Consider the following 111,397-nt stretch of genomic DNA (forward strand, 5'->3'; position numbering starts at 1 on the left):
CAGTGATCGTGCGCCACCAGGGCGATATGTTTTCGTTCCGGCAGTGTGCGGGTTGTGGATTCCATAATCTCTATCCGTTAGTTAACTGGTTACAGATTACTGGAAGCACCTGACGCTGCAAGAGAAAGGGAGAAAAAATGCGGCTCAGGACGAGGGTTGTTGCTTCGCCCATTGCAGGAAACGGCTTCGGGTTTCAGGATCGGCCTGGGCAAACCAGTACTTGAGACGCTGCTCCGTCATGCTCTGGGATTGCGGCGGCGGCATGTCCAGCTCAGACACCCCGGATAACAGCGTACTGTCATCCGCCATGGTGGTTGAAAACTGCGGCAGCGAGGCGCTCTGCCCTGCTTTGTTATAGCGCTCGGTATCATATTCGTAATTCACGCCGTTCGGCGTATCGGTGAGCGCCAGAATATCCAGCTTCACCGGGATCGGGGTCGCGTCGCCATCCAGCAACTCGATTTGCGGTGATTTATCAAAAAGTTGTGACTCTTTTTCTGTTTCCAGCCGTGGAAGGCTAAAATTAACCTGACTGATGCGCTGGGTGTTGAAGCTGGCGACAAGGGGAGGAGAGATATAGACCCGCTCCTCGTGATTGCCAAGGCGAATGGTTTTTTCTACCCGGAAGACGATCTGATGCGGGCCGTTATCCAGCTCAATACTGTCCGCACCGCGCAGCAGGGAACTGGAAACTTTTTTGCCATCCAATACCAGCAGGTCGATGTCCGTAGAGAGCCGCAGCGTTGTGGCAAAAACGCAAACCGGCATGAGCAGCGCAAACAGACTCCAGGCAATGCCGGTTTTCATAGAGAGCCCTCTTAAAAGACATGCGTCATGAATAATGTATCAAAATTTTTCGCTAATCATATTTACTAACATATAGACATATCCCGGCAATTTGCCCTCATGCAGACGTATGGGATGGCAGTTGCTGTAACGGCATTGATACCCAGATTGAACGAGCCAGGAGGACATAAATGAAAGAGAACGATATCGCTGACATTCTTACTACCACCCGCACCATTGCGCTGGTGGGGGCAAGCGACAAGCCGGATCGCCCGAGCTACAGGGTGATGAAATACCTGCTCGATCAGGGCTACCACGTGATCCCGGTTTCGCCAAAAGTGGCAGGTAAAACGTTGCTGGGCCAGCAGGGATACGGCACCCTGGCAGAAGTGCCGGAAAAAATCGATATGGTGGACGTGTTCCGCAATTCCGAAGCGGCCTGGGGCGTTGCTCAGGAGGCAATTGCGGTCGGGGCGAAAACCCTTTGGTTACAGCTCGGGGTGATTAATGAACAGGCGGCGGTTCTGGCGCGCGATGCGGGCATGAATGTAGTGATGGACCGCTGTCCGGCCATTGAGATCCCCCGCCTGGGGATGGCGAAGTAATAAAAAACCCGGTCAGCCGTCGGCTACCGGGTTTTCATTAGTTGCGCAGGCGCGGAGCCTGTAACTGTCTGCGGATAGTTTGCGCCAGTTCATCCATAGATGGCTGCTCTGGGTGTTCATCCTGCTGTTCGCTACTTAACTGGGCTTCGGCAAGATAGGTATGCACGGCCTGTCCGTCGTCATCTTCCATGACCACGTGGTACCAGGGCGCGGCGCGGAGTTCTGCGTTCACCGCCAGCTCATCCGCTGACGGTTCGTCGAGGGAATATTCCGGGTCGATATCCACGACCACGCCCAGATAACCTAACAGGGAGTGGCGGACCTGCTGGCCGATACCGAATTTGCTGGCAATCATAGTCACCTCCCGGGAAACGTTACTTACACTATAGGTGTGGGCAACATTCCACTTTTCAAGTTACATGATGCGACAGGCAAATCCTTTCAGATACAGCCCTTCCGGATAGGTAGCGATCACCGGATGATCGGCCGCCTGACGGAACTGCTCTATAAATTGTACATCACGCCCAGCATCTACAGCGGCATCTGCGATAATTTTCTGGAATAATTCGGTGGTCATCAGGCCGGAGCAGGAGAACGTCAGCAGCACGCCGCCCGGGTTAAGCAGCTGGATCGCCAGCATGTTGATGTCTTTATACCCACGACAGGCGCCCATCAGCTGGTTCTTGTTTTCCACGAACTTTGGCGGATCCATCACAATCACGTCAAACTTTTCACCCTGGTCGCGGTATTTGCGCAGCAGTTTGAAGACGTCGTCGCGGACAAATTCCGCTTTGCTCAGATCCAGCTGGTTCAGCTCAACGTTCTGCTTCGCCACGTCCAGCGCTTCCTGTGAGGTATCGACGCTCACCACCTGGCTGCAGCCGCCCATCAGGGCCGAAACCGCAAAGCCGCCGGTGTAGGAGAAGCAGTTCAGAACGCGTTTGTCGGCAACGTACTGGCGGGTTGCCAGGCGGCTGTCGCGCTGATCGAGGTAGTAACCGGTTTTATGGCCGCCCTGAATATCCACCAGCAGCTTCATGCCGTGCTCTTCGATAGGCAGCAGGGTAGGCGGCAGTTCGCCCGTCACCGGACCCTGGGTCAGCTCCATCCCCTCTTTTTTACGCACCGCAACGTCGCTGCGATCGTAAATAGCGCACTCGGGGAACAGCGTCTGCAGGGCGCTGATCAACGCCGCACGCTGATACTCAGCACCCGCGCTTAACAGCTGCAGCACCAGGAAGTTGCCGAAACGGTCGATCGTCACGCCCGGCAGACCGTCGGATTCGCCGGCGATCAGACGATAGCTGTCCAGCCCGTCGCGTTTTGCCAGCCAGTCGCGCCACTGCTGCGCCTGCTGCAGGCGGCGGACAAAGAAGTCGATGTCGATGGATTCATCTTTATCAAACGTCCAGACGCGGGCACGGATCTGCGAGGCAGGCGAGTATGCGCCGCGCGCTAACCATTTCCCCTGGTGGTCAACGATATCGATGGTTTCACCGAGACTGGCTTTGCCTTCCATGCGGGCAACCGCGCCGGAGAAGACCCAGGGATGGCGGCGCAGCAATGACTTCTCGCGCCCTTTGGCTAACACTAAACGTACACTCATAATTTTCTGTTCTGTCGATTCCAGGGAAATGGCGCGTAGAGTAGCACAGATGGCCAGTGGCAATCATCTGCGGACACTATTGAGCGTTTCGGCACATTTTAAAATCGGTCAGGCACATTATGAGTGTGTCGCAGGCTTTACAGTGTGGTTTCCGGTTCAGCAAAAGGAGACAACAATGAAAAAGCATATTGCCATCGCCGTCAGCGCCCTGGCGACAATCAGTTTTACGGTTTCTGCAGCCCTGCCGTTTAGCCTCAGCAGCCAGGATATCGCCAACGGTCACCCCTTAACGCAACAGCAGGTCTTTGCCGGGTTCGGCTGCCAGGGGGGCAATGCCTCGCCACAGTTGGCCTGGCAAAATCCACCCGCAGGCACAAAAAGCTTCGCCATTACCGCCTACGATCCTGACGCACCCACCGGCAGCGGCTGGTGGCACTGGACGCTGGTCAACATTCCCGCTAAGACGCAGAGCCTGCCTTCAGGTGCCGGGAAAACGAACAGCGATAAATTACCGGCGGGAGCGGTGCAGGGACGTAATGATTTCGGTTATGCTGGCTTCGGCGGGGCATGTCCGCCTGAAGGGGATAAACCGCACCCTTATCAGTTCACCGTCTGGGCGCTGAATGTGGAAAAACTGCCGCTCGACGGCAACGCCAGCGGGGCACTGGTTGGCTTTATGCTCAACAGCCACATGCTCGCGAAAGCACAATTAACCGCAACATACGCACGATAAAGGTGGCCCGGTGCAGGAGTTTCATTTTCAACATAACCATCTGACAGCGGCTGAGGTCAATGCCAGCAAAATGCATCGCCTGCACCACGTAAAGCTCTTCTACCCGGCCATCTGTCATATTACGCACGGCAGTAAGGTGATTATCCAGGATGAGAGGCGCTTAGTGGCGACGCCGGATGAGCTCATTATCATTCCGGCGAACACCCCGATGGAGATCATTAACCAGCCTGCGCAGGACGTGTTTCATTCCGATCTGCTGCTGTTATCCCCCGACCTCATCGCCGAGTTTAAAACGCGTTATCTGCAATCCTGGCCGCGCGCAAAAACGGACTCACTCTGTGCTCCGCTCAGCGAAGGACTCGCTTTCATGTGGGGCAACCTGCTGCACGCGGTGCGGCATAATTTTTCGGATGAGCTGCAAAAGCACCAGGCCTTTGGGCTCCTGCTGGCGCTGCTGCATGATGGGGTGGCCGGTCCGCTGCTGATCGAGCGAAATATCAATCTTACCGAGCAGGTGCGGCATTTCATTATGCTGGCGCCCGCCCGGGCATGGACTGCTCATGATGTGGCCAGTCGTCTGGCCTTAAGCGTGCCGACCTTACGCCGACGCTTACGGGAAGAGTCGCAAAGCTTTCGCCAGATCGTGGAGGAGGTGCGTATGGCGGTTGCGCTCTCTCAGCTGCAGTCGACCCGTCTGCCCATTGGCGAGATCGCCATGCAGTGCGGGTATCTTTCCAGCTCCCGATTTACGGCCCGTTTTCGTCAGCATTACGGCTGTTTACCCAAAACGCTGCGCTAATTCTCCGGCCATAATTTGCTATTCTTTGGGTTCAGAGCCAGGCATGGATAAGGGGAAGGAGTATGGCAAAAGTCTGCATCATCGCGTGGGTTCACGGCACGGTTCAGGGGGTTGGCTTTCGATACAGCACGCAGCGTGAAGCCACTGAGCTGGGGCTGACCGGTTACGCGCGCAACATGGATGACGGAAGCGTCGAGGTGGTGGCGTGCGGGGAGGCGGAGCAGGTCGATAAACTGCTCGACTGGCTTAAGGCGGGCGGGCCACGCATCGCCCGGGTCGAAAAGGTTCTCTCAGAACCGCATCAACCCGGCCGGGAATACGTGAATTTCGGTATTCGCTATTAAATGCACTTCACGGGCTTAGGCAGACCGGCGATTTTGGTCGCCTGTTTTGCCGGGCCTTTCGGGAACAGGCGGTAAAGATAGCGGCTGTTGCCTTTCTCCTCGCCGTACTTATTGGCCATTGCTTTCACCAGCATGCGGATGGCGGGGGAGGTGTTAAATTCCAGATAGAAATCACGCACGAAGCGCACCACTTCCCAGTGCTCTGGCGTCAGGGCGATAGACTCTTTTTCGGCAATCACAGCCGCCAGCCCTTCGCTCCACTGGCTGGTCTCTTTCAGATAGCCTTCGCTATCGGTCTCAATCTCTTTACCTTCAAAGTTCAGCATAATCATCACGGGTTTATCGAAAACCGCGGCAGTTTACCAAAAAAGAAAGCCCCGCATAAGCGGGGCTCGTTATACAGCACTGTCGGTTAATCGCGGCTCGCAAAGCCCAGGATGCTCAGCAGGCTGACGAAGATGTTATACAGCGACACATACAGGCTCACGGTGGCGCGGATGTAGTTGGTCTCGCCGCCATGAATGATGTTGCTGGTTTCCATCAGGATCGCCCCGGAGGAGATCAGGATGAACACGGCGCTGATAGCCAGGTGCAGAGCCGGCAGCTGCAGGAAGATATTTGCAACCATACCGATCAGCACCACGACGATGCCCGCCATCAGCATACCGCCGAGGAAAGACATGTCTTTACGGGTGGTCAGTACGTAGGCAGAGCAGCAGAAGAACACCGCAGCCGTACCACCCAGCGCCAGACCGATCAGGTCGCCCATACCGGCAGACAGGTAGGTGTTAAGCATTGGCCCCAGGATGTAGCCCAGGAAACCGGTGAAGGCGAAGGCGGACAGAATGCCTACCGGCTTATCCGCGGTTTTGTAGGTCAGGAACATCAGACCATACATGCCGACCAGGGTGAGGATCAGCCCCGGTGACGGCAGCATCAGCACGGTGCTGGCAGTTGCCGTCAGCGCGGAGAAGGCCAGCGTCAGGCTGAGCATAAAGTAAGTATTGCGCAGCACCTTGTGGGTGCTGAGTAGCGATGTGCGGTCGCGTGAAGAACTAATAATACGATCCATGAGTCACTCTCTTATGACAGATGTAATTAACGGCAAGAATAGAAAACGACGCGCCGGTTACAAAGTGGTTTTACCCATCTTTACTCAACGTCTTAGGCCTCGATATAGCATGATGTGTTCCATAACGCCTTTAACGCAGAATGAACCCCGGTTTGTCAGGATTAATCAGATCAAGCTCTTATAGGTCACTGAAATATATTGCCTTATTCCAGCCGCAGCGCTAAGAGTTATTTTGCATCGTCAAAACTAAACTATAAGGCGAAGGACATGAAACCCTCATCACACGTAACATTTACCCTCTCTTTGCTGACAGCAGGCATCCTGTGCGCAAGCGCAACGGCGTTTGCAGCCAGCGTGCCAGCAGGAACCGAGCTGGCTGAGAAGCAGGAACTGGTCAGGAATAATGGCAATGAGCCGGCATCGCTCGATCCGCATAAAGTCGAAAGCGATGTCGAATTCAATATTATCAGCGATTTGTTCGACGGGCTGGTCAGCGTCTCGCCGCAGGGGGAGATCCAGCCGCGGCTGGCCGAGAAATGGGAGAACAAGGACAACACCGTCTGGACCTTCCATTTGCGCCCGGGCATTACCTGGAGCGACGGCACGGCCATTACCGCCCAGGACGTGGTCTGGAGCTGGCAGCGGCTGGTGGATCCGAAAACCGCCTCGCCGTACGCCAGCTATCCGGGCAATATGCACGTGGTTAACGCCGCCGATATCGCCCAGGGCAAAAAGGCCCCCGACACCATGGGCGTGAAGGCGCTGAACGACACCACGCTTGAAGTGACGCTGACCCAGCCCAACGCGGCGTTCCTGGCCATGCTGGCGCACCCGTCGCTGGTGCCGGTGGATAAGGTCCTGATTGGCCGCTATGGCGATAAGTGGACGAAACCGGAGCACTTTGTCAGCAGCGGCGCCTATAAGCTCAGCCAGTGGGTGGTCAACGAGCGGATCATCGCCGAGCGCAACCCGCGCTACTGGGACAACGCCCATACCGTCATCAACAAGGTGACGTATCTGCCGATCACCTCTGAAGCCGCCGATGTTAACCGCTACAAGGCGGGGGAGATCGATATTGCCTACACCCTGCCGATCAACCAGTTTGCCCAGCTGCAAAAGACGCTGGGTAAAGAAGTAGATGTCTCACCGCAGCTGGCAACCTACTACTACGAATTCAACACCACCCGTCCGCCGTTTAACGATCCGCGCGTGCGTAAGGCGCTGAACATGGCCCTGGATAAAGACATTATTGCCGGGAAAGTGCTGGGGCAGGGGCAGCGTCCGGCGTGGGTCATTAGCCAGCCGGATATCGGCGGAGTGCAAATAAAAAATCCGGATTACGCCAGCTGGCCGATGGATAAACGCATCGCTGAGGCGAAAAAGCTGCTGACCGAAGCGGGCTTTAACGAGGGCCATCCGCTGAGCTTTAATCTGCTCTATAACACCTCGGAATCACACCAGCGTATTGCCATCGCCGTAAGCTCAATGTGGAAGAAAAACCTCGGGGTAGAGGCGAAGCTGCAAAACCAGGAGTGGAAAACGATGCTGGATACCATGCACACCCACAACTTTGATGCGGTGCGCTACGCCTGGATTGCCGATTACGACGATGCGGCGACCTTCCTGAACAACTTCCGCACCGGCGACAGCGAGAACACCAGCCAGTACAGCAATCCGGCCTATGACGAAGCGCTGGTCAACGCCGCCAAAGCCAAAACCACCGCCGAGCGCGGAGCATTCTACCAGCAGGCGGAAGATCTGCTGGCGCGGGATGTTCCGGCGATCCCGGTCTATCACTACGTGCGTACCCACCTGGTGAAGCCGTGGATAGGCGGATTTACGCCGGATAAGCTCGGGTACTACTTCACAAAGGAAATGTACATCAAAAAGCACTAAGGGTCATTACTGAGATCCGGTGCTGAGAAAATGGCCAATGCGTTGTCTATTCAACCGATTAAACAGGTTTTGGCTATTTTTCAGGCGAACGATTGGGTTCATACTTTACAGCGCACACGGAGGTGTTTATAGTTCGCCTCACTTAGGAAGCGTGGCCGAGCGGTTGAAGGCACCGGTCTTGAAAACCGGCGACCCGAAAGGGTTCTAGAGTTCGAATCTCTACGCTTCCGCCAAATTTGAAAGCCCTGCGATAGCAATATCGCGGGGCTTTTTCTTTTATCGTGTTACCAAAGAATGACGTAATGTCAGCCAGATTCAGACCCGCACTGAATAAAATTAACCCCAGAAAACTCAGGAGCATAAAAAAGTAACTCTGCCATCATCAACTGCACAAGCAGACTCGTTTTGCTAAGCTGAAAGAGATGATTCCTCTCATCCGGAGCGGTTTCAGTTTTAATGGAATACATAACATATGAGTGAAAATACCCCCATCCCAAAGCAGTCCACAAGCAAGATTAACAAAGCGGTCTTCTATACATCTGCTTTGTTAATTTTCCTTCTCGTTGCATTTGCAGCGATTTTCCCTGACGTTGCCGACAAAAATTTCAAACTGCTGCAGCAGCAGATATTCACTAACGCCAGCTGGTTCTACATCCTGGCGGTCGCGCTGATATTACTGAGCGTGACGTTTCTTGGTTTGTCTCGCTACGGCGATATCAAGCTGGGTCCCGATCATGCCCAGCCCGATTTCAGTTATCACTCTTGGTTTGCCATGCTGTTTTCCGCAGGGATGGGGATAGGCCTGATGTTCTTCGGCGTCGCCGAGCCGGTCATGCACTATCTCTCTCCGCCGGTAGGCACCCCCGAGACCGTTGCCGCTGCCAAAGAAGCAATGCGGCTAACCTTCTTCCACTGGGGGCTTCACGCCTGGGCTATCTATGCCATCGTTGCGTTGATCCTCGCCTTTTTCAGCTACCGCCATGGCCTGCCGCTGACGTTGCGCTCGGCGCTCTATCCTATCATCGGTGACAAAATTTATGGGCCGATAGGCCACGCCGTCGATATTTTTGCCGTTATTGGCACCGTTTTTGGGGTGGCGACCTCGCTGGGCTATGGCGTATTGCAGGTGAATGCCGGGCTTAATCATCTCTTCGGTGTGCCGGTTAATGAAACGGTGCAGGTGATCCTGATCGTCGTCATCACCGGTATGGCGACCATTTCCGTGGTCTCCGGGCTGGATAAAGGCATCCGCATCCTGTCCGAGATTAATCTGGGTCTGGCCTTGCTGCTGTTGGCGCTGGTGTTGTGCCTGGGGCCTACCGTCCTGCTGCTGAAATCTTTCGTTGAAAACACGGGCGGCTATCTCTCTGAACTGGTAAGTAAGACGTTCAACCTTTACGCCTACGAGCCAAAATCCAGCAACTGGCTGGGAGGCTGGACGCTGCTGTACTGGGGCTGGTGGCTCTCCTGGTCGCCCTTTGTCGGGATGTTTATTGCCCGAGTCTCCCGCGGCAGAACCATTCGTGAATTCGTGACCGGCGTGCTCTTTGTCCCTGCGGGTTTCACCCTGATGTGGATGACCGTTTTCGGCAATAGCGCGATTTATCTCATCATGAGCCAGGGGGCAACCGATCTGGCGAACACGGTGCAGCAGGATGTGGCGCTGGCGCTGTTCAATTTCCTCGAGCACTTCCCGTTCTCATCCATACTGTCGTTTATCGCCATGGCGATGGTCATTGTCTTCTTTGTCACCTCAGCCGACTCGGGTGCAATGGTGGTGGATACGCTGGCGTCCGGCGGCGAGCCGAATACGCCCGTCTGGCAGCGTATTTTCTGGGCCGCGCTGATGGGGGTGGTGGCGATTGCGCTGCTCCTTGCAGGTGGGCTAAGCGCGCTGCAAACGGTCACCATTGCCAGCGCGTTACCGTTTTCCGTCATCCTGCTTATCTCCATCTACGGGCTGTTGAAGGCGCTGCGTCGTGATTTAACCAAGCGCGAGAGCCTGAGTATGGCGACTATCGCGCCCACCGCAGCCCGCAATCCAATTCCGTGGCAGCGGCGTTTACGTAATATCGCCTATCTGCCGAAGCGCTCCCTGGTGAAACGCTTTATGGATGAGGTGATCCAACCGGCGATGACGCTGGTTCAGGAGGAGCTGCAAAAGCAGGGCACGGTGAGCCGAATCAGCGATGTGCCGGACGATCGTCTTCGTCTGGAAGTGGATTTAGGCAATGAGCTGAACTTTCTCTATGAAGTCAGGCTGCGTGGCTATAACTCGCCGACTTTCGCCCTGGCGGCTATCGATAACGACGAACAGCAGGCGGAGCAGCACAGATACTACCGTGCAGAAGTCTACCTCAAAGAGGGGGGACAGGATTACGATGTCATGAGCTGGACTCAGGAACAGCTGATCAACGACATTCTTGACCAGTACGAAAAGCATCTGCACTTCCTGCATCTGGTTCGTTAATCTTCCGGTGCCGCCAACCCTGGCGGCATTTTTTTTGCCCTGCAACTGACGAAGAGAGGTCAACGATGATGTCGCGCTGGCGGTGGATACTGGCACAGGTCTTTAAAAAACTCTGGTTCAGGGCAACGCTGTTCGCCATTGCGGCCATTATCACCGCGCTGCTATCCATCGTCTTTAAGTCGATGATCCCGGAGTCCTTATCGGTCAAGGTGGGCGCCGAAGCGGTAGACAACATCCTTAATATCCTCGCTTCAAGCATGCTGGCGGTGACCACCTTTTCCCTCAGCATTATGGTCTCAGCCTACGGGTCAGCGACAACAAATGTTACCCCCAGGGCCACGCGCCTTGTTGTCGAAGATGTCACTACCCAAAACGTACTGGCCACCTTTATCGGCTCGTTTCTGTTCAGCCTGGTAGGGATCATCGCCCTGAATATGGGCGCATACGGGGAACGGGGGCGGGTGATTCTATTTTTCGTCACCCTGATCGTTATTGCGCTGATTCTGTTAACGCTGCTGCGCTGGATCCAGCATCTGACCTCCCTTGGACGCGTCGGCGAGACAACCAAAAAAGTGGAGGATGCGGCGTTAGAAACCTTTATTGAATGCGCCAAAAACCCCTGTCTCGGCGGCTTTCCCTGGCCTGAGAGCGACACGCAGCCAAAAGGCACCACTGCTCTTTTTCCCCGGGATATTGGATACGTTGAATATATTGACGTCGACAGGCTTCAGGCGCTGCTGTCCGACAGTTCGTTGCATGTCTATCTGGTGGCGCAACCGGGCAGCTTCGTTCATCCTTCCCGGCCCCTGATCTACGTGACCGATAGCGTAGACGCGGCACTCAGTTCAGCGATCCTGTCAGCAGTTCGCGTGTCTGACGTGCGCTCCTTTAATCAGGACCCCCGTTTTTGCCTTTGCGTGCTGGCGGAAATTGCCTGCCGCGCACTTTCGCCCGCGGTGAACGATCCCGGAACCGCCATTGACGTTATCGGCCGCGGGGTGCGGGTACTATCTGAATATGCCCGCCACGCCAGCACCGGGAGCGAGGTGAAATTCCCTGCCGTTCACGTGGCACCTCTGCGGGACTGCGACCTGATGGAAGACTTTTTTTCACCCATCGCGCGCGACGGCGCGGCGATGCGGGAAATACAGCTGAGAGTGCTGAAAAGCCTCAGCATGCTGAGCTGCGGCTGGCCCGAACGCTTTGGCTCAGCCGCAGCGGGCATGGTCGAGGAGATGAAAGAGCGCATAGAAATCACGCCCTTTATTGCGTCAGATAAACAACGGCTGAGAGCGGCCTGTCACGCTTTGTTTCCGGAGGCGGGATCTCCTCGTGACGTGCAGAGCTGAACGTCGTCTTGCTGCCATCCCCGGTTAACAATGCGTGCTTTACGCCTGGTTACTGCCTGGCTTTCAGGCGTTTGAGCGTCCCCTTTAAAAACCTTCTTCTATACTCATTTACGTTCAGTGATCTATGCCGCTGTTTTCCTTAACTGCCTGAGTTTTTAGCTATTGCCCATGCACACAACAGCCGCATCCATCCGGGAACAGGACATATTGGCTCATTTTTATTTTTGATAGGGGACTTCCTGGTATGTTGCATTCTCATCCCTCCCGTACCGGCAGCATTTTGCTGTTGCTGGCTGCGGTCATTGGCTTCGCGGTGGCGTTATACGCCTGGCTGACGCCCCTTACCGGCGTCACCGGTACCATTGGTGCGCTGGGCGTCGCCATAGCCTGCGCCGTGCTGGCGGTACTGACCTTTATACTGCGTGCCGCATCCGGTCGCGGCGGGCGTATATTCCTGATTATTGTCACTCTTGTGGTTCTGGCTGGTACGGGTTTTGCGGCCGCGCTGCTGCACCAGTACATCATAACGGCAGCCATGGTGGTCGGCCTGATTGGTCTGATTATGCTGAGCAGCACTTCCGTTCACCACCATCCCCGCGTCAGAGCCTGAGGAGCCACCCGTGCATAACGATAAACACTACCCGTTAATGAAAGTCAGCATGACAGCGCTGGCACTGCTGATCGCGCCACTCTCACTGCATGCGCAGGATAAAGCCGCTGAGGCCTCTCAGGGAACGCAGGAAGAGCTCAACGTGGATGCGGCCGACCAGCAGGCGCCGGGCACCACCAAAACCACCGATGACGCCGCAAGCGGAAAAAGTGAAGGGCAGTCCGTGGCCTCGGCAGAGCATCCGGGGACGCCGCTTGTGCCTTCCACCGCCACCTGGGACAGCTTCCACGGGCAGCTTAATGCCCAGAAATACAGCCCGCTGACCCAGATCACCGCAGAGAACGTCGGAAAATTAAAAAAAGTCTGGGAGTTTCATACCGGCGATGTATCGGATGGTAAAGGCGATACCCCGGCGACCGTCTGGTCAGCCACGCCCATCTTCGCCAACGACACCCTCTACATCGGCACCCCTTTCGATCGCCTGATTGCGCTCGACCCGGGCACCGGGAAAGAGAAGTGGCACTATGACACCAAATCGCCGCGCAAGGCGCTGACCCAACCGGTGCTGAAGAACCGCGGTGTCTCTTACTGGCAGGCTAAAAACCCGGTCGCCGGTGAAGCCTGCCAGAAGATTGTCTATATGGGCACCGTTGACGGTAAGCTCTACGCCCTTGACGCCGACTCCGGCAAGCCGTGCAGCAACTTTGCGGACAACGGCGTGCTGAACGTAAATCAGTGGAACACGGTGAACGCTAAATTCCCGCTCTCCATCCTGCAGCCGCCGACGGTGGTGGGTAACCATCTGCTGGTGGGCTGGGCTGGTAAAGACTGGGCCTATGCCGAAGCGCCTCCGGGCACCGTATTTTCCATCAACGCCCAGACCGGCGAGCGGGAATGGTCCTTCGAGGCGATTCCAGCCGAAATCCGCCAACGCACGGGGACCGCTAACGTCTGGACGCACATGTCCGCCGACGAAGCCAACGGTCTGGTCTATCTCCCGGTCTCCTCCCCATCGCCTAACTACTGGGGCGGTAACCGTGTCGACGCGATCCCGCTTGGCACCTCGACAACCGCGCTGGACATCAATACCGGTAAAGTGGTCTGGTCCCGCCAGTGGGTGCATCATGACGTCTGGGATTACGATATCAACTCCGCGCCAACGCTGATGGATATCACCGTTGATGGCAAGCAGATCCCGGCGCTGATTCAGGCCACCAAGCAGGGCTTCCTGTTTGTGGTTAACCGCCTGACCGGGGAGGACGTCTGGCCTATCGAAGAGCGTCCGGTCCCGCAGGGCGACGGTTCTGTACAGGGTGAAAAACTTTCGCCAACCCAGCCGTTCCCGACGAAGCCTGCGCCGCTGCTCGATCAGTCGAAAAAGCCGGAGATCTGGAAACTGGCCGATATAGTCGGGGCCGGTCAGTGCTCACGCCTGTGGGATAATCTGACCTATGAGGGCATGTACACCCCACCAACCACCAAAGGCGAGGGCGCGCTGACCTATCCCGACAGCGCCGGTGGCGTGCAGTGGGGCGGGGTGGCGTTCGATCCGAATAAACAGATCGCTATCGTCAACACCTCACATATCGTTCAGTACGTGAAGCTCTACAGCCGTGAAGATTACGATAAGGCCGATAAAGACTCCGGCAACGAGAGTGGTTTTGCGCCGCAGGAAGGCGCGCCGTACGGTATGCGTCTGCTGGTGGCCAATAACTGGCTGGGTATGCCGTGCTGGAAGCCACCTTTTGGTGAGATTGTCGCGCTGGATATGCATACCGGTGACGTGAAGTGGCGCCGTCCGGTGGGGGCTTCGCAGCAATACGGCTTCTTTATGCCGGAAAGCTGGGGCTCGCCAACTATCGGCGGCCCGGCGATCACCGCGGGTGGGGTGATCTTCATCGGTGCCTCTATGGATGCCAAAGTACGTGCTTACTCGGTGGAGAGCGGGGAAGAGCTGTGGTCCGATCAGGCTGAAGCCCCGGCGGTTGCCAACCCGTCAGTCTATGAATATAAAGGCCGTCAGTATGTGGCTTTTGTCGCGGGCGGGAACACTATCCTGAAGGATCAGGTGGGCGACCAGGTTGTTGTTTACGCGTTGCCTGAATAATTCCACAACGCGCAATATCACTGTAATGGGGCCCGCGGGCCCCTTTTTTGTCAGTCTTTAATTAAACCGTGACTCGCTTGCGTCCCGGCTATACTCGCCGTTTGCAGTCAAGGTATCGCCCAGTTCCTGATAGACGAAATCATAAAAATCTGCGCTGGCATCGTAACCAGAGTAATCGACGACCGCGAGGCCCACGAACGCCCCGGTAAAGAACCCGCCATAGCTTTGCAGGACATAATCATCTGAGAGAACGGCGGCATCCAGTTTGACAGGGATCTCGGTGAACGTGACGCCATCAAAGCTGTATTCGTAGGTATAGGTTTCCTTACGGACTTTCGTGCGGAACCAGACGTATTCTGTTCCCTGCGGAATTTTGATCGCGTTATCTTTCAGGTAAGAGGTATATTTTCCGCGGTTATTTTCCCCTATTTCGATAACGGCACCGTTAATTTCATTCCAGGTGATGAATACGAAGCTCCAGTGACGATCGTTATAATAATTCGTCAGGCCAGCCATCTGCTGATAGCTAAATGGATTGAATTTAACTTTAACCTGAGCATCAAAATAGAAGGCCTGCCAGCGGCGGGCAATCAGAGAAAGATCGTGAGTATTAGCTAAAGAACCCTGGCCGTTTAACGTCAGTTTTCCGTCGCCCGTTGTGCCCATTTTTTCGGTGAACGGGACGCGAAGCGTGTTCCAGTTAATATCGAGCGTCGCAGTGTTAAAATCATCGCGCTGGCTATGATCTTGTGCGCTTTCGGTGTAAATGGCATCGGCAGGGCCTTCGACAAAGGTTTTACCCCCATGGCCGCCTTCAATGCGTGGCCAGCCCGCTTCATCCCAGTACACTTTCTGGATAGAGGTTTCCCGGCCCAGAGTTGACCAGCCCCGGGGATCGTAGGCTGACTCACCCGGGCGATTCCACGGCCGTGCGCAGAGCGAGGCGTAATACCATTCACCGCCAGGGGTGGAAACTAACGCACCATGACCCTGTTTCTGAATATAGCTGTCCGGAGTATCGACGTTCGTCAGGAATACCTCTCCTGGCTCGGTTTCAAAGCTATCGGCCTCTAAAGTTTTTGAACGGGCAACCACCTCCTGGTGGGTGAACACCGTCCCCCCCTGAGCGGCGAAAAGATAGTAATAGCCGTTCAGTTTATAAAGATGTGGCCCCTCAACCAGTGCAACGGCGGTGCCCCGGTAAATCGTTCGCGCTGTCTCTGGTTTTAATTTTAGCGTCTCGGTATTCAGCTCAGTTAACGTGATGCCGTTGAAGGGATGATGGTACTCGCGATGGTCCCAGGTTTGTTGAACCAGATATTTACGCCCATCGTTGTCATGGAAGAGTGAGGCATCGAAACCGACACCGTTAAGTTTGACAGGATCGGACCAGGGACCCCGAATATCGGTGGCGGTGGTCAGGTAGTTTTTCATGTCCTTGAAGGCACCTTCGGTGATTTTCACGTCCGTGTACACCAGCCAGAATTTGCCATCGGCGTAAGAGAGCGCCGGTGCCCAAATCCCACCGGAAGAGGGATTTCCTTTCATATCTAAAAGCGCTGTCGTTGATAATGGGCTGGGCAGAAGATCCCAGTTTTTTAGGTCTTTTGATTCATGCAGACGCACGCCAGGGAACCACTCAAAGGTTGAGTTGGCGATGTAGTAGGTGTCTTTTACACGAATAATGCTTGGGTCCGGGTTAAAACCAGGCAGTACAGGGTTCTGGATAAGCGACATATCATTCTACCTTTTAACGTTTTCTGAATTTTATTTTTAAAGACTTTTTAGTTCATATTCGAAATTACACGCGGATCTCATCAAGCTGGCGATTGATATCGGTGACATGTTTATCGGAGATGGGATAAATGTGAATGACGATCATCGAGATAAAAGCTAAAGCAATGGGGATCCAGACTGCGGTGATAATAATGCCGTCGATTGCACTCGCACTTTGCTGGGCCCCGGTTTCGCTAAATCCATAGGCTGCGAGTAACCAGAGTGGAATTGCGCCGCCGATAGTAAATCCAATTTTGAAAAAGAGCCCCATAATGGCATTGATGATGGCGGCATTGCGCTTGCCTGATTTTAATTCACCATAAGCGATCACTTCCGGCACCAGTGCCCACATGAATCCGGTCGCCGAGGTTAAGCCCCACTGCTTGATAAAGGTGGCGATATACGCGAGCCAGAGGGCATCATGCATACCTTCGCGCGACCAGACGTAGGTCAGTAATTCGCCGACAATAAACATGCCGAGGAAAATGTGGAAGAATCCTTTTTTACCAAAAATCTTCTTCAGCTTAGGCCAGAAAATGGGGAACAGAATGCCGGGGATTGAGGCAACAAGGCCGACGGCGCCCATCCATTCGGAATGGCCGACAACAAACTGATTAAAAAAGCCATTCACGGTGTTCATGAAGAACATAAATGTGAATGCCAGCATGAAAAACAGGCCGAGAATAACCAGCGGGCGGTTATTTTTGAGTTCAAGGAAGAGGTCGGTGGTTTTAACGTTGGCCGTCTGCTCTGCTGAAGCCACAACGCGTTCTTTGGTGAATTTATAGCAAATGAACAGGGCAACTGCGCCGATGACCATATAGATCGAGTAAACGCCAAACCAGGCATAGTTCGCTGAGGGATCGGTATAGTTGCCCATATTGAGCTCAAGGCCAAAGAACCCGGTGTCCTTGAGGCTGCGATCCTTGGGCGAGGCCATCTGGACAAACATAGGGAAGAGGGTATAGACCAAAAGATTGGCGCTGTTGGCCAGCATCATTCGCGTACTGGTCAGTTTATCGATAGATTCAGGATCCCGGGTCAATGAGGCATTCAGTGAACCATAAGGAATGTTCACCACGGAATAAACCAGATCCAGAGCCAGATAAACAATAAAGGCAAAAGGCGCTGAACCTTTTACGCCAGGAATAGGTGCAAAAAGTAAAGCGGACAGAATAACGAGCGGAACGCCGGCTCTTAAAATCCACGGACGATATTTCCCTGCCGATGAACTTCTTTTGTCAACATAGGTTCCGACCATCGGATCCCAAAAAACATTGAGGATGCGTACAAAAAGAAAGATGAATCCCGCCGTCGCGGTACCGATGGTATTTACCGTCAACATGTGAAGCGCCAGAAAACCACCAATCGTGCCAAAGACCAGGTTTTGCGCAAAGTCGCCCATTCCATAGCCAATGCGCTCCCCACGAGATAATTTGTGATATTCATCATGCCGGCTATGCATTATGTTTTTACTCATTCTAATCCGATCTCCGATTTGTTTTATGAACGCGAAGCTCTTTCTGACACAGGAGGCCAGGGAGGATCCATTACGTTTTTAAATTAATTTATTATGTTTTTTTATTTCTGTGATCGTCGAGCACAGGTTCTATATAAAGCCATAAAATAGCTCTGGTGAAGCGGTGTCAATGTGCTGGAAATATAAGGGTGATTTTGCGACGAAGTTCACGTTTGAGCATTATCTTACCCGGATAGTGAAATAACGTAATTGAGCAACAGGCCAGGAAAATAGAGGGTATGTCTCAGCCGATCCTTGCCGCTACCTGAGAGCGCTCTCGCTTTAACAGTCAGCACGCATTATAAGTTTCAAAGAAGGAGATAGCCTTACGATAATTGTGTAAAACCTCTGGCCCTATAAAAATAAAAATCAACTTGTTCTGATGATAGCGACATATTCTGTCAATCCGGAACGGGGTGGTTATTGTCTGAATAAAATTTAAATATATTGAGATAACCATGAACATGATTAAAAAACTTCCATTAACAATGGCGGTTATCGCCGCGCTTTGCCCGATTTCTGTATTCGCCCAAGAATTTACGCAGGAGCAAATCGACGCCATTGTGGCCAAAGCGGTGGATAAAGCCCTGGCCGATCGCCAGGCGAAAATGGATGCCGCGGTGGCGAAAAAAGCCGACGTTATTAACGAGCCGCAGAGCGCCGCCCAGTCCCCGGATATGGCGATCCCGTTCGGGATTAAATTTACCGGCTATGCCCGCTACGGGGCGCACTTCCAGGCTGCGGATCAGAAGTACGTGGCGGTGGACGGCTCCTACAACGGCGCCTCGGCAATCGGCCGTCTGGGTAACGAAGGCAACGGCGGTGAGTTCCAGCTCTCCAAGGCCTTCAAGGGCGAAAACGGCGCCATCTGGGACGTCAACGTGATGATCGACCACTGGGGCGACGAAGTTAACCTGAAAAAAGCCTACGCGGGGGTGACCAACATTCTGGAATCCAACCCGAACGCCTATATCTGGGCGGGGCGTGACTTCCACCAGCGTCCGCAGCAGGGCATCAACGACTACTTCTGGATGAACCACGACGGCCAGGGCGCCGGGGTGAAGAACTTCGACATCGGCGGCGTGCAGTTTGACGTGGCCACCGTGGCGGCGGTCGAATCCTGCAGCCCGGAAGTGATGGACGATGAGGCCAACCCGTCGCGCATCACCTGTACCGGCGGCTCCGGCACCGGGGACAAGGGCAACTACGCGGCCACCTCCAAAATTCACGGCATGAAGCTCGGCCCGATCGACCTCGAGCTGTACGCCAACTACGGTTTTGACTCGAAGGCCATCGACACCGAAGAGCGGACCAACGCCTGGCAGGGCGGCGTGGTGCTGAGCCACACCAACGACAGCGGCGTGAACAAGGTGATCGCCCGTTACTCCGATAACTCTGACAACAGCGTGTTCAACAAAACCGAGGATCTGACCACGGTGTACGCCAGCTTCGAAGGGCTGCACAAGTTCACCCAGGCGACCCAGGTGGAGTACATTCTGGCCTTCCACGACTTTGATAACAGCCGCGACAAGACCGACAACCGCAAGAACTACAACGCCATCGTGCGCCCGATGCACTGGTGGAACGACGTGCACTCCACCTGGCTGGAAGCGGGCTGGCAGCATGTTGATTACGACAACGGCGGCGACAACAAGGGCTGGAAGCTGACCCTGTCGCAAAACATGTCCATCGCCATGGGCCCGGAATTCCGCCCGATGCTGCGCTTCTACGTCACCGGCGGCAAGGTGGATAACGAACGCACCGCCCGGGTGAACAACACCAAAGACGAAACCCTCGACGACTTCAACGTCGGCGCGATGTGGGAGGCGTGGTTCTGAGGTAAAAGCAAAACGGCAACCAGGTTGCCGTTTTTAGTGTTTGCACCCTCTCCCGGTGGGAGAGGGCCGGGGTGAGGGCATCAGGCCGCACACCCCCATTGCACCCGGCGGCGCTGCGCTTGCTCGGGCCTACTAAATTCGTAGGCCGGGTAAGCGTAGCGCCACCCGGCAATGGTATGCGAAAGACGCAAAAACCATCACATTATCAAATTCTTCAATTCACCCCTTTACATAGCGCGCAGAGATGTTTATAGTGCGCCTCACTTTGGAAGCGTGGCCGAGCGGTTGAAGGCACCGGTCTTGAAAACCGGCGACCCGAAAGGGTTCTAGAGTTCGAATCTCTACGCTTCCGCCAAATTCTGCAAAAAAGCCCGTGAAAACGGGCTTTTTTGTATCTAAAATTTGTACCTTTCTCACTCCGCCTCTTTTCAGTTATTCATTTTTCAGGTGAGGGCAACGCCCGCCCAGGTTCTGCGAAGGAAGAGACTCTATGAGCAGAAAGCGTTTTAAAGAGGAGCAAATCGCAGATTTTCTTCGACAGGCTAAAGAAGGCATGCCTGATAAGGCGTTGTGTGAACAATACGGTTTCAGTATCACTACGCTTCGACGCTGGAAAGAGCTGCACGACGGTGCTATCAGAAACAAACTAAAAAAAATGGAATCGATCGCAGCGGTGGTCTATTTAGCGATCATCGCCACTAGCGTGCTGCTTGCGATCGTTTTTGATAAGGTCGTTGGTGTCCTGTTCATATTCCTGATGCTGGGTTATTGCGTTTATTATATTGTTCAGTTTCGCAAGGTGTCCGGGTTATTTATCTCAGGTGATAATGTATTTCTCTCTCGCAGAGGATTAGGAGCGAGTAATGCATTTTATTTGTTTAGCTGGATCTTTGTTATTTTGTTTACGCTCTTCATCATTAGCTCAGCTGCTGTCGGCGTTTTTCGGGGCTGAGGCATAAAGCGTACCCGTGTGACCACGGGTACTTGCAGGGAAAAATCAGGACTTAAACAGGTTCTTCAGGGTGTGGGGCTGACAGCGCAGATACTGTTCCGGCGCATGCACCTGCGCACCCAGTGCCGCCGCCGCATGCCACGGCCAGCGTGGGTTGTAGAGCGCCCCTCGGGCGATGGCGATGATATCCGCATCCCCGCTCGCCACGATAGATTCCGCATGCTCCGGCTCGGTGATTAACCCCACCGCCACCACCGGAATGTTGACCGCCGCTTTAACCGCTCTTGCCAGCGGCACCTGATAGCCAGGATAGACAGCAATTTTCTGGTCAGGATGCAGGCCGCCGCTGGAGACGTGAATCGCGTCGACGCCGTGCGCTTCCAGCATCTCAGAGAACGCGACCGCTTCCTCGAGGTCAAATCCGCCGTCCACCCAGTCCGTCGCAGAGATACGCACGCTGATGGCTTTGTCCGCAGGGAAGACTTCGCGCACCGCATCGACAATCTCCAGCGGGAAGCGGGCTCTGTTTTCCAGCGAACCACCGTAATTATCCGTGCGCTGGTTAGAGAGCGGCGATAAGAACTGGTGCAGCAGATACCCGTGGGCGGCGTGGATCTGAATCAGATCAAAATTCAGTCTGGCGGCACGCTTAGCGGCCTCGATGAACTGATTGCGGATTTCGGCCAGGCCGTTGCTGTCGAGGGCCGTCGGCGGGATATAACCCTCGTTGTAGGGCACCGCCGAAGGGGCCAGGGTTTGCCAGCCACCCTGCCGATCGGGTGGGATCTGGCCCTGTTTTTCCCACGGTTTGTACGTAGAAGCTTTGCGGCCCGCATGAGCCAGCTGAATGCCTACAGGAATATTTGACCACTTACGAATCGTGTTAAGCACCTGGCCCATGGCTTCTTCGGTTTTATCATCATAGAGCCCGACGTCCGCGTAAGTAATGCGGCCTTCAGGGGAGACCGCTGCCGCCTCGATGGTCAGCAGGCCCGCGCCGGACAGCGCCAGTTGCCCAAGATGGAGAGTGTGCCAGTCATTCATACAGCCCTCTTCGGCGGAATACTGACACATGGGGGCGATCACGATGCGATTATCAAGTTCAAGATTGCGGATACGTAACGGTGTAAACAGCTTGGGTTGAGACATACATGTCACTCCAGATTGCAGCGTTAGAAACAGGGTGTTTAATGCTGGAATACTCAGCAATATAACGCAGGGATACCGGTAGATGAATGTTCATTTTATGCTACAAACGTATCCGGGTTAGGGCTTATGGACTTATCCGAGGCCGACAAGAAGCGCGTCAGCGTAAAGTTATTTAAGCCTGGCGGCATAAACGATACAGCACCATCAGCATCACGCTGATGGTGCTGGTTTTGCTGGCATGCTCTATTTTTTCTCGTCAGCATAGCGACGAGCGTTGTCATAAAGACCTGTACACATCAAATTCCCCTTTTTAAATTGTCCCCTGCCCACCATGGACAGGGGAAGATACAGCGCTTAATTTGTATTCTGCGCACGGTCATTATCAATATCACAAATTAATTCCGTAATCATCCCGCGTCACGATGAATATTTTAATGTAAACATTTACGCTGTGATTTTTATTTAAAATACCTCCTTAGGATTTTTCCTAATATTAATTTCACTGCTATTTTTACGGTCTGGGATGATTTCTTATGTAGCCATTTTAAACGCTTAAATGTTATATTTCTGTAGCTATATCTCACCATTGTGGTGCAACTCAATACAAAAATAACCATATTAATCAGGCATATCAATGTTGACATGTATACATTGATGGGCGCGCAGTTTTACGTCGCCGTGCAATGGTTGTGTTTTATTGTTACGGGAAATATCATTTTTCTGTGCGTAAAAGAATTAAACGTATTTTATTCATTAATAAAGGGCGATTAATCAGGGGAATAATGCACTCCGGTTAACCAGACGAGGCATTTTAATTTAAAGGGAAACGCATAAGGGATGAATGTCACGACCGGAGGGCTTCGGTCAACGTCATCATGAATAACAATTAAAGTTGAGTGTAATAATGAAAAATCACTTTCGCGTCGCCGCAGCCCTGATGGGCATTCTGGCTTCTGGTGCGGCATTTTCTAACAATATAACCACCAACCCGGGCGCTGCCGCAGGTACGCAAAGCACCGGCGGCGTCGTTGAGTTCAGCGGTGAAATCGTCGACAACTCCTGCGATGTCACCACCTCCAGCAAAGATGTGAAGGTGGATCTGGGGAAATGGAGCGCAAGCTATTTCACCGCAGCCAATGTCGAAACAACAAAAACCCCCTCAAAATTCAGATAGATAACTGCCCGACGTCGGTTAAGACGGTGGCGGTGCTGTTTGATGGTCAAAAAGATGCCGACGATGCCACGCTGCTGGCGGTAGCAGGCGGAGCGAAGGGCGTGGGCATTAAATTGTATAACGGCGGCGCATCCAGCTCGCAGGTCAACCTGGGGAGCGTGTCTGCCAGCGTTCCGGTGGCCTCCGGTAAAGCCACGGTGCCGTTTTTCGCTGACTACACCTCCACGGTGGCAACCGTCACCTCGGGTGCGGCCAACGGCGTTGCAAACTTCCTGATGGTTTACAACTGATCCCCGCATGAGCAGGCCCCGCGCCTGTTCATCTCTCTGACTTCGATGGTAATTGCACGATGAAACAGCTTCTTGCCGCTGTGATGGCCTCTTTTTTCCTGTTCTGCGCCAGCGCGCAGGCCGGCATCGTTATGGGCGGAACCCGCGTTATTTATCAGGAAGGTAAACGCGAGGCCGCCATTACGGTGACCAATATGGATACCCACGTTCCGTACCTGGTGCAGTCGTGGGTGGAAAACCTGGCTGCGGACGATAAACGCCCGGTGCCTTTTGTGGTGACACCGCCGCTCTTTCGCCTCGATCCCGAGCAGGAGAACGTCCTGCGAATCGGCTTTACCGGCGGGGCGCTGCCCGGTGACCGGGAATCGGTTTTCTGGCTGTGCGTGAAAAATATCTCCCCGACGCAAAAAGGGGAGTCCAACAAGCTGCAGATCAACGTCAAATCCAAATTCAAGCTCTTCTGGCGACCGAAAGGGCTGGGCGACGCAAAAGAGGCCTGGCAGAAGCTGACCTTTACCCGCAGCGGCAACCGGCTGGTGGCCCACAACCCGACGCCGTTTTACGTCTCATTTTACAGTCTGGCGGTTGGCGGAAAAGAGATCTTCGAGCCGGGGATGATCGCCCCGATGAGCAGCCAGACGTGGACGGTTAGCGGCACCGGGCAGGTGACGTGGCGCGCCATTAATGATTCGGGCGGTATCACTGACGCCGCGCAGCAGTAAACCGGGGAGCGAGGGTGAAAAAGCAGACATCACGCCGTCACCGCGCGCAGACGGCCTCGTCCGGCGGCGCGTTACTGCTGGCGACGGTTCCCACGGCGCTGTTTATGCTGTGCCGGCCCGGGCTGGTAAGGGCTGAGGATTATTTCGATCCGGCGGCGCTGGAGCTGAGCTCCCCGCAGCAAAAAACCGCCGACCTGCACTATTTTGCCTCTGCGGGCGGGCAGCAGCCCGGGACGTATCCGGTCAGCATCTGGGTCAACGGTCAGCAGGTGAGCGAGGGCAACATCACCTTTGTAGAAGAGAACGACAAACTGACGCCGGTACTGACGGCCCCGCAGCTGGCGGAATATGGCGTCAACGTCAGCGCGTTCTCGTCATTTGAACGGCTGCATGAAGGGGAGACCTTTACCCGCATCGGGGAATACATCCCGGATGCCAGCAGCGCGTTCGACTTCTCCACCCAGCGTCTCAATCTGAGCATTCCCCAGGCGGCGATGAACGTGCAGAGCCGTGGCTACGTCGATCCGGCGCGCTGGGATGAGGGGATTCCGGCCGCGTTTGTTGACTACACGCTCAGCGGATCGCAAACCGGGCAGTCCACTCATGACGGGCGCGCCACCTTCCTGAGCCTGCGCAGCGGCGTAAACCTTGGCCCGTGGCGGTTACGCAATACCTCGTCCATGCAGTATGACACCACCCGGCGCTGGAATTCGCTCAGCACCTGGCTGCAACGGGACGTTACGGCGCTGAAAAGCCAGCTGCGGATGGGGGATACTTACACCAGCGGCGACGTGTTCGACAGCGTGCAGTTTCGCGGCGTCCAACTGATGTCGAATGAGGAGATGCTCCCGGACAGCCAGCGCGGTTTTGCCCCGGTGATCCGAGGCGTGGCCCACAGCAACGCCAAAGTCACCGTCTCCCAGCACGGCTACGTGATCTACGAAACCTATGTCTCGCCCGGGGCGTTTGCCATCAAGGATCTCTACCCGACGGCGCAGAGCGGCGACCTTGAGGTGAAAGTGAAGGAGAGTGACGGGTCGGAACGCACCTTCACCCAGCCGTTTTCCTCCGTGCCGTTTATGCTGCGCGAGGGCCGGGTTAAATACAGCCTCAGCGCCGGGCGCTTTCATTCCGGTGAGGATGAGAGCCGCTCGCCAACCTTTATCCAGGGCACGCTGTTTTACGGCTTACCGGCCGCATTCACGCTCTATGGCGGCACGCAGCTTGCCGACGATTATCACGCCCTGGCCCTCGGGTTGGGGCATGGCTTGGGCGAGCTCGGATCTCTTGGCGCGGACCTGACGCTGGCAGGCACCGCCGCACCGTCCGGCAGGCGCTACAACGGCCATTCCCTGCGGGCGCAGTATCAGAAAAGTTTTGCCCGGGTGGGTACCACCTTCAGCCTCGCCAGCTATCGCTACTCCTCCAGCGGGTTTTACGACTTCAGCGAGGCGATGATGCTGGAGCGTCGCGACGGGCTGATTGACAACAAACGCAGCCGGGAAGAAATAGCCATCAGCCAGACCCTCGGCGATGTGGGGAACCTGTCGTTTTCCGCCTGGTCCCAGGATTACTGGCACAGCCAGAGCAGCGACAAAACGCTCCATGCCGGGTTTTACAGCGCCTGGAAAGGTATCTCCTGGGGGCTCGGCTACTACTACACCCGATCCAGCAGCCACAACAATCCCGATCGCTCCTGGTCGTTCAACGTCAATATTCCGCTGGGCGGCGCGCTGGCCAGCAGTTCCGTCAGCTACACCACCTCGTCGGATAACCGCGGCTACACCTCGCACCAGGCGGCGATGTACGGCTCGGTGCCAGAGAACCCGAACCTTTATTACTCGGTGCAGCAGGGCTACGCCCGCCAGGGGCAGGGGAGTAACAGCGGCGCTTCCCTTGATTACCACGGCGGCTACGGTCAGGCGCAGCTCGGCTATCGACGCGACCGCGACAGCAGCCAGCTCACCTGGGGAGCCTCGGGCTCCATCGTCGCGCACCCGCACGGCGTCACGCTGGGGCAAAATCTCGGCGACAGCTTTGCCATCGTGCGGGCACCGGGGGCCGCTAACGTGGCTGTCCAGAACGGCAGCAACGTCCACACCGACTGGCGAGGCTACGCGGTGGTGCCCACCCTGACGGCGTATCACAAGAACGTCATCACTCTCGATACCGAATCGATGACCAGCGACACCGACGTCGAACAGTTCGGCGCAACGGTGATCCCCGGCGGTGGAGCGGTGGTCGAGGCCAACTACCAGACCCATATCGGCCATCGCGTGCTGTTCACCCTGCATGACAAACAGGGCCCGGTGCCGTTTGGCGCCAGCGCGCAGCTGGCGGGTGATAATACCGCCGCCACCGGCATGGTCGCCGACGGTGGAACCGTCTATCTGAGCGGTATCCCGGATGACGGCACCCTGGAGGTGAGCTGGGATGACGACGGGGTGGCCCACCGGTGCACGCTGCCGTTCCACATTGCTGGCGGCCAGCAGGACGCGGTGAAGCGTATCTATGCCGCCTGTTTATCTCCCGGAGGAAATTAATCATGCGCTTAATGTATTTACTTCTGATAGTGGCCGGGCTGTTCAGCCCCGGCGTGTGGGCGGCAGCCTGCAACGGCGACACCGGGCAGATGACCATTAACTTTCAGAACATCAAATATCTGCCTTCGCTGCGTAATAACACCCAGATGACCAGCATCATGGCCGACAGCGGCAGCGGGTTTCGCTTCACCTGCGACCAGCAGGCCCAGCAGGCGAGTGCGTTAAGCGTCCACTATGCCCAGACGCGCACCGGGAATGAGACCTTTATCAACGGGCGGATGGTGTTTGCGTCGGCCATTCCCGGCATCGGTTACGCGCTGGGCTTCCAGTGTGACGGCGGGCCAGTTCACTACCTGGACGGCTCCGGCGTGCATGATGAAGAAGTCTGTAGCAGCAGCGAAAATCATGCCCTGCTGAATCAGGAGCATATCGTGGTGAAAGCGTTCATCACCTTCTATAAAACCGGCGACGTCAGCCTGACCAGCGGCAACCACACCAACGCGCAGCCCCTGGGGAACGTCGGCAAACTGTATGTCGGGATCCCGGGGTCAGGCACTACCGGCACCCCCATCAGCGCCGATCTGACAGCGATGAACGTGGATATCGGCTCGGCGGGCAGTTGCAACGTGACCACCCCGAGCATTTTTGTCGATCTGGGCAAGGTGAACCGCGCCGACTTTAAAGGGGTGGGGCAAACGGCGGGGACGGCAAAAACGTTTACCATTCCGGTCTATTGTTCCCAGCCCGCGACGATCAAAATTGGCTTTTTCGGCACGCCTGCCGACACCGGTGTCACCGATACCCTGGCCATCACGCAAAGCCCAACAAGCGCCAGCGGCGTAGGGGTCAAGCTGAGCTACGGCAATAATGGTTCCGGTGCGCCGTCGGCAGGCAGCAGCCTGCACATCAACGAAGCCGGAAACCTGCCGGGGCTGGGACAGGTGACCGCGACGGACGCGGCCAACGCTCAGCCTTTCCACTTCGTTGCCCAACTGGTGCAGACGGAGCCGACCGTGACGGCGGGCTGGGCAAACACCACCGCCACCTTTGCGCTGGAGTATAACTAGCCCTGTGAGCACGGGCGTCGGTTCGCGCGCCCGTTTTACATCTCCCCGTCAGGTCTGCAAAATAGCGCTCTCACTTTTCGCTAAAGATCATAACGATGAAAAAATCCCTGCTCTGTACGCTCCTCGTTTGCCTGTCCGCTTCCGCCCTTGCCGCCATCCCGGAGGAGGCGCAGGTCGCACAGGCGGTCAACCCCACCATAACCGCGCTGATGAATGCCCAGGCGATCCCGGGGATGGCCGTCGCGGTCATCTATAAGGGCCAGGCCTATTACTTTACGCAAGGGGTGGCGGATGTCGCCGGGAAAAAGCCCGTTACCCGGCAAACCCTGTTCGAGCTGGGCTCGGTGAGCAAAACCTTCACCGGGGTGCTCGGCGGCGATGCGGTGGCGCGGGGGGAGATAGCGCTCAGCGATCCGGCCAGCAAGTACTGGGACGCGCTGTCAGGCAGGCAGTGGCAGGGCATCACTCTTCTGCATCTGGCGACCTACACCGCAGGCGGTCTTCCGCTTCAGGTGCCAGAAGAGGTGACCGATGCCGCCGCGCTGAAAAAATACTACCAGACCTGGCAGCCGGAGTGGGCCCCGGGCACTCAACGCCTGTACGCCAACGCCAGTATTGGGCTGTTCGGTGCCCTGGCGGTCAAACCCTCGAAGATGAGCTTTGAGCAGGCGCTGACGAGCCGGGTGCTCAAACCCCTGAATCTTAACCATACCTGGGTGAACGTCCCGGCCAGCGAGCAGGGGAACTACGCCTGGGGCTATCGCGACGGCAAAGCGGTACACGTCTCGCCGGGCATGCTCGATGCCGAGGCCTACGGCGTGAAAACGTCCATCGTGGATATGGCGGGCTGGCTCAGGGCCAACATGCAACCAGAGAACATCAAAGACGCTTCGCTGAAGAAAGGGGTGGAAATCGCCCAGTCACGCTACTGGCAGGTGGGGGAGATGTATCAGGGGCTGGGCTGGGAGATGCTCAACTGGCCGGTCTCCTCAGCAACGCTGGAGGAGGGCGCGGATAACAAAAACGCCCTGGCCGCGCGGGAGGCCACGGCAATCACCCCCGCACAGCCGCCGGTGCAGGCCTCGTGGGTTCACAAAACCGGCTCTACCGGCGGGTTTGGCAGCTACATTGCTTTTATTCCGCAGAAGCAGCTTGGCATTGTGATGCTGGCAAACAAAAGTTATCCCAACGCCGAGCGGGTGAAAGCGGCGTACCGGATCCTGGGGGCGTTGCAGTAGCACAGGTCTGTTTTCCCGGCCCTGTGCCGGGAAAATATCATCACGGATGATCCTGAACGCCTTCCACCGTAGTCCCTCTCACCACCAGCTTCACCGGCAACAAAATGGTCGTTTCGTCGCTCTCCTGCATCACCAGTTCAAAGGTCTTGCGTGCGAGCTGCTGCTTATCCACCTATTCCCGGCTGGCGCTGCGCTTACCCGGCCTGGGAAACTTGTCCCTTGTAGGCCCGCGCAAGCCCAGCGCCGCCGGGCAAAAAACCGGCTCAGCAGGTAAACGCCTGCTCCTTCGCCAGCAGGAACGGTCGCAGATATGCCACGGTATTCGATAGCGGGATCACCTCGTCCGCCAGCCTGATATTTAATACGTCACGAATGTACGCCTTACGGGTGACGATCCGCGACCACAGGTCCGGGTATGCCGCCTGGATCTTCTCCTGCAAATCCTCGTCCGCCAGAGCGATGCTCTCCTCGGCGCTCACCCCGGTATAACCCGGCACGGAGGGGATAATATCGATCTGCAGGATCATCCCGCTCTTCAGCGTCTCGGCAGAGCCGGGGTAAATGGGCGAAGACATCCACTCTTCATCGGCGCTGAGGTGGCCCGGATTCAGATGCCAGCCATACTGCGCTTTATTAAGCACCTGCTCGATATGGGCGTACATCTCACCGCCCGGCATTCCGGTATGGATAGTTTCAAGCCAGCTGGCGACGGCGGCAAAGTAGGGTTTCGCTACCCGATCCAGATAATCGTTCTGACCCTCCGGCAACTCGCCCTCGTCGGCAATCACAAACCCGGTCCGGCTGGAAAGCCCGCCCTTAAACCCGGTGGTCATCGACAGCGGCTGACCGCGCTCCAGCTTTTTATAGGTGGGATAAAAGTTCGCCTTCTCAAAGCGCTGCCCGGCGGCGGCGATGGTGACCACGGTCTGATACTGGCCCTCTGCCGCCAGCAGCGCCCCCAGCTCAGTCTCGCGGATGCCCGGCACCACCGCGTCCATAGCTTTCAGCATGCAGGTTGAGGCCAGATTCGCGCCGTATTCATAGTGCGCAATTTCGTTCGCGTTGTTGGTGATACGCGCCCCGTTATCACCGCCGATAAACAGGTGTGTGGCGTTTTCAAGCGTTGCCGGGGTGCTGTTTTTCAGCGCCTCGACGATAAACCAGGGCAGATCGAAAAGCTGCTTATTATCCGTCCCGGACGCGGTAAACATCTTCCAGCCCACCACCCCGATTCGGCCATACGCGCTCAGGCCCGCTTCGCCAAACAGCCTCTCCAGCGAGGCCTCATTTTCCATCGGCTGGTTGGGCAGCGAGAAAAACGGGCAGTGTTTGAGCGCAACCGGAATGCGGGAATGCTTCGCCATCTTCAGGTTCTCATTGCCCAGAATCACCGTCGCCGCACCTGTTTTATCCAGGATCAACAGCCCCTCCTCGAAGCGCGGCACAAACCCGGTCAGGTACTCAAAGTTGCTTCCGTGCTCCTTATCGGCATAGATCACCAGGGCGTCATAGCCCGCCTCGTTGATGCGGGTCAGTACCCTGTTTTTACGCTCAAGCAGGGTGGCATCGGTGAGCAACACCGGGGCTACGTCGGGGAAGGTGCGCGGAGCAGGAACGGTCTGCAGCTGGATCATTATTTACCTCGTTAAGGCATGGGAGTCAGGATCGTTTTTGCGTATGCACCCGCACGGTGGAGGCAGGCGCGTTCACCAGCTTCGTCGCCGGACGCACCGGACGGCGCACCAGTTCGCCCTGGCAGTTGGGGCAGCGGTGGTTGAGATGGGTGTTGGCGCAGGCGGCGCAGAAGGTGCATTCAAAGGAGCAGATCCGGGCGTCCAGGTCATCAGGGTGCAGATCACGGTCACACCATTCGCAGTTCGGGCGAAGCTCGAGCATGGTTTTCATCCTGTTCAGTGAGTTGCGTCCTCTTCACTATGACAGAGAGTAAAAAAAACCGCGACACCCCGATCTTCGGGCGTCGCAGGGACATTTCAAATGGACCACAATCACGCTGAGCTCTTTTTAACCAGCAGTTGCAGCTTCCTGAAATCGTCCGGAGTATCGATATCAAAAATGATTTCCGGGCGTTCAAGAGACACGCTGTGATGTTTACCCTGCATTAGCGCCTGGCGCATAGTGCGGATATCCGGCCGGGCAATGGCCTGGAGCAGGCTGTTTTTATCAACCAGAACAGGGTGACCCGGCGTGCCCTGATAGTGCGGCAGGAGCGCCCCCTCGGCACGTAACGCCCACAGCTCACGGTAAACATCCCCGTGCAGGCAGGGTAGATCGCCTGTGGTGATAAAGCAGTACTCCGTCTTTACCGCCCGGGCACCGGCAATAACCGAACCCAACATCCCTTTTTCATAATCGGGATTATGAACCAGCGTCACACTTTCCTGATGGCGATACCGGGCCTGCAACGCTTCTGCGCGATAACCGGTGACAAGGATGATTCGGGAGCAAAATTGCAGTGCGTTTTCAATGCTTGCATCGAGAATCGTCCCATCCCGTAAGGGCAGCATTATTTTCCACTTCCCCATCCGGGAGGAGAGTCCTGCGGCGGTAATAATACAGTCGACCGACATTGTTTATCCCGTTGTGAAGATGAGAGGGGAAATAAAAAATATACCGCAAATTTCAGCGCGTCAGATAGCGCGGCGCCGGTTCGCCGGTCCGGGCGCTGGCAAACAGCGCCAGCCTCGCCTCTTCATAGCGCGTCCACAGCGCTTCATCGTGCATCGGCGGAATGGTAATCAGCTCACCCTGATCGAGCCCCGCCAGCGCCGCATCCACCATGTTGTCGGTGGTCATCACCGACCCGGCGGGCAGATCGTCGGCGGTGATGCCGGACAGCTCCCAGATCTCCGTGGCCGTTGCCGCCGGTAATACCGCCTGAATGCGCACCTTGCTGTCGGCAAACTCCTCCTGCAATCCACGGGTAAAGTTCAGCACCCAGGCTTTGGTGGCGCTGTAGAGCGCGCTGCCCGCCCGGGCGTGGATCGACAGTACCGAGGCGATGTTAATCAGCGTGCCGCGATTATTTTGCGCCAGTCGCGGCAGCAGAGCATACGTGAGGCGCATCAGGGCGGTGGTGTTGAGCATGTTGATCGCCTGATGTTGCGCCACGTCGCCCGCGAGGAAAGGGGCCATCTGGGCGGTACCGGCATTGTTGATCAGGGTGTCGATAGCGGTATTGCTGCGCAGGAGCTCTTCCACGGCGCGGATCCCGGTTTCATCGGTAAGATCCGCCGTCAGGGTGGCGACCTTCACCCCATAACGTTGCTCAAGCTGTTCCGCCAGCGCCAGCAGGCGCGCTTCCCGGCGGGCGACCAGCACCAGATCGTAGCCGCGCGCGGCGAGACGGTCGGCGTAGACCGCGCCGATCCCGGATGATGCACCTGTGATTAAAGCGGTGGAACGTTGCGTAGTCATCGTAATACCTCTGGGTTGTAAGATATGTGGTTTCAAAATAAAACTAAATAAAGGGTGGGGCATTTGGTTTTATAATGCAACCATTGTGCGGGGTTTTTTTGATCTTTGCGGTGGAGAAGTGAAACAGTCATCCGTGCGATTTTGCATTACAGTAAAGACAAAGAACTAAACGCCAGCCGGGTGCTGGCGATCCTCGTCAGGAAGCATATGAAAAAGCTGTTGCTGGTGCTTTTTGTGTTAACTGCCTTTGCCGCTAACTCGATTCTCTGCCGCATCGCCCTTAAACACGGCCACGCCGATCCGCAGACCTTCAGCATGCTGAGATTGCTGGGTGGAGCGGGGGTGCTGTTCGCCTGGCATCTGGCGCGCGGAAAGGTGAAAGAGATACGCTGGAAAATCATCGACGCCGTATTGCTGTGCGCCTATGTCTTGTTCTTCTCGCTGGCTTACGTTCAGCTCAATACGGCGACAGGCGCATTGCTGCTGTTTGGCGCAGTTCAGGTCTGCATGATTGGCTGGGGCGTGATAAAAGGCGAGAAACTGAGCGGGGTTAAGGCCTGCGGTATTCTTATTGCCGTTGGTGGGATCGTTACGCTTCTGTTGCCCGGCGCCACTGCGCCTCCTCTGTTTGCGGCCATTACCATGGTGGCCTCTGGCATGGCGTGGGGAGCCTATTCCGTGCGCGGTAAAAATATCAAAGCGCCAGCAGGCACGACGGCGGGGAATTTCATTCTCGGCTTACCGGTCATTCTGGTCTGGAGCCTGATACGACAGGCACCCGTGCAGATTGATGCCAGCGGCATCCTTCTTGCGCTGCTGTCTGGCGGGCTGGCTTCCGGCGTGGCCTATGTGCTCTGGTATGCCCTGGTCGCCACCCTCTCTTCGGCCACCGCCAGCACACTGCAACTGAGCGTGCCCTGTATTGCCGCCGCAGGCGGGGGGTTATTTCTCGGGGAAGTGCCGGATATAAGAATGGTGATTTGCACGCTGGTGGTGCTGGCGGGGATAGCGATGGTTATCGCTGCCGATCGCAAACAGCGCGAAAAGGTTAAGCGAAATGATTTCAGATAAGGAAGAGAGTCCCCAACTTCCCGGCCCATACAAACAAAAATTAAACCTTTATATTGTTGTGTGTTTAATTGCATTAAATAAGCGCGTGGCTTATTTTTTGTACAGACAGAATAAAATCTGGCGTAATTCAAATAACAGTGCAGATTTTACTTAATCGTTTTAAAAAATAGAAAAATTTAACCTATTGATTTTAATGAGTTATAATGTGAATGTTCTTAGTGCGTCAATAATAGCCAGGTCGCATATATAAATAGCATGTTAACTAAATTATAATTCCGTAAAATCCGGTAGAAAGGGGAGGTCAGTATGCGGTTAATTGTCATGTTGTTGAGCCTGGTGGTCGCCACCCAGGTCTGGGCGGGTGAACTTCCCAAACCTGAAGGCAAAGTCCTTTTAACCCTCTCCGGTAATATTCAAAATACGAATGCAGACGGGAAAGCCGTTTTTGATATCGCCAGCCTTGAGAAACTGGGCCTGGTCAGTTTCCAGACCACTTCTCCCTGGTACAATGGGCGTACAACCTTTACGGGCGTTCCGCTACGAAAGCTCATGGAGTATGTTGGCGCCAAAGGTTCTATCGTTAAGGTCATTGCGCTCAATGACTATACTACCGTTATCCCTCTCAATGACTTCAATAAATACAATGTTATTCTTGCCTTAAAAGTCAACGGCGAATATATGCGTATCCGTGACAAAGGCCCGTTATTCATTGTGTATCCATATGACAGCATGCCCGAGCTGAATAGTCAGATTTTTTATTCAAGATCAGCATGGCAGGTCAGCAAAATGAATATTGAGTAGGAGTTCAGACGCGCATCATGAACAGGATACTGGCGGGCATCATTTTTTTCCTATTTATCTCTACTGGATACATCTCTTTCCTTGTACATGAAAGGCAGCAAGAGTTACAAAAACTGACTCACTACACGGATTCATGGTCTGCGGCCCAGCTGGTATCGGAGTATTATCGTTTCGAATCAACGCTGGGTCTTTATGCAAATCAAAGCGAAGCCCTGACCATCGATGATGTGCGCCTGCGTCTGGACATTATGCTCAGCCAGAGTGGTTTGATGAAAGAAGGGGATCTTGGGCGTTATATTGCCAGCAATAAGGCCCACCATGAACTCGCTTTAAATGTCGAAAACATCCTCAAATATCTTGATGCTCATCTTGAGAGGATGGACCGTTCAGAGATCCAGGTCTATCTGGACAAAATGCATACGCTTGATGCCCCCCTTAGCCACCTTTCCTCCAGTGCACTGGATAATGACGTTAACTCGATAAACAGAGCTAACCTGAAAATACAGACGCTTTACTATATTTATTCGGCTGCTTCATTACTGCTGATCATTTTGAGCGGCATCCTTGGCGTGATGATATTCTTTCAAAACAGGAATATTCTTAAAGCGCACCTTCAGGTTAAAAGCCTTGCTGAAGAATTACAGAAATCCAAAGAAAAACTGCAAATCCAGAATACGCAGCTGGAATATGACGTCTACCATGACTCCCTGACCGGGATGAATAACCGTCAGCTTTTCTGGGAAAACATTAAAAAAGTCATCCAGACCGCCGAGAAAAACGGTGAATCTGTGGCGGTGATGCTGTTCGACCTGGATCGCTTCAAGGAGATCAATGACACCTATGGTCACGATGTCGGCGATATGTTACTTCGTCAGATATCCGACCGTCTGGTTTCCATGAGCCTGACCGCCGATACGCTTTATCGCCTGGGTGGCGATGAGTTTGCGTTTCTTTCAAGTGGCCTGACGGAGAGCAGTGCCGTTTCACGAGCCCGACAGATTTGCGCGTCTATCAACCAGCCGTACACCATCTATAACACCATCATCAATATCGCCACCTGCGTGGGTATTGTTATCTCAGACACCGAACGACGCTCCGATTATCTGTATAAATTCGCCGATCTGGCCCTGTATGAGGCCAAAAGTGAAGGCCCGGGTAAGATAAAAGTGTTCCGGCCATTTATGCTGCAAAAGCTGCAGGAAAGCCGGACCCTGGAACACGATCTGGCGATGGCGTTAGCGAATAAAGAGTTCGTGGTGTATTACCAGCCTATCGTCGATTCATTCACCCGGGAAATCTACAGCTATGAAGCCCTTATTCGCTGGATACACCCGTTAAAAGGGCTCCTGTCGCCTGACACTTTTGTACCTGCCGCTGAAAAAACAGGCATGATCAACGAGATGGGTAAATATGTGCTGGAGATTGCCTGCCGGGAAGCGGCGACCTGGGCGGTGCCGGCAAAAATTTCCGTGAATGTCTCGCCAATCCAGTTGAGCAGCAAAGCCTTTGCCGGGATCGTGCTCTCTATTCTGGAAGAGAGTGGGCTGTCGGCCGATCGCCTTGAGCTGGAAGTGACCGAGTCCTCTCTCTTTACCGAGAACGATACGCCGCTGAAGACGCTCAATAAGCTCAGAGCCCGGGGCGTGCAAATTTCTATTGATGATTTTGGGACTGGATACTCTTCGCTTTCCCGTCTGAGTAAGCTCGCCTTCGATAAAATAAAAATAGATAAATCCTTCGTACATTCGATATCCACCCAGGATGATGCCCTGAATATCATCAGGCTCATCACCGGCATGGCGAAGTCCCTCAATATGAAGGCGGTTGCAGAAGGGGTTGAAACTCAGGAGCAGCTGGAAAGGCTTCAGGCGCTGGGTTGCGATCTTGCCCAGGGCTATCTGTTCGGGAAACCTCAGCCGGGCATCGCCGGCAGGATCCGCAACGGTTAAACGATAAAATGGACAGGATGCTTGTAGCTAAAAACATAAATGCCCTTGCGGGCATTTATGTTCAGGCGGCGGCTGTTAGTGGAAGAACAGCGCAATCAGAATAATGATTGGGATAGGAACGCCTAAAAAGAACAGTAATAGTGAGCGCATTTTAAACCTCCTGCTTAATTAAAAATTATAAGTCACGTTGACGGCCACCGTAGGTCGCACACAGGCTGGCGACGAAAGCACCGGCCAGCAGTGAGATGAATGTCCAGAGCATCAGGTAGCTTGTGGCTTTACGTGCAGCATCAGCGGCTTGCTGCGCTTTCTCCTTGGTTTCTTTTAGTTTGGCCTGGGCTTTGTCATAGGTGGCCTGTACACGCTGTTCAGCTTCTTGCTGACTGATGCCGGTCTTCTGCGCAATCAGCTGGGCGACATACTGACGATCTTCTGCAGGTAACGCCCCGGTGCTAATGCTGTTAGCAAAAATACCGGTCACTTCGCTTAGCTGGGCAGGGGTCAAATCCTGGCCAGGCGCGGCTGGCGTTGCCGGAGCAGGAGCCGCGGCAGGGTCTGTCGGTGCCGCAGGTGCTGGAGCCGCATTTCCTCTGAACATCGAATTCACGAAATAGTCCATTGGATTACCAGGTGCGCCAGACGAAGCGTTCGCCATACCCGCAGCGCCCGCCGCTGTAGCCGTCGCAGCACCACCGGCAACGGTACCCACAACCTTAGCCCCGCCGCCAATAATGGCGCCTACGGTGCTGGTTAACAGCGCAGCCGAAACCAGCGCAGCCACCGCCCATGTCAAAAATCCGTGGGCCGTATCGCGGAAATAAACTTCATCCGTGTGTACATCAACCCATTTGGTGCGCAGTCGCCCGGCTAAATAACCCCCCATGCCCGACGCCACGATTTGGGTGAACGTCAGCCAGGCTATGGCTGCGATGCCCACCGTCCCGGCGTCGAGTCCGCGGCTCTCCCAGGGCGAGATGGACGTCAGGCCCAGACCTGCGCCCAGCATCAGCAAAATCAGCGACAGGGATGCGGCGGCGGCCGCGCCGGCAAAGATGGCACCCCAGGATACGGCGCTACTGCTCGCGGCAGGCACGGGCAGACGCGTATCGGGATACGTAGTGTTAACCGTAGCGTGTTCGTGAATGTGAGTCATAGCTGTTGCCCTTTAATTAATATGCGTTCGGAAACAGGAACCGATTGAAAAACAGGAAACATTATCAACTTCAACATTTAAGCCCTTTAAGAGCCAGAGGATGTCATTTTTAACAAATTAGACTTTCAAGCTTAAAGGAATAAAAAAACGAAAATTAACGATCTAATAATAGTTGATAATTTTACGCCGGACGGCTTTTGAAATTTTAAAATCCATTACCGCTTCGAATAATGGATTTATAATAAGTCCGCCAGCCGTCAGGCAGGTCAAAAATAAAGACAACAGAATCAGGCTACGCCGGTACCACCGTCTGAGCACCAGACCTGACCGGAGGCATAAGAGCACTCTTCAGACGCGAGCAGAACATAAAGCGGCGCGATCTCCACGGGCTGACCCGGTCTGCCCAGCGGCGTATCTTCCCCGAACTGCTGCACCTTCTCCTGCGGCTGACCGCCGCTTGATTGCAACGGGGTCCAGTAAGGGCCCGGTGCCACGGCATTCACCCGAATACCTTTCGGTCCAAGCTGTTTCGCCAGTGATTTGGTAAAGGCCACGTTACAGGCTTTGGTCTGGGCATAATCCAGCAGGATCTCGCTCGGCTTAAACGCCTGAACCGAAGAGGTATTGATAATGACGGCACCTTCCGACAGGTGACGCACGGCCGCGCGGGTGATCCAGAACGGCGCATACACATTGGTTTTGAACGTCGCGTCGAAAGCGGCGGTGGTCAGATCTTCAATGGACTCGCAGAACTGCTGTCTGCCCGCGTTATTGACTAAAATATCGAGGCCGCCCAGTTCAGTGACGGCGCGCTCAACCAGCGTCTCACAGAACGATTCCACGCGAATATCGCCCGGGATCGCTACGGCCTTACGTCCTTCCGCCTGAATCAGGGCAATAACCGCTGCGGCGTCAGATTCTTCTTCCGGCAGATAGCCAATAGCCACATCGGCACCTTCACGGGCATAGGCGATTGCCACGGCGCGGCCAATACCGGAATCACCACCGGTAATAAGCGCTTTTTTACCTGCGAGTCGACCCGAGCCGGTATAACTGGTTTCGCCATGATCGGGGATTGGCTTCATCTCTGATGCCAGTCCTGGCATTTGTTGCGGTTGTTCCACAAATGGGGGTTGTGGGTAGTTTTTTGAAGTGGTGTTTCCTGATGTCATCCCGACCTCCTTAGTCAATGAATTTAAAGCGTAGCCACTGTGACGCAACGCACCTTTATGCAGGACATAATTCGGATTATTCTTCTTCTGGATATATTTTTGCGTTTTTCTGAATATGTCATATGAGGAAGCAGGGTGTTATTTTCCTGGAAAGGAATGCATAAGCTGACGTATAAAAAAGCCACGCTCATCGAGCATCAAAATAAATCATCCACGAGTTAACCTGTGACCACACAAACACAATTCAGCTTTACTACCCGGCCGCTGGTGCCGTTTGCCCACGATTACACCCACGGCGCAACGGAGCCGTGGCACAGCCACGACTGCGCGCAGCTGCTGCACACTCTGAGCGGGGTGGTGCGGGTGGAGACCGGGCAGGGGTTCTGGATTGTGCCGCCGGGGCGGGGCGTCTGGCTGCCTGCCGGGACCCAACATCGGCTGCTGATCACCGGCAACGTGGCGGCGCGGACGCTGTTTATCGATCCCTTTGCCCGGGCGGATTTACCTTCGGTGTGCCAGGTGGTGCAGATATCCACCCTGCTTCGCGAGCTGATCATCGCCTCGCTGCACCTGCCGGAAAGCTACGGTGCAGGCAGTCGGGCGGAGCGCATCTACGAGCTGATCCTCGATGAGATCCGGGGGATTAGCGTGCTGCCGTTTAACCTTCCTGAACCTCAGGCGCCCGCGCTGCTGGCACTCTGCCGCCGGATCCAGGCCGAGCCGGGAACAAAGTGGACAACGATGTTCGCAGCAAAAACGCTCAATATCAGCGAACGCACCCTGCTGCGGCACTTTCGCCAGCAGACCGGGCTGGCGTTCAGCGAATGGCTGCGCAGGGCGCGGCTGATGGAGGCGATGAACCGACTGGCGCAGGGTCAGTCGGTGCTTCGGGTGGCGCTGGACCTCGGTTATGAGAGCCACAGCGCCTTTAGCGCGATGTTTCGCCGCACGCTCGGGGTGGCACCGAGCGACTACTTCCCGCCCGGGGCGCTCTCCGGCAATGCGTTCAGCAAGGCCTGAAGCGACGCCCGGGAAACGTCGTTGTCGATGCCCGTCCCCCAGCGGCTTTCACCCTGCTTAAAGCTGCAGCGGATATAGGCCGCCGAGCGGCTTTCGCTGCATCGGCCAAGCGTATGCTCGTGATAGTCCTCAATAGCGAAGGTCAGACTGAAGCAGGCTTTCATCGCGCTGGCGGCGGCTGAGAGCAGGCCGTTGCCTTTCCCCTCCAGAGTCACAACGCCTTCCGCAGTCTGGACGCGGGCCCACAGCGCCAGCCCGCCATCAGCCTGGCTCTCGGTGCGGTAATCCAGCAGCTGCCGAGGGGCGAGCTGATGCGGCCCGTACAGCTCACGGTACAGCTGCCACAGGGCGCTCAGCGTCATCTCGGTGCCTTCCCGGTCGGTATGCGCCTGAACGTGGCGGCTAAAGTCCTGCTGCAGGGCGCGGGGCAGCACCAGGCCATGATTTTGCTCCAGCATCCAGGCCGCACCGCTTTTCCCGGACTGGCTGTTGACGCGGATCACCGCCTCATAGCTACAGCCGATATCCTCCGGGTCGACCGGAAGATAAGGCATCTCCCAGCGCGGAGAGGTGGACTGTTCCCGGGCGTGAAAGCCCTTTTTGATGGCGTCCTGATGTGAGCCAGAGAAGGCGGTAAAGGCCAGCTTCCCGGCGTAAGGATGGCGGGGATGCACCGGCAACTGGTTGCACTGCTCCACCAGCTCCACCACCTGCTTCATGTCGCTGAAATCCAGCTCAGGCGGGACGCCCTGGCTGTAAAGGTTCATCGCCAGCGTCACCAGGCAGACGTTCCCGGTGCGCTCCCCGTTGCCGAACAGGCAACCTTCAACCCGGTCAGCGCCTGCCAGCAGGGCCAGTTCGGCACTGGCGACGCCGCTGCCGCGATCGTTATGGGGATGGACGCTGATGCAGACGTCTTCCCGACGGGAAAAGTGACGGCAGAAATACTCGATCTGATCGGCATACACGTTGGGTGTATTCACCTCAACCGTCGCGGGCAGGTTGATAATCATCGGCCGTTCGGCAGAGGGCTCCCAGACATCGGCTACCGCCTCGCAGATTTGCAGGGCGAATTCCGGCTCGGTGAAGCAAAAGGTTTCCGGCGAGTATTCGTACGTCCAGTGCGTCTGCGGGTTGGCCTCGCACAACGCGCGTATCTGGCGCGTGGCGCTGACGGCCAGCTGGACAATCTCCTCCTTGCTCTGGCGAAATACCAGCTCGCGGAACAGCGGCGCGGTGGCGTTATAGAGATGCACCATGGCGCGTTTTACGCCGTCCAGCGACGCGAAGGTGCGCTCAATCAGATCCCTGCGGGCCTGGGTGAGCACCTGAATGGTGACGTCATCCGGAATGCGCTGCTCCTCAATCAGCTGGCGCACAAACTGAAAGTCCGTTTCGGAGGCGGAGGGGAAAGCCACCTCGATCTCCTTAAAGCCGCATTTGAGCAGCTGCTCCCAGAAGCGCAGCTTGCGGGGGATATCCATCGGCTCGGCCAGCGCCTGATTGCCGTCGCGGAGATCGGTAGAGAGCCAGCGCGGGGCGTGGGTCAGCGTCTTATCCGGCCACTGGCGGTCGGGTAAGGAAATCGGGGTATAGGCCGCGTACTTTTGCGAGGGATTGCGCAACATAGTGATTCTCCAGGTGATGTCGTGTTTTCATCCTGGCGAATAACGGGGAAGGGTACTGGCGCAAAACTGACAACCTGTGGCGAGGATCCGCCATTTACGTCACTGCACGCAGGGCCTGCTCCATCAGCTGGGCCAGCAGCATCTGCGCGCGCTGCTGTGACTCGCTCCCGTGCTGCTGCTCCAGCGTAATCCCCAGCCTGCCCGGCGCGGGCAGCTCGCTTCCCGTCACCTGCAGCCTGGGCGGCATCCCGATCCGGGTGCGCAGCGTCACGCCGAGCCCGGCCTGCACTGCCGCCCAGATCCCGCTCAGGCTGTGGCTGACAAACTCCACCCGCCAGGGGATGCCCGCCCGGTTCAGGCAGTCGATGGCGTGGGAGCGCATCAGGCAGGGGCTGTCGAACATCACCAGCGGCAGAGGCTCGCCCCGGGCCAGCAGACTGACGATGTCCATCTCCGGGGGCTGGATCCACACCAGCTGGCTCTGGCCGATCGCTGTGCCCTTGCGCGGTTCGCTCTCGTTCTGCCACAGCAGCACCATATCAAGGGCGTTATCATCAAAGGCGTTGAGCAGCGCCCGGTTGCGATCCACCCGGGCAACGATCCGTACCCCCGGATGGTGGCGTCTGAATTCCCCCAGGATCCCCGGCATCAGCGACTCGCCAAAATCCTCCTGCATGCCGATGCGGATCTCCTCCTGCAACCGTTCGCCCTTCAGCGCAAATTGCACTTCGTCGTTCAGCGCCAGCATGCGGCGGGCGTACCCCATGACGATCTCGCCGTTGCGGGTCAGCGTCAGGCCACGGCCTTTTTTCATCACCAGCTCTGCGCCGCACTGCTGCTCCAGCTTTTTGAGCTGGGCGCTTACCGCCGAGGTGGAGCGGCAGAGGTGGGTAGCGGCCAGGGCAAAGCTGCCGCACTCAATGCCGGTAACAAAACTGCGCAGTGCGTCGAGGTCGAGCGTCGGGGGAAGCTTGTTCATAATCGTCCTGAAATGCGGGATGGTGCGCCGCATATAATTTGATTTTCAGGATGAAAATATGACGCCAGAATCGCCTTACTGTCAATGCGGAGAGAACACGATGGCGAAATCACTCACTTCTGAAACCCTGAGCCACGTCGCGCCGAAACTGGCCGAGCTGAGCCAGGAGGTGCTTTTCAATGATATCTGGAAACGCGACGCGCTCTCCCCGCGCGATCGCAGCCTGATTACTCTCGGTGCCCTGACGGCGCTGGGCCGGGTACAGCAGCTGCCCTGGCATATCGACTTCGCGCAGCAAAACGGCCTGAGCCGGGACGAAATCACCGAAGTCTTTACCCATCTGGCGTTCTACGCCGGCTGGCCTGCGGCGGTCTCCGCCCTCGGCTGCCTGGAAGAGGAGTGATCCCGATGCCCTTCACCCGTATTTCCCTGCGTCCGGGATACAGCGACGCACAGATAGCGCAGATCTCCGACATCCTACAGCAGTGCCTGGAGGCAGAATTCGCGGTTCCGCCGGGGGATCGCTTCCAGATTTTTGAGAAGATCCCGGCCACGCGGCACCTGTTCGACCGGCACTATAAAAGCGGCGGGCGCAGCGACAATTTTATTCAGTTTCACATTCTGGCGGGCAAGCCCCGCTCGTTTGCGCAGAAGCAGAACCTCTGCCGCAGGCTGTGTGAAGAGTTGCACCGGGCGCTGAATATTCATCCGGATGACGTTATGGTGATGATCCAGTTCAACACCGCCGATGAGTGGAGCTTCAGCCAGGGACGAATGCTGTCGGAGGAGGGGTTTTCGCATCGACTACATGGCGAGTGAATTTATGAATCAATTGCCGCCATTGTTAAGGCTTTTTATTACGCGTCCGTTTTACTGGCGCGTTTTTTTTCGTGTCATAAATTTTGAATATAAGATAGACGGTTGAATGTGTTATTTAAATACATTCCTGAATGATTTCTTATATTTAATTTAATGTATGAAGTGCCCCGGAAGTGATTGCCTGAGTGATATACATTTTTCGTTCGAATACTATTCTCAAGGCATGACGATATGTATTATCCAGAGTCTGTAAGATGGCCGAAAACGGAAGAGGGCGGGTTGAGGCGCTTAAGGCTCGGCGAGATCAACTTAGCCAGTACACTATACGGTTACAGCATTCATTATCATAAGGTCTGGATCCATCGCGAAAGTTATCTTCCATTTAATCTGCAAGATCCCGACCGGGCTATGGCCCCAAATGGTGAAATGTGGTTTCGGTCAGAAAAATATGAACATGATTTTTCTGCGACCGCAGATGGAAAAAGACCTAAAGCACAGCATCTTTTCCTGCATGAAATGATGCATGTCTGGCAGCACCAGCGCGGCATGTGGGTTCGAATGCGCGGTGCATTTTCATGGATGGCGAATTATACCTACAGCCTGGATAAGGCAAACCTGCTCGATTACGGTCTGGAGCAGCAGGCCTCTATTGTGAGCGATTACTGGTTATTGAAACATTATGGATTTCAGGGCAACGAATATCTACATGATTACAGCGATTACGATCCCTCAGAACCCTTTTTGGCATTAATGCGTAAATATGAAAAGGTATTAGGGAGTTTTCCAGGATGAAAACGTTATTTATTATTCCTTTGATCGTCTTACTCACGGGATGCCCCGGTAAAGGAAAAGAGGGTGCCCAATACGGAGAAAGGAGAGCTATCTATATTGAGGGCGATCGCATCTGCTTTACACTGGATAAAAAGGATGTACTTGAAAGCTACAGTCTGGTAACCAGTCGGAATGTGTCTTATGAATTAATCAATAACTATTCCTCAAAGTTGCGTTACCCTGACACTTGCTTTACCGTTAATTTGGAAAAAGCAGTTGTCTACGGGGTAGACTATATAATAAACCAAAAAATTTATTATTACTCTTTCATCATTGATAATGACGGGCAGATCCTGGATTTAGGTGGAAGTGCCGTATGCCCTTATCCGAGTAAGGTTTCTGAAAAATCATGCATGAACAGAGAAAATCAAAACCTTCATTTTGGGAAAATGAGGGGGGTATTTATTGACGGGAATCGCGTCTGCTTTAGTGTTAATAAAAAGCAAGTGCTTGGGAATTATGAGTTTTCGTCTGTAGGTAAAGTAAAGAAAATATTGTTAAGTGGTCGTTCAACGCAACTCTCTTATCCGGAGAGCTGCTTTATGGTTGCTTTAGAATATGGTGTCATCTATAGGTTGAATTATACATTAGATAATAATAACTATTATGATGTTTTTATTATAGATAGTTCCGGTAGTATTAAATATTTATGGTGGGATTCAGGGTGTCAGTATATGAGCATTATTCCCTGGAAATGAACGACGCCAATAATGGGGTATGAGGCAGCTACGCCTTCTTTCCCTAAACCAAAAAAACTATCTTAAGTCCAAGGAGTAATTAACCATGTCATTACCTGCCTACCTGTTTCTTTATGATGAAAATGGGATGTTATTAAACGGCGGAAGCCTTGCTCTGGGCCGTGAAGGCGCGGTTGAAGTGATGAGTAGCAGCTATGGCGTCAGCCAACCGGTTGACACGCACACCGGGAGAATGACAGGTACCAGACAGCATGCGCCATACATTATCCATAAACAGGTGAATAAACTGTCTCCTTATCTTGCTATCTGTATTTGTGAGGGGCGGCGACTGCAAAAAGCTGAAATCAAATATTATGAAATCAACGCTGCGGGTATCGAGCGGGAAATCTATCGGGTCACTTTGGAAGGTGTTGTCATCATGTCTGTAAATGCCAATCATACGTATATTCCGGGCACCAATAGCCACAATATGATTGAAACTGTTAGTTTATGTTATAACAGCATTGAGTGGTATTATCTGGACGGCGTAATTAAATATTCTGACGCCTGGTCTAAGCCTGCGCCACAGCAGCAACAAGCTGGTCAATAAAACGAGTATGTGCGCTGGGTTCGTTGCACTAGAAAGCGGGGCAGTAAAGCATATAATAGCCATCTTTCCCGCTCACTCCACGTATAAAGATCTTGAAGACCTAAAGCGCATCACGCATTGCGTGACGCTCACTGGTGCCGTAAGTCGTCACACATCTCCTGTAACTCATTAAACAGTCTTGCCGCATGGAAACCGTCGCACACCGAATGGTGGATCTGAATAGCGAGGGGCAACAATACTTTTCCATCCTGGTTGTAATATTTTCCAAAGGTGAACATCGGCGAGAAAAAGTTCTGCATTTTCGCAATGTTCATATTGAAGTTGGTAAAGGTTACCCAGGGAATCGACGATACGAAAAATATATTCTCCGGTGATTCTCCTTTAGGCCAATAAGCAAGGTTATTACCATAGCGAGCAACGTCTTCTGAATAAACTTCCTGGAAGTGCTGAAGATTGCCATCATACTGACTCCATAATGATGAAAAGGTCTCGGTTTCATTATGGAAAATGGTATAGCTGGGATGCACTTCATTCCAGATGACAAGCTCATTGTTTTTCATGGCCATGCGAAACTCCGCATGCCTGTTCACAATTTTAGCGAGGAGGGAAATAATCGTCGGGTAAAACTTCCAGCCAACCTCTTTGATATGTTTTAGCAGCGCGGTAATGTCCACCAGAACCGTCTGGTTAATTGAGCATTCAGCAAAGGACTGGAATACCTCAAAATGCTCTTTCCTTGCCCAGGTTGATAAGTCAACAGGTGTATATTCTGGCGTTATTTTTTTCATTTTTAACCTTTGTCCGGCAGTGATATATCAGACAGTAGTCTGAGCGTTGTCGTGCTTTATGCAGGTGATTTTCGAAATATCTAATCTGCTGAGTGAGAGGACTCCTCCAGCGCCGGATATTTCGCCACCACCTCATCCGGCCCCAGTTCCCGTCCATCGCTTGCGATCATCGTTAGCCTGCGCAGGGGCTGGCGATCCCGCGCGTCTACCAGCACGGTTCCCGTACCGCCCTCGGCGAACAGGTGCGCGTTCCCCCATTGCGAGAGCGCCAGCAGCACGGTTTGCAGATCGCGGCCTTTTTCGGTCAGCACATACTCCTGCCAGGCGCTGCCGTCGGAAGCGGGTTGCAGCTCCAGGATGCCTTCGTCCACCAGCAACTTCAACCGGGTTGCCAGCATGTTCTTCGCAATGCCGAGGCTTTTCTGAAACTCACCAAAACGCGTAACGCCACTCAGGGCATCGCGCACGATCAGCAGGGACCACCAGTCGCCGATAATATCCAGCGAGCGGGCAACAGGGCAGGGACTCTCTTCCAGACGGGTACGTTTCACGGTGTCTCCTTATTAGCGGTAAGTTTAATTATAAAACCAATCTGCTCCAACGTACAAAGCAAGCCGTCACTTTGCGGGCAGGCTCCAGGTAATTCGTCACAAATCTGTCACACTGTTAACAACAATAAACACGTGAGGAATTAGGGATGAGAAAAGCACTACTCGCTGTCGCCGTGGCGGGCAGCATCGGATTGTCTTGTGGCGTTCAGGCGCAAACCGCGCCGGAAGGGTATCAGCTGGAACAGGTTCTGATCATGAGCCGCCATAACCTGCGTGCGCCGCTGGCTAATAACGGCAGCGTGCTAGAACAGTCGACGCCGGAAAAATGGCCGGAGTGGGATGTGCCCGGCGGGCAGCTCACCACCAAAGGGGGCGTGCTGGAGGTCTATATGGGCCACTACATGCGCGAGTGGCTGGCTGAGCAGGGCCTGGTGACCGCCGGGGAGTGTCCTGCGGCGAACAGCGTCTATGCCTATGCCAACAGCCTCCAGCGCACGGTGGCGACCGCGCAATTCTTCATTACCGGCGCCTTCCCGGGCTGCGATGTGCCGGTGCACCATCAGGAACAGATGGGCACCATGGACCCAACCTTCAATCCGGTGATCACCGACAACTCGCCGGAATTCCGCGAGAAAGCGCTGCAGGCGATGAATAAAGAGCGCGCCGGAATGCAGCTTGATGAGAGCTACAAGCTGCTGGAGCAGATGACCGACTACGACCAGTCGCCGTCCTGCAAAGAGAAACAGGTCTGCTCCCTGACGGAGGCGAAAGACACCTACAGCGCCGAATACCAGAAAGAGCCCGGCGTCTCCGGTCCGCTGAAGGTAGGGAACTCGCTGGTGGACGCCTTCACGTTGCAGTATTACGAAGGCTTCCCGATGGATCAGGTGGCCTGGGGCGAGATCAAAACCGACCAGCAGTGGCGGGTGCTCTCTCAGCTGAAAAACGGCTATCAGGATTCGCTCTTCACCTCCGCGGAGGTGGCGCGTAACGTGGCGAAACCGCTGGTGAAATACATCGACAACGCGCTGGTCACCGACCAGGCGAAAGCGCCGAAAATCACCGTGCTGGTCGGGCATGACTCCAACATTGCCTCTCTGCTGAAGGCCCTCGATTTTAAACCCTATCAGCTACACGGCCAGTATGAGCGCACGCCAATCGGCGGCAAGATCGTCTTCCAGCGCTGGCACGACAAGAGCGGCAACCGCGACCTGATGAAAATTGAGTATGTTTACCAGAGCACGGAGCAACTGCGAAATGCCCAGGTGCTGACGTTAGAAGCCCCGGCGCAGCGCGTCACCCTGGAACTGAACGGCTGTCCGGTGGATGCGAATGGGTTCTGCCCGGTGGAGACGTTTAACACGGTGCTGAATACGGCGGCGAAGTAAGGGGATTTCCTCTCCCTTGAGGGAGAGGAAACAAAGCGTCGGGTGGCGCGTTGCTTACCCGACCTACAGGACCTCATCCCGTAGGCCTGATAAGCGTAGCGCCATCAGGCGCCGCATGCGGTCAGACGTTTTTACGTTCGATGGTCTGCTCGCCCCAGAACAGCGAGTCTTTGTCGGTTTTTTCGAAGGCTAACATCAGCACCTCATCATTACCTTCTTCCCAGATTTTCTCTGCCAGTTTTTCGTCATATTTTGCGACTTCAAAAATCGCCTCGGCGATCTCCGGTGACGTATTACGTAAGCGCGCAAATTCCCCGACGCGATGTGCTTTAGCTTCTTGTGTTGGCATAGTGATCCTCCAGTTGAGAGTTAACCTTTCAGTTTAGCAGCCAGGCCGGCGACATATTCACCCTGGTAGCGGGCGATGTTCAGTTCTGCTTCTGACGGCTGACGCGAGCCGTCGCCACCGGCAATGGTGGTCGCGCCGTAAGGCGTTCCACCGCGAACCTGTGAAATATCAAACAGCTCCTGCGTGCCATAGCCGATCGGCACAATGACCATCCCGTGGTGGGCAAGGGTAGTCCAGGTGGAGGTAATGGTCTGCTCCTGTCCGCCACCGGTGCCGGTTGAGCTGAACACGCTGGCAATCTTGCCGTGTAACGCGTTCTTCACCCACAGCCCGCCGGTTTGATCGAGGAAGGTGCGCATCTGTCCGGCCATGTTGCCGAAGCGCGTCGGGGTACCAAAGATGATCGCGTCGTAATCGCCCAGCTCCTGTGGAGAGGCTTCCGGCGCGTCCTGCGCTTTGCCACCTGCTTTGGCAAAAGCGTCTGCCGGCATGGTTTCCGGCACGCGTTTGATCACTACCTCAACCCCCTCGACTTTCCTGGCGCCGTCCGCCACTGCGTGAGCCATGGTTTCGATGTGTCCGTACATGGAATAGTAGAGCACCAGAATTCTCGTCATTTCGCCTCACTCCTCGCATGATTTTTTTGGCCAGCGGCATGCTGTCCTCATTTAAAGATATGACGTGACAGCGAGACTGCAAATCTGAAGGCCATTTGTTTGATTTTAAACAACAATGCATGTGGGTCTGTCTTCGTAGCAAAATGACACATTTTCCCTATTGTGAATTTCTGGAATGATAAGAAAGGTTTATGGTTCCGTTTCGTCGGGCTTCATACAAAAGGCTGATATCGTATTGCAGGATATTACGATTGGCTGGCTGAATGCCCATGCTCCACTAAGCTTAGGTTCACGCGGCGCAGATAAAGCCACTTTTTTAGCGTCGTCAGGTGGAAGAAACCGCTTTCACTGAATACAGAACGAAATCTTATGTTTCTAACTCTGGAGGTCCGACATGGCAAACCATCGTGGTGGGTCAGGTAATTTTGCAGAAGACCGTGAAAGAGCATCAGCAGCAGGACGTAAAGGTGGCCAGCAGAGCGGGGGTAACTTCAAGAATGACCCTCAGCGCGCATCCGAAGCTGGCAAAAAAGGGGGTAAAAATAGCCATGGCGGTAACAGGAGTAAATAAGTTGTCGCTGTCTGAAGTACGGGTCTCATGACCCCTGGCACCCCCCGCCGCCGGGATACCCGGCGGTTTTTTTGTGCCTGTTATTGAACTGTTATCAAATTCCTCCCACACTAGCGGATTCACTCTTTACCCTGGTGTCCCATGTCCTCCTCTCGTTATGCCTTCTCCATCAAGCCGCAGGAAGCGATCCTGATCCTTATCACCATGTTCTGGGGCGGTACCTTTCTGGCCGTGCAGTACGCCGTGACGCTCAGCGATCCCTTCTTCTTTGTCGGCCTGCGCTTTGCCACGGCGGCGCTGGCGGTGGCGCTGATTTCCCTCAAAACCCTGCGCGGCCTGACCATGACCGAGCTGAAGGCGGGGCTGGCGATAGGGGTGGCGATTGCGATGGGCTACAGCCTGCAAACCTGGGGACTACAGACCATCCCCAGCAGTAAATCGGCCTTTATTACCGCCATGTATGTTCCGCTGGTGCCGCTGCTGCAGTGGCTCTGCCTGCGCCGGATGCCGGGGATGATGTCCTGCATCGGTATCGTGCTGGCCTTTATCGGGCTGATCCTGCTGGCCGGGCCGGAAGATAACCTACTGGCGCTCGGGAAAGGTGAGATCATTACCCTGGTGGGCGCGGTGGCGATTGCCGCCGAGATTATCCTCATCAGCGCCTGGGCCGGAAAGGTGGATGTCAAGCGCGTCACCGTTGTGCAGCTGGCCACCGCCTCGCTGGTGGCGTTTCTGACCATGATCCCGGCCGGGGAATCCGTTCCGCCGATGTCGGCCGGGCTGTGGATCGTGGCGCTCGGGCTTGGGATTTTCAGCGCCATTATTCAGGTGACCATGAACTGGGCCCAGCGCAGCGTCTCCCCGACGCGTGCAACGGTTATCTATACCGGCGAGCCGGTGTGGGCGGGGATCTTTGGCCGTCTGGCCGGGGAGCGTCTGCCGTTGCTGGCTCTGCTGGGCGCCGCCTTTATCATTGCGGGCGTGCTGGTGAGCGAGCTAAAGCTCAAAAGAAAGAATAAGGCGCTGGCGGAAGCCGACAGCGCCTCGCTGGATCAGTCCTGAGGAACCGCTTCGCCCTGCGTCACCCCGGCCATCCGGCGGCTGAGCAGGGCGTTAAGGGCAATCGCGCCGAAAGTGGCCGTGCCGATACCGCCGAGGGTAAAGCCGCCCAGCGAAAGGGCAAAATCACCCGCTCCCAGCACCAGGGTCACGGCGACCATAATCAGGTTACCGTTCTGGCTCAAATCGACATGGTTCTGCACCCAGATCCGCGCCCCGGCCACCGCGATTAACCCGAACACCACTATCGATGCCCCGCCAATTACCGGCGCGGGGATGGTGTGGATCAGCGCGCCAAACTTCGGTGAGAAACCGAGCAGCACGGCAATCACCGCCGCCGCCACGAACACCAGCGTCGAGTAGACTTTGGTCACCGCCATCACGCCGATATTCTCGGCATAGGTGGTCACTCCGCTGCCGCCCACCGAGCCCGACAGCATGGTCGCCAGCCCGTCGCCCACAAACGCCCGGCCCATATACGGGTCCATGTTGCGCCCGGTCATTCCGGCCACCGCCTTCAGGTGACCGAGGTTCTCCGCCACCAGGATCACCGCCACCGGGGCAATCAGCATCATCGCCTGGCCGTTAAAGGTGGGCGAGGTCAGCTGCGGCAGGCCAAACCACGCCGCCTGCTGCACAAGGGCAAAATCCACCGGTTTGCCGAGCCCAAAGAGGCTGGTCACCAGGGCGTAGAGCAGGCAGGCGACGATCAGCCCCACCAGGATCAGCAGCCGCTGAACCATTCCCCGGGTAAACACCGCCACCAGACCGATGCACAGCACCGTCATCACCGCCATCCAGCTGTCAAAGGCCGAGCCGGAAACGCCTTTGACGGCAATAGGGGCCAGGTTCAGGCCAATCGCCATCACCACCGCGCCGGTCACCACCGGCGGCATCAGCCGTTCGATCCAGCGGGTGCCCATCTTCATCACCACCAGCCCAATCACGGTATAGATCGCACCGCAGGCGATGATCCCGCCCAGGGCAACGCTCAGCTGCGGGTTAACCCCCTGGCCGCTGAAGCCGGTGGCGGCAATGACCACCCCGACAAAGGCCGCGCTGGAGCCGAGGTAGCTCGGCACCCGTCCCCCGGTGATGAAAAAGAACAGCAGGGTGCCGATGCCCGACATCAGAATCGACAGGTTAGGATCCAGCCCCATCAGAATGGGCATCAGCACCGTGGCGCCAAACATCGCCACCGCGTGCTGCACGCCCATCACCGCGGTTTGCGCCAGCGGGAGACGTTCATCCGGCGCGACCACGCCGCTTTCTGAGGTCGATTTCAACTGCCAGTGAGGAAAACCGAATAGTGCCATCAGCTGCTCCTTAAGGAGGGTTAACAGGCGGGTCGCATCAGCGCGTGGTATCCGCGGTCAAACCACACCAGGCCCTGCGGCACCGGGTGGCGGGTAATTGCAACGATCTCGCAAAACAGAATGTCGTGAGTGCCGACGCTCACCACCTGGCTAATCCGGCAGTCGAAGGAGGCCAGCGCGTCGTCCAGCCGCGGGCAGCCGGTAGCCCCCGTCTGCCAGTCGGCGGCGGCAAAGCGGTCGGCCATCGGGGTTTTCCCTCCGAACAGATTCGAGAGCGACTCCTGGCCCGCGCTCAGGGTGTTGACGCACAGGGTGCGGTTATCATTAAACACCGGCCATACCGACGCGCCGCGGTTCAGGCACACCAGCAGGGTCGGCGGCGAGTCGGTCACGCTGCACACCGCGCTGGCGGTAAAGCCCGCCTGACCGGCCGGGCCGTCGGTGGTGATAATATTGACCGCCGCGCCGAGACAGGCCATCGCATCCCGAAACGTTTGCTTATCGATGTTCATGGTGGCTCCTTATGCCAGCCCGCAGGCGTCTTCAAAGCTGAGACGGGGCAGACGCCCGTAGAGTTTGCTGGTATCGCCATAGCCGATATTGATCAGCAGATTGCTTTTCAGGCTGCTGCCGGTGAAGAAGGCCGCGTCCACCTTCTCCCGATCGAAGCCGGACATCGGCCCGGTATCCAGCCCCAGCGCCCGGCAGGCGACGATCAGATAGGCCGCCTGCATCGTGCTGTTGCGAAAGGCGGTCTCCTCGGCGAGCTGCGGGCTGGCGGTAAACCAGCTCCGGGCATCCCCGTGGGGAAACAGCTCCGGCAGACGCTCATAAAACACGCTGTCCCAGGCTACAATCGCCGTCACCGGGGCGGTGAGGGTCTTTTGCAGATTGCCGCTGGAGAGCGCCGGGCGCAGCTTCTCTTTGCCTTCCGGGGTGCGGATAAACACCATCCGCGCCGGTGAGCAGTTGGCCGAGGTCGGGCCCCACTTCATCAGGTCGTAAATTTCGCGCAGCGTCTCGTCGCTGACCGGGCGATCCAGCCAGCCGTTGTGGGTTCGCGCCTCGGTAAACAGCGCGTTCTGCGCCGTCGGGTTGATGGCTTCACTCATGGCAACTCCTTTGATAAACGTTCGTGGCGGTGCAGCAGGCTGGCGAGCCCGTTTTGCAGCAGGGCGTTAAACGCCTCCGGCTCGGTCACGTTGCAGGCGTGGCCGCCCCGGGGCATCCGGGTGAAGATGCTGTCGGGCAGGGCGTCGTGCAGCTGCGAAGAGCAGATCGTGGGCACCAGCAGATCGTCGGCGGAACAGATGATCTGCACCGGGCAGCGGACGCGCATGGTCTGGCGACTGTAATCGGCCCGCTTCAGGGCGCTGAGCCTGCGCAGCAGGGTGGTTTTGCCCTGGAAATGCGCGAGGGCCAGCGCCTCTTCGGCCTCCATGCGCGGCTGGCGGGCCGCCATCCAATCCGCCGGATAGAGAAACAGCGGCTGGGCTTCCACCCACGCCTGAGCGCCCCCTGCGTGCAGCAGCCGCTCGCGGATCTGAAAACAGCGCCGGGTATGGGGATGCAGCGCCATCCAGCCGTTGACGCACACCAGCGCGCTGAGTGCGCCGGGGTGATCCACCGCCAGCTGCAGGCCGACAAGCGCCCCCAGAGCATGGCCCACCACGCTGAACTGTGCGATCCCGGCGGCATCCAGCGCCTGCCACAGCTCGTCGGCCATCTGCGCCAGGGTGTAATCCTCCGGCAGCTCGCCGGGATTGTTGCCGGTGCCACGCTGGTCATAGCACACCACCTGATACCCCTGCTCCAGGTCAGCAAGCTGGGGCAGCCAGTAGCTGGCGCTGCCTCCTAATCCGGCGATCAGCACCACAACCGGCGCACCGGCGAAGGGGGGCGGTGAAATGGACAGATTCATGGCAACCTCACGGCGTGATGTGGGCGATGGTGGCGATCTCCACCAGCGCCTCGGGTTTGACCAGCCCGCACTGAATGCAGAAGCGGGCCGGTTTATCACCGGGGAAAAACTCGGCGTAGATTTCGTTAATCGCGGCGTAGTTTTTCCAGTCGGTGATAAAGATGCTGTTGAAGGTCACGTCCTCCATGGTCCCACCCGCCGTTTCGATCACGCGCTGAATGGTCTGCAGCACGTGGCGGGTTTGTGCCTTTGGGTCATCGGGGAAGACCACGTTGTTCTGCGCATCGAACGGCAGGGTGCCGGAGACGTAGACCACGCCGTCCGCCAGGGTACCGGGAACGAATGGGGCAATCGGGGTGCTGGTGCCCGGGGGGATAATCACAGATTTCGGCATTGGCTTGCTCCTCAGGCTATACGGGCATACGCGGCGGGGGAGAGGGCGTCGCAGAAGGTGGCGACGTCGCTGACCCAGCCAAAAAAGGTTTCGATATTGAACAGCGCGGCCTGCTGGGCAAACGCCGGTCCCGCCTGGTGGGTGGCATCTTCCAGCACCACGCCGAAATATTCGAGGAAGAAGCCGTCGCGCAGGGTGGATTCCACGCAGACGTTGGTGGCAATACCGGTGAAGATCAGATGGCGGATGCCGCGGCTGCGCAGCAGGCTGTCCAGCGGCGTATTAAAGAAGCCGCTGTAGCGCGGTTTGGGCAGCACGATGTCGCCCGGCTCCGGCACCAGTTCGTTCACCAGTTCATAGTCCCAGCCGCCTTTCGCCAGCAGCTGGCCCTGCAATTCCGGGCGCTGGCGCATGGTTTTCAGGGCGTTCGATTTGTGGAAGTTAGGCGAGCCGGGGCCGCCTGCCTCCACGTACTGGTCGTCCCAGCCGTTCTGGAACCAGACGATCAGCATTCCGGCGCGGCGGGCGGCGGCCACCGCGGTGCGGATATTCTCGATCACCGGGCGGGTGGCGGAGACGTCAAACCCGGCGAGATCGAGATAGCCGCCGGGGCTGGCGTAGGCGTTTTGCATATCCACCACGATCAGCGCGCTCTGCTGAGGGTCAAAGGTGATGGCTTCCGGGCGTGCGGGCAGGGTCGTCATTACGCTACCTCCTTCGTGATGGCCGGAATGTGGGCGCGACACTGCATCAGCGGCTGGATGCGCTCGCCGAAGGTCTCAATGCCGGTAAGGAAATCATCAAAGGTCAGGAGCACGCCTTCTGCCCCCGGCACGCTGGCGACATCATCGAGCATCCTCGCCACGCTGGCGAAAGAGCCCACCAGGGTGCCCATGTTGATATTCACCGCCGAGGTGGGGTCGGCCATCTGGCGCACGTTGGTGTCCGAACCGGAGCGGGTGTCCTTCTGGCTCTGCTCGCTGAGCCAGCTCAGGGCTTCGTCGTCGGCCCCGGCTTTGTAGTGCTCCCACTTCGCCCGCGCCGCCTCGTCGGTTTCGTCGGCGATCACCATAAACAGCACGTAGGAGCCGACGTCGCGCCCGGTCTTTTCAGCCGCCGCCTTCATGCGGGCGGCGGTAGGGGCAAAGGCCGCCGGAGTGTTGACCCCCTTACCGAAGCAGAAGTTAAAGTCGGCGTATTTCGCCGAGAACTCCATCCCGGCATCGCTCTGCCCGGCGCAGATCACCTTCATCGGCACCGACGGCTGCGGGCTGACGCGGCAGTCGTTCATGGTGAAGAACTCGCCTTTGAAGTCGCTCTTGCCGGTGCCCCACAGATCGCGCAGGACCTGCACGTATTCGGTGAGGTAGTCGTAGCGTTTCGCGAAATAGTCATCCCCCGGCCAGAGCCCCATCTGCTCATACTCCGGCTTCTGCCAGCCGGTGACGAGGTTCACGCCGAAGCGCCCGCCGGAGATGGTGTCGATGGTGGAAGCCATCCGCGCCACGATGGCCGGAGGCAGGGTGAGGGTGGCGGCGGTAGCGTAGATCTGGATGCGCGAGGTAACCGCCGCCAGCCCCGCCATCAGGGTGAAGGACTCCAGGTTGTGATCCCAGAATTCTGTCTTACCGCCGAAGCCGCGCAGCTTAATCATCGACAGGGCGAAATCGAAGTGATAGTGCTCTGCCTTCTGCACGATGGCCTTGTTCAGCTCAAAGGTCGGCATGTACTGCGGCGCGTGGGTAGAGATAAGCCAGCCGTTGTTGCCAATGGGAACGAATACGCCAATTTTCATCACGAACCTCTCTTTATCTCAGCATGGGGAAAGTCTGAGGTCGGTTTTGCAAAGGCGATGCCAGTTTTGAAATTGGTAATGTTATTATGGTGTTAACGAATGGTTGATGAATTGCAGGCGTTAAAACTGGACTGTCTGGTCAAAATAGTTGCACACAAAGCAGGCAGTCGTGCGCGGTAGCGGTGCAGATTGTCGTAGCAGGCCTGGGGTTTTTGCTATGCTGGGGGCATATCAACAAGGAGTGAGCCCATGGCGCAAGGCGCAGTGAAAACAGGCGGTAAACGTTCGCAGGCAGTGAGCGCGAAAAAACAGGCGATCCTCTCGGCGGCGCTGGAGACCTTTTCGCAGTTTGGCATTCACGGTACGCGCCTGGAGCAGGTGGCTGAACTGGCCGGGGTGTCGAAAACCAATCTGCTCTACTACTTCCCCTCGAAAGAGGCGCTGTACATTGCCGTCCTGCAACAGATTCTGGATATCTGGCTGGCGCCGCTGAAGGCGTTTCGCGAGGAGCTCACCCCGCTGCTGGCAATCCAGCAGTATATCCGCCTGAAGCTGGAGGTCTCACGGGACTATCCTCAGGCCTCGCGGCTGTTCTGTCTGGAGATGCTGCAGGGGGCACCGCTGCTGAAGGCGGCGCTGAGCGGCGATCTGAAATCGCTGGTGGATGAGAAGTCGGCGATCATTGCCGGCTGGGTCGCCACCGGCAAACTGGCCCCGGTGGACCCGCACCATCTGATCTTTATGATCTGGGCCGCCACCCAGCACTACGCCGACTTTTCCGCTCAGGTCGAGGCGGTGACGGGCAAGACGCTCAAGGATGATGACTTCTTCCACAGTACGGTGGAAAACGTTGAGCGGATGATCATCGAAGGGATCCGGGTGCGTTAATTCGCCGGTGGCAGAGGGCAGCTCAGGTCGCCCTCTTCACACTGCATCAGCGTGGCCAGATACGCTTCACGTTCGTTGGTTTTATCAGCCAGACACTGGTTCACAATCATTGGCTGAATGGAGCCGCCTTCAGTGCCCGAGCCGATAAAGGCGCAGTCGGCATCACGCAGGGCGATCCACGCCTGCTGGGCCTTTTTCAGCAGCTCGCGCTGGGGCGCTTCGGCGCGTTTGATGGCCGCCTGATAAGTCTGGTTCAGGGTTTTATCCGCAGCCTGATATTGTTGCGCGGTACAGGTATTCATTTCCGTCTGGGTGCTGGCGTTGGCGCACTCGTCCGCCTGGGCAATGCTGCTCAGCAGTAATGCGCCTGCGGCAATCATTAATCGTTTCATTATTTGCTCCCTGTAAAAAAGCCGGATGCGCTACGCTTATCCGGCCTGTGAAAATCACATTGTCATTCTCTGTAGCCCCGGTAAGCGCAGCGCCACCGGGGAACAAAGACCGCACAATCCCGTAGCCCCGGTAAGCGTAGCGCCACCGGGGACGGATTGCACGCTTAACCGATGGTCATCAGGCTGGCGTTGCCCCCTGCTGCGGCGGTGTTGACGCTAAGCGAACGCTCCACGTACAGGCGTTCCAACTGGAGGTTGGTTTCACCCCGGGCGAAGCCCTGCACTGAGACGATCGCGCCGTTACGGGCCGCAACCTGCTCACACAGCTCGCGCAGCTGGTCAGAGTCACCGTGATAGATCACCGCGTCAAACGGCTGGCTGGTCAGTACATCGGCTTTAGCAAAGCGAATGCGTTCGGTCACCGCCTTCGGCAGCTGCTTCGCCAGGTCGCGGTGCAGGCCATCTTCCGGCCACAGCACTTCACACCCGGTCGCCAGCGCGGCCGCCAGCTGGGTAAGCGCATCCTGTTCGTTATCCGCCACGCACAGCACGCGCTCGCGCGGCATCAGCGTCCAGGTGTTGCGCTCGCCCGTTGGGCCTGGCAGCACGCGCTGGGTTCCGGCCTGCGCCAGCTCGCCATACTCCTGGCACAGCTCACGCAGCTCAGGGCGTTTTTCTGCCCAGGCTTTCAGGGCTTCCAGCGGCTGGGTCAGCACCGTTTTCACCTGGGTGTCCACCGCGTACTGCGCATCCTGACGCGCCAGGGTCACGCCCAGCGCCTTCGCCGGACGGTTGGCCAGCAGGCGATAGAGGTACATCGGACCACCGGCTTTCGGACCGGTGCCTGACAGCCCTTCGCCGCCGAACGGCTGCACGCCAACCACGGCGCCCACCATATTGCGGTTCACGTACAGGTTGCCGACGTTGGCGCTGCCGGTCACCTGGGCGATGGTCTCGTCGATACGGGTATGCACGCCGAGGGTCAGACCGTAGCCGGAAGCGTTAATCTGCCCGATAAGCGCATCGAGATTGTTACGGTTGTAGCGCACCACGTGCAGTACCGGACCAAACACCTCTTTCTTCAGCTCGTCGAAGCTCGCCAGCTCAATCAGGGTTGGGGCTACAAAGGTGCCGCTGGTCCACTCGCGGGCATCTTCGCTGTTCTCACGCACCGCCTGGTATACCGGACGGCCTTTGGCACGCATCGTCTGAATGTGGTTTTCGATGTTGGCTTTCGCTTCGGCATCGATCACCGGACCGATGTCGGTGGTCAGACGACCAGGGTTGCCCATCCGGCATTCCGCCATCGCGCCGCGCAGCATTTTCAGGGTGTGGTCGGCGACTTCATCCTGCACGCAGAGCACGCGCAGGGCAGAGCAGCGCTGTCCGGCGCTGTCGAAGGCCGAGGCGACCACGTCCACCACCACCTGCTCGGTGAGGGCGGAGGAGTCGACGATCATCGCGTTCATACCGCCGGTTTCGGCGATCAGCGGCGTCGGACGGCCCTGAGCATCCAGACGGGTGGCGATGTTGCGTTGCAGCAGGGAGGCCACTTCGGTGGAGCCGGTGAACATCACGCCGCGCACGCGGTTGTCGGCGGTCAGCTTCGCGCCAACGGTCTCGCCGCGGCCTGGCAGCAGTTGCACCACGCCCGCCGGCACGCCCGCTTCCAGCAGGATATTGATCCCCTGGGCGGCAATCAGCGGCGTCTGTTCGGCCGGTTTCGCCAGCACGCTGTTACCGGCGGCAAGGGCGGCGGCAATCTGGCCGGTGAAGATGGCCAGCGGGAAGTTCCACGGGCTGATACAGACCACCGGACCCAGCGGGCGGTGGGTTTCGTTGTCGAAATCGTCACGGACCTGACCGGCATAGTAGTGCAGGAAGTCAACGGCCTCGCGCACTTCGGCGATGGCGTTGCTGAAGGTTTTACCCGCTTCACGCACCAGAATGCCAATCAGCTGCTGCATCTGATCTTCCATCAGCACCGCAGCACGTTCCAGAATAGCCGCGCGCTCCTGCGGTGGGGTGGCGAACCAGATAGGGGCGTTGTTCACCGCGCTGTCGAGGGCCAGCTCCACTTCCTGTTCGGTAGCTTCGCGGGCAAATCCGACGATGTCTTTCGGCTCGGCCGGGTTGACCACCGGCTGCATTTCGCCGTCGCTGACCGGCTGCTCCAGAATCGGTTTTGCCTGCCACTTCTGCAGGGCGCTGTTGAGCAGCGACGAGGAGAGCGACGCCAGACGATGTTCGTTCGCCAGATCGAGGCCTGCAGAGTTGATGCGGCCATTGCCGTACAGCTCGCGCGGCAGGGCAATCTTCGGATGCGGCAGACCGACCTGACCTTCCTGAGCGGCCATTTTCTCCACCGCCTGGACCGGATCCGCCACCAGCTCGTCCAGCGGCAGGGTGGCATCGGCGATGCGGTTAACGAAGGAGGTGTTAGCCCCGTTTTCCAGCAGACGACGCACCAAATACGCCAGAAGCGTTTCGTGGGTGCCGACCGGGGCGTAAATACGGCATGGACGGTTCAGTTTGCCATCCGCCACTTTACCGGTGACCTGCTCGTACAGCGGTTCACCCATGCCGTGCAGGCACTGGAACTCGTACTGGCCCGGATAGTAGTTCTGACCGGCCAGCTGATAGATGGCCGCCAGGGTGTGGGCGTTGTGGGTGGCGAACTGCGGGTAGATCAGGTTCGGCACGCCGAGCAGCTTTTTGGCGCAGGCGAGGTAGGAGACGTCGGTGTAGACCTTGCGGGTGTAGACCGGATAGCCCTCCAGACCGTCCATCTGGGCGCGTTTGATCTCGCTGTCCCAGTAAGCGCCCTTCACCAGACGGATCATCAGGCGGCGACGGCTGCGGGTGGCGAGGTCAATCAGGTAATCAATCACGAACGGGCAGCGTTTCTGGTAGGCCTGAATAACAAAGCCAATCCCGTTCCAGCCCGCCAGCTCCGGCTCGAAGCACAGTTTTTCCAGCAGATCGAGGGAGATCTCCAGGCGGTCGGCCTCTTCGGCGTCGATGTTGATGCCGATATCATACTGGCGCGCCAGCAGGGTCAGGGACTTCAGGCGCGGGTAGAGCTCTTCCATCACGCGATCGTACTGGGCGCGGCTGTAGCGCGGGTGCAGGGCGGAGAGCTTGATGGAGATCCCCGGGCCTTCATAGATGCCGCGGCCGTTGGAGGCTTTACCGATGGCGTGGATCGCCTGCTGGTAAGAGACCAGATAGGCCTGCGCGTCGGCGGCGGTCAGCGCCGCTTCGCCCAGCATGTCATAGGAGTAGCGGAAGCCTTTGTCTTCCAGCTTGCGGGCGTTAGCCAGCGCTTCAGCGATGGTTTCGCCGGTCACGAACTGCTCGCCCATCAGGCGCATCGCCATGTCCACGCCTTTACGGATCAGCGGCTCGCCGCTCTTGCCGATAATGCGGTTCAGGGAGCGGGAGAGGTTGGCTTCGTTATGGGTGGAGACCAGCTTGCCGGTAAACAGCAGGCCCCAGGTGGCGGCGTTCACGAATAGCGACGGGCTGCGGCCAATGTGGGAGTGCCAGTTGCCGTTGCTGATCTTGTCGCGGATCAGGGCGTCGCGGGTGGCTTTGTCCGGGATACGCAGCAGCGCTTCCGCCAGACACATCAGGGCCACGCCCTCCTGAGAGGAGAGGGAGAACTCCTGCAGCAGGCTCTGCACCATTCCGGCGCGGCCTGAGGCGTTTTTCTGGTTACGCAGTTTTTCAGCAAGCTGATACGCCAGGCTGTGGGCCTGGGAGGCAATCGGCTCCGGCAGACGCGCCTGCTCCAGCAGCATCGGTACGGCGTCGGTCTCGGCACGACGGTAAGCGGCGGTAATGGCCGCACGGCTCACCGACTGCGGCAAAATCTGCTCGGCAAATTCGAGGAACGGCTGGTGGATCTCATCGCTCGCCTCGGCGCTGTCGTCGCTCTCGTTGGCGGCACCGGCCAGCAGGGCAGGCAGCTCTGGCAGGGCGTCGTCGCTCTCCAGTTTTTCCAGATAGTTGAAGATTGCCTGCTTAATTAACCAGTGTGGCGTGCGGTCAATTCGGGTTGCGGCCGATTTAATCCGTTCGCGGGTCGCGTCATCCAGCTTAACCCCCATAGTGGTCATGCCCATGCCAAAAACTCCTGTGATTCAGTAGCGCTAGTGTAGTTAACGTGAAATATCCACTATGTTGCAACTTTGTGCAACCACGTTAAATGTGACCCGGTTTGCAAGCTGGAAAATGAATGGAATGTTACGAAGGGGTTAACCGTAAAATAAGTGTGGATTTTAAGAGTGAAGCTTGGTTTCATGCGGCGCTTAACACTTTTTAAAGGTGCAACCGCAAAAAACGTGAGCGAGTGCAACCTCCAGGAATCTGGTGTGAAACCGGGGATGAAATTGATGTAAATGCAGTGTTAAATCGTTTGTGTCATGGAGGCGCATACGGCAGGATACGCGCGGCCAACAGAAACACACATCATCACCCCCTCGTTCCGGGGGTGTAATAAAGACGGTCAGAAAGGCCGTCGAACATCTTTGCGGAGTATTTAAATGGCAATTAGCACACCGATGCTGGTGACATTTCTTATCTATATTTTTGGCATGATCCTGATAGGGTTCCTTGCATGGCGTTCTACCAAGAACTTTGACGACTACATCCTCGGCGGGCGTAGCCTTGGGCCGTTCGTGACCGCGCTCTCTGCGGGTGCGTCGGATATGAGCGGCTGGCTGCTGATGGGGCTGCCGGGCGCCATCTTTCTCTCCGGGATCTCGGAAAGCTGGATCGCCATCGGCCTGACGCTGGGGGCATGGATCAACTGGAAGCTGGTGGCCGGGCGTCTGCGCGTGCACACCGAAGCCAACAACAACGCCCTGACCCTGCCGGACTACTTCACCGGCCGTTTCGAAGATAAGAGCCGCATCCTGCGTATTATCTCGGCGGCGGTTATTCTGCTGTTCTTCACCATCTACTGTGCCTCCGGCATCGTGGCGGGCGCGCGTCTGTTCGAAAGCACCTTCGGCATGAGCTACGAAACCGCACTCTGGGCGGGCGCGGCGGCGACCATCCTCTACACCTTCGTGGGCGGGTTCCTGGCGGTAAGCTGGACTGACACCGTGCAGGCGAGCCTGATGATTTTTGCCCTGATCCTGACCCCGGTAATTGTGATCCTCTCCGTGGGCGGTCTGGGTGATTCGCTGGCGGTTATCCAGCAGAAGAGCATTGAAAACGTCGATATGCTGAAAGGGCTGAACTTTGTCGCCATCGTGTCGCTGATGGGCTGGGGGCTGGGTTACTTCGGTCAGCCGCACATCCTGGCGCGCTTTATGGCGGCAGACTCTCACCACACCATCGTTCATGCCCGTCGTATCAGCATGGCATGGATGATCCTCTGCCTGTGCGGCGCCTGTGCGGTAGGCTTCTTCGGGATTGCCTACTTCAGCAACAACCCGTCTCTGGCAGGCGCGGTAAACCAGAACGCCGAGCGCGTGTTTATCGAGCTGGCGCAGATCCTCTTCAACCCGTGGATCGCCGGTATTCTGCTCTCCGCCATCCTGGCGGCGGTAATGTCCACCCTGAGCTGCCAGCTGCTGGTCTGCTCCAGTGCCATCACCGAAGATCTGTACAAAGCCTTCCTGCGTAAAAACGCCAGCCAGAAAGAGCTGGTATGGGTCGGTCGCCTGATGGTGCTGGTGGTAGCCCTGGTCGCTATCGCCCTGGCATCTAACCCGGAAAACCGCGTGCTGGGTCTGGTGAGCTACGCCTGGGCAGGCTTTGGTGCCGCCTTTGGTCCGGTGGTGCTCTTCTCGGTGATGTGGTCCCGCATGACACGTAACGGCGCGCTGGCGGGGATGATTATCGGTGCAGTTACCGTGATCGTCTGGAAACAGTTTGCGTGGCTGGGTCTGTACGAAATCATCCCGGGCTTTATCTTCGGCAGCATCGGGATTGTGGTCTTCAGTCTGCTGGGTAAAGCGCCGTCTGCCACGATGCAGAAACGCTTTGCCGACGCCGATGCGATGTATCACACCACTGCACCAACGAAGTTACAGGCTGAGTAAAAAGTTTCTCCCTTCACGTAGGCCGGGTAAGCGCAAGCGCCACCCGGCTTTTTTCTTGCCAAAATTCAAAAATTACGTTGATATCCTTGTGCTTATAACAATGAGGATAGCAAAGCATGACAATCAAAACAGGGCTGATGGCAGGCGCAATGTTACTGCTGGCAGGCTGCAACGCCCCATCGCACACCCCCGCGGATAACACCTGCAAAGCCGATAATCAGATGCAGCAGACCACCCTCTATTTCGGCCTGAACCGTCCGGCAGGCGAGGCGATCACCGGCCAGGAGTGGCAGCAGTTTGTCGATCGGGACGTCACGCCGCATTTTCGCGATGGTTTAACGGTGTTTGATGCGCGCGGGCAGTGGCTGGGTAACGACGGGAAAGTGGCGCGCGAGTCGAGCAAGGCGCTGATGCTGATCCACGGCAAAGATGCGCAGAGCGAGAGCAATATCGAGGCGTTGCGGGTGATCTATAAACAGCGCTTCGCCCAGGAGTCGGTGATGCGCGTTGACCAGCCGGTGTGCGTGCAGTTTTAAACCCGCCTGGCGGCGCTGCGCTTGCACGGGCCTACAGGTTTCGTAGGCCGGGTAAGCGTCAGCGCCACCCGGCAAAACAAGCCGCACAATTCGTAGGCCCGTGCAAGCGCTAGCGCCGCCGGGCAATCAATTACAGCACCAGTCCCGCAAAGCTCGCCGACAACAGGCTTACCAGCGTCGCGCCATACACCAGGCGCAGACCAAATCGTGACACCACGTTACCCTGCTGCTCGTTCAGCCCCTTAATCGCCCCGGCGACAATGCCGATAGAGGCAAAGTTGGCGAAGGAAACCAGGAATACTGACAGGATCCCCAGCCCGCGCGGCGTCATCTGAGCGGCAATTTTTTGCAGCTCGATCATCGCCACAAATTCATTCGCCACCAGCTTGGTTGCCATAATGCCGCCCGCGTGCAGGGCATCGCTCAGCGGGATCCCCACCAGCCAGGCCAGCGGATAGAAGACATAACCCAAAATCTGCTGGAAGCTCAAACCAAACAGGCTTGAGAAGAGGGCGTTGACGGCGCTGATCAGGGCGATAAAGCCAATCAGCATCGCCAGAATAATCATCGCCACTTTGAACCCGGCCAGAATATATTCCCCCAGCATCTCAAAGAAACTCTGGGATTCGTGCATCTTCTCGAGCTTAATTTCCGGCTCCGCTTCCGGGCGGGTCGGGTTAATCACCGTCAGGATGATAAAGGTGCTGAACATATTCAGGATCAGCGCCGCCACCACATATTTTGCCTCCAGCATCGTCATATAGGCGCCGACGATGGACAGGGAAACGGTGGACATTGCGGTGGCCGCCATGGTGAACAGACGACGGGACGAGAGATCCCCCAGCACCCCTTTGTAAGCAATGAAGTTTTCTGACTGACCGAGCGTCAGGGAGCTGATGGCGTTGAAGGATTCCAGCTTGCCCATGCCGTTCACCTTCGACAGCAGGGTGCCGACAACGCGAATAATCACCGGCAGAATGCGCCAGTGCTGCAGAATACCGATCAGCGCAGAAATAAAGATAATCGGGCACAGGACGCCAAGGAAAATAAACGCCAGCCCTTTTTCACCCATCCCGCCAAATACAAAGTTGGTCCCTTCGGCGGCATATTTCAGTAACGACTCAAAGAAGCCCGAGACGTACTGAATAACAAACAGGCCGCTTTCGGCGTGGAGGAAAAAGAACGCCAGCGCAATCTCAATAACGATAAGTTGAATGACGTAACGAATGCGGACGCTGCGGCGGTCGAAGCTGACCAGCCAGGCCAGCGCAAGGATAACCACCAGCGCCAGCAGGAAGTGCAGGAATTGATACATAGTTGATTTTCAGCAGATTAGTGAGGCGCACATTTAGCCACAGCCTGCCGTAACCGTAAATGAACTTTTAAGTCTTAACTTATAAACCTTTTAATCACTTAAGTGATTATGTTTACGTTATGGTTTTACATCCTGTCATCAAAATGCAGCATATTTCGCTTGTATTTCTTATTGCCGTAATGATAATCACTATCACAAGAATTTACCTTTCTTTGCATCAGTTGACGGCGAAAAACATTTAAGGTGTCGCATGTTTGTTCCATTTCTCATTATGTTACGTGAAGGGCTCGAAGCAGCCTTAATTGTCAGCCTTATTGCCAGCTATCTGAAACGCACCCAGCGGGGCCGCTGGATCGGCGTCATGTGGATTGGCGTCTTCCTTGCCGCCGCGCTGTGTCTAGGTCTTGGCATTGCCATCAACGAAACCACCGGCGAATTCCCGCAGAAAGAGCAGGAGCTGTTCGAAGGGATCGTAGCGGTGATTGCGGTGGTGATCCTCACCTGGATGGTGTTCTGGATGCGCAAGGTGTCGCGTAACGTGAAGGTTCAGCTGGAGCAGGCGGTGGACAGCGCCCTGGCGAAGGGCAATCACCACGGCTGGGCGCTGATTATGATGGTCTTTTTCGCCGTGGCGCGGGAAGGGCTGGAGTCGGTCTTCTTCCTGCTCGCCGCTTTCCAGCAGGATGTCGGGATCTGGCCGCCGCTGGGCGCGGTGCTGGGCCTGGCGACCGCGGTGGTGATCGGTTTTCTGCTCTACTGGGGCGGCATTCGTCTCAACCTGGGCGTCTTCTTCAAATGGACCAGCCTGTTTATTCTGCTGGTGGCCGCCGGGCTGGCCGCGGGCGCGATCCGCGCCTTCCACGAGGCGGGCCTGTGGAACCACTTCCAGGATATGGCGTTCGACCTAAGTAACGTCCTCTCCACCCATTCCCTGACCGGCACCCTGCTCGAAGGCATCTTCGGTTATCAGGAAGCGCCGAGCGTCAGCGAAGTGGCGATGTATTTCATCTATCTCATTCCGGCGCTGGCGCTGTTCTTTATGCCCCCGCGTGGAGGCACGCAGCCGTCGCGGTCTGCGCCCTGAAGTGCTCAATGTAGTTACAACATACTTTTAAAAGGGAAAGGTCATGGCAATCCATTTTCGTCGTAGTGCGTTACAGGCTGGCGTGGCAGCGCTGATTGCGTCTGCATTTGCGGCCCAGGCCGCGGATGTCCCGCAGGTGAAAGTCACCGTCAATGATAAGCAGTGTGAGCCGATGACCATCACGGTCAACAGCGGTAAAACCCAGTTCATTATCCAGAACCACAGCCAGAAAGCGCTGGAGTGGGAGATCCTGAAAGGGGTGATGGTGGTGGAAGAGCGTGAAAACATCGCGCCGGGCTTCAGCCAGAAGATGACCGCCAACCTGCAGCCGGGCGAATACGACATGACCTGCGGCCTGCTGACCAACCCGAAAGGCAAGCTGATTGTGAAAGGCGCCGCCACCGCCGATGCCGCCAAAGGGGAAGCGCTGCTGAGCCTGGGCGACGCCATTACCGCCTATAAAGCGTATGTCACCAAAGAGACCGCCGATCTGGTCGCGGGCACTAAAGCCTTTACCGACGCGGTGAAGGCGGGCGATATCGAAAAAGCGAAATCGCTGTACGCGCCAACCCGTCAGCACTACGAGCGCATCGAGCCGATTGCCGAGCTGTTCTCCGATCTCGACGGCAGCATCGACGCCCGTGAAGACGACTACGAGCAGAAAGCCGCCGATCCGAAATTCACCGGCTTCCACCGTCTGGAAAAAGCGCTGTTTGGCGACAACTCCACCAAAGGGATGGAGCAGTACGCGGAGCAGCTGAACAGCGATGTGCTGGATCTGCAAAAACGCATCAGCGAGCTGGCCTTCCCGCCGTCAAAAGTGGTGGGTGGCGCAGCCGGCCTGATTGAAGAAGTGGCGGCCAGCAAGATCAGCGGGGAAGAAGATCGCTACAGCCATACCGACCTGTGGGACTTCCAGGCCAACGTCGAGGGGGCTCAGAAGATTGTTGACCTGCTGCGTCCGCAGCTGCAAAAAGACAACAGCGAACTGCTGGCAAAAGTGGATGCTAACTTCAAGAAAGTGACCACCATTCTGGCGAAATACCGCACAAAAGACGGCTTTGAGACCTACGACAAGCTGACCGATGCCGACCGTAATGCCCTGAAAGGGCCGATTACTACTCTGGCAGAAGATCTGGCTCAGCTGCGTGGTGTCCTGGGCCTGGATTAATTCGATGAACAAGCATGATGAGTATGACGTCGCTGAACCTTCACGGCGTCGGTTGTTAAAAGGGGTAGGGGCGCTTGGCGGCGCTCTTGCTCTGGCAGGTGGCTGTCCGGTGGCGCATGCGGCAAAACCGCAGAGCGCGCCGGGCACGCTCTCCCCGGATGCGCGGATGGAGACCCAGCCGTTTCACGGCCTGCATCAGGCCGGGATCTTAACCCCGCAGCAGGCCTCAATGATGCTGGTGGCCTTTGACGTGCTGGCCAGCGATAAAAGCGAGCTGGAACGCCTGTTCCGCCTGCTGACCCAGCGCATCACCTTCCTCACCACCGGCGGCCCGGCGCCCGACACGCCGAACCCGCGTCTGCCGCCTATGGACTCCGGGATCCTGGGGGCCTTTATCGCTCCGGATAACCTGACCATGACGGTGTCGCTGGGGGCGTCGCTTTTTGACGATCGCTTCGGCCTGGCCGGGCTGAAACCTAAATCACTGCAGAAGATGGTGCGTTTCCCGAATGATTCGCTGGATGCGGCGCTGTGTCATGGCGATCTGCTGATCCAGATCTGTGCCAACACCCAGGACACGGTGATCCACGCCCTGCGGGATCTGATCAAGCACACCCCGGATCTACTGAGCGTGCGCTGGAAGCGGGAAGGGTTTATCTCTGACCACGCCGCGCGCAGCAAAGGCAAAGAGACGCCGGTGAACCTGCTCGGCTTCAAGGATGGCACTGCCAACCCCGACAGCCAGGATGCGCCGCTAATGGATCGCGTGGTATGGGTGACGGCGGATCAGGGCGAACCGGCCTGGACGGTGGGCGGCAGCTATCAGGCGGTGCGCATCATCCAGTTTCGCGTTGAGTTCTGGGACCGGACGCCGCTCAAAGAGCAGCAGACTATTTTTGGCCGCGACAAGCAAAGCGGTGCGCCGCTGGGCATGAAGAACGAGCACGACGTGCCGGATTACGCCAGCGATCCGGACGGCAATGTTATCGCCCTCGACAGCCATATCCGCCTTGCTAACCCGCGCACGAAGGAGACCGAGCAAAACCTGATGATGCGCCGGGGATACAGCTACTCGCTGGGGGTGACCAACTCCGGCCAGCTGGATATGGGGCTGCTGTTTGTCTGCTTCCAGCACGATCTGGAGAAGGGCTTTTTGACCGTCCAGAAGCGCCTGAACGGCGAAGCGCTGGAAGAGTACGTGAAGCCGATTGGCGGGGGTTACTTCTTTGCCCTGCCGGGCGTGCAGAATAAAAACGGCTGGCTGGCACAGGGTCTGCTCGAAGCCTGATTAGCGTCCCGCTTAACACTTAAGCGGGATGATTTTTTTCCGTCTCTCTATCTCCTTGTTATAATTCTGTAATAGTCCGATAGCAGACTAAGTGAAACTGTAGGTCGAGTCTTAAAAGTTGCATTCGGGTAAAATAAATGTTGCATTCATGCTAAATCCTGATGTACTTACTTTAAGAAAGCGGTAAACCTTACAGTGAACATGAATCACTCTGGAGATCGCCGATGGTTGGGTCCTGTACTGGACAAGGTAAACGTAACAACCGCAGCACCCGGCGCGGAGGCTCAAACTCCGGCAGCGATCTCTTCACCGAAAAATTCTCCCCCTCCACAGCAAATCCTGATTTTACCGACCCGTCGAATGGTGAGCATAGCGATCCGGCGGCGTCATTTAACCAAGCAAGCTATGGCTTAAAAGGAAGCCAACCCTCAGATGTTTGTTCGCCTAATCGCACTGATTGCGGTGCGAGTGATGAATACCAACAACTCAAGGTGCTATCCATGGGAAGACAAAAAGCAGTGATCAAAGCTCGTCGTGAAGCGAAACGTGTGCTGAGACGGGATTCACGTAGCCATAAACAGCGTGAAGAAGAGTCGGTCACCTCGCTTGTGCAGATGAGTGGCGTTGAAGCAATTGGCATGGCGCGGGACAGCCGTGATACCACCCCAATTGTGGCGCGCAATGACGCTCAGGCGCAGTACCTGAATGCTATTGAGAGTAAGTCGCTTATTTTCGCCACCGGCGAAGCCGGTTGCGGGAAAACCTGGATAAGTGCAGCTAAGGCGGCGGAGGCTCTGATTCATAAGGACGTCGATAAGATCATTGTGACCCGTCCGGTATTGCAGGCTGATGAAGATCTCGGCTTCTTACCTGGCGATATTTCGGAGAAGTTTGCCCCCTATTTCCGGCCCGTCTACGACGTGCTTGTGAAACGGTTGGGTGCATCTTTTATGCAGTACTGCCTGCGTCCCGAAATTGGTAAGGTAGAAATTGCGCCGTTCGCCTATATGCGCGGACGTACATTTGAAAATGCAGTTGTGATTCTCGACGAGGCCCAGAACGTGACTGCTGCGCAAATGAAGATGTTTTTAACGCGCCTCGGGGAAAACGTGACGGTGATCGTGAACGGGGATATCACCCAGTGCGACCTGCCGGCCGGCGTCAAATCGGGTCTGAGCGATGCGCTGGCACGTTTCGAAGAGGATGAGATGGTGGGCATCGTACGGTTCGATAAAGACGATTGCGTACGTTCGGCGCTCTGCCAGCGGACGCTGCAGGTCTACTCCCGGTCATAGCATAACCTTCTCGTTTTACTTGCTTCCTGTAACCCCTTCCCGGCGTAATGCCGGGAAGCTGCGTCTGATTCCTCGGTTGAAATGCACCTGCGGTTGTCTTTCACAAGATCATATTATGATGATGACATATTTATTTCGTATAGAAAATGCCGGGTATTACGCGGTGTTTTGCTGTATTTATAAGTCTTGTTGTTAACTCAACAGGCTTTTTAATAAAAATGACAGAAGTGTGATATTAATTCGTAATACCCACAAAATATGTATGAAAACCATGATCAGGCTAATTATAAATAATCAATTAAACGTGAATGTTGTCACAATTCATTACTGCCAGCCGAATATTAAGTTGGTAACTTTCGGGCTATTATCTATGTTTCGTAGTCATTCAAACACAATTCTAAAAAGAAACTCCCGGGAAGACTTTTCTCTGGAACATCACGCTGAGGGCCATACATGAACGAACTGGTTAGTGCAATTAATAGTGTTATCTGGAGCCCGGCGTTAATATTTTTATGCCTGGGTGTTGGCCTCTATTTCTCACTGCGTAGTCGCTTTTTACAATTACGCCATGTCAAACATATGGTGGCTCTGATGTTCCAGGGGCGTGCCACGGATGCAGGCGTATCGTCGTTTCAGGCACTGACAATGACGCTGGCGGGGCGCGTGGGGACCGGTAACATCGCGGGTGTGGCAACCGCCATTACCTTTGGCGGGCCGGGAGCGCTATTCTGGATGTGGATGGTGGCGTTTTTGGGTGCCAGCTCCGCTTTTGTTGAATCCACTCTGGGTCAGGTTTATAAAGAAAAAATTAACGGCGAATATCGTGGCGGTCCTGCCTTCTATATTGAAAAAGGTTTGGGCGTGAAATGGTACGCATGGTTATTTGCTATTGTGACTATTTTCTCCTGCGGCTTATTACTTCCCGGTGTACAGGCAAACTCTATTGGCGCCAGCCTGGATATTGCCTTTGGCCTCGATCCAAATGTCACCGCCGCATTATTGGCTATATTATTAAGTTTCATTATTTTTGGTGGTGTGAAAAGGATCGCCAGCTTTAGCAGCATGGTCGTTCCTTTTATGGCGCTCGGCTATATTATTGTCGCCTGCGTTATTATCGCCATTAATATTGAGCAACTTCCTTCTGTTATTCTGCTGATCTGGAAAAGCGCATTTGGCCTTGAAGCAGGCTTTGGTGCTGTTCTGGGGCAGGCAATAATGTGGGGCGTTAAGCGCGGGGTATATTCCAACGAGGCGGCGCAAGGTACAGGGCCACATGCTTCCTCAGCGGCCGAAGTGAGCCATCCGGCGAAACAGGGCCTGGTTCAGGCCTTCTCAGTCTATATCGACACGCTGTTCGTCTGCTCCGCAACCGGGTTCATGCTGTTGATTACCGGGTTGTATAATGTTCAGGGCGTCGATGGCGCGGCAATCTATACAGGGATTGCAGGCGTGGCAGCGGGCCCTGGCTATGTGCAGACCGCCATGGAAAGCATGATGCCTGGTTTTGGTAATTACTTCGTTGCCATTGCGCTGTTCTTCTTTGCTTTCACCACTATTATTGCCTACTACTATATTGCTGAAACAAATATCGCGTATATCAACCGTAAAATTCACCGCCCGTGGCTGACGTTCTTGCTGAAAATATGCCTGTTAACGTCCACGGTATATGGCACCGTGCGTACTGCAGATCTGGCATGGGGGTTGGGCGATATTGGGGTCGGCCTGATGGCGTGGCTTAACATTATTGCAATTGTTCTTTTACATAAAAAAGCATTTGCCAGTCTTAAAGATTATGAAAGCCAGAAGGCGCAAGGTATCGATCCGCAATTTGATCCGATTCGACTTGGGATTAAAAATGCCGATCACTGGGTTAAAGACCGTAAAGATGAAAAGAATGCGAGCCTGGGTCAGACATCTTCACTGTCGGGAAATCGTACACTAAGTTGATGGTGCAAAAAGAGCCCGTATGAAAGTACGGGCTCTTTTTTTATATGGCGGTGAGAAGGTTAGGGGGCTGGATTCCGTGAACATGCCTGATGGCGCTTCGCTTATCAGGCCTACGGGATTGAGGCCGGGTAACGCTTTGTCCCCTCGCCCCTTTGGGGAGAGGGTTAGGGTGAGGGGCCCAGCGCGCACGGTGCCGCATCTGGCACCGGGAGGGATTGACTCGCTGCGCTCGCCCTTCGGGCAGCCTGTTCGCTTCGCTCTCAGTCTGTCCAACTGGCTTCGCCAGTTGTCGAACCCCGGTCGGGGGTTCTCATCCCCCCCTGCAGGCGTGCAATATGCGAAAAAAAAAGCCCGCATTTTCATGCGAGCTCTTCTTTAAATATGGCGGTGAGGGGGGGATTCGAACCCCCGATACGTTGCCGTATACACACTTTCCAGGCGTGCTCCTTCAGCCACTCGGACACCTCACCATATTGTTTTGCTGCCTTTCCTCTCGGGGGCAACGGGGCGCTACTATAGGGAGTCGGGCTAAAACGGTCAAGCAGATTTTCTGCTTTACTGCGCGTTCGGTTAAGCAATAAGCAGCTCCACGGTTTTCAGGCCGTGGAGCGAGCCATTAGCGCTGTGAATCGAGCGCCTCACCGTTCTTCACCACCTCTTGCGCCTTGCCGTAGCTTTCAATCAGCAGCTGATACGCCGGGAAGATATGGGTATAGACTTCCGCCCACTGCGCCGCATCTTCACGATTCCAGGTGCGCTGGATCTCCGAGGCGACGGCGGCGGTATCCATTGGCACTACGCCTGCCTGCACCACACGCGCCAGGGTGATCTCCTGGGCCATTTTGCTGTAGGTGCCCGATGCGTCGATCACCGCAAACACCTTATAGCCGTCGGCCACCGCGCTGATTGACGGGAAGGCCATGCAGACGCTGGTGATGGTCCCGGCGATAATCAGCGTTTTACGTCCGGTCGCCTTCACGGCGGCCACGAACTCCGGGTTGTCCCAGGCGTTAATCTCACCTTTACGCGCCACGTACTGCGCATGCGGCGCATTGGCGTGGATCTCCGGGATCAGCGGCCCGTTTGGCCCCTGCGGCACGGAGGCCGTGGTGATCACCGGGATATTCGCCAGGCTGGCGATTTTCGCCAGCGCCGCGGCGCGGGCGCGCAGTTCCGGCATCGGCATGTCGCCGACGGTCTGGAACAGGCCGCTCTGGTGATCGATAAGCAGCATCACTGCATCATTCACATCAATCGCCGGACGTGCGCCGTTAAAGTTAGCGGGGGTAGACATGATTCTCTCCTTTATTACATTCAGATCTGACCAAAGCGGCCGGAATTGAAATCGCGAATGGCTTCGGCGATTTCGCTTTTACTGTTCATCACAAACGGGCCATAGCCCACAATCGGTTCATTCAGGGGCTCCCCGGCTATCAGCAGCACTTTGGCGTCGCTGCTGGCTTCCAGATGGAGCGTCTCTCCCTGCTGGCTCAGCACCGCCATCTGGGCTTCACCTGCCTCTGCGGTGTCGTTCACCGTCACGTTGCCCTCCAGCACCACCAGCGCGGTGCTCCAGCCTTCAGGCTGAGTCAGCGTGAGATGGCTGCCCTGACGCAGGGCGAGATCCCAGACGTTCAGCGGCGAGTAAGTGTGCGCCGGGCCGGTAGTCTCTTCGTAGCGACCGGCGATCACCCGCAGTGAGCCGCTGTTGTCAGGCAGCGTCACCACCGGAATTTGGCTTTTGGTGATGCTCTGATAGCCCGGTGTCGCCATCTTGTCTTTTGCGGGCAGGTTGACCCACAGCTGCATCATTTTTAGCTCGCCGCCTTTCTGCGCAAAGGCGCTGGAGTGGAACTCCTCATGCAGAATGCCGGCGCCCGCCGTCATCCACTGCACGTCCCCCGGGCCAATCACGCCGCCTTTACCGGTTGAGTCGCGATGCTCCACTTCGCCGGAATAGACGATGGTGACCGTTTCAAAGCCACGGTGGGGATGCTCACCCACGCCGCGTTTTGCGCCATCCGCCGGGAAGGTGTAAGGTCCGGCATAATCGAGCAGTAAAAACGGGCTCAGCGGCTCACCCTGTGTCTGGTAAGAAAACATCGAACGCACCGGGAAACCGTCGCCAACCCAGTGCTGACGGGGTGCGGTATAAATGCCTGTAACGTTTTTCATGGTGTTCTCCTGATGTTCTGTTGATGTAATTAGCTTATATTCAGGTTTAATATCCCGGTAGATAGTGAAAATAAGTTGCACTGTTCTGTTTATGGAACGATGAGGGCGTGATGCAGGATCTCAATGATTTCGTGTGGTTTGTGAAAGTGGTCGATCACGGTGGCTTTGCGGCGGCAGGTCGGGCGCTCGATCTGCCAAAATCCCGGCTCAGCCGACGGATAGCCCAGCTTGAGGCGCGGCTGGGCGTGCGTCTGATCCAGCGAACCACGCGCCAGTTTACGGTGACGGAGGTGGGGCAGACCTTCTATCAGCACTGCAAGGCGATGCTGGTGGAGGCCGAGGCGGCGGAAGAGGCGGTCGCGGCGTTGCAGGCTGAACCGCGCGGCATGGTGCGGATCACCTGCCCGGTCACGCTGCTGCACGTTCACGTTGGGCCGATGCTGGCAAGGTTTATGGCGCGCTATCCCGGCATTAATCTGCAGCTGGAAGCGACTAACCGGCGGGTGGACCTGGTGGCAGAGGGCATTGATGTAGCCATCCGGGTGCGTCCTCGTCCGTTTGACGACAGCGATCTGGTCCTGCGGGTGCTGGCCGACAGGGGGCATTGCCTGGTGGCGGGGCCAGAGCTGATTCAGCGCCTGGGTGTGCCGACAATGCCGTCGGAGCTCAGTGCCTGGCCCGGCTTGAGTCTGGGGGAGGGGAGGCAGATCCATAAGTGGGCGTTAAGCGGGCCCGAAGGGGCAAAGGCCGAGGTCCATTTTCAGCCGCGCCTTATTACCACCGACATGCTGGCGCTGCGTGAAGCAGCGATGGAGGGGGTAGGGCTGGTGCAGTTACCCATTTTGATGGTCAAAGACCAGCTGGCGTCCGGGGCGTTAATAAAAGTGCTGGAGGCATGGGAGCCGCGGCGGGAAGTTATTCACGCGGTTTATCCCTCACGGCGCGGGCTGTTGCCGTCAGTCAGAACGTTGGTGGATTTTTTGACGGAGGAGTATGCGAGGATGGTGGAGGAATGATTGGGGGTCAGGTTTTGATTTTATAGGTCGGGTAAGCGAAGCGCCACCCGTCGCTTTTTTCCCCTCTCCCCTTTGGGGAGAGGGTCAGGGTGAGGGGCCCAGCCCGCACGGTGCCGCATCTGGCTCCGGGAGAATATAAAAGAAAAGAGCCCGTACTTGCGTACGAGCTCTCATCTCGAATATGGCGGTGAGGGGGGGATTGACTCGCTGCGCTCGCCCTGCGGGCAGCCTGTTCGCTGCGCTCTCAGTCTGTCCAACTGGCTTCGCCAGTTGTCGAACCCTCGGTCGGGGGTTCTCATCCCCCCCTGCAGGCGTGCACTATGCGAAAAAAAAGCCCGCATTTTCATGCGAGCTCTTCTTTAAATATAGCGGTGAGGGGGGGATTGACTCGCTGCGCTCGCCCTGCGGGCAGCCTGTTCGCTGCGCTCTCAGTCTGTCCAACTGGCTTCGCCAGTTGTCGAACCCTCGGTCGGGGGTTCTCATCCCCCCTGCAGGCGTGCACTATGCGAAAAAAAAGCCCGCATTTTCATGCGAGCTCTTCTTTAAATATGGCGGTGAGGGGGGGATTCGAACCCCCGATACGTTGCCGTATACACACTTTCCAGGCGTGCTCCTTCAGCCACTCGGACACCTCACCATATTGTTATCCCGTTGCTGCCGGGACGGGCGCTAATGTAAGGAAAAGCCTGACTGACGTCAATCAACTTTTTCAGTAAATTAGCGCGTTAAGACAAACTTCAACCAACATGATTTTTAATTGCGCTGAAAGCGCCTTTTTTATCAACAACACCCCGGTCGCAAATTTTGTTATGCTGCAATGCAGTTGAAAATGAACGTAAAACAGCGCAACAGAAGGCAATCGCAATGGACATTATTTTTTACCACCCGACATTTGATAACGCTTACTGGATAAAAACACTCTCGGCGGCGCTGCCGGGCGCGCGGGTACGGGAGTGGAAGCGCGGCGATAATGAACCGGCAGATTACGCTCTGGTGTGGCATCCGCCAGTTGAAATGCTGCAGGGCCGTAACCTGAAAGCGGTATTTGCCCTCGGGGCCGGGGTGGACTCGATCCTCAGCAAGCTCAAGGCGCACCCGGAAATGCTGGCGGAGTCGATCCCTCTGTTCCGCCTCGAAGACACAGGTATGGGCCAGCAGATGCAGGAGTATGCCGTAAGCCAGGTGCTGCACTGGTTCCGCCGGTTCGACGACTATCAGGCGCTGAAAAAGCAGGCTCGCTGGGAACCGCTGGCCGATTACCCGCGCGAAGAATTTACCATTGGCATTCTCGGCGCCGGGGTATTGGGATCGAAAGTGGCCGAGGCGCTGGCTCCCTGGGGCTTCCCGCTGCGCTGCTGGAGCCGTACCCGCAAGAGCTACCCTGGCGTCACCAGCTTTGCCGGGAAAGAAGAACTGCCGCAGTTTTTACAGGGCACGCGGGTGCTGATTAACCTGCTGCCGAATACGGCTGAAACCGTCGGCATCATCAATAAAAACCTTATCAGCCAGCTGGCGGATAACAGCTATCTGATGAACCTGGCGCGCGGCGTACACGTGGTGGAGGCCGATCTGCTGGCGGCGCTTGAGAGCGGCAAGCTGAAAGGCGCGATGCTGGATGTCTACAGCAAAGAGCCGTTACCCGCTGACAATGCCCTGTGGGCGCACCCGCGCGTGGCGATGACGCCGCACATTGCAGCAGTGACGCGTCCGGCAGAAGCCATCGACTATATTGCCCGCACCATCTTCCAACTGGAGAAGGGCGAGCAGGTCACCGGGCAGGTCGACAGACAGCGCGGTTACTGAGTCAAACCCGGCGATTGCCGGGTTTTTGCTAATAAACGCCCGGGATAACTGCTATCCTTTGGGAAACACGAGAGGAGAGAACGATGTACCCCGTTGACCTGCATATGCACACCGTCGCCAGTACCCACGCCTACAGCAACCTTCATGACTACATCGCCCAGGCTAAACAAAAGCACATCAAACTCTTTGCGATCACCGATCATGGCCCGGATATGGCTGATGCGCCGCACTACTGGCACTTTGTGAATATGCGCATCTGGCCACGGGTGGTGGACGGCGTCGGGATCCTGCGCGGCATTGAAGCCAATATCAAAAACACCCAGGGTGAAATTGACTGTACCGGCCCGATGCTCACCTCTCTGGATCTGATCCTCGCCGGTTTTCACGAGCCGGTTTTCGCGCCTCAGGATCGGGCGACCAACACCGAGGCGATGATCGCCACTATCGCCAGCGGTAACGTACATATCATCAGCCATCCGGGTAACCCGAAATATCCCATCGACATTCAGGCTGTCGCCCGGGCGGCGGCAGAGCATCGCGTGGCGCTGGAGATCAACAACTCCTCCTTTATTCACTCCCGCAAGGGCAGTGAAGCGAACTGCCGGGCAGTAGCGGCGGCGGTGAAGGAGGCCGGTGGCTATGTGGCGCTGGGGTCGGATTCCCACACTGCCTTCACGCTGGGTGATTTTAGCGAATGCCGCAAAGTCCTCGACGATGTAGACTTCCCGGAAGATCGCATTCTGAACGTCACGCCGCGCCGGATGCTGGATTTCCTCGAGTCGCGCGGCATGGCGCCAATTGCTGAATTTGCCGAATTTTAACTGTGTAATGGACTAATTAAATGAACGAGTTTTCCATCCTCTGTCGCGTACTGGGTTCTCTTTACTATCGCCAGCCGCAGGATCCGCTGCTGGTGCCGCTGTTAACCTTGATCCGCGAAGGCAAGCTGGCCCAGAACTGGCCGCTTGAGCAGGATGAGCTGTTGCAGCGTCTGCAGAACAGCTGTGATATGCAGCAGGTGGCCGCTGATTACAATGCGCTGTTTGTGGGCGAAGAGTGCCGCGTGTCGCCGTATCGCTCCGCATGGGAAGAGGGCGCAACCGAAGCCGAAGTGCGCGCGTTTCTCTCTGCACGCGGGATGCCGTTGACCGATACCCCGGCCGATCATATCGGTACGCTGCTGCTGGCGGCCTCGTGGATTGAAGATCATGCGGCGGAAGATGAAAACGAGGCGCTGGAAACCCTGTTTGGGGAGTACATCCTGCCGTGGTGCGGGGCGTTTCTCGGTAAGGTCGAAGCGCATGCCACCACTCCATTCTGGCGCACCATGGCGCCACTCACCCGTGACGCCATTGCCGCTATGTGGGACGAACTGCAGGAAGAGAATGAAGAGTGATTTAGATCACTCTTTACATGTAACAGCAAATCTCAATTTGCATATTATGTGTTCCTGATCGCATTTCATGGCCGCGTATCTGCTAAGATGCGCGCCATGAACATACTACTCTCTATCGCAATCACGACAGGCATCCTCTCCGGGATATGGGGTTGGGTTGCCGTCTCTCTCGGACTCCTCAGCTGGGCGGGCTTCCTCGGCTGCACGGCCTACTTTGCCTGCCCGCAGGGCGGCGTGAAGGGGCTGTTTATCTCGGCATGTACCCTAATGAGCGGCGTGGCCTGGGCGATGATTATCATCCACGGCAGCGCGCTGGCACCGCATCTGGAAATCCTGGGCTACGTCATGACCGGCGTGGTGGCGTTTCTGATGTGCATTCAGGCAAAACATCTGCTGCTGTCATTTGTCCCTGGCACCTTTATGGGGGCCTGCGCCACCTTTGCAGGGCAGGGGGACTGGAAGCTGGTGGTGCCTTCGCTGGCGTTGGGGCTGGTGTTTGGTTACGCCATGAAAAACAGCGGACTGTGGCTGGCGGCGCGACGGGAACGAACGCGCAACGTCACGGCGCTGAGCAAATAAAAAAAGGCGAGACCCGGGTCTCGCCTTTTTAATGCGCTTTCTGTCAGGATTCTGGCGGCGTCGACATCTCGCGGTATTTCACCAGAATATCGTTTTTCACTTCGTTTTTGTTTTGCAGGTCCCACAGTCCGCGATCGATACCGTCGTTAATCAGGAAGATCACCCCGGTTTCTATTGCTGACATCAGGCAGAGCATGACCGGCTCGTTAGAGGTATAGCCGATTTCGCCTTCCAGCAGACGCTGGTAGTCGATGAAGCGGAACACCCCGGCCTGCACTTCGTACGAGAGAATTGTTTTGCTGGTGGTAACGGACGACAGGATTTCGCCGGTACTGACGTTGACCACACGCAGGTTCACCGCAATCTGGTCAAGCTGGTACTGCGTATCGCCGCCGATACCGAAGTAACGGGCCCCCACACCGCCCGATTTCACGTTACTTTCGTAGCCGATAATCGAACCTTCAACCATGACGTTCGCTGCCGTAAGCGAATGCAACGGAATACGGTTGTTCATCGCTACGGTACCGTTATCCTGCGCAGCACGAATGATCTTACGTTCGTTGAGCAGGTTCTGCAGACCCTGGCGTTCCAGAGGAATAAACCAGCGAGAATCTTTTAACGCAGTGACCAGCATGGCGGTGGCGCTTTGCGGTACAGCCGTTGAGAAGTTACTTGCCGGATACGGTTTAAATTGCCCGGTTTCATCCTGAATATTATAAACCGACACGTAAATCTTACCCGTTGGCAATGGCAATTTGGTTAAATCACGATAGCTCTGGGCGCGAGGCATTAATGTCGGTTTCGCTGCTTCTTTCGGCGGAGCAGTTAAACAACCGCTCAATAAGCACACTGCAACAAGGAGGAGAAAGCGCTGCATGATTATTGTCCTTATCTCGACATTTTTTAAAAGTCGGTAGAATTGTTTTGCAAGCCCGCAACCTGAATGGTGGAGGTTTTCCCCGTTTTCCGGTCTGTCACGTTCAGCTGCATTTGACCGTCCGCATTGGCGATGTCGACAATAAAGTCGCTGGTCACCATACGGCCGGGTGTGCCGGTATTAATATTGGTAAGCAGTCCGCCCAGAACCTGGGCCTGAATTGCCTGGGTAAAGTTATCCAGCGCGCTCGGGGTTTCAATACCAAAATCATCAGAGCTTGGATCCGTATAGGAGTTTTGCGCCTGCGCCGAGTTTAAAAGGAAAGATCCGTTATTTGGGTTTCCACCAAAGTTCGGGTTGCGGAACTGGAAGGTCATATTTCCGGCCCAACTCAGAGATGGAATTAGCATTAAAGCTACAACTGCATGGACAACACGCATGAATGCCTCCGAATTAAAATTCGTCTTGCGCTAAATCGCCGGTACTCAGCAGAGCCTTATCGATCTGCAGACGATTTAATGCCTCTTCGGTTTGAGCCAGAGCAAAGACCACGTTTTTATCCAGGTCAGTTTTCGAGGGGTATAAGAAGGTCTGGAAAATAACGTCCTGATTAACCGTTATTGTGATCCAGCTTCCCCATCGTGCACTGGGCCGTTCATTGATCGTTAAGTTACCGGGATAGTCACTTTCCCATTTGTCGCTAAAGCCACGATAGAAAGCATGGCCGACAGCCGAGACGGTGTGGTCAGTTAACAATCCAGGTATCTCAACTTCAACCGCATGAAGATTCCCGGCAGCAAGCCACAGGCCTGCTGCGGTAATCCAACTCATTGTGCGTTTCATACTGTTAACGCCTGAGGTTATCATTCGCCCATGAAACCGCCTGAGTCCGGTTTTTGACAGCTATCTTCTTGAAAAGATTATAAAGATGGGTCTTAACCGTATTTTCGCTGATAAATAACGAACGGGCGATTTCAATATTTGAAGCACCTATACGTAATTTATTCAGAATCTCTTTTTCGCGATGGGTCAGCAAAGCGGACTCTGAACTGTTATAGCGATAATTTCCGGAATGCGTGATGAGGTAGCTGGCAAGTTTCTGCGAAAAATAGCATTCCCCACGCAGTACTCCCTGCAGGCCATCCACCACGCGTGTCTCGTCCTCGTTGACATAAAAGACACCGTTGATATGTGGCCAACTTTCAATATCCCTGAATGGGTATTCTTCAGGAGTATTTAACAACAATACACGGATATTGTTGTTTTTCCTGCTTAAAATATCTTGCCAGTATTGGATAAGTTTTTTATCCGCTTCCATCATATCGAAAAGAATAATGCTGCCAGGAGCAATGTCATCGAAAGAGCGTTGAATGCTATGCAATTTTCCGCTCAACGTTAAGCTATGCTTTAAATGCTGTAGTAAAGCTGTCGCCTGTAAAGAAGGTTTGGTGACTAACAATAAAGTCTGACCATGCAAGCTTTGGACTTCATTAAACATGATGAAACCCCTTTTTTGAACATCTGGCAGCTGCCCCCAATATATATTGGGGGCACCAGAAGTACTGACAGATGTGCACTGCTGTGTGTAGAAGAAAGACCATATCCCTTGAGAGAAGGGAAAATAAAATTAACAATGCCGAACTTCTGTTTTCAATCTAGCTATTACGATTTTTAAAGCAAGTGTTAAACTTGTAACAAGATGTAAAAATCAATATTACTTTGTAAAAAATGAGTTCATGAATTGCTTAGGAATCATTAAAAAGTTGTACACATTGTTATTGATGCACACATTTTAAAAATCATACAAATAACGATATGTTTATGATTTTTATAGGTTATATTATTTTGTCAATATGTGTAGTCAGGTATGAGCTTGTTCAAAAAGCTAAGTCTATTTTTACAATGTGTAAACGTCTTAAGAAATCACGAGGTTTGTCACGCAATCATGGATATATCCGTTTTCCCTTCTGCAGAGCAGACGAAACGGCAAATCTGCCAAATTGACGATTTTGATTTTTGCAAACTGAAAAAGACGCTTTTTGCACCCCTCTAAAATCGTTGTATCGCCACAGTATTTAATTTTATTTAATACTTTGGGGTGAACGAAAGAATAAAAATACAACTGGCGGGTGAGATATTAAAATTGTTTCGGCAGACATACTCTTCATCGTAACGCCGGGTTAACAAAATATTTGTTCTTGTTAACGCAGTTATTATACCACCAGGTCCAGGGTGATAACATGAAGAACAAATTGTTATTGATGTTGACATTACTGGGTGCACCTGGATTTGTTTTCGCAACGACTGATTTAGCAGCGTCAGAATACAATTTCGCGGTTAATGAGCTAAGCAGATCCTCATATAACCAGGCAGCTATCATTGGACAAACTGGCGTGAATAACAATGCCAACGTTCAACAGCAAGGTCAGAAATTGTTATCTGTCGTTTCTCAGGAGGGCGGAAATAATCGGGCGAACATTGATCAATCAGGCAGTTACAACCTTGCCTATATAGATCAAAAAGGGAACTCGAACAATGCGAGTATTAATCAAGGTGCATATGGTAATACCGCAGTGATTATTCAGAAAGGTTCTGGTAATAAAGCGAATATTACGCAGTATGGTACGCAAAAAACGGCAGTTGTAGTGCAGAGACAGTCGCAGATGGCGATTCGCGTTATTCAACGCTAGCTATTGGGCGATAATTAATCAATCCGATGGGGGCTTTACAATGAAACTTTTAAAAGTGGCAGTAATTGCAGCAATCGTGGTTTCTGGCAGTGCTATGGCTGGTTCTATTCCACAATGGGGTAATAACCATGGTGGTGGCGGAAATAACAACGTCAGCCCAGAATCGCTGACCGTTTATCAATACGGTGGCCGTAACAATGTGGACGCTTTGCAAAGCGATGCACGTGGGTCTGAAATTACTGTTCGTCAGAATGGTTTCGGTAACGATGCTGACCTGTCTCAGGGCGCTGACAGCAGCGAAATCAGCCTGACCCAGCGTGGCCAGGGTAACGAAGCGACCATCAGCCAGTGGAGCGGTCGTGACCTCTCTGCGACTGTTAGCCAGTCTGGTGGCCGTAACGAAGTCGATCTTCGTCAAACTATGAACGGCGCTACTGCTAACATTACTCAGGTTGGCTTCGGCAACACCGTGACTGCTGGCCAGTACTAATACTGCCGCTGAACGTCGAAAAACAGGGCTGAGGCCCTGTTTTTTTTTGGGAGAAAATGATGAATACACTTCTATTGCTTGCCGCGCTAACCAGTCAGATTACCTTTCAGACCTCCACCGAAGGTGAGATGGTCACTATTATTCCTCAGGTGACCGTTACGGAACCCTGCTTATGCCAGGTGCAGATCCTCACCTCGCGCAGCGGCCCCGGTGGGCAGAGCACCTCGCGCCAGCAAAACACCGTCTCATTGCCAGCTAATAAAACGGTCAACCTTTCCCGCATGACCCTCAATTCCGGGCCCAATGACAAGGTCAACGTCATTGTGACGGTGTCGGATGGGAAATCGCTGCACTTATCACAGCAGTGGCCGCCGTCTAAAGGCTAATGATTGAAATATTCATAAAATCAATAAATTAATTGATGTGGCGAAAATGTTACTCCATTGTTATTCTCATGTTGCTGGTGTCGTCGATGCCAGCCGATAGCCCCTGTGAGGGCTCGTTGTTTAAGGATCAGGGACGATTGTCATTGAGGAGTATACCGATGGTCACGTTCCGTAATGCCCTTGCCGCAGCGTCTTTGTTTGCCGTAACGCTCGCTCCCGCTTTCGCCAATGTTATTCATTTCACCGGACAGATTGTTGAAGACCCGTGCAATATCACGCCTGATTCACACAGGTTGTCCATTACCTGCCCGCAGGATAAAAAGATGACGACCCAACAGGTAAGCTATCAGGAGGCGATCAACGGCAATGTTCCCGCTGCAGACCGCGCCACCGTCAGCATGAAGTACATTAACCCGCAAAAATCTCTCGCCATCGTGCAGGTTGATTACCGCTAAGGCGGAGCCGTTTTCTGTCAACCTGGCTGCCACAACCCAACCTCTGCGATACACTTAAGAAAAAAGCGGTATCCAGAGGTTGCTTATGTACTCCCGAATTGAAGTCTTTCATGGTGATATCACCACGCTGCATGTTGATGTGGTGGTCAATGCTGCCAATCCTTCCTTAATGGGCGGGGGCGGCGTGGACGGCGCTATCCACAGGGCGGCGGGACCCGCTCTGCTTGAGGCCTGCAAGCTGGTGCGCCAGCAGCAGGGCGAGTGCGCCCCGGGGCACGCGGTGATTACCCTCGCAGGCGATCTGCCCGCCAAAGCGGTGATCCACACCGTCGGACCCGTCTGGCATGGGGGAGAGCAGCATGAAGCACGTATCCTTGAAGAGGCCTACCGCAACAGCCTGAATCTGGCGGCAGCCAACGGTTACCGCACCCTGGCATTCCCCGCAATAAGCACTGGCGTTTACGGTTATCCCCGTGCGGCAGCAGCAGAAATCGCCGTAAATACGGTTTCGGATTATCTCACCCGCAAGCCTCTGCCGGAGCGGGTATACTTTGTCTGTTATGATGAAGAAAATGCCCGGCTATACCAGCGACTGCTTACCCAACGAGGACAGGAAACCGACGCATAATACGCGACTGGGGCGTGCTATCGCGCCGGTCAGCTCTGCTCACCCTGGACTTTGCGGCCTTCTTCCCCTTGATAACAGTCTTGACGCCTTCGCCTGCCGCTACCGGCTGGCGGAGATGGCGGAAAAGACGTTAGATGTTCAGTACTACATCTGGGAAGACGACATGTCAGGACGGCTGTTGTTTTCCGTACTATTGTCCGCCGCCATGCGCGGGGTACGCGTGCGCCTGTTGCTCGATGATAACAACACCCAGGGGCTGGACAGCATCCTGCGCCTGCTGGACGCCCATCCCAATTTCTCTGTCCGGCTGTTCAATCCTTTCTCCTTCCGCACCCTGCGCGCGCTGGGTTATCTCACCGATTTCGCGCGACTTAACCGCCGGATGCACAACAAGAGTTTTACCGTCGACGGCGAGGTCACCATCATTGGCGGACGCAACGTCGGCGATGCCTATTTTGGCGCGGGCGAAGAGCCGCTCTTTTCCGATCTGGATGTGATGGCGACCGGCCCCGTGGTGCAGGACGTCGCGGATGATTTTGAGCGTTACTGGAACTGCGCGTCGGTCTCCACGCTCCAGCAGGTTCTGGAACTCTCTGAAGCCGAAATCGAGGATAAAATTCATCCGCCGGAGGAGTGGTACCGGGACGATATTACCCGACGCTATCTGGATAAACTCCAGTCCAGCGACTTTATTACCAATCTTGAAGCGGGCAATTTACCGCTGATCTGGGCAAAAACCCGGCTGCTTAGCGACGATCCGCGTAAAGGGCAGGGCAGGGCGAAACGCCACTCCCTGCTGCCGCAGCGTTTACTGGACGTGATGGGCTCACCGGTGGAGCAAATTACGATTATCTCGGCCTATTTTGTGCCGACCCGGGCCGGGGTGGCGCTGCTGCTGCAGATGGTGCGCAAAGGGGTTAAGGTTGCCATCATGACCAACTCCCTGGCCGCCAACGACGTCTCTGTGGTTCATGCCGGCTACGCCCGCTGGCGCAAAAAATTGCTTCGTCACGGCATCGAGCTTTATGAGCTGAAGCCCACCCAGGACGGTGTCCCGCCGGCGCACGACCGCGGGATCACCGGGAACTCCGGCTCCAGCCTGCATGCCAAGACGTTCAGCGTCGACGGCGAGAAAGTGTTTATTGGTTCGCTCAACTTTGATCCCCGCTCCACCATGCTCAATACCGAGATGGGTTTTGTCATCGAGAGCGAGAAGCTGGCGAGACTGATCCATACCCGGTTCGTGCGCAGCCAGCGTCACGAAGCCTGGCAAATTCGGCTGGATAAGCTCGGGCGTCTGAACTGGATCGAGCGCAAGGACGGGCAGGAGATCGTGCATAAAAAGGAGCCCAAAACCCGCTTCTGGCAGCGGGTTCTGGTGCGTCTGGTTTACTGGCTGCCGGTAGAGTGGCTGCTGTGATGACGCGCCGGTTCAGTGACCGGCGCAAAAATGCTTAGCTGGTGGCCTGCGGGGTGTTATTCGCTTTCGTGGCCGGTTTGCCCGAAAACAGGAAGCGCAGCAGCGGAATACGCAGATGGATTTCATAGAGCACAATCGCAATCCCTACCACAAAGACCAGGCCGCAGATAAAGCCGAGCAGGTTTGAGCTGATATGCGGCGTGATGTACGCGCCAAAGAACAGCGTCAACGGATGGTGCACCAGATAGATGAACAGCGAGGCGTTAACGAAATAGGTGACGCGCGCGGATTTAAAGTTCAGCAGGCGGTGACCCAGGGCAAAGACCACGTTGACCATCCACAGACCCAGCAGCATGGTGATCACGCTTTCGGTTTCATACATCCACGCATCGCCGCTGCCATAACGCTGGTTGAGCAGATAGGCGATAAACGCCAGCAGCGCCCCGAGAGTGCAGCCACGCGACGGCGTGGTGAACAGGGCTTTCAGCTTCGGATGGACAAACGCCAGCGCGCCGATCAGGAAGAATGGCAGGTAGAACAGGGTCTGCATCACCACAAAATTGAACAGGCCATCGCTGAGGATCGGCGAACAGACGATGAGCAGCGTGCGGCGCAGCGCGGCATAGGCGATACCCAGCACCAGAAACAGCACTGACAGTTTGCCCCAGCTGATATCGGCAAAAAACGCGTCCGAGCGGGCGCTCAGATGATGGCGCATACGGCTGAACAGCCACAGGCTGACGGTGGTCATCACCACCAGCACTAGCAGGAACCACAGGTGCGAGACCAGCTCCCAGGCCAGCGTGTTGTATTTATCGTACAGCGACAGGCTGTGCCAGGTGTCGGCTTTGCCTTTGACATACTGCAGCATAATGAATTGCGGCAGCGTCAACAGGGGAATGGCGGTAAGCATCGGAATGCCGACGCGCTCCACGCGCACTTTCCACCAGCGCTTAAGCGGGTAGCGCAAAAAAAGCATGTAAGAGAAGTAGCCCGAAATAACGAAAAAGACCTGCATCCGGAAGGAGTGGATAAAATCGTTAAACAGCGTCAGCCACCATGACGACTCCGCACTATTGACGTGCCAGACGTGGCTCGAATAAATCAAGGAAATGTGAAACGGGATCCCCAGCAGCATGAGCCAGGCCCGGATAGAATCAAGGAAATATTCGCGTTGTGCGGGTACGGTACTCATATAACGTTGCGCATTCTCAGACTTTTCGTCTTATCCCTAAGACCAATAGTGTTTACATTCGGTGCCAACCCTACACGAAGTCTGACACACTGTCTCCAGGATAAGCACGCAAAGTGAAAACGGGTTACTTTCACTTGCTTAATCCATGAGCCAGCACGCTGAACAAAGCGGTGATTATGTTGTCGGAATGCCTGATTTTCCATTAAAATGGATCGGATCGATATAAGCACACAAAGGGGGAAGTGCTTACTTATTATGAAACATAAACCACAAATGATGAAAATGCGTTGGTTAGGAGCGGCAGTCCTGTTGTCTCTGTATACCTCATCGGCCCTGGCCTTTACCATCGACGACGTCGCAAAACAGGCAAAATCGATGGCCGGTAAAGGGTACGAAGCGCCAAAAAGTAACTTACCCTCCGTTTTCCGCGACATGAAATATGCGGACTATCAGCAGATCCAGTTTAATCACGATAAAGCGTACTGGAATAAAATTAAGACCCCGTTCAAGCTCGAGTTTTATCATCAGGGGATGTACTTCGACACGCCGGTCACCATTAATGAAGTGACCTCTAACGCGGTACGCAAAATCAAGTATAGCCCGGACTATTTCAATTTCGGCAACGTACAACACGACAAAGACACCGTGAAAGATCTGGGCTTCGCGGGCTTTAAAGTGCTTTATCCCATCAACAGTAAAGATAAAAACGACGAAATTGTCAGCATGTTGGGGGCAAGCTATTTCCGTGTGATCGGCGGCGGCCAGGTTTACGGCCTCTCTGCGCGTGGTCTGGCGATTGATACCGCCCTGCCTTCCGGAGAAGAGTTCCCGCGCTTTCGCGAGTTCTGGATCGAGCGTCCAAAACCAACGGACAAACGCCTGACCATCTATGCGCTGCTGGACTCCCCGCGTGCAACCGGCGCCTATCGCTTTGTGATTATTCCGGGCCGCGATACCGTGGTCGACGTGCAGTCTAAAGTCTATCTGCGCGACAAGGTTGGCAAACTGGGCGTAGCGCCGCTGACCAGTATGTTCCTGTTCGGGCCAAACCAGCCGTCTTCAGTCAGCAACTTCCGCCCGGAACTGCATGACTCTAACGGTCTGTCGATCCTGGCCGGAAACGGCGAGTGGATCTGGCGTCCGCTGAACAACCCGAAACACCTGGCGGTAAGCAGCTTCAGCATGGAAAACCCGCAGGGGTTTGGTCTGCTGCAGCGCGGTCGTCAGTTCTCCCGCTTTGAAGATCTGGACGATCGTTACGATCTGCGCCCGAGCGCCTGGATCACTCCGAAAGGCGACTGGGGCAAAGGTAAAGTTGAGCTGGTAGAGATCCCGACCAACGACGAAACCAACGACAACATCGTCGCCTACTGGACGCCGGACCAGCTGCCGGAAGCCGGCAAAGAGATGAACTTCAACTACAGCATCACCATGAGCCGCGATGAAGACAAGCTGCATGCGCCAGAAAGCGCGTATGTGCTGCAGACCCGCCGTTCAACGGGTGATGTGAAACAGTCTAATCTGATTCGCCAGCCTGATGGCACCATCGCGTTTGTTGTCGATTTCACCGGCCAGGATATGAAAAAACTGGCACCGGAAACCCCGGTCACCGCTCAGGCGAGCATTGGTGATAACGGCGAAATCGTTGAGAACAGCGTGCGTTATAACCCGGTCACCAAAGGCTGGCGTTTAACCCTGCGCGTGAAGGTAAAAGACGCGAAACAGCCGACTGAAATGCGCGCCGCTCTGGTGAACGCAGACCAGCCGTTGAGTGAAACCTGGAGCTATCAGCTACCTGCCAATGAATAAGATAACTGAGTATATCGATGCCATGCCGCTGACCGATATCGAGAAGGCGGCACTGCCGAAGGGTGACATCAGTGCGGTTCATACCGCGCTGGATGCCGATCATCATCCGTTTACCCGTGAAGATGATACCCCGCTGGGCTCGGTGAAAAGCCGTCTCGAGCAGGCCTGGCCCGATTCACTGGCCGAAGGCCAGCTGATTCGCGATGACGAAGGGCGCGCCCAGCTTGAGGCGATGCCGAAAGCGACGCGCTCCTCGATGTTCCCGGATCCGTGGCGCACCAACCCGGTGGGCCGTTTCTGGGATCGCCTGCGCGGTCGCGACACCAACCCGCGCTACCTCTCTCGCCTGTCTAAAGAGCAGCAGGCCAGCGAGGAAAAATGGCGTACCGTCGGGAGTATTCGCCGCTACATCCTGCTGCTGCTGACCATCGCGCAGACCGTCGTCGCCACCTGGTATATGAAGACCATTCTGCCTTACCAGGGCTGGGCGCTGATCAATCCTGCCGATATGTTCGACCAGGATCTGCTGGTGTCGTTTATGCAGCTGCTGCCGTACATTCTGCAAAGCGGCATCCTGCTGCTGTTCGCCATTCTCTTCTGCTGGGTATCGGCCGGTTTCTGGACCGCGCTGATGGGCTTCCTGCAGCTGTTGATAGGCCGGGATAAGTACAGCATTTCCCACTCGACGGTAGGGGATGAACCCCTTAATCCTGAACACCGTACGGCGCTGATCATGCCTATCTGTAACGAAGACGTGGATCGTGTCTTCGCCGGCCTGCGCGCCACCTGGGAGTCGGTGAAAGCTACCGGCAACGCCGAACACTTCGACGTTTACATCCTGAGTGACAGCTACGACCCGGACATCTGCGTGGCAGAACAGAAGGCGTGGATGGAGCTGATTGCCGAAGTGCAGGGCGAAGGGCAGATCTTCTACCGCCGTCGTCGCCGTCGCGTGAAGCGTAAAAGCGGCAACATCGATGACTTCTGCCGTCGCTGGGGCAATCAGTACAGCTACATGGTGGTGCTGGATGCCGACTCGGTGATGACCGGTGAGTGTCTGACGGGCCTTGTGCGCCTGATGGAAGCTAACCCGAATGCCGGGATCATCCAGTCGTCGCCAAAAGCGTCGGGCATGGACACGCTGTACGCCCGTTGCCAGCAGTTTGCTACCCGCGTGTACGGACCGCTGTTTACCGCCGGTCTGCACTTCTGGCAGCTGGGTGAGTCGCACTACTGGGGTCATAACGCCATTATCCGCGTCCAGCCGTTCATTGAGCACTGTGCGCTGGCGCCGCTGCCGGGTGAAGGCTCGTTTGCGGGCTCGATCCTGTCGCACGACTTCGTGGAAGCCGCGCTGATGCGTCGTGCCGGTTGGGGGGTGTGGATCGCCTACGACCTGCCGGGCTCCTATGAAGAGCTGCCGCCGAACCTGCTGGATGAACTGAAGCGTGACCGCCGCTGGTGTCACGGGAACCTGATGAACTTCCGTCTGTTCCTCGTGAAAGGGATGCACCCGGTACACCGTGCCGTGTTCCTGACCGGCGTGATGTCCTACCTCTCCGCGCCGCTGTGGTTTATGTTCCTGGCCCTGTCGACCGCGTTGCAGGTGGTTCACGCCCTGACCGAGCCGCAGTACTTCCTGCAGCCGCGCCAGCTGTTCCCGGTGTGGCCGCAGTGGCGTCCTGAGCTGGCGATAGCGCTCTTTGCCTCGACGATGGTGCTGCTGTTCCTGCCGAAGCTGCTGAGTATCGTGCTGATCTGGTGCAAGGGCTCGAAGGAGTACGGCGGTTTCTTCCGCGTGACCCTCTCCCTGCTGCTGGAAGTGCTGTTCTCCGTGCTGCTGGCGCCGGTGCGTATGCTGTTCCATACCGTCTTCGTGGTCAGCGCGTTCCTCGGCTGGGAAGTGGTCTGGAACTCGCCGCAGCGTGATGACGACTCCACCCCGTGGAGCGAAGCCTTTATGCGTCACGGTTCCCAGATGCTGTTGGGTTTGGTCTGGGCGGTGGGCATGGCGTGGCTGGATCTGCGCTTCCTGTTCTGGCTGGCACCGATTGTCTTCTCGCTGATCCTGTCGCCGTTCGTGTCGGTGATCTCCAGCCGCTCGACGGTGGGTCTGCGCACCAAACGCTGGAAGCTGTTCCTGATCCCGGAAGAGTATTCACCGCCGCAGGTGCTGGTGGATACCGATCGCTATCTGGAGCTCAATCGCAGCCGTTCGCTGGAAGATGGCTTTATGCACGCGGTGTTTAACCCGTCATTCAACGCCCTGGCTATCGCGATGGCGACAGCCCGTCACCGTGCCAGCCGTGTGCTGGAGATCGCCCGCGATCGTCACGTTGAGCAGGCGCTGAACGAGACGCCGGAGAAGCTGAACCGCGATCGTCGTCTGGTGCTGCTGAGCGACCCTGTGACCATGGCGCGTTTGCATCATCGTGTGTGGTCCGCTCCGGAGAAATACTCTTCATGGGTGAACCATTATCAGACGCTGAAGCTGAATCCGCTGGCGTTGAAAGGGAAGTGATGCGCCGGGTGGCGCTGCGCTTACCCGGCCTACAGGTTTTGTAGGCCCGTGCAAGCGTAGCGCCACCCGGCAAATAAATACCGGCTCCAGGGCCGGTATTTTTATCTTTTGAGGTACGGGATGAGATTTTTCATCGTCATCACAATGGCGTTATTACTGAGCGGCTGCGGCAGCATTATCAGCCGGGCGGTCCCGGGACAGGGGCACGGCAATCAATATTACCCGGGCGTGCAATGGGATGTCCGCGACTCCGCATGGCGCTACCTGACGATACTGGATCTGCCGTTCTCGCTGGTCTTTGATACGTTACTGCTGCCCATCGACGCTCAGCATGGGCCCTATGAATAATTAACGCTCGTCCCACTCATCCGCTGCGGTTTGACCCTCTTCGGTATCCAGCGGCGGCTCGAGCTGAAATTCACCCTCATCCCATTCGTGCAGGGTGTTTTCTTCCAGCCACTCCTGACGCAGCTCAATCTCGTCATAATCGCCATCAAACACCGCCTGAGCCGCTTCGCCGCTCAGTACGGGCAGGCATTCGCCATCTTCACCGTCATCGGCAAAAAATTCGGCCTGCCACATAATGTCCCCATCCTGCATGACATATTTTTGAATATTGAGTTGTTCAATATTCGCGTCATCTTCCTCAATGCCTGGATTATCGGCGAGAAACTCTTCGCGCGCGGCATCAATCGCTTCCTCTAAAGTGGCAAACATAGTCATCGGCGTCTCCCTGTGAATTGACGTGGTATTCAGGGAAAGAATAGCTGATTCTCCATAATTGCAAGTATGAAAGCGGCAAAAGCCGTCACGAGGTTGTCTTATTCGGACAATGAGACCTTATCTGACTCAGAAATAACCGCTGGCCGACGCACCGCCCGCGACAAACTGAACCACGAGTAAACCGCGTTAAACATCACCACGCAGGCGGTGACGATAAACACCGCGCGAAAACCGTAGCTGGCGGCTATACCCGCCCCGAGTAGAGGGCCGGTGACGTTGCCGATATCGCGGAATGACTGGTTATAGCTGAAGATGCGCCCGGCAATCTGGTTGGTGGAGTTATAGACCAGCAGGGTCTGCACCGCAGGCAGCAGGGCACCATCGGCTGCACCGAGTAAAAAGCGCAGCACGCCCAGCTGCCACGGCGATTGCACAAAGGACATCGGAATAAGCAGCAGGACGGAGATCACCAGAGCGACAATCAGGATCCTTTCCGGACCAATCCGATCCCCCAGTTTCCCCAGACGCGGAGCGCTGATCAGGGCCGCCACGCCGGGCACCGAGGCAATCATGCCGCTGATAAAGGCGATATTGCCGACGTGTCCGGCCAGATCGCGCACGTACAGCGTCAGGATTGGCGCGATAGAGCCGGTAGCCACCTGAATAATCATGGTGGTGACAAACAGGCTGATGACCAGCCGGGGGTTCTTCAGCGAGGCGAAGACCTGGCGGGCGTGAAGCATCTCTTTTTTCGGCACCGGGGTGAAATTTTCCCGGATACAGAACCATGTCAGCAGGAAGCAGGCAAACAGCACGCCTGCGGTAATGAAGAAGACCGGGCGCAGGCCGTAGCTGTCCGCCAGTAAACCGCCCGCCAGCGGGCCGAGCAGGGCGCCGCTTACCGCGCCGGTGGAGAGGGTTCCCAGCGCCCAGCCGCTTTTATGGCGGGGGATTTGCGTGGCGATAAGCGCGTTGGCATTGGGCACAAAGCCGCCCAGCAGCCCCAGCACCGCGCGTAAAATCAGAAACTGCCAGATATTTTGCGCCATCCCCATCAGCAGCATGATGATGGCCATCCCCAGCGCCGAGCGCAGCAGCATAATTTTACGGCCTTTGCGGTCGGCCAGTCCGCCCCAGAAGGGTGACGCGATGGCGGAGAAGAGAAAGGTGATGCTGAACACCAGCCCGGACCACATGTTGAGCGCGCTGTGGCCGCTGACGCCGAGCTGCTCGACGTAGAGGGGCAGGAAAGGCATCACCAGGCTAAAGGCGGCACCCGTGAGAAAGCAGCCCAGCCAGGCAACCGTAAGGTTCCGCTTCCAGTTTATTGGCGTTTCTGAGGGAGACATAGCTATCCGCGTTATGATGCGCAGCGGCATCATTATAAAAGAGGGTAATAAGCCTGCTAATTATGCGCCTGGGTGATGATTGCTGCAATGGCGGAGAGCATTATAAGCTCAAGAGAGGCTGCGGCCGGGGAGGCCGCAGGGGGAATTAGTAGCGGGAAGGGACGCCTTCCGGGCGGGTTTTAAAGCGGCGATGCAGCCACATGTACTGTTCCGGGGCCAGCAGAATGCATTTTTCCACCACCTCATTCATCCACGCCGCCGTGGTTCTGGCATCGTCCAGCGGCGGAGCGCACTCCGGTTCCAGCATCATCAGCTCATAACCTTTGCCGTCGGATTTACGGCGCGGCACGAACGGCACAATGGCCGCATTCGACAGACGGGCCAGGGTCCAGGTGCCGGTGGTGGTGGCCGCCTCGTCTACCGCAAAGAAGGGCACAAAGACGCTGGCGGTTGGGCCGTAGTCATGGTCGGGCGCGTACCAGATCACTTCCCCGGACTTCAGGGCGCGGATCATCCCCTTGAGATCTTTACGATCGATCATGCTCTTGTTGGAGCGCATCCGGCCCCAGGTTTGCAGCCAGTCGATCACCGGATTATCGTTCGGACGGTAAACCCCAATGCCGGGTGCCTGCATGCCAAACATCCGCGCGCCGATCTCCAGCGTCAGAAAATGGACGCCAATCAGCAGCACGCCGGTTTTATTTTCCTGCAGATTGTGTACCGGATCCATGCCGGTGCCGGTCACTTCCGACCAGCGCGCCATGCGCTTATCAGACCAGAACCAGGCCATCCCTGTCTCCATCAGTCCCATGCCGACGGATTCGAAATTTTTCACCACCATGTCGTGGCGCTCCTGCTCGCTCATCTCCGGGAAGCAGAGTTCCAGATTGCGGCGGGCAATGCGGGCGCGGCGTGACATAAAGCGCATCGCCAGTCGACCCAGGCCGCAGCCAATGCGGTAGATCAGCGGGTAGGGCAGTTGCACCAGTAACCACAATAAACCGATGCCAGCCCAGGTCAGCCAGTAACGAGGATGTAATAGTGCAATGGAAAATTTAGGTAGTTGAGTCATGTCGTTCCTGTTTTTGATACGTCCTGTTGTCCTAGTGTCGCATTTTTCCATTCATAACCAAAACGCATGCCAGTGGATTGGCCATTTTTACAGCAGATGTTATTTCCCGGATAATTTAACCTGTGAAATGTAGCGCAAAATGAAGGGATGTAAATTGCCAATGTTTGCTATATCATGCCGACCGATTTTCATTCTCACTACGATTGCAGGAACCGTACACCATGCCAGTGTTACACAACCTCATTTCGAACGAAGAGCTGAAAGCGCGCATGTTGGCTGAAACCGAGCCGCGCACGACGATCTCGTTCTATAAATATTTCACCATCGTTAATCCGCAGGCAACTCGCGACGCACTGTATAAAGCCTTAACCGCGATGAACGTATTTGGCCGTATCTATCTGGCCCATGAAGGTATCAACGCCCAAATCAGCGTGCCTGAAAGCAAGGTCGATGAACTGCGCACCTTCCTGTACGGTTTCGATCCGGCGCTGGACGGCCTGCGCCTGAACATCGCTCTGGACGATGATGGTAAATCCTTCTGGGTGCTGCGTCTGAAAGTGCGCGAGCGCATTGTGGCGGACGGCATTGACGACCCGACCTTTGACGCCAGCGACGTGGGTGATTACCTGAAAGCGGCGGAAGTGAACGCCATGCTGGACGATCCCGACACGGTGTTTATCGATATGCGTAACCACTACGAATATGAAGTGGGCCATTTTGAAAACGCGCTTGAGATCCCGGCGGACACTTTCCGTGAACAACTGCCGAAAGCCGTCGAGATGATGCAGGAGCACAAGGACAAGAAAATTGTCATGTACTGCACCGGCGGGATCCGCTGCGAAAAAGCCAGCGCATTTATGAAGCACAACGGCTTTAACAAAGTCTGGCATATCGAGGGCGGGATCATCGAGTATGCCCGTCGCGCGCGCGAGCAGGGGCTGCCGGTGCGTTTTATCGGCAAGAACTTTGTCTTTGACGAGCGCATGGGCGAGCGTATCTCTGATGATGTGATTGCCCATTGCCACCAGTGCGGCACACCGTGCGACAGCCATACCAACTGCAAAAATGACGGTTGTCATCTGCTGTTTATTCAGTGTCCGGCCTGTGCGGAGAAGTTTAACGGCTGCTGTAGCGAGCTGTGCAGCGAGGAGAGCGTGTTGCCTGAAGAGGAGCAGCGCCGCCGTCGTGCCGGGCGCGAGAATGGCAATAAGATCTTCAATAAGTCGCGTGGTCGTCTGAACACCCGTCTCGGCATTCCTGACCCGGAATGATCCTGAAACCTTGCCCGGTCCTGTGACCGGGCGAGGGCATTACTTCTGCTGAACCCCTTCCACCGAAATGATCAGCTCAACGTCCTGCGATGCCGGGCCCAGATCGGTAGTGATATTGAAGTCTTTCAGGTGAATTTTGCCTGATGCTTCAAACCCTGCGCGCTTGCCGCCCCACGGATCGTCACCCTGGCCAATCAGTTTTGCATCCAGCGTTACCGGCTTCGTCACGCCGTTCAGCGTCAGGTTGCCGGTAATATCCAGACCGTCGCCATCCTTTTTCACTTCCGTTGAGGTGAAGGTTGCCTGCGGGTATTTCGCTACGTTGAGGAAATCCGCGCTGCGCAGGTGCTTGTCGCGCTCGGCGTGGTTGGTATCGAGGCTGTTGGTGTTCAGGGTCACATTGACCTTATCGTTCGCTGGGTTGCTCTCATCGAAGGTGAAGGAGCCATCGAAATCCTTGAAGGTGCCGTACAGCCAGCTGTAACCCAGATGCTGAATACGGAAGTTCACAAAGGCGTGCTGGCCTTGTTTATCAATTTTGTAGTCCGCTGCCACGGCGGTACCGGTGGTGAACAGCAGAGACGCTAAGGTTAATCCCAGCAGGCTTTTCTTCATTTTATGCTCCAGAGTCAGGTGACGCTTTGCCCAACATACGTGTCAGGGTGGCATCTTTGTCGATAAAGTGATGTTTCATGGCGGCAAGACCATGCAGTACGGAAAGGATCACCACGCCCCATGCCAGCCACAAATGCACGGTGCCGGCCAGATCGGCCTGTGCGCCGGCATCGGCCAGCAGGGCGGGCACGTCAAACAGGCCAAAGACGCTGATCGGTTTGCCGTCGGCGGTAGAAATCAAATACCCGCTGATCAGAATGGCGAACAAGATTGCGTACAGCGCGATATGGGCGGCGGCGGCGCTGAGACGCGTGAGGCGCGACTGGCTCTTCAGCGCCGGAGGAACAGGGGAGAAACGGCGCCACAGCAGTCGCACCACCAGCGCCAGCATCAGCATAAACCCGATGCTTTTATGCAGCTCCGGTGCCTGGTGATACCAGCCGTCGTAATAGCTGAGGGTCACCATCCAGAGGCCCAGGCCAAACATGCCATAAACCGCAATAGCCATCAGCCAGTGCAAACTCATGGAAATAACGCCATAGCGTGTGGGGGAATTACGCACCTGCATTGTGAGTACCGTTATTAATTATCAAGCGCTAAAAATGGCGTGGGGGAAACATTAATGCAAATGATATTTACAGATATTTATTATTAATTTTATTCGTTCAGTTATTTTGAAATAAAATTGACGTTTATAGTCAATGTGGTTGTTAATGGCTAGTGGTTTTGGCTGATTTTGGCGGGTTGTGACGATTTTATGATGTTCAAATAATTTATTGTGAAATTGTAGTTATTTGAAGAAGTGTCAATTTTTGTCAGTATTTTTCATCAGAAAAATACAATGTAGAGAATATCCAGCAGTGCCAGCAGCGACCACAGCAAAATATAGAGCATCAGATGCTCGCGAATATTATTGACCAGATAATTAACGATACGACGCATGAAGATACCGATGAGAGGATGAATGAAAGGCTTCGGAAACCCGAAGCCTGACAGCATTATCGGCTAAAGCGCGACAGGGAGAAAGGCGTGAGATCAAACGGCGGGTCGATCTGCAAAGAGAATTGCGCGGCAATCTCACCCAGCACGCTGGCAAATTTGAAACCGTGTCCGCTCAGACCGGTGATCAGCAGCGTGTTGTCATGGCCTGGCAGGGTATCAATGATGAAATCTTCATCCGGGGTGTTGTCGTAGGTGCAGGCTGCGCCGTGCAGCAGGCCGCCGATGCCGGGAAGGACGTTACGCAGGAATTTAAAGGCTTCTGAGCCATCGCCTGGGTAAGCGCCAAACGGCTTGCGCTCTTCCGGCGAGTTGATGACCTGGCCGCCGTTGTGTTTGCCAATCTTCAGGGCATCTTTTTCGGACGGGAAGCCGTAAAACTGATCGCCATCTGGCAGTTCGCCGGTAAAAGCAGGGAAGTGATTCTGATGACTGTAACGTCCGTCGGCCTGGAACCAGGAGAAGACTTTGCGCACCGGCTGCACCGGGAGACCCGGCACCAGACGCGAAACCCAGGTCCCCGCGCTCACCAGCAGGCGATTTGCGCTGTACGGGCCTTCCGGCGTTTCGACGGTGACGCCGTCGTCATGGTGGGTAATGGCGGTCACCGGGCAGTTAAACAGCTGGGCGCAACCGGCCTCTTTCGCCAGCGCAATCCAGGTTTTAATCGCCAGTTCGCTGCGCAGTACGCCCGATTCGGCTTCAAACAGGCCGATGTAATCCTCGGGGACGTTAATCTCAGGCCAGCGCTTCATGATGGCTGCGGCGTCCAGGCGCTCGAGATTGAGGCTGAACTGACGGGCGCTTTGCTCCACGGTGGCCAGAAACTGTGAATCCGACGGCCCGAGGTTGACCACGCCCGTGCGTTCAAAGACCGGCTCACCGCTGATTTGCGCCAGTTCATCCCACAGCGCCTGCGCGCGTAAAACCAGCGGCACATAGCGCTCACCTTCACCGTACGCGTGGCGCATCAGACGGGTATCACCGTGATGGCTGCCTTCGGTGTGGGGCGGCATATGAGCATCGATCATCAGCACATTCTGGCCTGCCCGGGTTGCGTAATAACCTGCCGCTGCACCGACAGATCCGCTGCCAATAATAATAAGGTCGTATTTCATGGGGATCTCTTTACGCGTTTCGTTGGTTAGCAGGGTAATTAAGACAGGGCGGTTATACAAGGGAGAAATAAGTGAGGCACCGTCAGGTGCCTTTGGGGTGAGATTCAGACATTATACTAATGTCGCTTATACTCATTTTCCTGGTAGTCACTGGATTCTATTTTTGCAATACCGGCTTCTAAAATAGAAATAAACTGGCGTGCGACGTCTGTGGTTAACCACAGGGTCTGCCCAACTTCCGCTTCTTCGGTGTCAGGGTGATTTGGGGTCTGGTAATGCAAACGCAGCATCAGTGCGTCGTAGCTATCTACAGTGCTGATATCCCAGCCTACAAGTGGATGTGTCTGGATGACTTCATTATTCTTTTCCATCATAACCCCCTGAATACGTGTTAAAAAGACAACGACTGTGAGGTTCAATGCGTGTTTTTCTGAAGCAATTTCAGTATATCAATAAATAAGGCTTCTGAAGGGAAAAAGAAACAGGGAGCACCACTTTTTTATCGCTTTTAGGATTGTTTGAACATTAAAACATCACCTTGCTGATGATTTTTGATGGACTCAAACAGATTATTTGCGCCTGGCTTGATCAGACGAAAAAAAGCCGGGGCGACCCGGCAAAAAAACACAATGAAGGAGAAAATTTAATCGGTAATAAACCAGTCGTCAGCGCTCTCCCAGGTTTCCTGTAAAATTTCGCTAATGCGCTCTTTATCTTCTTTTGCGCCACCGATTACCGACAGATTGTTTGACCCCGCATAACGCACGGTGACAGCACCATCGCGTTCGGGAAAGGAGTGATTTATACGGCGGGAGAGTTCACCCGCCAGCGCGTCCAGCGCACCGGCAGGTAAAGCAGTTGTTCTGGCAATGGTCACTTCGATACGCATAGTTGCCCCCTGTGTAATATACTGTTTATTTATACAGTTATATTGTTGAACTTACAACAGGGGACAAACAATTTTTAACGCTTCACCGTCCACTGAACGGTTTCGCCCGCGAGGAACGGGATCAGCGTGTCGTCGGTCAGGGCGATCGACTCCACCACGCTGCTCTCTTCGCGCACCAGTTCAACGAAGGTTTCGTTCACCGGCAGACCGTAGAAGAGCGGCCCGTTCAGGGAACAGAACGCCTCGAAGTGCTGCAGGGCGTTCATCTCGTCGAACACCTGGGCGTAGCTGGCAAGGGCCGTCGGAGCGTTAAAGCAGCCTGCACAGCCACAGCTGGCCTCTTTGCGATGACGGGCGTGCGGCGCGGAATCGGTGCCGAGGAAAGCGCGCTCAAAGCCGCTAGCGACCAGCTCACGCAGGGCCTGCTGGTGAATGTTGCGTTTGAGGATCGGCAGGCAGTACAGGTGAGGGCGCACGCCGCCCACCAGCATGTGGTTACGGTTGAACATCAGGTGCTGCGGGGTGATGGTGGCAGCCAGAAGCTCATTGCCATCGCGCACGTATTCCGCCGCGTCTTTGGTGGTGATATGTTCGAACACCACTTTCAGCCCCGGCAGGCGCTGGCGCAGTGGCTCCATCACGGTTTCAATAAAACGCGCTTCGCGGTCGAAAATGTCGATCTCGGCATGGGTCACTTCGCCGTGCACCAGCAGCGGCATGCCCAGTTTTTCCATGCGCTCCAGCACCGGCATAATCGCATCAGTGCTGGTGACACCGTGGCTGGAGTTGGTGGTGGCGTTGGCCGGATAGAGCTTGGCGGCGGTAAAGACCCCTTCGTTAAAGCCGCGTTCAATCTCATTAGGATCGAGCGTGTCGGTAAGATAACAGGTCATCAGCGGGGTAAAATCGTGACCGGCAGGCACGGCATCAAGAATGCGCTGGCGATAGGCAATCGCCGCGTCGACCGTGGTGACTGGCGGCACCAGGTTTGGCATGACAATCGCGCGGCCATAAATTTCACTGGTATACGGCACGACGGTTTTCAGCATATCGCCATCGCGAAGATGGATATGCCAGTCGTCTGGGCGGCGGATTTTCAAAACCTGGGATTGTACAGTCATGGATAGGCTCCGGCTGGGTGAGATGATTTTTGCCGGACACAAAGAATAGAGGGAAACGTTTTCGTTTGCACTCTTTTCTGTAAAAAAAGGCGCCGGAGCGCCTCAGAGGTTAATCGACGAAGGGGATAATAATCTCACCCGGCTTCACTTCGATGCCTTTCGCGTATTTTTTCGCCAGCGCTTCACCCTTGCTGTTATCTTCTTTCAGGATGTAAGCGGGCTGGCGATTAAAGTAGTTCTGCAGGGACTGGTTCAGGTACGGCATCAGCGTCTGCAGAACCGGTTTCATCTTGTCCGGTGACACGACGGCGTCGGCGATCTCCATCTGCTGCAGATAGATAGCGCCCTGTTCTTTATTGAAGACCGGCAGCGCTTTTAACTTCAGCTTGATATTGGCTTTCTGGCTGCCGAACAGCGAGGTCATGTCCAGGCTGGCATCGCCGGAGAGCATCACTTTATTCGGCTCTTCACGCCCAATCTGGCTGGTAAGATTGGTCAGGACGATATGCGCATCGGCCACGCCCGGAACGCCAATATCTTTCGCAAAGTTATTGCGCTTCTGCAGGGCCTGGTTGATCTCCTGCTCACTGACGGTGTACTGGGTAAGCTGATTACAACCAACCAGCAGGCCGCTGACGATCAACGCAGTGGCAATAACAAATTTTTTCATGGTTTTCCTCGACATGATGTCAGCGCTTCAATCCTGACGCGCAAGTATGTCAGGGGACAGCCAGCCAGACCAGCAGAAAAAACTGATAACGGCGAAGAACAGGAATAGTGCCTGAGACTCGGTCAGGCACCGGGCTCCAGCATACCGGGGGCTGTGCGTCTATGGCTGAACTGCCAGCCCAGCGCGAAGAAGGTAATCACCCCAATCAGGGCCAGCATCACCCACGGCAGTTCAGGCTGGTTGAAGGCCTTCCCGGCGTCGAATAGCCAGCCGCCGCCGGCATAGCCCAGCGCGCCGCCAATCGCCAGCCCGAGACGGCTAAAGCCCATATAGCTGCCCCGCGCACGGGCGTCCGCCAGCTGCGCGCTCAGGGTTTCGCGGGCGGGCTCAGCAATGATTGAGCCGATGTAGAAGGTGCAGATCAGGATAAACAGCTGCTGCAGCGAGCCCACCATCCCGACAGGCAACATGCTCAGGGACATGATCAGCAGCCCCGCCATCAGGCGGTGCTCAAGGCGGAAGCGTTTTTCGCTCCAGCGGGCGATAGGGTAGAGCAGGGTGAGGGAAAGGCAGGCCTCAATGGCGTACATCCACTTTACCGCCGCCGGAGAACCAGCGATATCGTTGACCATGATCGGCAGCATCAGCATCACCTGCACCGCCAGCATGTAATAGCCCGCCAGCGTCAGGACGTAGGTGATAAAGCGTTTGTCGCGCCAGACGCGGTCGAGCCCTTCCCGCACCGGCGCTTTGACGGTGGAGAGTTTCCACGCGGGCAGCAGCCAGGCATTGAACGCCGCGCAGAGGATAAACAGCACCGCGCCGGTGGCGCAGACCAGGCGGAAATCATACTGCAGCAGCCAGCTTCCCAGCAGCGCACCCACCACCGCACCGGCGCTGTCCTGCATCATCAGCAGCGAGAAAAAGCGCCCGCGATGCTGAGGGCGGATCAGTTTGACCACTAACGCCGTACGCGGCGGGTCGAACAGGGTGCCGCCAAGCCCTGAGACGATACAGGAGACCCACAGCAGCCAGGGCTCGTGAGCGATCGCCATGGTGGCAAAGCCCGCCGCCCGCAGCAGCATGCCGGTAACAATCATCGGTTTAGCGCCAAAGCGGTCGGCAATCGCGCCGCCAAATACCCCCAGCCCCTGCTGAACGAACTGGCGCAAACCCAGCGCAATGCCGACCATTAATGCCGCCCAGCCCATCTGATCGACAAAGCGAATCGAAATAAGCGGAAAAACGACAAAAAAGCCGAGGACAACCAGCATGTTATCGACAAGCAGGAAATATTTACCCAGGCTCCGGGCCTGTGATATACGAGACATTTCCCCTCCAGGGAAAGATACCCGTCATACTTCAAGTTGCCGGTGCGTTGGCCTCCTCGCTCACCCCTGTCACTTACCGGAGTAAGCTCCTGGGGATTCGCTGCGTCGCCGCCTTCCTGCAACTCGAATTATTTAGGGTATCAAGATAATGAGCGCGCTAATATTCTGCGGTGTCGGCAGGTTTTTTCCCACTGCGCAGGCGACAATATTTTTTTATCAAAAGAGCACTTTGATTGAGGGTTTTCATCGAAAAATGTGAAAAGTCTTCAAAATGGTATGTCACTGTTTTCCCGAAAGGCAGCGGCGCAGGTATAGTAAAGCTAACGGGTCAAGGTTGTAACATGAAGGAGTTGTATCCATGTTTGGCTATCGCAGTAATGTGCCGAAAGTGCGCCTGACGACCGACCGGCTGGTGGTTCGCCTCGTGCATGAGCGTGATGCCTGGCGGCTGGCGGACTACTACGCTGAGAATCGTCAGTTTTTAAAACCCTGGGAACCCGTACGGGATGAGAGCCACTGCTATCCCTCCGGCTGGCAGGCCCGGCTGAGCATGATTGCCGAGTTTCACAAGCAGGGCTCGGCGTTCTATTTTGCCCTGCTGGATCCCGATGAAAAAGAGATTATCGGTATCGCCAACTTCTCTAACGTGGTGCGGGGCTCGTTTCACGCCTGCTATCTGGGCTACTCCATCGGACAAAAATGGCAGGGGCAGGGGCTGATGTTCGAGGCGCTGACCTCGGCGATCCGCTATATGCAACGTACCCAACATATGCACCGCATTATGGCCAACTATATGCCGCACAATCAGCGCAGCGGCGATCTGCTGGCGCGCCTCGGATTTGAGAAAGAGGGCTACGCCAAAGACTACCTGCTGATTGACGGCGAATGGCGCGATCATGTCCTGACGGCGCTGACAACCAAAGAGTGGAGCGCGGGGCGCTAAGGAACAGAGATGAAATATCAATTAACCGCCACAGAAGCGCGCGTCATCGGCTGCCTGCTGGAGAAGCAGGTCACCACCCCGGAACAGTATCCGCTCTCGGTGAATGCCGTCACCCTGGCCTGCAACCAGAAGACCAACCGTGAACCGGTGATGAACCTGGCCGAGCATGAGGTGCAGGATCAGCTCGATGCGCTGGTCAAACGCCACTACCTGCGCACCGTCAGCGGTTTTGGCAATCGCGTGACCAAATATGAACAGCGTTTTTGCAACTCCGAGTTTGGTGCCCTGAAGTTGAGCGCCGCCGAAGTGGCGATCGTCGCGACCCTGCTGCTGCGGGGCGCCCAGACGCCGGGTGAGCTGCGCACCCGCGCCGCGCGCATGCATGAGTTCGCCGATATGCAGGAAGTGGAGCAGACCCTCGAAGGGCTGGCCGCCCGGGAGGATGGCCCGTTTGTCCTGCGTCTGGCGCGCGAGCCCGGCAAGCGTGAAAGTCGCTATATGCATCTCTTCAGCGGTGAGATTGAAACCGTCGTCGCGGCGGTGGAAGCCGTGGCGCCGGCAACCGACGAAATCTTACTGGCCCGCGTGGAAGCGCTGGAAAATGAAGTTGAAGAACTTAAGCAGCGCCTCGATTCGCTGCTGGCACATCTGGGAGATTAACGGTGACAAAATTACGAGTGGGCGTGGTAGGGCTGGGCGGTATCGCCCAGAAAGCCTGGCTGCCGGTGCTGAGCGCCGCGTCAGACTGGACGTTGCAGGGCGCCTGGTCGCCGTCCCGGGATAAGGCTTTGCGGATCTGCGAGTCGGTCCGCATGCCTTACTACGAATCGTTGCAGGAGCTGGCCCGCGCCTGTGATGCGGTCTTTGTGCATACCTCCACCGCCACCCACTATCAGGTGGTCAGCGAGCTGCTGCATGCCGGGGTGCATGTCTGTGTCGATAAACCCCTGGCGGACAATCTGGCCGACGCCGAGCGGCTGATCGACCTCGCCGCGCAGAAAAAACTGACCCTGATGGTGGGCTTTAACCGTCGCTTTGCGCCGCTCTACCAGCAGCTCAAAACCCAGCTGAACGGTGCGGCATCGCTGCGGATGGACAAGCATCGCGCCGACAGCATCGGGCACAACGATCTGCGTTTTACCCTGCTCGATGACTATCTGCACGTGGTGGACACCGCCCTGTGGCTGGCGGGGGATAACGCGCAGCTGACCGGCGGTACCCTGCAAACCAATGAGCAGGGGGAGATGGTCTATGCCGAGCACCATTTCAGTACGGGCACGCTGCAGGTAACCACCTCCATGCACCGCCGGGCAGGTAGCCAGCGGGAGTGGATCCAGGCGGTAACGGACGGGGCGCTGCTGGACGTGACCGACATGCGCGAATGGCGCGAAGAGCGGGGAGCGGGCGTGGTCACGCCGGCGATACCGGGCTGGCAAAGCACTCTGGAGCAGCGCGGTTTTGTCGGCTGCGCGCGCCACTTTATCGAATGCGTGCAAAATCAGACGGTTCCTGAAACATCGGGCGAACAGGCGATCCGCGCCCAGCGCATCGTGGAGAAGCTCTGGCGCGATGCCATGAGCGAATAACCCGCTGTAACATCTGCCCATAGCAATTCGCGTTTTTACGAGTAGACTAGGCGCGTTTATTGTCTTGCAGGCCGGGTAAGCGCAGCGCCTCCCGGCGAGAATCACGCCTGCTTTGCAGGCGTTTTGCCGTCTGGTAGTGGAAATTCACGTTAATGAACCTATTAAAATCGCTGGCCGCCGTCAGCTCGATGACCATGTTTTCGCGCGTGCTGGGCTTTGCGCGCGACGCCATTGTGGCGCGGGTGTTTGGCGCAGGAATGGCGACTGACGCCTTTTTTGTTGCATTCAAACTGCCTAACCTGCTGCGCCGTATCTTTGCTGAAGGGGCGTTTTCTCAGGCTTTCGTTCCTATTCTGGCTGAGTACAAAAGCAAGCAAGGGGAAGATGCGACTAAGGTGTTTGTCTCCTACGTCTCAGGACTGCTGACCCTCGCCCTGGCGATCGTTACGGTGATCGGGATGCTGGCGGCGCCCTGGGTGATCATGGTCACCGCCCCCGGCTTTGCCGATACCGCCGACAAGTTCGCCCTGACCTCGCAGCTGCTGCGCATCACCTTTCCTTATATTCTGCTGATCTCGCTGGCGTCGCTGGTTGGGGCCATTCTCAACACCTGGAACCGCTTCTCGGTCCCGGCGTTTGCGCCGACGTTTCTGAACGTCAGCATGATCGGCTTTGCGCTCTTTGCCGCGCCGCACTTCCATCCGCCGGTCCTGGCGCTGGCCTGGGCGGTGACGGTGGGTGGGGTTCTGCAGCTGGCGTATCAGCTGCCGCACCTGAAGAAAATCGGCATGCTGGTGCTGCCGCGCATTAACCTGCGCGATGCCGGGGCGATGCGGGTGGTTAAGCAGATGGGCCCGGCGATCCTCGGCGTGTCGGTAAGCCAGATCTCGCTGATCATCAACACCATCTTTGCCTCGTTCCTCGTCTCCGGGTCGGTTTCCTGGATGTACTACGCCGACCGCCTGATGGAGTTTCCGTCCGGGGTGCTGGGTGTGGCGCTGGGGACCATTTTGCTGCCTTCGCTCTCCCGCAGTTTCGCCAGCGGCAATCATGACGAGTACTGCCGCCTGATGGACTGGGGGCTACGCCTCTGCTTCCTGCTGGCGCTGCCAAGCGCGGTGGCGCTGGGGATCCTCGCCAAACCGCTCACCGTCTCCCTGTTCCAGTACGGGAAATTTACCGCTTTTGATGCAGCGATGACCCAGCGGGCGCTGGTGGCCTATTCGGTGGGGCTGATGGGGCTGATCGTGGTGAAAGTGCTGGCCCCGGGCTTCTACTCGCGTCAGGACATCAAAACTCCGGTGAAAATCGCCATCGTGACGCTGATCATGACCCAGGTGATGAACCTGGCGTTTATCGGCCCGCTGAAGCATGCCGGTCTGTCGTTGTCCATCGGGCTCGCGGCCTGTCTCAATGCCGGACTGCTCTACTGGCAGCTGCGTAAGCAGCAAATCTTCACCCCGCAGCCGGGCTGGGCGAGCTTCCTGTTGCGTCTGGTGATTGCCGTGCTGGTGATGGCGGCGGCGCTGGTGGGGATGCTGTACGTGATGCCGGACTGGTCGCTGGGCACCATGCCGTATCGTCTGCTGCGCCTGATGGCGGTGGTCGTTGTGGGTGTGGTGGCGTACTTCGCCACCCTCGCGGTGCTGGGCTTTAAGGTTAAAGAGTTCGCCCGCCGCACGGCGTAAAAAAAGGGGAGCGCCTGTCGGTGCTCCCCTTTTTTGGCTATCGCCTGATTAAATCGAAAATTTCTTCCCGCCGGTGCGTGAGCTGGCTGTCTGGCCATCGGCGCCATACAGTCCTGTCTCCTGATGCGGCTTAAGCACCTCAAGCGCCTGCTGGTTGCGAAGGATTTGACCCTCAAGTAACCATCCGTTGTGCTGATTCAGATCGCGCAGATGCTGCGTTTTTTCAGTAATAGTTTGCCAGCGATCGACGACATCATCATTTGCACTGTGGCGCGCGGATTGCTCGCCGCGTCGCTGCTGTTCAAGGTAGTCCAGCGTGGCCAGCAAAGAGCTTTTGTCTTCTGTAATGCGCTGCAGCGCGCTGCCGTGAACATTCCCGGCAGAGAGCTGCTGTTGTTCGGCGTCCATCACCGTCTTCAGGTCGTTCAGCACGACCGTCATTTGATCCATTATTTCCGTCAGACGACTCATACGGTGATTACTCTAAGAAACTTTGCGCATCCTGGATCAGCGCATCAGCGATTTTACTGGTATCCATTTTCAGCTCGCCATTACGGATGGCGGTTTTCAGCGCTTCAACGCGTTCCATGTTGATATCGTTGCTACCAGGCTGCATCAGTTTCGCCTGGGCATCACTCAGCGTGACGCTGGTGCTGTTGGCGGTCGCCGATTTCTGCGGGCGAGTCTTTGCAGTGGCAGTGTCATTCAGCTCGCGCGGTTGTACAGGGCTAACCGGCTTCAAGGGCGATGTACGATCAATGCTCATTATGTTGTCCTCATCGAGGGTTCGCGGCGTTGGCGCCTGACATCATCATTTGTTACTTATTTATCGGCAGCCGCCGCATAATCTTTAAAAAGATTATAGGTTAATCAGAATATTCCCATCCGTATCGACGGTTCCGCTTACCACCTGGCCCGATGTCATCCTGACCCGTGCATTCTGCGCGACCGCGGCATTGTTCAGCGCCTGGCCTTCACCGTTGACGCTAAAGCCGTCGCCGCTGGCAATCACCATCACCCGCTGCCCGGCTTTGATTCGCCAGGACTGGCGCAGCATCGACAGCTGTAACGGCTGTCCTGGCACCAGATCCCGCAGCGTGACGGCATTTTGCACCTGGTTTATATCCAGAATAGCCCGCGGTGGAAGCTGATCCAGCCTGCCGCGCTTCAGCGTAACGCTGCCCGGCTGCAGGGCAGCACCCCGGGGGATGCTTTGGGACGCGACAACATAATCGCCCGTCGCCTGAACTGCAACCTGAATAAACCGTTTTTCATTGCCACATTGTGCCCTGACGCTGACGTTGCCCCACAGCTTTGTGTTGCCGGGGGCGCTGAATTCAGGCGTCTCGCAGGAGGGACGCATGTTGTCTGGCGTGCGGACCTGCACCGAAACCTCATCGCTGAATCCCGCCAGCCGCTGAGCAAAGAACGCCGTCAGTTGGGCATCGAGATCCTGTGCCTGCGAAAGGGCGCTCCACAGGAGCAGGGTTGCGGTCACACCACGTTTGAATGCCATATCGCCAGTTACCGTCGGTTTAATGATGAGCAGAATTCTACCTGTAGCGCATTGGCATCAACGCAATAAATAGCGACGCATTTTGCGCTTATTCCGTCGATGAAGGAGATGGGGTGAGATTTAAGCTATCCACTGAAATTTTGCCATCAGCGGAGGAGACATGCTCGATAAACTCGACGCCGCGCTACGTTTTCAGCAGGAAGCGCTCAACTTACGCGCCCAGCGTCAGGAGATTCTGGCCGCCAATATCGCAAACGCTGATACCCCCGGGTTTCAGGCGCGTGATATCGATTTTTCCAGTGAATTAAAGAAAGTGATGGAGCGCGGCCGGGCCGAAAATAGCGGTGTCGCCCTCGCGCTGACCTCTGCACGCCACATTCCCGCAGAGACCGTGACCACCCCGAATATCGATTTACTTTATCGCGTTCCCGATCAGCCATCCCTGGACGGCAACACCGTCGATATGGACCGCGAGCGTACGCAGTTCGCCGATAACAGCCTGAAGTACCAGATGGGACTGACCGTTCTCGGCGGGCAGATTAAAGGCATGATGAATGTACTGCAAGGAGGCAACTAATAATGGCCTTACTCAATATCTTTGATATCGCGGGTTCAGCGCTGACCGCGCAATCCAAACGTCTGAACGTGGCCGCCAGTAACATGGCGAACGCCGACAGCGTGGCCGGCCCGGACGGGCAACCCTACCGCGCCAAACAGGTTGTGTTTCAGGTGGATGCTGCACCGGGTGCACAAACCGGCGGGGTAAAAGTCGCCAGTGTGATTGAGAGCCAGGCACCGGACAAACTGGTGTACGAGCCGGGCAATCCGCTGGCTGACGCCAATGGCTACGTCAAGATGCCGAACGTGGATGTGGTCGGCGAGATGGTGAACACCATGTCAGCGTCCCGCAGCTACCAGGCCAACGTTGAAGTGCTGAACACCGTGAAGAGCATGATGCTTAAAACGCTCACTCTGGGCCAGTAAAGGAGAGATCAATGTCTATTGCCGTTAATGTAAATGACAGGTCAGCGACTACGGGTGTCTCCGGCACCACGGGCAGCAGCTCGCTGACCGGAAGCAACGCTTCCGATCTGCAAAGCAGCTTTCTGACGCTGCTGGTTGCGCAGCTGAAAAACCAGGACCCGACCAACCCGATGCAGAACAACGAACTGACCACGCAGCTTGCGCAGATCAGTACGGTGAGCGGCATCGAGAAGCTCAACACCACACTGGGTTCCATTTCCGGGCAGATCGACAGCAGCCAGTCGATGCAGGCCAGCACCCTGATTGGTCATGGCGTGATGATCCCGGGAACCACCGTTCTGGCGGGCAGCAGCACCACCGACGGCACCAGCACCACCTCCACCACGCCGTTTGGCGTTGAGCTGCAGCAGAGCGCCGACAAAGTGACCGCCACCATCACCGACAAGAACGGTGCGGTGGTTCGCACTATTGATATCGGCGAACTGAAAGCCGGTGTTCACACCTTTACCTGGGACGGCACGATGACCGATGGCAGTAGTGCGCCAAACGGTTCTTATAACGTGGCAATTTCCGCCAGCAGCGGCAGCACGCAGCTGGTGGCCCAGCCGCTGCAGTTCGCGATGGTGCAGGGCGTGATCCGCAGCAGCAGCGGTAACACGCTGGATCTCGGGACTTACGGTACAACTACGCTCGACGAAGTTCGGCAGATTATTTAAGCCTTAACCCTTATCAGGAGTAACAAATGGCCTTTTCACAAGCGGTCAGCGGCCTGAATGCTGCAGCCACTAACCTCGACGTCATTGGTAACAACATTGCCAACTCCGCGACCTATGGCTTTAAGTCCGGTAGCGCGTCGTTCGCAGACATGTTCGCCGGCTCCAAAGTGGGTCTGGGCGTAAAAGTTGCTGGTATCACCCAGGACTTCGCTGATGGTACCACCACCAACACCGGCCGTGGTCTGGATGTCGCGATCAGCCAGAACGGTTTCTTCCGTATGCTCGACAGCAACGGTTCCGTCTATTACAGCCGTAACGGCCAGTTCAGCCTGGACGAAAACCGCAACCTGGTGAACATGCAGGGTCTGCAGGTAACGGGTTATCCGGCTGGCGGCACCCCGCCAACGGTACAGACCGGCGCGAACCCGCAGCCGATCACCATTCCAAACAACCTGATGTCGGCAAAAGCGACCAGCACCGCGGCCCAGCAGATCAACCTGAACTCTACGGACAGCGTGCCGACCATTGCGTTTGACGTGACCAACGCCAACCCGGATTCGGACAGCTACAACAAGAAAGGCACCATCACCGTTTATGACAACCAGGGTAACGCCCACAACATGTATGTCTACTACGTGAAAACGGCAGACAACAAGTGGGATGTCTATTCACAGGATGGCAGCGTGGCGAACGGCAAGATCACCAAATCTGCCCAGATGAGCTTCGACAGCAACGGTAACCTGGAAGGCGTTTATAACTACACCGCCATGGGCACCACGCCGGAAACCTGGACGATGAGCGCCACGGCAAATGCCAACGCGTCTATCAACGTGACTACCGATCCGCTGAGCGGCGCGCTGCCGGTGACCTTCTCCCTGAGCTTCCTGAACTCCATGCAGCAGAACACCGGGGCGAACAACATCGTGGCCACCAACCAGAACGGCTACAAGCCGGGCGATCTGGTGAGCTATCAGATCAACGATGACGGCACCGTTGTGGGTAACTACTCCAACGAACAGAACCAGGTTCTGGGGCAGATCGTGCTGGCGAACTTCGCCAACAACGAAGGTCTGCAGTCCGAAGGTAACAACGTCTGGTCTGCCACGCAGTCCTCAGGCGTGGCGCTGCTGGGCACCGCCGGTTCCGGTAACTTCGGTACCCTGACCAACGGCGCGCTGGAAGCCTCCAACGTCGACCTGAGTAAAGAGCTGGTCAATATGATCGTCGCGCAGCGTAACTACCAGTCGAACGCGCAGACCATCAAAACCCAGGATCAGATCCTCAACACGCTGGTTAACCTCCGCTAAGTGGCTGACGGGATAGCTTAATGGATCACGCAATATATACCGCGATGGGCGCGGCCAGTCAGACGCTTAATCAGCAGGCCGTGACCGCCAGTAACCTGGCGAACGCCTCCACGCCGGGTTTTCGCGCGCAGCTGAACGCCATGCGCGCCGTCCCGGTGGAAGGGCTCTCCCTGCCAACGCGTACGCTGGTGACGGCGTCCACTCCTGGCGCCGATATGACGCCGGGGCAGATGGATTACACCTCGCGCCCGCTCGACGTGGCGCTGCAGCAGGACGGCTGGCTGGCGGTTGAGACCGCCGACGGCGGCGAAGGCTACACCCGTAACGGGAACATCCAGGTGGATTCGGTCGGGCAACTGACCATCCAGGGGCGTCCGGTTATTGGTGAAGGCGGCCCGATCACCGTGCCGGAAGGCTCGGAGATCACCATCGCGGCAGACGGTACTATCTCCGCCCTGAACCCAGGCGATCCGCCGAACACCGTGGCCCCGGTTGGCCGCCTGAAGCTGGTAAAAGCCGAAGGTTTCGAAGTGCAGCGTGGCGACGAC

The 111,397-nt window shown here is 56.0% G+C and carries 116 protein-coding genes, 4 tRNA genes and 1 other RNA gene (2 of these 121 cut by a window edge); 63 read left to right on the forward strand and 58 right to left on the reverse strand.

Annotated elements, in window-relative coordinates:
- Positions 1-65, reverse strand: partial view of a methylglyoxal synthase gene (gene mgsA / locus FHN83_RS19780; RefSeq protein ID WP_138369416.1) — the 5' end (the start) only. Its footprint begins 394 nt before the window's first position; only the first 65 of its 459 coding nucleotides appear in the window; it begins with the start codon at positions 63-65; its stop codon lies off the left edge, out of view.
- 79 nt (positions 66-144) lie between these two features.
- Positions 145-807 carry a curli synthesis inhibitor gene (gene csgI / locus FHN83_RS19785; RefSeq protein ID WP_039029435.1) on the reverse strand — a complete coding sequence of 221 codons (663 nt, stop codon included), beginning with the start codon at positions 805-807 and terminating at the stop codon, positions 145-147.
- A gap of 170 nt (positions 808-977) precedes the next feature.
- Here csgI and FHN83_RS19790 point away from each other — a divergent pair, with 170 nt between their 5' ends.
- Complete coding sequence (locus tag FHN83_RS19790) at positions 978-1,391, forward strand: CoA-binding protein (RefSeq protein ID WP_039029434.1); 414 nt, start codon at positions 978-980, stop codon at positions 1,389-1,391.
- 37 nt (positions 1,392-1,428) lie between these two features.
- Here FHN83_RS19790 and hspQ read toward each other — a convergent pair whose 3' ends face one another.
- Together hspQ and rlmI are read right to left on the reverse strand one after the other, a co-directional pair.
- Positions 1,429-1,746, reverse strand: coding sequence for a heat shock protein HspQ (hspQ, locus tag FHN83_RS19795; protein WP_039029433.1), 318 nt, complete (start codon positions 1,744-1,746; stop codon positions 1,429-1,431).
- Between the two features lie 60 nt (positions 1,747-1,806).
- A complete protein-coding gene (rlmI, locus tag FHN83_RS19800; RefSeq protein ID WP_139564708.1) occupies positions 1,807-2,997 on the reverse strand; it encodes a 23S rRNA (cytosine(1962)-C(5))-methyltransferase RlmI in 1,191 nt (396 codons plus the stop codon).
- A gap of 175 nt (positions 2,998-3,172) precedes the next feature.
- Between rlmI and FHN83_RS19805 the strand changes: the two genes are divergently transcribed.
- From FHN83_RS19805 to yccX, 3 genes are all read left to right on the forward strand, one after another.
- Entirely contained in the window at positions 3,173-3,730 is a 558-nt protein-coding gene (locus tag FHN83_RS19805) for a kinase inhibitor (RefSeq protein ID WP_039029431.1), read from the forward strand.
- A gap of 10 nt (positions 3,731-3,740) precedes the next feature.
- Positions 3,741-4,529 (forward strand): helix-turn-helix transcriptional regulator, encoded by a 789-nt coding sequence (locus FHN83_RS19810; RefSeq protein WP_039029430.1) that lies wholly within the window; start codon positions 3,741-3,743, stop codon positions 4,527-4,529.
- 62 nt (positions 4,530-4,591) lie between these two features.
- Entirely contained in the window at positions 4,592-4,873 is a 282-nt protein-coding gene (gene yccX, locus FHN83_RS19815; protein ID WP_039029429.1) for an acylphosphatase, read from the forward strand.
- Here yccX and tusE read toward each other — a convergent pair.
- Entirely contained in the window at positions 4,870-5,199 is a 330-nt protein-coding gene (gene tusE / locus FHN83_RS19820) for a sulfurtransferase TusE (RefSeq protein WP_032617485.1), read from the reverse strand. The genes yccX and tusE overlap by 4 nt on opposite strands.
- A gap of 86 nt (positions 5,200-5,285) precedes the next feature.
- Positions 5,286-5,945, reverse strand: coding sequence for an FtsH protease modulator YccA (yccA, locus tag FHN83_RS19825; RefSeq protein WP_039029428.1), 660 nt, complete (start codon positions 5,943-5,945; stop codon positions 5,286-5,288).
- 267 nt (positions 5,946-6,212) lie between these two features.
- Between yccA and FHN83_RS19835 the strand changes: the two genes are divergently transcribed.
- From FHN83_RS19835 to FHN83_RS19860, 6 genes are all read left to right on the forward strand, one after another.
- Entirely contained in the window at positions 6,213-7,841 is a 1,629-nt protein-coding gene (locus FHN83_RS19835; RefSeq protein ID WP_139564709.1) for an ABC transporter substrate-binding protein, read from the forward strand.
- 145 nt (positions 7,842-7,986) lie between these two features.
- A tRNA-Ser gene (locus tag FHN83_RS19840) sits at positions 7,987-8,074 on the forward strand.
- A gap of 239 nt (positions 8,075-8,313) precedes the next feature.
- Positions 8,314-10,311, forward strand: a complete 1,998-nt coding sequence (locus tag FHN83_RS19845) for a BCCT family transporter (RefSeq protein WP_039029426.1) — start codon at positions 8,314-8,316, stop codon at positions 10,309-10,311.
- Positions 10,312-10,376: 65 nt separating this feature from the next.
- The gene (locus FHN83_RS19850; RefSeq protein ID WP_139564710.1) at positions 10,377-11,660 is read left to right on the forward strand and encodes a DUF2254 domain-containing protein; all 1,284 of its coding nucleotides are present in this window, start codon (positions 10,377-10,379) and stop codon (positions 11,658-11,660) included.
- Positions 11,661-11,904: 244 nt separating this feature from the next.
- Positions 11,905-12,270, forward strand: a complete 366-nt coding sequence (locus FHN83_RS19855) for a hypothetical protein (protein WP_039029424.1) — start codon at positions 11,905-11,907, stop codon at positions 12,268-12,270.
- Positions 12,271-12,280: 10 nt separating this feature from the next.
- Entirely contained in the window at positions 12,281-14,377 is a 2,097-nt protein-coding gene (locus tag FHN83_RS19860) for a pyrroloquinoline quinone-dependent dehydrogenase (RefSeq protein ID WP_139564711.1), read from the forward strand.
- 57 nt (positions 14,378-14,434) lie between these two features.
- Here FHN83_RS19860 and FHN83_RS19865 read toward each other — a convergent pair whose 3' ends face one another.
- Positions 14,435-16,114 (reverse strand): glycoside hydrolase family 43 protein, encoded by a 1,680-nt coding sequence (locus FHN83_RS19865; protein WP_139564712.1) that lies wholly within the window; start codon positions 16,112-16,114, stop codon positions 14,435-14,437.
- 64 nt (positions 16,115-16,178) lie between these two features.
- Positions 16,179-17,618: an MFS transporter gene (locus tag FHN83_RS19870; RefSeq protein ID WP_171029947.1), complete on the reverse strand. Its 1,440-nt coding sequence runs from the start codon at positions 17,616-17,618 to the stop codon at positions 16,179-16,181.
- Positions 17,619-18,130: 512 nt separating this feature from the next.
- Between FHN83_RS19870 and FHN83_RS19875 the strand changes: the two genes are divergently transcribed.
- From FHN83_RS19875 to FHN83_RS19885, 3 genes are all read left to right on the forward strand, one after another.
- Positions 18,131-19,510 (forward strand): carbohydrate porin, encoded by a 1,380-nt coding sequence (locus FHN83_RS19875; RefSeq protein ID WP_139564713.1) that lies wholly within the window; start codon positions 18,131-18,133, stop codon positions 19,508-19,510.
- A gap of 267 nt (positions 19,511-19,777) precedes the next feature.
- Positions 19,778-19,865, forward strand: a tRNA-Ser gene (locus FHN83_RS19880).
- 135 nt (positions 19,866-20,000) lie between these two features.
- A complete protein-coding gene (locus FHN83_RS19885) occupies positions 20,001-20,462 on the forward strand; it encodes a transposase (RefSeq protein WP_139564714.1) in 462 nt (153 codons plus the stop codon).
- Positions 20,463-20,507: 45 nt separating this feature from the next.
- Here FHN83_RS19885 and FHN83_RS19890 read toward each other — a convergent pair whose 3' ends face one another.
- The gene (locus FHN83_RS19890; RefSeq protein WP_139564715.1) at positions 20,508-21,611 is read right to left on the reverse strand and encodes an NADH:flavin oxidoreductase/NADH oxidase; all 1,104 of its coding nucleotides are present in this window, start codon (positions 21,609-21,611) and stop codon (positions 20,508-20,510) included.
- A 904-nt stretch (positions 21,612-22,515) separates the two neighbouring features.
- Between FHN83_RS19890 and FHN83_RS29000 the strand changes: the two genes are divergently transcribed.
- The 6 genes from FHN83_RS29000 (at position 22,516) to ampC (ending at position 28,645) form a co-directional block, all read left to right on the forward strand.
- Positions 22,516-22,785: a fimbrial protein gene (locus tag FHN83_RS29000; RefSeq protein ID WP_341932740.1), complete on the forward strand. Its 270-nt coding sequence runs from the start codon at positions 22,516-22,518 to the stop codon at positions 22,783-22,785.
- Between the two features lie 32 nt (positions 22,786-22,817).
- Positions 22,818-23,075 carry a fimbrial protein gene (locus FHN83_RS29005; RefSeq protein WP_419146394.1) on the forward strand — a complete coding sequence of 86 codons (258 nt, stop codon included), beginning with the start codon at positions 22,818-22,820 and terminating at the stop codon, positions 23,073-23,075.
- Positions 23,076-23,134: 59 nt separating this feature from the next.
- Entirely contained in the window at positions 23,135-23,797 is a 663-nt protein-coding gene (locus FHN83_RS19900) for a molecular chaperone (RefSeq protein ID WP_138368575.1), read from the forward strand.
- 104 nt (positions 23,798-23,901) lie between these two features.
- Entirely contained in the window at positions 23,902-26,340 is a 2,439-nt protein-coding gene (locus FHN83_RS19905) for a fimbria/pilus outer membrane usher protein (RefSeq protein ID WP_139565463.1), read from the forward strand.
- Between the two features lie 2 nt (positions 26,341-26,342).
- Positions 26,343-27,407 (forward strand): fimbrial protein, encoded by a 1,065-nt coding sequence (locus tag FHN83_RS19910; RefSeq protein ID WP_139564716.1) that lies wholly within the window; start codon positions 26,343-26,345, stop codon positions 27,405-27,407.
- 95 nt (positions 27,408-27,502) lie between these two features.
- Positions 27,503-28,645 (forward strand): CMY2/MIR/ACT/EC family class C beta-lactamase, encoded by a 1,143-nt coding sequence (ampC, locus tag FHN83_RS19915; protein WP_039032277.1) that lies wholly within the window; start codon positions 27,503-27,505, stop codon positions 28,643-28,645.
- A gap of 40 nt (positions 28,646-28,685) precedes the next feature.
- Here ampC and FHN83_RS28640 read toward each other — a convergent pair whose 3' ends face one another.
- The 5 genes from FHN83_RS28640 to FHN83_RS19935 all read right to left on the reverse strand — a co-directional run bounded on the left by FHN83_RS28640 (position 28,686) and on the right by FHN83_RS19935 (position 32,080).
- Positions 28,686-28,817: a hypothetical protein gene (locus FHN83_RS28640; RefSeq protein ID WP_255296443.1), complete on the reverse strand. Its 132-nt coding sequence runs from the start codon at positions 28,815-28,817 to the stop codon at positions 28,686-28,688.
- A gap of 91 nt (positions 28,818-28,908) precedes the next feature.
- A complete protein-coding gene (locus FHN83_RS19920; RefSeq protein WP_139564717.1) occupies positions 28,909-30,279 on the reverse strand; it encodes a M24 family metallopeptidase in 1,371 nt (456 codons plus the stop codon).
- Between the two features lie 25 nt (positions 30,280-30,304).
- Positions 30,305-30,541 (reverse strand): DUF1272 domain-containing protein, encoded by a 237-nt coding sequence (locus tag FHN83_RS19925; RefSeq protein ID WP_039032278.1) that lies wholly within the window; start codon positions 30,539-30,541, stop codon positions 30,305-30,307.
- A gap of 110 nt (positions 30,542-30,651) precedes the next feature.
- Positions 30,652-31,233: an NTP transferase domain-containing protein gene (locus tag FHN83_RS19930; protein WP_139564718.1), complete on the reverse strand. Its 582-nt coding sequence runs from the start codon at positions 31,231-31,233 to the stop codon at positions 30,652-30,654.
- 52 nt (positions 31,234-31,285) lie between these two features.
- Positions 31,286-32,080 carry an SDR family NAD(P)-dependent oxidoreductase gene (locus FHN83_RS19935; protein WP_139564719.1) on the reverse strand — a complete coding sequence of 265 codons (795 nt, stop codon included), beginning with the start codon at positions 32,078-32,080 and terminating at the stop codon, positions 31,286-31,288.
- A gap of 207 nt (positions 32,081-32,287) precedes the next feature.
- Here FHN83_RS19935 and FHN83_RS19940 point away from each other — a divergent pair, with 207 nt between their 5' ends.
- The 3 genes from FHN83_RS19940 to FHN83_RS19950 all read left to right on the forward strand — a co-directional run bounded on the left by FHN83_RS19940 (position 32,288) and on the right by FHN83_RS19950 (position 35,901).
- Positions 32,288-33,151, forward strand: a complete 864-nt coding sequence (locus tag FHN83_RS19940) for a DMT family transporter (protein WP_139564720.1) — start codon at positions 32,288-32,290, stop codon at positions 33,149-33,151.
- A gap of 306 nt (positions 33,152-33,457) precedes the next feature.
- Positions 33,458-33,952: a molybdopterin-dependent oxidoreductase gene (locus FHN83_RS19945; protein WP_138368582.1), complete on the forward strand. Its 495-nt coding sequence runs from the start codon at positions 33,458-33,460 to the stop codon at positions 33,950-33,952.
- Between the two features lie 17 nt (positions 33,953-33,969).
- Positions 33,970-35,901 (forward strand): putative bifunctional diguanylate cyclase/phosphodiesterase, encoded by a 1,932-nt coding sequence (locus FHN83_RS19950; RefSeq protein ID WP_039032283.1) that lies wholly within the window; start codon positions 33,970-33,972, stop codon positions 35,899-35,901.
- A gap of 175 nt (positions 35,902-36,076) precedes the next feature.
- Here the strand turns inward: FHN83_RS19950 and FHN83_RS19955 are convergent, their stop codons facing one another.
- Entirely contained in the window at positions 36,077-37,054 is a 978-nt protein-coding gene (locus tag FHN83_RS19955; RefSeq protein ID WP_139564721.1) for a hypothetical protein, read from the reverse strand.
- A gap of 287 nt (positions 37,055-37,341) precedes the next feature.
- A complete protein-coding gene (locus FHN83_RS19960; RefSeq protein WP_039032285.1) occupies positions 37,342-38,226 on the reverse strand; it encodes an SDR family oxidoreductase in 885 nt (294 codons plus the stop codon).
- Between the two features lie 225 nt (positions 38,227-38,451).
- Between FHN83_RS19960 and FHN83_RS19965 the strand changes: the two genes are divergently transcribed.
- A complete protein-coding gene (locus FHN83_RS19965; RefSeq protein WP_139564722.1) occupies positions 38,452-39,246 on the forward strand; it encodes an AraC family transcriptional regulator in 795 nt (264 codons plus the stop codon).
- Here the strand turns inward: FHN83_RS19965 and leuA are convergent.
- The gene (gene leuA / locus FHN83_RS19970) at positions 39,198-40,874 is read right to left on the reverse strand and encodes a 2-isopropylmalate synthase (protein WP_139564723.1); all 1,677 of its coding nucleotides are present in this window, start codon (positions 40,872-40,874) and stop codon (positions 39,198-39,200) included. The two genes, FHN83_RS19965 and leuA, sit on opposite strands and share 49 nt — an antisense overlap.
- Before the next feature lie 94 nt (positions 40,875-40,968).
- Positions 40,969-41,853, reverse strand: a complete 885-nt coding sequence (locus tag FHN83_RS19975; RefSeq protein WP_139564724.1) for a LysR substrate-binding domain-containing protein — start codon at positions 41,851-41,853, stop codon at positions 40,969-40,971.
- 100 nt (positions 41,854-41,953) lie between these two features.
- Here FHN83_RS19975 and FHN83_RS19980 point away from each other — a divergent pair, with 100 nt between their 5' ends.
- The 5 genes from FHN83_RS19980 (at position 41,954) to FHN83_RS20000 (ending at position 44,790) form a co-directional block, all read left to right on the forward strand.
- Positions 41,954-42,256, forward strand: a complete 303-nt coding sequence (locus FHN83_RS19980; protein ID WP_138368587.1) for a carboxymuconolactone decarboxylase family protein — start codon at positions 41,954-41,956, stop codon at positions 42,254-42,256.
- Positions 42,257-42,261: 5 nt separating this feature from the next.
- The gene (locus tag FHN83_RS19985) at positions 42,262-42,672 is read left to right on the forward strand and encodes a tautomerase family protein (RefSeq protein WP_139564725.1); all 411 of its coding nucleotides are present in this window, start codon (positions 42,262-42,264) and stop codon (positions 42,670-42,672) included.
- Positions 42,673-42,903: 231 nt separating this feature from the next.
- Entirely contained in the window at positions 42,904-43,464 is a 561-nt protein-coding gene (locus tag FHN83_RS19990) for a type IV secretion protein Rhs (RefSeq protein ID WP_139564726.1), read from the forward strand.
- Complete coding sequence (locus FHN83_RS28250; RefSeq protein ID WP_176556506.1) at positions 43,461-44,201, forward strand: putative T6SS immunity periplasmic lipoprotein; 741 nt, start codon at positions 43,461-43,463, stop codon at positions 44,199-44,201. Before FHN83_RS19990 ends, FHN83_RS28250 begins: the two co-directional genes overlap by 4 nt.
- Positions 44,202-44,286: 85 nt before the next feature.
- Positions 44,287-44,790 (forward strand): Hcp family type VI secretion system effector, encoded by a 504-nt coding sequence (locus FHN83_RS20000; RefSeq protein ID WP_139564727.1) that lies wholly within the window; start codon positions 44,287-44,289, stop codon positions 44,788-44,790.
- 128 nt (positions 44,791-44,918) lie between these two features.
- On the opposite strand, the gene catA is transcribed toward FHN83_RS20000, so the two are convergent.
- Positions 44,919-45,578 (reverse strand): type A chloramphenicol O-acetyltransferase, encoded by a 660-nt coding sequence (gene catA / locus FHN83_RS20005; RefSeq protein ID WP_139564728.1) that lies wholly within the window; start codon positions 45,576-45,578, stop codon positions 44,919-44,921.
- Positions 45,579-45,658: 80 nt separating this feature from the next.
- Positions 45,659-46,129, reverse strand: a complete 471-nt coding sequence (locus tag FHN83_RS20010; protein ID WP_139564729.1) for a winged helix-turn-helix transcriptional regulator — start codon at positions 46,127-46,129, stop codon at positions 45,659-45,661.
- A 146-nt stretch (positions 46,130-46,275) separates the two neighbouring features.
- On the opposite strand from FHN83_RS20010, the gene agp reads away from it, so the two are divergent.
- Complete coding sequence (agp, locus tag FHN83_RS20015) at positions 46,276-47,517, forward strand: bifunctional glucose-1-phosphatase/inositol phosphatase (protein WP_139564730.1); 1,242 nt, start codon at positions 46,276-46,278, stop codon at positions 47,515-47,517.
- A gap of 121 nt (positions 47,518-47,638) precedes the next feature.
- Here the strand turns inward: agp and FHN83_RS20020 are convergent, their stop codons facing one another.
- Positions 47,639-47,866, reverse strand: coding sequence for a YccJ family protein (locus FHN83_RS20020; protein WP_039032294.1), 228 nt, complete (start codon positions 47,864-47,866; stop codon positions 47,639-47,641).
- A gap of 20 nt (positions 47,867-47,886) precedes the next feature.
- On the reverse strand, positions 47,887-48,483 hold the full coding sequence (gene wrbA, locus FHN83_RS20025; protein ID WP_039032295.1) for an NAD(P)H:quinone oxidoreductase: 597 nt from the start codon (positions 48,481-48,483) through the stop codon (positions 47,887-47,889).
- A gap of 394 nt (positions 48,484-48,877) precedes the next feature.
- Between wrbA and FHN83_RS20030 the strand changes: the two genes are divergently transcribed.
- Positions 48,878-49,054 (forward strand): general stress protein, encoded by a 177-nt coding sequence (locus FHN83_RS20030; protein ID WP_072036748.1) that lies wholly within the window; start codon positions 48,878-48,880, stop codon positions 49,052-49,054.
- 141 nt (positions 49,055-49,195) lie between these two features.
- Positions 49,196-50,116, forward strand: a complete 921-nt coding sequence (locus tag FHN83_RS20035) for a DMT family transporter (protein ID WP_039032297.1) — start codon at positions 49,196-49,198, stop codon at positions 50,114-50,116.
- Here FHN83_RS20035 and rutG read toward each other — a convergent pair.
- The 7 genes from rutG to rutA are packed head-to-tail and all read right to left on the reverse strand — an operon-like array spanning position 50,107 to position 55,539.
- Positions 50,107-51,429, reverse strand: a complete 1,323-nt coding sequence (gene rutG / locus FHN83_RS20040; protein WP_039032298.1) for a pyrimidine utilization transport protein G — start codon at positions 51,427-51,429, stop codon at positions 50,107-50,109. The two genes, FHN83_RS20035 and rutG, sit on opposite strands and share 10 nt — an antisense overlap.
- Positions 51,430-51,449: 20 nt before the next feature.
- Positions 51,450-51,941, reverse strand: a complete 492-nt coding sequence (gene rutF / locus FHN83_RS20045) for an NADH-dependent FMN reductase RutF (protein WP_039032299.1) — start codon at positions 51,939-51,941, stop codon at positions 51,450-51,452.
- Between the two features lie 9 nt (positions 51,942-51,950).
- Positions 51,951-52,541, reverse strand: a complete 591-nt coding sequence (locus FHN83_RS20050; RefSeq protein WP_139564731.1) for a malonic semialdehyde reductase — start codon at positions 52,539-52,541, stop codon at positions 51,951-51,953.
- Positions 52,538-53,350 carry a pyrimidine utilization protein D gene (rutD, locus tag FHN83_RS20055; protein ID WP_139564732.1) on the reverse strand — a complete coding sequence of 271 codons (813 nt, stop codon included), beginning with the start codon at positions 53,348-53,350 and terminating at the stop codon, positions 52,538-52,540. The genes FHN83_RS20050 and rutD overlap by 4 nt, the downstream gene beginning before the upstream one ends.
- 7 nt (positions 53,351-53,357) lie before the next feature.
- Positions 53,358-53,744, reverse strand: coding sequence for a pyrimidine utilization protein C (rutC, locus tag FHN83_RS20060; protein ID WP_139564733.1), 387 nt, complete (start codon positions 53,742-53,744; stop codon positions 53,358-53,360).
- Positions 53,745-53,755: 11 nt separating this feature from the next.
- On the reverse strand, positions 53,756-54,448 hold the full coding sequence (gene rutB / locus FHN83_RS20065; RefSeq protein WP_139564734.1) for a pyrimidine utilization protein B: 693 nt from the start codon (positions 54,446-54,448) through the stop codon (positions 53,756-53,758).
- Positions 54,448-55,539 carry a pyrimidine utilization protein A gene (gene rutA, locus FHN83_RS20070; RefSeq protein WP_139564735.1) on the reverse strand — a complete coding sequence of 364 codons (1,092 nt, stop codon included), beginning with the start codon at positions 55,537-55,539 and terminating at the stop codon, positions 54,448-54,450. The genes rutB and rutA overlap by 1 nt, the downstream gene beginning before the upstream one ends.
- A gap of 249 nt (positions 55,540-55,788) precedes the next feature.
- Between rutA and rutR the strand changes: the two genes are divergently transcribed.
- The gene (rutR, locus tag FHN83_RS20075) at positions 55,789-56,427 is read left to right on the forward strand and encodes an HTH-type transcriptional regulator RutR (protein ID WP_039032305.1); all 639 of its coding nucleotides are present in this window, start codon (positions 55,789-55,791) and stop codon (positions 56,425-56,427) included.
- On the opposite strand, the gene FHN83_RS20080 is transcribed toward rutR, so the two are convergent.
- Both FHN83_RS20080 and putA read right to left on the reverse strand, forming a co-directional pair.
- Positions 56,424-56,819, reverse strand: coding sequence for a lysozyme inhibitor LprI family protein (locus tag FHN83_RS20080; protein ID WP_139564736.1), 396 nt, complete (start codon positions 56,817-56,819; stop codon positions 56,424-56,426). The two genes, rutR and FHN83_RS20080, sit on opposite strands and share 4 nt — an antisense overlap.
- Positions 56,820-56,983: 164 nt before the next feature.
- The gene (gene putA / locus FHN83_RS20085) at positions 56,984-60,946 is read right to left on the reverse strand and encodes a trifunctional transcriptional regulator/proline dehydrogenase/L-glutamate gamma-semialdehyde dehydrogenase (protein ID WP_139564737.1); all 3,963 of its coding nucleotides are present in this window, start codon (positions 60,944-60,946) and stop codon (positions 56,984-56,986) included.
- A 420-nt stretch (positions 60,947-61,366) separates the two neighbouring features.
- Here putA and putP point away from each other — a divergent pair, with 420 nt between their 5' ends.
- Positions 61,367-62,875, forward strand: a complete 1,509-nt coding sequence (gene putP / locus FHN83_RS20090; protein ID WP_138368601.1) for a sodium/proline symporter PutP — start codon at positions 61,367-61,369, stop codon at positions 62,873-62,875.
- A 116-nt stretch (positions 62,876-62,991) separates the two neighbouring features.
- Entirely contained in the window at positions 62,992-63,411 is a 420-nt protein-coding gene (locus FHN83_RS20095; protein ID WP_139564738.1) for a DUF3574 domain-containing protein, read from the forward strand.
- A gap of 130 nt (positions 63,412-63,541) precedes the next feature.
- On the opposite strand, the gene FHN83_RS20100 is transcribed toward FHN83_RS20095, so the two are convergent.
- Positions 63,542-64,726, reverse strand: a complete 1,185-nt coding sequence (locus FHN83_RS20100; protein WP_139564739.1) for a NupC/NupG family nucleoside CNT transporter — start codon at positions 64,724-64,726, stop codon at positions 63,542-63,544.
- 250 nt (positions 64,727-64,976) lie between these two features.
- On the opposite strand from FHN83_RS20100, the gene efeU reads away from it, so the two are divergent.
- The 5 genes from efeU (at position 64,977) to FHN83_RS20125 (ending at position 71,511) form a co-directional block, all read left to right on the forward strand.
- Positions 64,977-65,810: an iron uptake transporter permease EfeU gene (gene efeU / locus FHN83_RS20105; protein ID WP_139564740.1), complete on the forward strand. Its 834-nt coding sequence runs from the start codon at positions 64,977-64,979 to the stop codon at positions 65,808-65,810.
- A 43-nt stretch (positions 65,811-65,853) separates the two neighbouring features.
- Positions 65,854-66,981 (forward strand): iron uptake system protein EfeO, encoded by a 1,128-nt coding sequence (efeO, locus tag FHN83_RS20110; RefSeq protein ID WP_138368604.1) that lies wholly within the window; start codon positions 65,854-65,856, stop codon positions 66,979-66,981.
- Between the two features lie 4 nt (positions 66,982-66,985).
- Positions 66,986-68,269, forward strand: a complete 1,284-nt coding sequence (gene efeB, locus FHN83_RS20115; protein ID WP_139564741.1) for an iron uptake transporter deferrochelatase/peroxidase subunit — start codon at positions 66,986-66,988, stop codon at positions 68,267-68,269.
- Between the two features lie 500 nt (positions 68,270-68,769).
- Entirely contained in the window at positions 68,770-69,564 is a 795-nt protein-coding gene (phoH, locus tag FHN83_RS20120) for a phosphate starvation-inducible protein PhoH (protein WP_039032314.1), read from the forward strand.
- A 453-nt stretch (positions 69,565-70,017) separates the two neighbouring features.
- A complete protein-coding gene (locus tag FHN83_RS20125) occupies positions 70,018-71,511 on the forward strand; it encodes an alanine/glycine:cation symporter family protein (RefSeq protein ID WP_139564742.1) in 1,494 nt (497 codons plus the stop codon).
- A 382-nt stretch (positions 71,512-71,893) separates the two neighbouring features.
- On the opposite strand, the gene FHN83_RS20130 is transcribed toward FHN83_RS20125, so the two are convergent.
- From FHN83_RS20130 to FHN83_RS20140, 3 genes are all read right to left on the reverse strand, one after another.
- A tRNA-Ser gene (locus FHN83_RS20130) sits at positions 71,894-71,981 on the reverse strand.
- A 146-nt stretch (positions 71,982-72,127) separates the two neighbouring features.
- Complete coding sequence (locus FHN83_RS20135; protein ID WP_138368607.1) at positions 72,128-72,805, reverse strand: isochorismatase family protein; 678 nt, start codon at positions 72,803-72,805, stop codon at positions 72,128-72,130.
- Between the two features lie 20 nt (positions 72,806-72,825).
- Complete coding sequence (locus FHN83_RS20140; RefSeq protein WP_139564743.1) at positions 72,826-73,686, reverse strand: pirin family protein; 861 nt, start codon at positions 73,684-73,686, stop codon at positions 72,826-72,828.
- Positions 73,687-73,796: 110 nt separating this feature from the next.
- Here FHN83_RS20140 and FHN83_RS20145 point away from each other — a divergent pair, with 110 nt between their 5' ends.
- Entirely contained in the window at positions 73,797-74,702 is a 906-nt protein-coding gene (locus FHN83_RS20145; RefSeq protein ID WP_139564744.1) for a LysR family transcriptional regulator, read from the forward strand.
- 182 nt (positions 74,703-74,884) lie between these two features.
- On the opposite strand, the gene FHN83_RS20150 is transcribed toward FHN83_RS20145, so the two are convergent.
- The 3 genes from FHN83_RS20150 to FHN83_RS28645 form a co-directional block, all read right to left on the reverse strand.
- A non-coding RNA gene (locus FHN83_RS20150) (RtT sRNA) lies at positions 74,885-75,022 on the reverse strand.
- Positions 75,023-75,251: 229 nt separating this feature from the next.
- Positions 75,252-75,339, reverse strand: a tRNA-Ser gene (locus FHN83_RS20155).
- 100 nt (positions 75,340-75,439) lie between these two features.
- Positions 75,440-75,574: a hypothetical protein gene (locus tag FHN83_RS28645; protein ID WP_255296444.1), complete on the reverse strand. Its 135-nt coding sequence runs from the start codon at positions 75,572-75,574 to the stop codon at positions 75,440-75,442.
- On the opposite strand from FHN83_RS28645, the gene ghrA reads away from it, so the two are divergent.
- The 4 genes from ghrA to FHN83_RS20175 all read left to right on the forward strand — a co-directional run bounded on the left by ghrA (position 75,567) and on the right by FHN83_RS20175 (position 78,480).
- Positions 75,567-76,505, forward strand: a complete 939-nt coding sequence (gene ghrA, locus FHN83_RS20160; protein ID WP_139564745.1) for a glyoxylate/hydroxypyruvate reductase GhrA — start codon at positions 75,567-75,569, stop codon at positions 76,503-76,505. The genes FHN83_RS28645 and ghrA overlap by 8 nt on opposite strands.
- Before the next feature lie 83 nt (positions 76,506-76,588).
- Positions 76,589-77,326, forward strand: coding sequence for a phosphatase (locus FHN83_RS20165; RefSeq protein ID WP_039032320.1), 738 nt, complete (start codon positions 76,589-76,591; stop codon positions 77,324-77,326).
- Between the two features lie 20 nt (positions 77,327-77,346).
- Entirely contained in the window at positions 77,347-77,901 is a 555-nt protein-coding gene (locus FHN83_RS20170; protein ID WP_139564746.1) for a TorD/DmsD family molecular chaperone, read from the forward strand.
- A gap of 96 nt (positions 77,902-77,997) precedes the next feature.
- Positions 77,998-78,480, forward strand: a complete 483-nt coding sequence (locus FHN83_RS20175) for a DUF1097 domain-containing protein (RefSeq protein ID WP_139564747.1) — start codon at positions 77,998-78,000, stop codon at positions 78,478-78,480.
- A 43-nt stretch (positions 78,481-78,523) separates the two neighbouring features.
- On the opposite strand, the gene csgG is transcribed toward FHN83_RS20175, so the two are convergent.
- Genes csgG through csgD form a run of 4 tightly spaced genes read right to left on the reverse strand, consistent with a single transcriptional unit; the run spans position 78,524 to position 80,855 of the window.
- Positions 78,524-79,357: a curli production assembly/transport protein CsgG gene (gene csgG, locus FHN83_RS20180; RefSeq protein ID WP_039032323.1), complete on the reverse strand. Its 834-nt coding sequence runs from the start codon at positions 79,355-79,357 to the stop codon at positions 78,524-78,526.
- A 26-nt stretch (positions 79,358-79,383) separates the two neighbouring features.
- Positions 79,384-79,797, reverse strand: coding sequence for a curli production assembly/transport protein CsgF (gene csgF, locus FHN83_RS20185; RefSeq protein ID WP_039032324.1), 414 nt, complete (start codon positions 79,795-79,797; stop codon positions 79,384-79,386).
- 13 nt (positions 79,798-79,810) lie between these two features.
- Positions 79,811-80,200, reverse strand: coding sequence for a curli production assembly/transport protein CsgE (csgE, locus tag FHN83_RS20190; protein WP_039032325.1), 390 nt, complete (start codon positions 80,198-80,200; stop codon positions 79,811-79,813).
- Between the two features lie 4 nt (positions 80,201-80,204).
- Positions 80,205-80,855 (reverse strand): biofilm master transcriptional regulator CsgD, encoded by a 651-nt coding sequence (csgD, locus tag FHN83_RS20195; RefSeq protein WP_039032326.1) that lies wholly within the window; start codon positions 80,853-80,855, stop codon positions 80,205-80,207.
- A gap of 742 nt (positions 80,856-81,597) precedes the next feature.
- Between csgD and csgB the strand changes: the two genes are divergently transcribed.
- The 6 genes from csgB (at position 81,598) to FHN83_RS20230 (ending at position 85,426) form a co-directional block, all read left to right on the forward strand.
- Positions 81,598-82,047 carry a curli minor subunit CsgB gene (csgB, locus tag FHN83_RS20205; protein WP_039032327.1) on the forward strand — a complete coding sequence of 150 codons (450 nt, stop codon included), beginning with the start codon at positions 81,598-81,600 and terminating at the stop codon, positions 82,045-82,047.
- Positions 82,048-82,087: 40 nt separating this feature from the next.
- Positions 82,088-82,537 (forward strand): curli major subunit CsgA, encoded by a 450-nt coding sequence (gene csgA / locus FHN83_RS20210; protein WP_039032328.1) that lies wholly within the window; start codon positions 82,088-82,090, stop codon positions 82,535-82,537.
- A gap of 59 nt (positions 82,538-82,596) precedes the next feature.
- Complete coding sequence (csgC, locus tag FHN83_RS20215; RefSeq protein WP_039032344.1) at positions 82,597-82,923, forward strand: curli assembly chaperone CsgC; 327 nt, start codon at positions 82,597-82,599, stop codon at positions 82,921-82,923.
- Positions 82,924-83,246: 323 nt separating this feature from the next.
- The gene (locus tag FHN83_RS28650) at positions 83,247-83,378 is read left to right on the forward strand and encodes a hypothetical protein (RefSeq protein WP_255296445.1); all 132 of its coding nucleotides are present in this window, start codon (positions 83,247-83,249) and stop codon (positions 83,376-83,378) included.
- 85 nt (positions 83,379-83,463) lie between these two features.
- Complete coding sequence (ymdB, locus tag FHN83_RS20225) at positions 83,464-84,006, forward strand: O-acetyl-ADP-ribose deacetylase (RefSeq protein ID WP_039032330.1); 543 nt, start codon at positions 83,464-83,466, stop codon at positions 84,004-84,006.
- Positions 83,942-85,426: a phospholipase D family protein gene (locus tag FHN83_RS20230; RefSeq protein ID WP_176556545.1), complete on the forward strand. Its 1,485-nt coding sequence runs from the start codon at positions 83,942-83,944 to the stop codon at positions 85,424-85,426. Before ymdB ends, FHN83_RS20230 begins: the two co-directional genes overlap by 65 nt.
- Before the next feature lie 34 nt (positions 85,427-85,460).
- On the opposite strand, the gene mdoC is transcribed toward FHN83_RS20230, so the two are convergent.
- Positions 85,461-86,621, reverse strand: coding sequence for a glucans biosynthesis protein MdoC (mdoC, locus tag FHN83_RS20235; RefSeq protein WP_138368616.1), 1,161 nt, complete (start codon positions 86,619-86,621; stop codon positions 85,461-85,463).
- Positions 86,622-86,894: 273 nt separating this feature from the next.
- Between mdoC and mdoG the strand changes: the two genes are divergently transcribed.
- The 3 genes from mdoG to FHN83_RS20250 all read left to right on the forward strand — a co-directional run bounded on the left by mdoG (position 86,895) and on the right by FHN83_RS20250 (position 91,299).
- A complete protein-coding gene (gene mdoG / locus FHN83_RS20240; RefSeq protein ID WP_138368617.1) occupies positions 86,895-88,430 on the forward strand; it encodes a glucans biosynthesis protein MdoG in 1,536 nt (511 codons plus the stop codon).
- The gene (mdoH, locus tag FHN83_RS20245) at positions 88,423-90,951 is read left to right on the forward strand and encodes a glucans biosynthesis glucosyltransferase MdoH (RefSeq protein WP_039032333.1); all 2,529 of its coding nucleotides are present in this window, start codon (positions 88,423-88,425) and stop codon (positions 90,949-90,951) included. The genes mdoG and mdoH overlap by 8 nt, the downstream gene beginning before the upstream one ends.
- A 120-nt stretch (positions 90,952-91,071) precedes the next feature.
- Positions 91,072-91,299 (forward strand): YceK/YidQ family lipoprotein, encoded by a 228-nt coding sequence (locus tag FHN83_RS20250; RefSeq protein WP_039032334.1) that lies wholly within the window; start codon positions 91,072-91,074, stop codon positions 91,297-91,299.
- Here FHN83_RS20250 and FHN83_RS20255 read toward each other — a convergent pair whose 3' ends face one another.
- The 3 genes from FHN83_RS20255 to FHN83_RS20265 all read right to left on the reverse strand — a co-directional run bounded on the left by FHN83_RS20255 (position 91,300) and on the right by FHN83_RS20265 (position 94,095).
- Positions 91,300-91,674: a MysB family protein gene (locus FHN83_RS20255; protein WP_039032335.1), complete on the reverse strand. Its 375-nt coding sequence runs from the start codon at positions 91,672-91,674 to the stop codon at positions 91,300-91,302.
- Between the two features lie 98 nt (positions 91,675-91,772).
- Positions 91,773-93,023, reverse strand: a complete 1,251-nt coding sequence (gene mdtG / locus FHN83_RS20260; RefSeq protein WP_039032346.1) for a multidrug efflux MFS transporter MdtG — start codon at positions 93,021-93,023, stop codon at positions 91,773-91,775.
- Between the two features lie 145 nt (positions 93,024-93,168).
- Positions 93,169-94,095: a Kdo(2)-lipid IV(A) acyltransferase gene (locus FHN83_RS20265; RefSeq protein ID WP_139564749.1), complete on the reverse strand. Its 927-nt coding sequence runs from the start codon at positions 94,093-94,095 to the stop codon at positions 93,169-93,171.
- A gap of 221 nt (positions 94,096-94,316) precedes the next feature.
- Here FHN83_RS20265 and FHN83_RS20270 point away from each other — a divergent pair, with 221 nt between their 5' ends.
- Positions 94,317-95,366, forward strand: a complete 1,050-nt coding sequence (locus tag FHN83_RS20270; RefSeq protein WP_039032337.1) for a rhodanese-related sulfurtransferase — start codon at positions 94,317-94,319, stop codon at positions 95,364-95,366.
- 39 nt (positions 95,367-95,405) lie between these two features.
- On the opposite strand, the gene FHN83_RS20275 is transcribed toward FHN83_RS20270, so the two are convergent.
- The 9 genes from FHN83_RS20275 to mdtH all read right to left on the reverse strand — a co-directional run bounded on the left by FHN83_RS20275 (position 95,406) and on the right by mdtH (position 102,109).
- Positions 95,406-95,981 carry a YceI family protein gene (locus tag FHN83_RS20275; RefSeq protein ID WP_039032338.1) on the reverse strand — a complete coding sequence of 192 codons (576 nt, stop codon included), beginning with the start codon at positions 95,979-95,981 and terminating at the stop codon, positions 95,406-95,408.
- Between the two features lies 1 nt (position 95,982).
- Positions 95,983-96,549, reverse strand: a complete 567-nt coding sequence (locus FHN83_RS20280; protein WP_039032339.1) for a cytochrome b — start codon at positions 96,547-96,549, stop codon at positions 95,983-95,985.
- Between the two features lie 260 nt (positions 96,550-96,809).
- Positions 96,810-96,923, reverse strand: a complete 114-nt coding sequence (locus FHN83_RS20285) for a DUF2770 family protein (protein WP_072036751.1) — start codon at positions 96,921-96,923, stop codon at positions 96,810-96,812.
- Positions 96,924-96,979: 56 nt separating this feature from the next.
- Positions 96,980-98,098, reverse strand: a complete 1,119-nt coding sequence (solA, locus tag FHN83_RS20290) for an N-methyl-L-tryptophan oxidase (protein WP_139564750.1) — start codon at positions 98,096-98,098, stop codon at positions 96,980-96,982.
- Between the two features lie 116 nt (positions 98,099-98,214).
- Positions 98,215-98,469, reverse strand: a complete 255-nt coding sequence (gene bssS, locus FHN83_RS20295; RefSeq protein ID WP_039032340.1) for a biofilm formation regulator BssS — start codon at positions 98,467-98,469, stop codon at positions 98,215-98,217.
- Positions 98,470-98,741: 272 nt separating this feature from the next.
- On the reverse strand, positions 98,742-98,987 hold the full coding sequence (dinI, locus tag FHN83_RS20300; protein WP_138368624.1) for a DNA damage-inducible protein I: 246 nt from the start codon (positions 98,985-98,987) through the stop codon (positions 98,742-98,744).
- A 74-nt stretch (positions 98,988-99,061) separates the two neighbouring features.
- A complete protein-coding gene (pyrC, locus tag FHN83_RS20305; protein ID WP_139564751.1) occupies positions 99,062-100,108 on the reverse strand; it encodes a dihydroorotase in 1,047 nt (348 codons plus the stop codon).
- A 109-nt stretch (positions 100,109-100,217) separates the two neighbouring features.
- Positions 100,218-100,778, reverse strand: coding sequence for a lipoprotein (locus FHN83_RS20310; RefSeq protein ID WP_139564752.1), 561 nt, complete (start codon positions 100,776-100,778; stop codon positions 100,218-100,220).
- A gap of 122 nt (positions 100,779-100,900) precedes the next feature.
- Positions 100,901-102,109: a multidrug efflux MFS transporter MdtH gene (mdtH, locus tag FHN83_RS20315; RefSeq protein WP_139564753.1), complete on the reverse strand. Its 1,209-nt coding sequence runs from the start codon at positions 102,107-102,109 to the stop codon at positions 100,901-100,903.
- Between the two features lie 358 nt (positions 102,110-102,467).
- Between mdtH and rimJ the strand changes: the two genes are divergently transcribed.
- The 4 genes from rimJ (at position 102,468) to murJ (ending at position 106,326) form a co-directional block, all read left to right on the forward strand.
- Positions 102,468-103,052 carry a ribosomal protein S5-alanine N-acetyltransferase gene (gene rimJ / locus FHN83_RS20320; RefSeq protein WP_039028904.1) on the forward strand — a complete coding sequence of 195 codons (585 nt, stop codon included), beginning with the start codon at positions 102,468-102,470 and terminating at the stop codon, positions 103,050-103,052.
- A 9-nt stretch (positions 103,053-103,061) separates the two neighbouring features.
- On the forward strand, positions 103,062-103,712 hold the full coding sequence (locus tag FHN83_RS20325) for a YceH family protein (protein WP_139564754.1): 651 nt from the start codon (positions 103,062-103,064) through the stop codon (positions 103,710-103,712).
- Between the two features lie 2 nt (positions 103,713-103,714).
- Positions 103,715-104,638, forward strand: a complete 924-nt coding sequence (locus FHN83_RS20330) for a Gfo/Idh/MocA family protein (protein ID WP_139564755.1) — start codon at positions 103,715-103,717, stop codon at positions 104,636-104,638.
- A 152-nt stretch (positions 104,639-104,790) separates the two neighbouring features.
- Positions 104,791-106,326, forward strand: coding sequence for a murein biosynthesis integral membrane protein MurJ (gene murJ, locus FHN83_RS20335; RefSeq protein ID WP_039028907.1), 1,536 nt, complete (start codon positions 104,791-104,793; stop codon positions 106,324-106,326).
- A gap of 48 nt (positions 106,327-106,374) precedes the next feature.
- On the opposite strand, the gene flgN is transcribed toward murJ, so the two are convergent.
- The 3 genes from flgN to flgA all read right to left on the reverse strand — a co-directional run bounded on the left by flgN (position 106,375) and on the right by flgA (position 107,842).
- Positions 106,375-106,797 carry a flagella biosynthesis chaperone FlgN gene (gene flgN, locus FHN83_RS20340; RefSeq protein WP_039028908.1) on the reverse strand — a complete coding sequence of 141 codons (423 nt, stop codon included), beginning with the start codon at positions 106,795-106,797 and terminating at the stop codon, positions 106,375-106,377.
- A gap of 7 nt (positions 106,798-106,804) precedes the next feature.
- Complete coding sequence (gene flgM / locus FHN83_RS20345; RefSeq protein ID WP_039028909.1) at positions 106,805-107,092, reverse strand: flagellar biosynthesis anti-sigma factor FlgM; 288 nt, start codon at positions 107,090-107,092, stop codon at positions 106,805-106,807.
- A gap of 93 nt (positions 107,093-107,185) precedes the next feature.
- Positions 107,186-107,842 carry a flagellar basal body P-ring formation chaperone FlgA gene (gene flgA, locus FHN83_RS20350; RefSeq protein WP_139564756.1) on the reverse strand — a complete coding sequence of 219 codons (657 nt, stop codon included), beginning with the start codon at positions 107,840-107,842 and terminating at the stop codon, positions 107,186-107,188.
- A gap of 160 nt (positions 107,843-108,002) precedes the next feature.
- On the opposite strand from flgA, the gene flgB reads away from it, so the two are divergent.
- The 5 genes in view from flgB to FHN83_RS20375 are tightly spaced (at most 26 nt apart) and all read left to right on the forward strand, a layout consistent with a single transcriptional unit that may run on beyond the window.
- Complete coding sequence (flgB, locus tag FHN83_RS20355) at positions 108,003-108,419, forward strand: flagellar basal body rod protein FlgB (RefSeq protein ID WP_039028911.1); 417 nt, start codon at positions 108,003-108,005, stop codon at positions 108,417-108,419.
- 2 nt (positions 108,420-108,421) lie between these two features.
- Positions 108,422-108,826, forward strand: coding sequence for a flagellar basal body rod protein FlgC (gene flgC / locus FHN83_RS20360; protein ID WP_039028912.1), 405 nt, complete (start codon positions 108,422-108,424; stop codon positions 108,824-108,826).
- 11 nt (positions 108,827-108,837) lie between these two features.
- Positions 108,838-109,542, forward strand: coding sequence for a flagellar hook assembly protein FlgD (gene flgD, locus FHN83_RS20365; RefSeq protein WP_039028913.1), 705 nt, complete (start codon positions 108,838-108,840; stop codon positions 109,540-109,542).
- 26 nt (positions 109,543-109,568) lie between these two features.
- The gene (gene flgE, locus FHN83_RS20370; protein ID WP_039028914.1) at positions 109,569-110,849 is read left to right on the forward strand and encodes a flagellar hook protein FlgE; all 1,281 of its coding nucleotides are present in this window, start codon (positions 109,569-109,571) and stop codon (positions 110,847-110,849) included.
- 20 nt (positions 110,850-110,869) lie between these two features.
- On the forward strand, positions 110,870-111,397 hold the 5' portion of the coding sequence (locus tag FHN83_RS20375; RefSeq protein WP_039028915.1) for a flagellar basal body rod protein FlgF. 228 nt of this gene lie beyond the right edge of the window; only the first 528 of its 756 coding nucleotides appear in the window; its start codon is at positions 110,870-110,872; its stop codon lies off the right edge, out of view.

The sequence above is a fragment of the Leclercia adecarboxylata genome, assembly GCF_006171285.1.
GTDB lineage: Bacteria > Pseudomonadota > Gammaproteobacteria > Enterobacterales > Enterobacteriaceae > Enterobacter > Enterobacter barmai.

Excerpts from the sequence above, each read along its gene's own strand:
- FHN83_RS19935 (WP_139564719.1), bottom strand. The coding sequence starts at position 32,080 with ATGACTACGCAACGTTCCACCGCTTTAATCACAGGTGCATCATCCGGG.
- FHN83_RS20230 (WP_176556545.1), top strand. The coding sequence starts at position 83,942 with ATGAAGAAAATGCCCGGCTATACCAGCGACTGCTTACCCAACGAGGAC.
- FHN83_RS20035 (WP_039032297.1), top strand. The coding sequence starts at position 49,196 with ATGTCCTCCTCTCGTTATGCCTTCTCCATCAAGCCGCAGGAAGCGATC.
- ymdB (WP_039032330.1), top strand. The coding sequence starts at position 83,464 with ATGTACTCCCGAATTGAAGTCTTTCATGGTGATATCACCACGCTGCAT.
- FHN83_RS19835 (WP_139564709.1), top strand. The coding sequence starts at position 6,213 with ATGAAACCCTCATCACACGTAACATTTACCCTCTCTTTGCTGACAGCA.
- FHN83_RS19890 (WP_139564715.1), bottom strand. The coding sequence starts at position 21,611 with ATGTCTCAACCCAAGCTGTTTACACCGTTACGTATCCGCAATCTTGAA.
- FHN83_RS20030 (WP_072036748.1), top strand. The coding sequence starts at position 48,878 with ATGGCAAACCATCGTGGTGGGTCAGGTAATTTTGCAGAAGACCGTGAA.
- FHN83_RS20145 (WP_139564744.1), top strand. The coding sequence starts at position 73,797 with ATGCAGGATCTCAATGATTTCGTGTGGTTTGTGAAAGTGGTCGATCAC.
- FHN83_RS19990 (WP_139564726.1), top strand. The coding sequence starts at position 42,904 with ATGTATTATCCAGAGTCTGTAAGATGGCCGAAAACGGAAGAGGGCGGG.
- csgE (WP_039032325.1), bottom strand. The coding sequence starts at position 80,200 with ATGAAACGCACAATGAGTTGGATTACCGCAGCAGGCCTGTGGCTTGCT.
- mdtH (WP_139564753.1), bottom strand. The coding sequence starts at position 102,109 with ATGTCTCGTATATCACAGGCCCGGAGCCTGGGTAAATATTTCCTGCTT.
- FHN83_RS20095 (WP_139564738.1), top strand. The coding sequence starts at position 62,992 with ATGACAATCAAAACAGGGCTGATGGCAGGCGCAATGTTACTGCTGGCA.
- FHN83_RS19975 (WP_139564724.1), bottom strand. The coding sequence starts at position 41,853 with ATGAACAAGCTTCCCCCGACGCTCGACCTCGACGCACTGCGCAGTTTT.
- solA (WP_139564750.1), bottom strand. The coding sequence starts at position 98,098 with ATGAAATACGACCTTATTATTATTGGCAGCGGATCTGTCGGTGCAGCG.
- flgA (WP_139564756.1), bottom strand. The coding sequence starts at position 107,842 with ATGGCATTCAAACGTGGTGTGACCGCAACCCTGCTCCTGTGGAGCGCC.
- flgM (WP_039028909.1), bottom strand. The coding sequence starts at position 107,092 with ATGAGCATTGATCGTACATCGCCCTTGAAGCCGGTTAGCCCTGTACAA.
- FHN83_RS19900 (WP_138368575.1), top strand. The coding sequence starts at position 23,135 with ATGAAACAGCTTCTTGCCGCTGTGATGGCCTCTTTTTTCCTGTTCTGC.
- FHN83_RS19920 (WP_139564717.1), bottom strand. The coding sequence starts at position 30,279 with ATGATCCAGCTGCAGACCGTTCCTGCTCCGCGCACCTTCCCCGACGTA.
- FHN83_RS20265 (WP_139564749.1), bottom strand. The coding sequence starts at position 94,095 with ATGACTCAACTACCTAAATTTTCCATTGCACTATTACATCCTCGTTAC.
- FHN83_RS20000 (WP_139564727.1), top strand. The coding sequence starts at position 44,287 with ATGTCATTACCTGCCTACCTGTTTCTTTATGATGAAAATGGGATGTTA.
- leuA (WP_139564723.1), bottom strand. The coding sequence starts at position 40,874 with ATGTTGCGCAATCCCTCGCAAAAGTACGCGGCCTATACCCCGATTTCC.
- FHN83_RS19845 (WP_039029426.1), top strand. The coding sequence starts at position 8,314 with ATGAGTGAAAATACCCCCATCCCAAAGCAGTCCACAAGCAAGATTAAC.
- flgD (WP_039028913.1), top strand. The coding sequence starts at position 108,838 with ATGTCTATTGCCGTTAATGTAAATGACAGGTCAGCGACTACGGGTGTC.
- rutA (WP_139564735.1), bottom strand. The coding sequence starts at position 55,539 with ATGAAAATTGGCGTATTCGTTCCCATTGGCAACAACGGCTGGCTTATC.
- FHN83_RS19910 (WP_139564716.1), top strand. The coding sequence starts at position 26,343 with ATGCGCTTAATGTATTTACTTCTGATAGTGGCCGGGCTGTTCAGCCCC.
- efeO (WP_138368604.1), top strand. The coding sequence starts at position 65,854 with ATGGCAATCCATTTTCGTCGTAGTGCGTTACAGGCTGGCGTGGCAGCG.
- tusE (WP_032617485.1), bottom strand. The coding sequence starts at position 5,199 with ATGCTGAACTTTGAAGGTAAAGAGATTGAGACCGATAGCGAAGGCTAT.
- bssS (WP_039032340.1), bottom strand. The coding sequence starts at position 98,469 with ATGGAAAAGAATAATGAAGTCATCCAGACACATCCACTTGTAGGCTGG.
- csgD (WP_039032326.1), bottom strand. The coding sequence starts at position 80,855 with ATGTTTAATGAAGTCCAAAGCTTGCATGGTCAGACTTTATTGTTAGTC.
- phoH (WP_039032314.1), top strand. The coding sequence starts at position 68,770 with ATGGGAAGACAAAAAGCAGTGATCAAAGCTCGTCGTGAAGCGAAACGT.
- yccX (WP_039029429.1), top strand. The coding sequence starts at position 4,592 with ATGGCAAAAGTCTGCATCATCGCGTGGGTTCACGGCACGGTTCAGGGG.
- rutF (WP_039032299.1), bottom strand. The coding sequence starts at position 51,941 with ATGAACATCGATAAGCAAACGTTTCGGGATGCGATGGCCTGTCTCGGC.
- flgN (WP_039028908.1), bottom strand. The coding sequence starts at position 106,797 with ATGAGTCGTCTGACGGAAATAATGGATCAAATGACGGTCGTGCTGAAC.
- csgC (WP_039032344.1), top strand. The coding sequence starts at position 82,597 with ATGAATACACTTCTATTGCTTGCCGCGCTAACCAGTCAGATTACCTTT.
- FHN83_RS28250 (WP_176556506.1), top strand. The coding sequence starts at position 43,461 with ATGAAAACGTTATTTATTATTCCTTTGATCGTCTTACTCACGGGATGC.
- efeB (WP_139564741.1), top strand. The coding sequence starts at position 66,986 with ATGAACAAGCATGATGAGTATGACGTCGCTGAACCTTCACGGCGTCGG.
- pyrC (WP_139564751.1), bottom strand. The coding sequence starts at position 100,108 with ATGACTGTACAATCCCAGGTTTTGAAAATCCGCCGCCCAGACGACTGG.
- FHN83_RS29000 (WP_341932740.1), top strand. The coding sequence starts at position 22,516 with ATGAAAAATCACTTTCGCGTCGCCGCAGCCCTGATGGGCATTCTGGCT.
- flgC (WP_039028912.1), top strand. The coding sequence starts at position 108,422 with ATGGCCTTACTCAATATCTTTGATATCGCGGGTTCAGCGCTGACCGCG.
- csgA (WP_039032328.1), top strand. The coding sequence starts at position 82,088 with ATGAAACTTTTAAAAGTGGCAGTAATTGCAGCAATCGTGGTTTCTGGC.
- mdtG (WP_039032346.1), bottom strand. The coding sequence starts at position 93,023 with ATGTCTCCCTCAGAAACGCCAATAAACTGGAAGCGGAACCTTACGGTT.
- FHN83_RS19925 (WP_039032278.1), bottom strand. The coding sequence starts at position 30,541 with ATGCTCGAGCTTCGCCCGAACTGCGAATGGTGTGACCGTGATCTGCAC.
- FHN83_RS19945 (WP_138368582.1), top strand. The coding sequence starts at position 33,458 with ATGCGGTTAATTGTCATGTTGTTGAGCCTGGTGGTCGCCACCCAGGTC.
- FHN83_RS19955 (WP_139564721.1), bottom strand. The coding sequence starts at position 37,054 with ATGACTCACATTCACGAACACGCTACGGTTAACACTACGTATCCCGAT.
- hspQ (WP_039029433.1), bottom strand. The coding sequence starts at position 1,746 with ATGATTGCCAGCAAATTCGGTATCGGCCAGCAGGTCCGCCACTCCCTG.
- FHN83_RS19930 (WP_139564718.1), bottom strand. The coding sequence starts at position 31,233 with ATGTCGGTCGACTGTATTATTACCGCCGCAGGACTCTCCTCCCGGATG.
- rimJ (WP_039028904.1), top strand. The coding sequence starts at position 102,468 with ATGTTTGGCTATCGCAGTAATGTGCCGAAAGTGCGCCTGACGACCGAC.
- FHN83_RS19985 (WP_139564725.1), top strand. The coding sequence starts at position 42,262 with ATGCCCTTCACCCGTATTTCCCTGCGTCCGGGATACAGCGACGCACAG.
- FHN83_RS20165 (WP_039032320.1), top strand. The coding sequence starts at position 76,589 with ATGTACCCCGTTGACCTGCATATGCACACCGTCGCCAGTACCCACGCC.
- flgE (WP_039028914.1), top strand. The coding sequence starts at position 109,569 with ATGGCCTTTTCACAAGCGGTCAGCGGCCTGAATGCTGCAGCCACTAAC.
- flgB (WP_039028911.1), top strand. The coding sequence starts at position 108,003 with ATGCTCGATAAACTCGACGCCGCGCTACGTTTTCAGCAGGAAGCGCTC.
- csgG (WP_039032323.1), bottom strand. The coding sequence starts at position 79,357 with ATGCAGCGCTTTCTCCTCCTTGTTGCAGTGTGCTTATTGAGCGGTTGT.
- rutC (WP_139564733.1), bottom strand. The coding sequence starts at position 53,744 with ATGCCGAAATCTGTGATTATCCCCCCGGGCACCAGCACCCCGATTGCC.
- csgF (WP_039032324.1), bottom strand. The coding sequence starts at position 79,797 with ATGCGTGTTGTCCATGCAGTTGTAGCTTTAATGCTAATTCCATCTCTG.
- FHN83_RS20310 (WP_139564752.1), bottom strand. The coding sequence starts at position 100,778 with ATGAAAAAATTTGTTATTGCCACTGCGTTGATCGTCAGCGGCCTGCTG.
- FHN83_RS19875 (WP_139564713.1), top strand. The coding sequence starts at position 18,131 with ATGAACATGATTAAAAAACTTCCATTAACAATGGCGGTTATCGCCGCG.
- agp (WP_139564730.1), top strand. The coding sequence starts at position 46,276 with ATGAGAAAAGCACTACTCGCTGTCGCCGTGGCGGGCAGCATCGGATTG.
- FHN83_RS20170 (WP_139564746.1), top strand. The coding sequence starts at position 77,347 with ATGAACGAGTTTTCCATCCTCTGTCGCGTACTGGGTTCTCTTTACTAT.
- FHN83_RS19905 (WP_139565463.1), top strand. The coding sequence starts at position 23,902 with ATGCTGTGCCGGCCCGGGCTGGTAAGGGCTGAGGATTATTTCGATCCG.
- rutG (WP_039032298.1), bottom strand. The coding sequence starts at position 51,429 with ATGGCACTATTCGGTTTTCCTCACTGGCAGTTGAAATCGACCTCAGAA.
- FHN83_RS19865 (WP_139564712.1), bottom strand. The coding sequence starts at position 16,114 with ATGTCGCTTATCCAGAACCCTGTACTGCCTGGTTTTAACCCGGACCCA.
- FHN83_RS19870 (WP_171029947.1), bottom strand. The coding sequence starts at position 17,618 with ATGCATAGCCGGCATGATGAATATCACAAATTATCTCGTGGGGAGCGC.
- FHN83_RS20100 (WP_139564739.1), bottom strand. The coding sequence starts at position 64,726 with ATGTATCAATTCCTGCACTTCCTGCTGGCGCTGGTGGTTATCCTTGCG.
- yccA (WP_039029428.1), bottom strand. The coding sequence starts at position 5,945 with ATGGATCGTATTATTAGTTCTTCACGCGACCGCACATCGCTACTCAGC.
- FHN83_RS20285 (WP_072036751.1), bottom strand. The coding sequence starts at position 96,923 with ATGCGTCGTATCGTTAATTATCTGGTCAATAATATTCGCGAGCATCTG.
- catA (WP_139564728.1), bottom strand. The coding sequence starts at position 45,578 with ATGAAAAAAATAACGCCAGAATATACACCTGTTGACTTATCAACCTGG.
- murJ (WP_039028907.1), top strand. The coding sequence starts at position 104,791 with ATGAACCTATTAAAATCGCTGGCCGCCGTCAGCTCGATGACCATGTTT.
- FHN83_RS20255 (WP_039032335.1), bottom strand. The coding sequence starts at position 91,674 with ATGACTATGTTTGCCACTTTAGAGGAAGCGATTGATGCCGCGCGCGAA.
- csgB (WP_039032327.1), top strand. The coding sequence starts at position 81,598 with ATGAAGAACAAATTGTTATTGATGTTGACATTACTGGGTGCACCTGGA.
- FHN83_RS28645 (WP_255296444.1), bottom strand. The coding sequence starts at position 75,574 with ATGTCCATTGCGATTGCCTTCTGTTGCGCTGTTTTACGTTCATTTTCA.
- FHN83_RS20175 (WP_139564747.1), top strand. The coding sequence starts at position 77,998 with ATGAACATACTACTCTCTATCGCAATCACGACAGGCATCCTCTCCGGG.
- FHN83_RS20325 (WP_139564754.1), top strand. The coding sequence starts at position 103,062 with ATGAAATATCAATTAACCGCCACAGAAGCGCGCGTCATCGGCTGCCTG.
- FHN83_RS19950 (WP_039032283.1), top strand. The coding sequence starts at position 33,970 with ATGAACAGGATACTGGCGGGCATCATTTTTTTCCTATTTATCTCTACT.
- ampC (WP_039032277.1), top strand. The coding sequence starts at position 27,503 with ATGAAAAAATCCCTGCTCTGTACGCTCCTCGTTTGCCTGTCCGCTTCC.
- FHN83_RS19980 (WP_138368587.1), top strand. The coding sequence starts at position 41,954 with ATGGCGAAATCACTCACTTCTGAAACCCTGAGCCACGTCGCGCCGAAA.
- FHN83_RS20125 (WP_139564742.1), top strand. The coding sequence starts at position 70,018 with ATGAACGAACTGGTTAGTGCAATTAATAGTGTTATCTGGAGCCCGGCG.
- FHN83_RS20280 (WP_039032339.1), bottom strand. The coding sequence starts at position 96,549 with ATGCAGGTGCGTAATTCCCCCACACGCTATGGCGTTATTTCCATGAGT.
- FHN83_RS20135 (WP_138368607.1), bottom strand. The coding sequence starts at position 72,805 with ATGTCTACCCCCGCTAACTTTAACGGCGCACGTCCGGCGATTGATGTG.
- csgI (WP_039029435.1), bottom strand. The coding sequence starts at position 807 with ATGAAAACCGGCATTGCCTGGAGTCTGTTTGCGCTGCTCATGCCGGTT.
- FHN83_RS19855 (WP_039029424.1), top strand. The coding sequence starts at position 11,905 with ATGTTGCATTCTCATCCCTCCCGTACCGGCAGCATTTTGCTGTTGCTG.
- FHN83_RS20050 (WP_139564731.1), bottom strand. The coding sequence starts at position 52,541 with ATGAGTGAAGCCATCAACCCGACGGCGCAGAACGCGCTGTTTACCGAG.
- rutR (WP_039032305.1), top strand. The coding sequence starts at position 55,789 with ATGGCGCAAGGCGCAGTGAAAACAGGCGGTAAACGTTCGCAGGCAGTG.
- FHN83_RS20140 (WP_139564743.1), bottom strand. The coding sequence starts at position 73,686 with ATGAAAAACGTTACAGGCATTTATACCGCACCCCGTCAGCACTGGGTT.
- FHN83_RS19850 (WP_139564710.1), top strand. The coding sequence starts at position 10,377 with ATGATGTCGCGCTGGCGGTGGATACTGGCACAGGTCTTTAAAAAACTC.
- FHN83_RS20250 (WP_039032334.1), top strand. The coding sequence starts at position 91,072 with ATGAGATTTTTCATCGTCATCACAATGGCGTTATTACTGAGCGGCTGC.
- rutD (WP_139564732.1), bottom strand. The coding sequence starts at position 53,350 with ATGAATCTGTCCATTTCACCGCCCCCCTTCGCCGGTGCGCCGGTTGTG.
- FHN83_RS20020 (WP_039032294.1), bottom strand. The coding sequence starts at position 47,866 with ATGCCAACACAAGAAGCTAAAGCACATCGCGTCGGGGAATTTGCGCGC.
- mdoH (WP_039032333.1), top strand. The coding sequence starts at position 88,423 with ATGAATAAGATAACTGAGTATATCGATGCCATGCCGCTGACCGATATC.
- FHN83_RS19885 (WP_139564714.1), top strand. The coding sequence starts at position 20,001 with ATGAGCAGAAAGCGTTTTAAAGAGGAGCAAATCGCAGATTTTCTTCGA.
- dinI (WP_138368624.1), bottom strand. The coding sequence starts at position 98,987 with ATGCGTATCGAAGTGACCATTGCCAGAACAACTGCTTTACCTGCCGGT.
- rlmI (WP_139564708.1), bottom strand. The coding sequence starts at position 2,997 with ATGAGTGTACGTTTAGTGTTAGCCAAAGGGCGCGAGAAGTCATTGCTG.
- FHN83_RS20270 (WP_039032337.1), top strand. The coding sequence starts at position 94,317 with ATGCCAGTGTTACACAACCTCATTTCGAACGAAGAGCTGAAAGCGCGC.
- FHN83_RS20275 (WP_039032338.1), bottom strand. The coding sequence starts at position 95,981 with ATGAAGAAAAGCCTGCTGGGATTAACCTTAGCGTCTCTGCTGTTCACC.
- FHN83_RS28650 (WP_255296445.1), top strand. The coding sequence starts at position 83,247 with ATGACGACCCAACAGGTAAGCTATCAGGAGGCGATCAACGGCAATGTT.
- mdoG (WP_138368617.1), top strand. The coding sequence starts at position 86,895 with ATGATGAAAATGCGTTGGTTAGGAGCGGCAGTCCTGTTGTCTCTGTAT.
- FHN83_RS20080 (WP_139564736.1), bottom strand. The coding sequence starts at position 56,819 with ATGAAACGATTAATGATTGCCGCAGGCGCATTACTGCTGAGCAGCATT.
- ghrA (WP_139564745.1), top strand. The coding sequence starts at position 75,567 with ATGGACATTATTTTTTACCACCCGACATTTGATAACGCTTACTGGATA.
- FHN83_RS19805 (WP_039029431.1), top strand. The coding sequence starts at position 3,173 with ATGAAAAAGCATATTGCCATCGCCGTCAGCGCCCTGGCGACAATCAGT.
- putA (WP_139564737.1), bottom strand. The coding sequence starts at position 60,946 with ATGGGCATGACCACTATGGGGGTTAAGCTGGATGACGCGACCCGCGAA.
- efeU (WP_139564740.1), top strand. The coding sequence starts at position 64,977 with ATGTTTGTTCCATTTCTCATTATGTTACGTGAAGGGCTCGAAGCAGCC.
- wrbA (WP_039032295.1), bottom strand. The coding sequence starts at position 48,483 with ATGACGAGAATTCTGGTGCTCTACTATTCCATGTACGGACACATCGAA.
- FHN83_RS19790 (WP_039029434.1), top strand. The coding sequence starts at position 978 with ATGAAAGAGAACGATATCGCTGACATTCTTACTACCACCCGCACCATT.
- FHN83_RS19940 (WP_139564720.1), top strand. The coding sequence starts at position 32,288 with ATGAAAAAGCTGTTGCTGGTGCTTTTTGTGTTAACTGCCTTTGCCGCT.
- FHN83_RS19960 (WP_039032285.1), bottom strand. The coding sequence starts at position 38,226 with ATGACATCAGGAAACACCACTTCAAAAAACTACCCACAACCCCCATTT.
- mdoC (WP_138368616.1), bottom strand. The coding sequence starts at position 86,621 with ATGAGTACCGTACCCGCACAACGCGAATATTTCCTTGATTCTATCCGG.
- putP (WP_138368601.1), top strand. The coding sequence starts at position 61,367 with ATGGCAATTAGCACACCGATGCTGGTGACATTTCTTATCTATATTTTT.
- rutB (WP_139564734.1), bottom strand. The coding sequence starts at position 54,448 with ATGACGACCCTGCCCGCACGCCCGGAAGCCATCACCTTTGACCCTCAG.